This is a genomic window from Citrobacter sp. W9 (assembly GCF_026719375.1).
Taxonomy (GTDB): domain Bacteria; phylum Pseudomonadota; class Gammaproteobacteria; order Enterobacterales; family Enterobacteriaceae; genus Citrobacter; species Citrobacter werkmanii.
This window is the reverse complement of the sequence record NZ_JAPPTE010000005.1, coordinates 1-115,343: the sequence shown is the minus strand read 5'-3', so window position 1 is coordinate 115,343 and position 115,343 is coordinate 1. Positions and strand designations below refer to the sequence as shown.

At 52.1% G+C, this 115,343-nt stretch carries 99 protein-coding genes, 1 tRNA gene and 3 pseudogenes (1 of these 103 running past the window's edge); 52 read left to right on the top strand and 51 right to left on the bottom strand.

Translation table 11 applies throughout. The annotated features are described in order from the left end of the window. On the bottom strand, positions 1 to 904 hold the 5' portion of the coding sequence (rbn, locus tag OOJ59_RS10145; protein WP_085047815.1) for a ribonuclease BN. 14 nt of this gene lie to the left of the window's left edge; 904 of the gene's 918 nt are visible here — the first part of the coding sequence; it begins with the start codon at positions 902 to 904; its stop codon lies beyond the left edge, outside the window. A gap of 67 nt (positions 905 to 971) precedes the next feature. Here rbn and OOJ59_RS10140 point away from each other — a divergent pair, with 67 nt between their 5' ends. The 9 genes from OOJ59_RS10140 to pmrD all read left to right on the top strand — a co-directional run bounded on the left by OOJ59_RS10140 (position 972) and on the right by pmrD (position 9,320). Next, positions 972 to 1,433: a GNAT family N-acetyltransferase gene (locus OOJ59_RS10140; protein WP_038642287.1), complete on the top strand. Its 462-nt coding sequence runs from the start codon at positions 972 to 974 to the stop codon at positions 1,431 to 1,433. A gap of 63 nt (positions 1,434 to 1,496) precedes the next feature. Then, positions 1,497 to 1,802, top strand: a complete 306-nt coding sequence (gene elaB, locus OOJ59_RS10135) for a stress response protein ElaB (RefSeq protein ID WP_006683669.1) — start codon at positions 1,497 to 1,499, stop codon at positions 1,800 to 1,802. Positions 1,803 to 1,906: 104 nt separating this feature from the next. Then, positions 1,907 to 3,205, top strand: coding sequence for an isochorismate synthase MenF (gene menF, locus OOJ59_RS10130; protein WP_085047816.1), 1,299 nt, complete (start codon positions 1,907 to 1,909; stop codon positions 3,203 to 3,205). Positions 3,206 to 3,292: 87 nt separating this feature from the next. Continuing rightward, a complete protein-coding gene (menD, locus tag OOJ59_RS10125) occupies positions 3,293 to 4,963 on the top strand; it encodes a 2-succinyl-5-enolpyruvyl-6-hydroxy-3-cyclohexene-1-carboxylic-acid synthase (protein WP_085047817.1) in 1,671 nt (556 codons plus the stop codon). Further along, entirely contained in the window at positions 4,960 to 5,718 is a 759-nt protein-coding gene (gene menH / locus OOJ59_RS10120; protein WP_160955509.1) for a 2-succinyl-6-hydroxy-2,4-cyclohexadiene-1-carboxylate synthase, read from the top strand. The genes menD and menH overlap by 4 nt, the downstream gene beginning before the upstream one ends. Positions 5,719 to 5,732: 14 nt before the next feature. Continuing rightward, entirely contained in the window at positions 5,733 to 6,590 is an 858-nt protein-coding gene (menB, locus tag OOJ59_RS10115; protein ID WP_038642278.1) for a 1,4-dihydroxy-2-naphthoyl-CoA synthase, read from the top strand. After that, positions 6,590 to 7,552 carry an o-succinylbenzoate synthase gene (gene menC, locus OOJ59_RS10110; protein ID WP_038642276.1) on the top strand — a complete coding sequence of 321 codons (963 nt, stop codon included), beginning with the start codon at positions 6,590 to 6,592 and terminating at the stop codon, positions 7,550 to 7,552. Before menB ends, menC begins: the two co-directional genes overlap by 1 nt. Beyond that, the gene (gene menE, locus OOJ59_RS10105; RefSeq protein WP_160955508.1) at positions 7,549 to 8,961 is read left to right on the top strand and encodes an o-succinylbenzoate--CoA ligase; all 1,413 of its coding nucleotides are present in this window, start codon (positions 7,549 to 7,551) and stop codon (positions 8,959 to 8,961) included. Before menC ends, menE begins: the two co-directional genes overlap by 4 nt. A 95-nt stretch (positions 8,962 to 9,056) precedes the next feature. After that, a complete protein-coding gene (gene pmrD, locus OOJ59_RS10100; protein ID WP_087857366.1) occupies positions 9,057 to 9,320 on the top strand; it encodes a signal transduction protein PmrD in 264 nt (87 codons plus the stop codon). Between the two features lie 2 nt (positions 9,321 to 9,322). On the opposite strand, the gene arnF is transcribed toward pmrD, so the two are convergent. The 8 genes from arnF to nudI all read right to left on the bottom strand — a co-directional run bounded on the left by arnF (position 9,323) and on the right by nudI (position 17,413). After that, positions 9,323 to 9,709: a 4-amino-4-deoxy-L-arabinose-phosphoundecaprenol flippase subunit ArnF gene (arnF, locus tag OOJ59_RS10095; RefSeq protein ID WP_160955507.1), complete on the bottom strand. Its 387-nt coding sequence runs from the start codon at positions 9,707 to 9,709 to the stop codon at positions 9,323 to 9,325. Further along, entirely contained in the window at positions 9,709 to 10,044 is a 336-nt protein-coding gene (arnE, locus tag OOJ59_RS10090) for a 4-amino-4-deoxy-L-arabinose-phosphoundecaprenol flippase subunit ArnE (protein ID WP_121529311.1), read from the bottom strand. The genes arnF and arnE overlap by 1 nt, the downstream gene beginning before the upstream one ends. Further along, a complete protein-coding gene (gene arnT / locus OOJ59_RS10085) occupies positions 10,041 to 11,696 on the bottom strand; it encodes a lipid IV(A) 4-amino-4-deoxy-L-arabinosyltransferase (protein ID WP_160955506.1) in 1,656 nt (551 codons plus the stop codon). The genes arnE and arnT overlap by 4 nt, the downstream gene beginning before the upstream one ends. Continuing rightward, positions 11,693 to 12,595: a 4-deoxy-4-formamido-L-arabinose-phosphoundecaprenol deformylase gene (arnD, locus tag OOJ59_RS10080; RefSeq protein ID WP_160955505.1), complete on the bottom strand. Its 903-nt coding sequence runs from the start codon at positions 12,593 to 12,595 to the stop codon at positions 11,693 to 11,695. Before arnD ends, arnT begins: the two co-directional genes overlap by 4 nt. Then, positions 12,592 to 14,574, bottom strand: a complete 1,983-nt coding sequence (gene arnA / locus OOJ59_RS10075) for a bifunctional UDP-4-amino-4-deoxy-L-arabinose formyltransferase/UDP-glucuronic acid oxidase ArnA (protein ID WP_121529308.1) — start codon at positions 14,572 to 14,574, stop codon at positions 12,592 to 12,594. Before arnA ends, arnD begins: the two co-directional genes overlap by 4 nt. Further along, complete coding sequence (arnC, locus tag OOJ59_RS10070) at positions 14,571 to 15,554, bottom strand: undecaprenyl-phosphate 4-deoxy-4-formamido-L-arabinose transferase (protein WP_087857371.1); 984 nt, start codon at positions 15,552 to 15,554, stop codon at positions 14,571 to 14,573. The genes arnA and arnC overlap by 4 nt, the downstream gene beginning before the upstream one ends. A 2-nt stretch (positions 15,555 to 15,556) precedes the next feature. Continuing rightward, entirely contained in the window at positions 15,557 to 16,696 is a 1,140-nt protein-coding gene (arnB, locus tag OOJ59_RS10065; RefSeq protein ID WP_160955504.1) for a UDP-4-amino-4-deoxy-L-arabinose aminotransferase, read from the bottom strand. Between the two features lie 291 nt (positions 16,697 to 16,987). Then, complete coding sequence (gene nudI, locus OOJ59_RS10060; RefSeq protein WP_137350871.1) at positions 16,988 to 17,413, bottom strand: nucleoside triphosphatase NudI; 426 nt, start codon at positions 17,411 to 17,413, stop codon at positions 16,988 to 16,990. Positions 17,414 to 17,728: 315 nt separating this feature from the next. On the opposite strand from nudI, the gene OOJ59_RS10055 reads away from it, so the two are divergent. Beyond that, positions 17,729 to 18,271 carry a YfaZ family outer membrane protein gene (locus OOJ59_RS10055; RefSeq protein WP_038642254.1) on the top strand — a complete coding sequence of 181 codons (543 nt, stop codon included), beginning with the start codon at positions 17,729 to 17,731 and terminating at the stop codon, positions 18,269 to 18,271. A gap of 79 nt (positions 18,272 to 18,350) precedes the next feature. Next, complete coding sequence (locus tag OOJ59_RS10050; RefSeq protein ID WP_085047831.1) at positions 18,351 to 19,547, top strand: nicotinamide mononucleotide deamidase-related protein YfaY; 1,197 nt, start codon at positions 18,351 to 18,353, stop codon at positions 19,545 to 19,547. A 38-nt stretch (positions 19,548 to 19,585) separates the two neighbouring features. Here OOJ59_RS10050 and OOJ59_RS10045 read toward each other — a convergent pair whose 3' ends face one another. From OOJ59_RS10045 to glpA, 4 genes are all read right to left on the bottom strand, one after another. Next, complete coding sequence (locus tag OOJ59_RS10045) at positions 19,586 to 20,221, bottom strand: Rpn family recombination-promoting nuclease/putative transposase (RefSeq protein WP_160955503.1); 636 nt, start codon at positions 20,219 to 20,221, stop codon at positions 19,586 to 19,588. Between the two features lie 183 nt (positions 20,222 to 20,404). Further along, positions 20,405 to 21,595 carry an anaerobic glycerol-3-phosphate dehydrogenase subunit GlpC gene (glpC, locus tag OOJ59_RS10040; protein ID WP_038642250.1) on the bottom strand — a complete coding sequence of 397 codons (1,191 nt, stop codon included), beginning with the start codon at positions 21,593 to 21,595 and terminating at the stop codon, positions 20,405 to 20,407. Further along, positions 21,592 to 22,851 carry a glycerol-3-phosphate dehydrogenase subunit GlpB gene (gene glpB / locus OOJ59_RS10035; RefSeq protein ID WP_160955502.1) on the bottom strand — a complete coding sequence of 420 codons (1,260 nt, stop codon included), beginning with the start codon at positions 22,849 to 22,851 and terminating at the stop codon, positions 21,592 to 21,594. Before glpB ends, glpC begins: the two co-directional genes overlap by 4 nt. Next, entirely contained in the window at positions 22,841 to 24,469 is a 1,629-nt protein-coding gene (gene glpA, locus OOJ59_RS10030; protein WP_160955501.1) for an anaerobic glycerol-3-phosphate dehydrogenase subunit A, read from the bottom strand. Before glpA ends, glpB begins: the two co-directional genes overlap by 11 nt. Before the next feature lie 270 nt (positions 24,470 to 24,739). Between glpA and glpT the strand changes: the two are divergent. Both glpT and glpQ read left to right on the top strand, forming a co-directional pair. Further along, positions 24,740 to 26,099: pseudogene (gene glpT, locus OOJ59_RS10025) on the top strand (glycerol-3-phosphate transporter). Positions 26,100 to 26,102: 3 nt separating this feature from the next. Further along, positions 26,103 to 27,170: a glycerophosphodiester phosphodiesterase gene (glpQ, locus tag OOJ59_RS10020; protein ID WP_038642242.1), complete on the top strand. Its 1,068-nt coding sequence runs from the start codon at positions 26,103 to 26,105 to the stop codon at positions 27,168 to 27,170. 60 nt (positions 27,171 to 27,230) lie between these two features. Here the strand turns inward: glpQ and OOJ59_RS10015 are convergent, their stop codons facing one another. Further along, positions 27,231 to 28,109, bottom strand: coding sequence for a LysR family transcriptional regulator (locus OOJ59_RS10015; protein WP_160955500.1), 879 nt, complete (start codon positions 28,107 to 28,109; stop codon positions 27,231 to 27,233). Between the two features lie 161 nt (positions 28,110 to 28,270). Here OOJ59_RS10015 and OOJ59_RS10010 point away from each other — a divergent pair, with 161 nt between their 5' ends. Further along, positions 28,271 to 29,461 carry an MFS transporter gene (locus OOJ59_RS10010; RefSeq protein ID WP_160955499.1) on the top strand — a complete coding sequence of 397 codons (1,191 nt, stop codon included), beginning with the start codon at positions 28,271 to 28,273 and terminating at the stop codon, positions 29,459 to 29,461. A gap of 3 nt (positions 29,462 to 29,464) precedes the next feature. On the opposite strand, the gene yfaE is transcribed toward OOJ59_RS10010, so the two are convergent. From yfaE to ubiG, 4 genes are all read right to left on the bottom strand, one after another. Further along, positions 29,465 to 29,719 carry a ferredoxin-like diferric-tyrosyl radical cofactor maintenance protein YfaE gene (yfaE, locus tag OOJ59_RS10005; protein ID WP_038642236.1) on the bottom strand — a complete coding sequence of 85 codons (255 nt, stop codon included), beginning with the start codon at positions 29,717 to 29,719 and terminating at the stop codon, positions 29,465 to 29,467. After that, entirely contained in the window at positions 29,719 to 30,849 is a 1,131-nt protein-coding gene (gene nrdB / locus OOJ59_RS10000; protein ID WP_038642234.1) for a class Ia ribonucleoside-diphosphate reductase subunit beta, read from the bottom strand. The genes yfaE and nrdB overlap by 1 nt, the downstream gene beginning before the upstream one ends. 111 nt (positions 30,850 to 30,960) lie before the next feature. Then, entirely contained in the window at positions 30,961 to 33,246 is a 2,286-nt protein-coding gene (nrdA, locus tag OOJ59_RS09995) for a class 1a ribonucleoside-diphosphate reductase subunit alpha (protein WP_087857375.1), read from the bottom strand. Between the two features lie 420 nt (positions 33,247 to 33,666). Beyond that, on the bottom strand, positions 33,667 to 34,395 hold the full coding sequence (gene ubiG / locus OOJ59_RS09990) for a bifunctional 2-polyprenyl-6-hydroxyphenol methylase/3-demethylubiquinol 3-O-methyltransferase UbiG (RefSeq protein WP_038642230.1): 729 nt from the start codon (positions 34,393 to 34,395) through the stop codon (positions 33,667 to 33,669). A 158-nt stretch (positions 34,396 to 34,553) separates the two neighbouring features. On the opposite strand from ubiG, the gene gyrA reads away from it, so the two are divergent. Then, positions 34,554 to 37,190: a DNA topoisomerase (ATP-hydrolyzing) subunit A gene (gene gyrA / locus OOJ59_RS09985; RefSeq protein ID WP_069323406.1), complete on the top strand. Its 2,637-nt coding sequence runs from the start codon at positions 34,554 to 34,556 to the stop codon at positions 37,188 to 37,190. A gap of 42 nt (positions 37,191 to 37,232) precedes the next feature. Here the strand turns inward: gyrA and OOJ59_RS09980 are convergent, their stop codons facing one another. The 6 genes from OOJ59_RS09980 to atoS all read right to left on the bottom strand — a co-directional run bounded on the left by OOJ59_RS09980 (position 37,233) and on the right by atoS (position 44,498). Further along, positions 37,233 to 38,417 (bottom strand): acetyl-CoA C-acetyltransferase, encoded by a 1,185-nt coding sequence (locus tag OOJ59_RS09980; RefSeq protein ID WP_085047839.1) that lies wholly within the window; start codon positions 38,415 to 38,417, stop codon positions 37,233 to 37,235. Between the two features lie 30 nt (positions 38,418 to 38,447). Beyond that, complete coding sequence (locus tag OOJ59_RS09975) at positions 38,448 to 39,770, bottom strand: TIGR00366 family protein (RefSeq protein WP_085047840.1); 1,323 nt, start codon at positions 39,768 to 39,770, stop codon at positions 38,448 to 38,450. Beyond that, the gene (locus OOJ59_RS09970; protein ID WP_038642222.1) at positions 39,767 to 40,417 is read right to left on the bottom strand and encodes a 3-oxoacid CoA-transferase subunit B; all 651 of its coding nucleotides are present in this window, start codon (positions 40,415 to 40,417) and stop codon (positions 39,767 to 39,769) included. Before OOJ59_RS09970 ends, OOJ59_RS09975 begins: the two co-directional genes overlap by 4 nt. 2 nt (positions 40,418 to 40,419) lie before the next feature. Then, positions 40,420 to 41,079, bottom strand: coding sequence for an acetate CoA-transferase subunit alpha (gene atoD / locus OOJ59_RS09965; RefSeq protein WP_038642220.1), 660 nt, complete (start codon positions 41,077 to 41,079; stop codon positions 40,420 to 40,422). 198 nt (positions 41,080 to 41,277) lie between these two features. Then, the gene (gene atoC, locus OOJ59_RS09960) at positions 41,278 to 42,663 is read right to left on the bottom strand and encodes an acetoacetate metabolism transcriptional regulator AtoC (protein ID WP_160955498.1); all 1,386 of its coding nucleotides are present in this window, start codon (positions 42,661 to 42,663) and stop codon (positions 41,278 to 41,280) included. After that, positions 42,660 to 44,498: a two-component system sensor histidine kinase AtoS gene (gene atoS / locus OOJ59_RS09955; protein WP_038643273.1), complete on the bottom strand. Its 1,839-nt coding sequence runs from the start codon at positions 44,496 to 44,498 to the stop codon at positions 42,660 to 42,662. Before atoS ends, atoC begins: the two co-directional genes overlap by 4 nt. A gap of 168 nt (positions 44,499 to 44,666) precedes the next feature. Between atoS and rcsC the strand changes: the two genes are divergently transcribed. Then, positions 44,667 to 47,513 carry a two-component system sensor histidine kinase RcsC gene (gene rcsC, locus OOJ59_RS09950; protein ID WP_121529302.1) on the top strand — a complete coding sequence of 949 codons (2,847 nt, stop codon included), beginning with the start codon at positions 44,667 to 44,669 and terminating at the stop codon, positions 47,511 to 47,513. 87 nt (positions 47,514 to 47,600) lie between these two features. On the opposite strand, the gene rcsB is transcribed toward rcsC, so the two are convergent. After that, the gene (gene rcsB / locus OOJ59_RS09945; protein WP_003027592.1) at positions 47,601 to 48,251 is read right to left on the bottom strand and encodes a response regulator transcription factor RcsB; all 651 of its coding nucleotides are present in this window, start codon (positions 48,249 to 48,251) and stop codon (positions 47,601 to 47,603) included. 16 nt (positions 48,252 to 48,267) lie between these two features. Continuing rightward, positions 48,268 to 50,937 (bottom strand): phosphotransferase RcsD, encoded by a 2,670-nt coding sequence (gene rcsD, locus OOJ59_RS09940; protein ID WP_137347677.1) that lies wholly within the window; start codon positions 50,935 to 50,937, stop codon positions 48,268 to 48,270. A 743-nt stretch (positions 50,938 to 51,680) separates the two neighbouring features. Between rcsD and OOJ59_RS09935 the strand changes: the two genes are divergently transcribed. The 6 genes from OOJ59_RS09935 (at position 51,681) to mgtE (ending at position 59,005) form a co-directional block, all read left to right on the top strand. Further along, the gene (locus OOJ59_RS09935; RefSeq protein ID WP_160956146.1) at positions 51,681 to 52,781 is read left to right on the top strand and encodes a porin OmpC; all 1,101 of its coding nucleotides are present in this window, start codon (positions 51,681 to 51,683) and stop codon (positions 52,779 to 52,781) included. Positions 52,782 to 52,897: 116 nt separating this feature from the next. Then, a complete protein-coding gene (gene apbE, locus OOJ59_RS09930) occupies positions 52,898 to 53,950 on the top strand; it encodes an FAD:protein FMN transferase ApbE (RefSeq protein WP_087857379.1) in 1,053 nt (350 codons plus the stop codon). Between the two features lie 79 nt (positions 53,951 to 54,029). Next, positions 54,030 to 55,094, top strand: coding sequence for a bifunctional DNA-binding transcriptional regulator/O6-methylguanine-DNA methyltransferase Ada (gene ada / locus OOJ59_RS09925; RefSeq protein WP_087857380.1), 1,065 nt, complete (start codon positions 54,030 to 54,032; stop codon positions 55,092 to 55,094). Beyond that, positions 55,094 to 55,744 carry a DNA oxidative demethylase AlkB gene (alkB, locus tag OOJ59_RS09920; protein ID WP_085047848.1) on the top strand — a complete coding sequence of 217 codons (651 nt, stop codon included), beginning with the start codon at positions 55,094 to 55,096 and terminating at the stop codon, positions 55,742 to 55,744. The genes ada and alkB overlap by 1 nt, the downstream gene beginning before the upstream one ends. Before the next feature lie 75 nt (positions 55,745 to 55,819). Then, positions 55,820 to 57,463, top strand: a complete 1,644-nt coding sequence (locus OOJ59_RS09915) for a multidrug ABC transporter permease/ATP-binding protein (protein ID WP_087857381.1) — start codon at positions 55,820 to 55,822, stop codon at positions 57,461 to 57,463. Between the two features lie 105 nt (positions 57,464 to 57,568). After that, on the top strand, positions 57,569 to 59,005 hold the full coding sequence (mgtE, locus tag OOJ59_RS09910) for a magnesium transporter (RefSeq protein ID WP_069323415.1): 1,437 nt from the start codon (positions 57,569 to 57,571) through the stop codon (positions 59,003 to 59,005). Here mgtE and OOJ59_RS09905 read toward each other — a convergent pair. Beyond that, positions 58,968 to 60,212, bottom strand: a complete 1,245-nt coding sequence (locus tag OOJ59_RS09905; RefSeq protein ID WP_160956147.1) for a SulP family inorganic anion transporter — start codon at positions 60,210 to 60,212, stop codon at positions 58,968 to 58,970. The two genes, mgtE and OOJ59_RS09905, sit on opposite strands and share 38 nt — an antisense overlap. Positions 60,213 to 60,489: 277 nt before the next feature. On the opposite strand from OOJ59_RS09905, the gene mqo reads away from it, so the two are divergent. Beyond that, positions 60,490 to 62,151 carry a malate dehydrogenase (quinone) gene (gene mqo, locus OOJ59_RS09900; RefSeq protein WP_160956148.1) on the top strand — a complete coding sequence of 554 codons (1,662 nt, stop codon included), beginning with the start codon at positions 60,490 to 60,492 and terminating at the stop codon, positions 62,149 to 62,151. 93 nt (positions 62,152 to 62,244) lie between these two features. Here the strand turns inward: mqo and eco are convergent, their stop codons facing one another. Next, the gene (eco, locus tag OOJ59_RS09895) at positions 62,245 to 62,742 is read right to left on the bottom strand and encodes a serine protease inhibitor ecotin (protein WP_038643271.1); all 498 of its coding nucleotides are present in this window, start codon (positions 62,740 to 62,742) and stop codon (positions 62,245 to 62,247) included. Between the two features lie 413 nt (positions 62,743 to 63,155). Here eco and napF point away from each other — a divergent pair, with 413 nt between their 5' ends. From napF to OOJ59_RS09820, 15 genes are all read left to right on the top strand, one after another. After that, positions 63,156 to 63,647: a ferredoxin-type protein NapF gene (napF, locus tag OOJ59_RS09890; RefSeq protein ID WP_268063379.1), complete on the top strand. Its 492-nt coding sequence runs from the start codon at positions 63,156 to 63,158 to the stop codon at positions 63,645 to 63,647. Further along, complete coding sequence (gene napD, locus OOJ59_RS09885) at positions 63,637 to 63,900, top strand: chaperone NapD (RefSeq protein ID WP_038642193.1); 264 nt, start codon at positions 63,637 to 63,639, stop codon at positions 63,898 to 63,900. The genes napF and napD overlap by 11 nt, the downstream gene beginning before the upstream one ends. Then, positions 63,897 to 66,383 carry a nitrate reductase catalytic subunit NapA gene (gene napA, locus OOJ59_RS09880; protein ID WP_160956149.1) on the top strand — a complete coding sequence of 829 codons (2,487 nt, stop codon included), beginning with the start codon at positions 63,897 to 63,899 and terminating at the stop codon, positions 66,381 to 66,383. The genes napD and napA overlap by 4 nt, the downstream gene beginning before the upstream one ends. Positions 66,384 to 66,389: 6 nt before the next feature. After that, on the top strand, positions 66,390 to 67,085 hold the full coding sequence (gene napG, locus OOJ59_RS09875; protein WP_038642189.1) for a ferredoxin-type protein NapG: 696 nt from the start codon (positions 66,390 to 66,392) through the stop codon (positions 67,083 to 67,085). Continuing rightward, positions 67,072 to 67,935, top strand: coding sequence for a quinol dehydrogenase ferredoxin subunit NapH (gene napH / locus OOJ59_RS09870; protein ID WP_160956150.1), 864 nt, complete (start codon positions 67,072 to 67,074; stop codon positions 67,933 to 67,935). The genes napG and napH overlap by 14 nt, the downstream gene beginning before the upstream one ends. After that, positions 67,932 to 68,381, top strand: a complete 450-nt coding sequence (napB, locus tag OOJ59_RS09865; protein WP_038642185.1) for a nitrate reductase cytochrome c-type subunit — start codon at positions 67,932 to 67,934, stop codon at positions 68,379 to 68,381. The genes napH and napB overlap by 4 nt, the downstream gene beginning before the upstream one ends. A 9-nt stretch (positions 68,382 to 68,390) precedes the next feature. Beyond that, entirely contained in the window at positions 68,391 to 68,993 is a 603-nt protein-coding gene (gene napC / locus OOJ59_RS09860) for a cytochrome c-type protein NapC (RefSeq protein WP_003027548.1), read from the top strand. Positions 68,994 to 69,013: 20 nt separating this feature from the next. Beyond that, entirely contained in the window at positions 69,014 to 69,634 is a 621-nt protein-coding gene (ccmA, locus tag OOJ59_RS09855) for a cytochrome c biogenesis heme-transporting ATPase CcmA (protein ID WP_038642182.1), read from the top strand. Then, complete coding sequence (gene ccmB, locus OOJ59_RS09850; RefSeq protein WP_160956151.1) at positions 69,631 to 70,290, top strand: heme exporter protein CcmB; 660 nt, start codon at positions 69,631 to 69,633, stop codon at positions 70,288 to 70,290. Before ccmA ends, ccmB begins: the two co-directional genes overlap by 4 nt. Positions 70,291 to 70,365: 75 nt before the next feature. Then, a complete protein-coding gene (locus OOJ59_RS09845) occupies positions 70,366 to 71,103 on the top strand; it encodes a heme ABC transporter permease (RefSeq protein ID WP_006683732.1) in 738 nt (245 codons plus the stop codon). Beyond that, on the top strand, positions 71,100 to 71,312 hold the full coding sequence (gene ccmD, locus OOJ59_RS09840) for a heme exporter protein CcmD (RefSeq protein WP_085047853.1): 213 nt from the start codon (positions 71,100 to 71,102) through the stop codon (positions 71,310 to 71,312). Before OOJ59_RS09845 ends, ccmD begins: the two co-directional genes overlap by 4 nt. Then, complete coding sequence (gene ccmE / locus OOJ59_RS09835) at positions 71,309 to 71,788, top strand: cytochrome c maturation protein CcmE (protein WP_038642175.1); 480 nt, start codon at positions 71,309 to 71,311, stop codon at positions 71,786 to 71,788. Before ccmD ends, ccmE begins: the two co-directional genes overlap by 4 nt. Beyond that, positions 71,785 to 73,740, top strand: coding sequence for a heme lyase CcmF/NrfE family subunit (locus OOJ59_RS09830; RefSeq protein WP_085047854.1), 1,956 nt, complete (start codon positions 71,785 to 71,787; stop codon positions 73,738 to 73,740). Before ccmE ends, OOJ59_RS09830 begins: the two co-directional genes overlap by 4 nt. Beyond that, positions 73,737 to 74,294, top strand: coding sequence for a thiol:disulfide interchange protein DsbE (dsbE, locus tag OOJ59_RS09825; RefSeq protein ID WP_003834613.1), 558 nt, complete (start codon positions 73,737 to 73,739; stop codon positions 74,292 to 74,294). The genes OOJ59_RS09830 and dsbE overlap by 4 nt, the downstream gene beginning before the upstream one ends. Continuing rightward, a complete protein-coding gene (locus OOJ59_RS09820) occupies positions 74,291 to 75,340 on the top strand; it encodes a cytochrome c-type biogenesis protein CcmH (RefSeq protein ID WP_085047855.1) in 1,050 nt (349 codons plus the stop codon). Before dsbE ends, OOJ59_RS09820 begins: the two co-directional genes overlap by 4 nt. Before the next feature lie 101 nt (positions 75,341 to 75,441). Here OOJ59_RS09820 and narP read toward each other — a convergent pair whose 3' ends face one another. The 7 genes from narP to OOJ59_RS09785 form a co-directional block, all read right to left on the bottom strand. Next, positions 75,442 to 76,089, bottom strand: a complete 648-nt coding sequence (narP, locus tag OOJ59_RS09815; RefSeq protein ID WP_016153764.1) for a nitrate/nitrite response regulator protein NarP — start codon at positions 76,087 to 76,089, stop codon at positions 75,442 to 75,444. 495 nt (positions 76,090 to 76,584) lie between these two features. After that, positions 76,585 to 77,082: an Hcp family type VI secretion system effector gene (locus OOJ59_RS09810; RefSeq protein ID WP_085047856.1), complete on the bottom strand. Its 498-nt coding sequence runs from the start codon at positions 77,080 to 77,082 to the stop codon at positions 76,585 to 76,587. 2 nt (positions 77,083 to 77,084) lie between these two features. Next, positions 77,085 to 77,417, bottom strand: a complete 333-nt coding sequence (locus tag OOJ59_RS09805) for a putative T6SS immunity periplasmic lipoprotein (protein ID WP_069323424.1) — start codon at positions 77,415 to 77,417, stop codon at positions 77,085 to 77,087. Continuing rightward, the gene (locus tag OOJ59_RS09800) at positions 77,414 to 77,977 is read right to left on the bottom strand and encodes a hypothetical protein (protein WP_048211134.1); all 564 of its coding nucleotides are present in this window, start codon (positions 77,975 to 77,977) and stop codon (positions 77,414 to 77,416) included. The genes OOJ59_RS09805 and OOJ59_RS09800 overlap by 4 nt, the downstream gene beginning before the upstream one ends. Positions 77,978 to 78,708: 731 nt before the next feature. Further along, positions 78,709 to 78,785 (bottom strand) — tRNA-Pro (locus tag OOJ59_RS09795). 74 nt (positions 78,786 to 78,859) lie between these two features. Next, positions 78,860 to 80,620, bottom strand: a complete 1,761-nt coding sequence (yejM, locus tag OOJ59_RS09790; protein ID WP_160956375.1) for an LPS biosynthesis-modulating metalloenzyme YejM — start codon at positions 80,618 to 80,620, stop codon at positions 78,860 to 78,862. Positions 80,621 to 80,651: 31 nt separating this feature from the next. Then, positions 80,652 to 80,879, bottom strand: coding sequence for a YejL family protein (locus tag OOJ59_RS09785; RefSeq protein WP_003027506.1), 228 nt, complete (start codon positions 80,877 to 80,879; stop codon positions 80,652 to 80,654). Positions 80,880 to 81,013: 134 nt separating this feature from the next. Here OOJ59_RS09785 and yejK point away from each other — a divergent pair, with 134 nt between their 5' ends. Continuing rightward, positions 81,014 to 82,021 carry a nucleoid-associated protein YejK gene (yejK, locus tag OOJ59_RS09780; protein ID WP_006683753.1) on the top strand — a complete coding sequence of 336 codons (1,008 nt, stop codon included), beginning with the start codon at positions 81,014 to 81,016 and terminating at the stop codon, positions 82,019 to 82,021. Between the two features lie 118 nt (positions 82,022 to 82,139). Here yejK and rplY read toward each other — a convergent pair whose 3' ends face one another. Together rplY and OOJ59_RS09770 are read right to left on the bottom strand one after the other, a co-directional pair. Next, positions 82,140 to 82,424 (bottom strand): 50S ribosomal protein L25, encoded by a 285-nt coding sequence (gene rplY, locus OOJ59_RS09775; RefSeq protein WP_006683755.1) that lies wholly within the window; start codon positions 82,422 to 82,424, stop codon positions 82,140 to 82,142. Between the two features lie 124 nt (positions 82,425 to 82,548). After that, on the bottom strand, positions 82,549 to 84,309 hold the full coding sequence (locus OOJ59_RS09770) for a DEAD/DEAH box helicase (protein ID WP_159120992.1): 1,761 nt from the start codon (positions 84,307 to 84,309) through the stop codon (positions 82,549 to 82,551). Between the two features lie 151 nt (positions 84,310 to 84,460). Between OOJ59_RS09770 and rsuA the strand changes: the two genes are divergently transcribed. The 3 genes from rsuA (at position 84,461) to OOJ59_RS09755 (ending at position 87,053) form a co-directional block, all read left to right on the top strand. Continuing rightward, positions 84,461 to 85,168, top strand: coding sequence for a 16S rRNA pseudouridine(516) synthase RsuA (gene rsuA / locus OOJ59_RS09765; RefSeq protein WP_160956374.1), 708 nt, complete (start codon positions 84,461 to 84,463; stop codon positions 85,166 to 85,168). Between the two features lie 15 nt (positions 85,169 to 85,183). Next, positions 85,184 to 86,374, top strand: a complete 1,191-nt coding sequence (locus OOJ59_RS09760) for a Bcr/CflA family multidrug efflux MFS transporter (RefSeq protein ID WP_160956373.1) — start codon at positions 85,184 to 85,186, stop codon at positions 86,372 to 86,374. Between the two features lie 334 nt (positions 86,375 to 86,708). After that, positions 86,709 to 87,053, top strand: a complete 345-nt coding sequence (locus tag OOJ59_RS09755; RefSeq protein WP_029139605.1) for a YejG family protein — start codon at positions 86,709 to 86,711, stop codon at positions 87,051 to 87,053. A 3-nt stretch (positions 87,054 to 87,056) separates the two neighbouring features. On the opposite strand, the gene yejF is transcribed toward OOJ59_RS09755, so the two are convergent. The 9 genes from yejF to OOJ59_RS09710 all read right to left on the bottom strand — a co-directional run bounded on the left by yejF (position 87,057) and on the right by OOJ59_RS09710 (position 98,714). Next, positions 87,057 to 88,646: a microcin C ABC transporter ATP-binding protein YejF gene (gene yejF, locus OOJ59_RS09750; protein ID WP_160956372.1), complete on the bottom strand. Its 1,590-nt coding sequence runs from the start codon at positions 88,644 to 88,646 to the stop codon at positions 87,057 to 87,059. A 1-nt stretch (position 88,647) separates the two neighbouring features. Continuing rightward, the gene (locus OOJ59_RS09745) at positions 88,648 to 89,673 is read right to left on the bottom strand and encodes an ABC transporter permease (RefSeq protein ID WP_061382084.1); all 1,026 of its coding nucleotides are present in this window, start codon (positions 89,671 to 89,673) and stop codon (positions 88,648 to 88,650) included. Continuing rightward, positions 89,673 to 90,767 carry a microcin C ABC transporter permease YejB gene (locus tag OOJ59_RS09740; RefSeq protein ID WP_160956371.1) on the bottom strand — a complete coding sequence of 365 codons (1,095 nt, stop codon included), beginning with the start codon at positions 90,765 to 90,767 and terminating at the stop codon, positions 89,673 to 89,675. Before OOJ59_RS09740 ends, OOJ59_RS09745 begins: the two co-directional genes overlap by 1 nt. Next, the gene (locus OOJ59_RS09735; protein WP_121529292.1) at positions 90,768 to 92,582 is read right to left on the bottom strand and encodes an extracellular solute-binding protein; all 1,815 of its coding nucleotides are present in this window, start codon (positions 92,580 to 92,582) and stop codon (positions 90,768 to 90,770) included. Between the two features lie 100 nt (positions 92,583 to 92,682). Beyond that, positions 92,683 to 94,242 carry a cyclic di-GMP phosphodiesterase gene (locus OOJ59_RS09730; protein ID WP_160956370.1) on the bottom strand — a complete coding sequence of 520 codons (1,560 nt, stop codon included), beginning with the start codon at positions 94,240 to 94,242 and terminating at the stop codon, positions 92,683 to 92,685. Positions 94,243 to 94,410: 168 nt separating this feature from the next. Next, positions 94,411 to 94,980: a bifunctional murein DD-endopeptidase/murein LD-carboxypeptidase gene (gene mepS, locus OOJ59_RS09725; protein WP_003027474.1), complete on the bottom strand. Its 570-nt coding sequence runs from the start codon at positions 94,978 to 94,980 to the stop codon at positions 94,411 to 94,413. A gap of 413 nt (positions 94,981 to 95,393) precedes the next feature. Further along, positions 95,394 to 96,107, bottom strand: a complete 714-nt coding sequence (locus OOJ59_RS09720) for a phosphatase PAP2 family protein (RefSeq protein WP_069323433.1) — start codon at positions 96,105 to 96,107, stop codon at positions 95,394 to 95,396. 34 nt (positions 96,108 to 96,141) lie between these two features. Then, positions 96,142 to 97,128, bottom strand: a complete 987-nt coding sequence (locus OOJ59_RS09715; RefSeq protein WP_160956369.1) for a CobW family GTP-binding protein — start codon at positions 97,126 to 97,128, stop codon at positions 96,142 to 96,144. Between the two features lie 119 nt (positions 97,129 to 97,247). Then, positions 97,248 to 98,714 (bottom strand): mannitol dehydrogenase family protein, encoded by a 1,467-nt coding sequence (locus tag OOJ59_RS09710; protein ID WP_160956368.1) that lies wholly within the window; start codon positions 98,712 to 98,714, stop codon positions 97,248 to 97,250. A 202-nt stretch (positions 98,715 to 98,916) separates the two neighbouring features. Here OOJ59_RS09710 and uxuA point away from each other — a divergent pair, with 202 nt between their 5' ends. Next, entirely contained in the window at positions 98,917 to 100,107 is a 1,191-nt protein-coding gene (gene uxuA / locus OOJ59_RS09705; RefSeq protein ID WP_038642040.1) for a mannonate dehydratase, read from the top strand. A 45-nt stretch (positions 100,108 to 100,152) separates the two neighbouring features. Here uxuA and pdxR read toward each other — a convergent pair whose 3' ends face one another. Beyond that, positions 100,153 to 101,625 carry a MocR-like pyridoxine biosynthesis transcription factor PdxR gene (gene pdxR, locus OOJ59_RS09700; RefSeq protein WP_160956367.1) on the bottom strand — a complete coding sequence of 491 codons (1,473 nt, stop codon included), beginning with the start codon at positions 101,623 to 101,625 and terminating at the stop codon, positions 100,153 to 100,155. 165 nt (positions 101,626 to 101,790) lie between these two features. Here pdxR and torC point away from each other — a divergent pair, with 165 nt between their 5' ends. From torC to torD, 3 genes and pseudogenes are all read left to right on the top strand, one after another. Then, positions 101,791 to 102,924, top strand: coding sequence for a pentaheme c-type cytochrome TorC (gene torC / locus OOJ59_RS09695; protein ID WP_087857393.1), 1,134 nt, complete (start codon positions 101,791 to 101,793; stop codon positions 102,922 to 102,924). 9 nt (positions 102,925 to 102,933) lie between these two features. Next, positions 102,934 to 105,476, top strand: a pseudogene (gene torA, locus OOJ59_RS09690) (trimethylamine-N-oxide reductase TorA). Next, a complete protein-coding gene (gene torD / locus OOJ59_RS09685) occupies positions 105,466 to 106,098 on the top strand; it encodes a molecular chaperone TorD (RefSeq protein WP_087857395.1) in 633 nt (210 codons plus the stop codon). The pseudogene torA and the gene torD overlap by 11 nt, the downstream one beginning before the upstream one ends. Before the next feature lie 793 nt (positions 106,099 to 106,891). On the opposite strand, the gene yeiP is transcribed toward torD, so the two are convergent. Further along, positions 106,892 to 107,464 carry an elongation factor P-like protein YeiP gene (yeiP, locus tag OOJ59_RS09680; protein WP_038642029.1) on the bottom strand — a complete coding sequence of 191 codons (573 nt, stop codon included), beginning with the start codon at positions 107,462 to 107,464 and terminating at the stop codon, positions 106,892 to 106,894. Positions 107,465 to 107,621: 157 nt separating this feature from the next. On the opposite strand from yeiP, the pseudogene OOJ59_RS09675 reads away from it, so the two are divergent. Continuing rightward, positions 107,622 to 107,705: pseudogene (locus OOJ59_RS09675) on the top strand (YkgJ family cysteine cluster protein); the annotation flags it as partial. A 36-nt stretch (positions 107,706 to 107,741) separates the two neighbouring features. On the opposite strand, the gene OOJ59_RS09670 reads toward OOJ59_RS09675, so the two are convergent. Further along, complete coding sequence (locus tag OOJ59_RS09670) at positions 107,742 to 108,833, bottom strand: DUF4236 domain-containing protein (protein WP_004864813.1); 1,092 nt, start codon at positions 108,831 to 108,833, stop codon at positions 107,742 to 107,744. 220 nt (positions 108,834 to 109,053) lie between these two features. Between OOJ59_RS09670 and OOJ59_RS09665 the strand changes: the two genes are divergently transcribed. The 5 genes from OOJ59_RS09665 to OOJ59_RS09645 all read left to right on the top strand — a co-directional run bounded on the left by OOJ59_RS09665 (position 109,054) and on the right by OOJ59_RS09645 (position 113,611). Beyond that, a complete protein-coding gene (locus tag OOJ59_RS09665; RefSeq protein ID WP_004864811.1) occupies positions 109,054 to 109,308 on the top strand; it encodes a YkgJ family cysteine cluster protein in 255 nt (84 codons plus the stop codon). 180 nt (positions 109,309 to 109,488) lie between these two features. Further along, complete coding sequence (locus tag OOJ59_RS09660) at positions 109,489 to 110,178, top strand: YagK/YfjJ domain-containing protein (RefSeq protein WP_004864809.1); 690 nt, start codon at positions 109,489 to 109,491, stop codon at positions 110,176 to 110,178. 465 nt (positions 110,179 to 110,643) lie between these two features. Beyond that, entirely contained in the window at positions 110,644 to 110,862 is a 219-nt protein-coding gene (locus OOJ59_RS09655; RefSeq protein ID WP_004864807.1) for a hypothetical protein, read from the top strand. 797 nt (positions 110,863 to 111,659) lie between these two features. Beyond that, positions 111,660 to 113,018, top strand: a complete 1,359-nt coding sequence (locus OOJ59_RS09650; protein ID WP_016537366.1) for a nucleotide-binding domain-containing protein — start codon at positions 111,660 to 111,662, stop codon at positions 113,016 to 113,018. 5 nt (positions 113,019 to 113,023) lie between these two features. Next, positions 113,024 to 113,611: an SLATT domain-containing protein gene (locus tag OOJ59_RS09645; RefSeq protein WP_007890843.1), complete on the top strand. Its 588-nt coding sequence runs from the start codon at positions 113,024 to 113,026 to the stop codon at positions 113,609 to 113,611. A 221-nt stretch (positions 113,612 to 113,832) separates the two neighbouring features. Here the strand turns inward: OOJ59_RS09645 and OOJ59_RS09640 are convergent, their stop codons facing one another. Continuing rightward, positions 113,833 to 114,279: a hypothetical protein gene (locus tag OOJ59_RS09640; protein ID WP_016537363.1), complete on the bottom strand. Its 447-nt coding sequence runs from the start codon at positions 114,277 to 114,279 to the stop codon at positions 113,833 to 113,835. Positions 114,280 to 114,355: 76 nt separating this feature from the next. Then, the gene (locus tag OOJ59_RS09635; protein ID WP_007890845.1) at positions 114,356 to 114,970 is read right to left on the bottom strand and encodes a recombinase family protein; all 615 of its coding nucleotides are present in this window, start codon (positions 114,968 to 114,970) and stop codon (positions 114,356 to 114,358) included. Positions 114,971 to 115,343 lie beyond the last annotated feature (373 nt).

Below are 115,343 nucleotides of genomic sequence, written 5' to 3'. Positions count from 1 at the left end.
TGGCGAAATCGTGAGCCAGTTCTGTTGCCGGGAATAGCGTTCTGCACTCTTCGAGTAATCGCTGACAGCCTTTTTCATCGTAGCGTGAGCTAACGTGGGTCATGATCAAGCGTCCGACACCCGCTTTAAGCGCCAGTTGCGCGGCTTGTCGGGTTGAACTGTGTCCACGGCTATTGGCCTTCTCCTCCATTGACGCGTCCAGTGTAGTTTCATGCACCATCACATCCACGCCATTTGCCAGTTCGAAGGCACTTGCGCAAGGGCCTGTATCGCCGAAAATCGCCACGGATTTTCCCCTGGTGGCCGGGGCAAGAAAGTCGGCACCGTTAATTACGCGACCATCTTCCAGGACGATGGTTTTCCCGGCTTTCAGCTCCTGGAACCACGGACCGGATTTAACACCAGCCGCCTTCAGCGCACTGGCGTTTAGCGCACCTGGTTTGTCGTGTTCTTCAATGCGAAAACCATAGCATTCCAGCGGATGTTCCAGTGGATATGCCGTTACCTTACGCAGGCCGTCATCGACGATTTCACCCGCGGTGATTTCCACAATATCCAGAGGATAGTCAGTCCATGAACCGCTCAGACGCAAAGCGGTTTCGGTAAATTCCCGTAATCCTTTTGGGCCGTAAAGTGTCAGTGGCTTGACGTTCCCGGCCATCGAACGACTACACAGCAATCCAGGTAAACCAAACAGGTGGTCGCCATGCAGGTGGCTGATAAAGATACGGTCGAGTTTTCCCGGATTGAACGGTGTGGCGAGCATTTGATGCTGTGTTCCTTCGCCACAATCGAAAAGCCACAGCCCCGGCTGAGTCGGGTGTTGCAGATTGAGTAAAATTGCCGTTACATTGCGTGAGCGGGTAGGAACTCCCGCTGACGTGCCTAAAAATAGTAATTCCATCTTTGCGTTACACTTTTCGCCATCGCTAAGGCAGGGTGTTCAGGTTATCACAACAAAGGGGCAGACAATGATTCACTGGCAAGATCTCCACCATGCAAAGCTGAGTACACAAGAACTGTATGCCATTCTTCAGCTTCGCTGCGCGGTGTTTGTTGTTGAACAACAGTGTCCATATCAGGATGTAGATGGCGACGATCTGGTTGGCGAAAATCGGCACATTCTGGGCTGGCACAATGATGAGCTGGTGGCGTATGCGAGGATTCTGAAAAGCGATGACGATCTGGAGCCGGTGGTCATTGGCCGGGTGATAGTCAGCGAAGCGCTACGCGGCGCAAAACTGGGGCAACAGTTGATGACCCAGACGCTGGCGTCCTGTGCGCAACACTGGCCGCACAAGGCGCTGTATCTGGGCGCGCAGGCGCATCTGCAACCGTTTTATGCGCGCTTTGGTTTTATGCCGGTGACGGATATTTATGACGAAGACGGGATTCCACACATCGGAATGGCGCGAGAGGCACATCAGGCTTAAACAGGCGCAAACGGTCCAGGTTGTCTATAGTTAGCGGATACGTCAATAGAAAGGGAGAATACAATGTCTTTTCAATCTTATGAATCACGTATCGATGATGATCTGGAACTCTTGAGCGAAACGCTGGAAGAGGTGTTGCGTTCTTCCGGCGATCCGGCCGATCAAAAATATCTTGAGTTAAAAGCGCGGGCGGAGCGGGCGTTAGAAGAGGTGAGAAATCGCGTCAGCCATGCTTCTGACAATTATTATTTCCGCGCGAAAAAGGCCGTTTGCCGGGCGGATGACTATGTGCATGAAAAACCCTGGCGCGGAATTGGCGTTGGCGCCACGGTCGGTTTAGTGATGGGATTATTGTTAGCGCGGCGATAAATTCCGCTCCGTCATCGCATTTGTTCGTACTCCCTAACTCGGGGTACTGCTTTTTCTGTTCAGTACCCCGTATAATGAGAGGTTTTTAACAGGGAGAGGTCCGCGTGCAATCAATCACTACTGCGCTGGAAGGTCTGATGCGTCATTTGTCGCAAGAGATACCGGCAGCACCTGGAATTCGTATTTACGACATACCTTTCCCTCTGAACGATGCGTTTGACGCTTTAGGATGGCTGGCCAGTCAACCCGTCTGGCCCCAGTTTTACTGGCAGCAGCGTAACGGCGACGAAGAAGCCGCTGTGCTGGGGGCTGTCGCCACGTTTTCCTCGCTGGCATCCGCTCAGCAGTTTTTACGTCAGCACGACAATCAACCTGACCTGCGTATCTGGGGCCTCAATGCGTTCGAGCCCCGGCACGGCAATTTGTTGTTACCGCGACTGGAATGGCGACGCTGCGCCGGAGTGGCGAGCTTACGGTTACACCTTTACAGTGATGTTTCGCTGCGTGAAGACGCCGCACGCGCGGTTGAATTTATTTCCACGCTGGCCAATGTTAAACCATTGCCCGCGCTGCGTTTGAGTTTGGCGGGAGAACAGCACTGGCCTGATAAAGCCGGTTGGATAGATCTGATAAAGCTTGCCACGCACACCATTAATGGGGAAGAACTCGACAAAGTTGTGCTGGCGCGAGCGACAGATTTACAGTTTTCACAGTCGGTGAATGCCGCTGCGGTAATGGCTTCCAGCCGTCGCCTGAACCTTAACTGCTACCATTTCTTTATGGCATTCTCTGCCGACTCCGCTTTTCTTGGCTCTTCCCCTGAACGTTTGTATCGGCGGCGCGACACGGCGTTGCGCACCGAAGCGCTGGCCGGAACCGTTGCCAATCACGCCGAGGATCATCGCGCCTGGCAGTTAGGCGACTGGTTGATGAAAGATGATAAAAACCAGCGCGAGAATATGCTGGTGGTCGAGGATATTTGCCAGCGGCTGCAAGGCTGTACGCAAACCCTTGATGTGCTCCCCCCGCAGGTGCTCAGACTGCGCAAGGTGCAGCATCTACGCCGTTGTATCTGGACGGAACTGAATCAGGCCGACGATACGCTCTGCCTGATGCAACTCCAGCCTACGGCGGCAGTTGCAGGCATTCCGCGTGAGCTGGCGCGCGAATTCATCCGGCAAAATGAACCCTTTGAGCGCGAGTGGTATGCCGGTTCTGCGGGTTATCTTTCTCTGCGCCAAAGTGAATTCTGCGTGTCATTACGTTCGGCGAAAATTAACGCCAACGTGGTCCGCCTGTATGCCGGCGCGGGGATCGTGCGTGGTTCAGATCCTGAGCAAGAATGGCAAGAAATAGACAATAAAGCGGCAGGGTTACGTACCTTATTACAGATGGAAGGATAGTGATTTCGTGTATATTTCCGATTCATATCAAAAATCCATTTATTCGATTCTCTATACTGTGTCGCAATATTGATACCGGACAATCTCATGTCAGTAAGCGCATTTAACCGACGCTGGGCGGCGGTCATACTGGAAGCACTCACTCGCCACGGCGTCAGGCATATCTGCATTGCCCCTGGCTCTCGTTCTACACCGTTGACGCTGGCAGCAGCGGAAAATCCTGCTTTTATCCACCATACCCATTTTGATGAGCGTGGTCTTGGGCATCTGGCTTTAGGTCTGGCAAAAGTGAGTCGCCAGCCAGTCGCCGTGATTGTCACGTCCGGTACGGCAGTGGCGAACCTGTATCCCGCATTGATTGAAGCGGGCCTGACCGGTGAAAAACTGATTTTACTCACGGCTGACCGACCGCCAGAACTTATCGACTGTGGCGCTAATCAGGCGATTCGTCAGGCCGGCATGTTTGCTTCTCATCCGTCGCAAACGCTCTCTTTACCGCGCCCGACGCAGGACATTCCGGCGAGCTGGCTGGTGTCCACCATTGATAATGCCCTGGGCGCGCTGCATAGCGGGGCGGTTCATATTAATTGCCCCTTTGCGGAACCGCTGTATGGCGACATGGACGAAACGGGTATTGCCTGGCAGCAACGCCTCGGCGACTGGTGGCAGGACGACAAGCCCTGGCTACGTGAAGCGCGTCGGCTGGAAAGCGACAAACAACGTGACTGGTTTTTCTGGCGACAAAAGCGCGGCGTAGTCATCGCGGGTCGTATGAGCGCGGAAGAGGGCAAGAAAGTTGCGCAATGGGCGCAGATGCTCGGTTGGCCGCTGATTGGCGATGTCTTGTCGCAAACAGGACAACCCCTGCCGTGTGCTGACCTGTGGTTGGGGAATGCGAAGGCGGTGACTGAGTTACAGCAGGCGCAGATAGTGGTGCAGCTTGGCTGTAGCCTGACCGGAAAACGACTCCTGCAATGGCAGGCCAACTGCGATCCGCAGGAATACTGGATTGTCGATAATATCGAAGGTCGCCTCGATCCGGCGCATCATCGTGGGCGCAGGCTGGTGGCGAAGGTGGGTGACTGGCTGGATCTACACCCGGCGGAAAAACGCCAACCCTGGTGCGTGGAAATCCCGCGCCTGGCGCAACTGGCATGGCAGGCGGTGGAAGCCCGTCGCGACGTGTTTGGTGAAGCGCAATTAGCCCATCGTATTCACGAGTATCTGCCCGAACAAGGGCAACTGTTCGTGGGTAACAGTCTGGTCGTGCGCCTGATTGATGCGCTGTCGCAGCTTCCGGCTGGTTTTCCAGTTTATAGCAACCGCGGCGCGAGCGGCATTGACGGTCTGCTGTCAACGGCGGCGGGCGTACAGCGCGCCAGCGCAAAATCAACGTTGGCTATCGTCGGTGATTTATCTGCACTGTATGACCTCAATGCGCTGGCGTTATTACGTCAGGTTTCCGCGCCGTTTGTCCTGATAGTGGTCAATAATAACGGTGGGCAGATATTTTCCCTGCTGCCGACGCCGGCAAATGAACGTGAACGGTTCTATCTGATGCCGCAGAACGTGCACTTTGAGCATGCCGCGGCCATGTTTAACCTCAAATATCAGCGCCCAGAAAACTGGGAGCAACTGGAGAGCGCGTTGACAAATGCCTGGCGTACTCCTGCGGCAACGGTTATTGAGCTGGTGGTGAACGAAACTGACGGGGCGCAAACCCTGCAGCAACTGCTGGCGCAGGTAAGCCATCTATGATCCTGCACGCCCAGGCGAGCGTTAGCCAGAGTGGATCACCCTGGCTGGTTTTCCTGCACGGGTTCTCCGGCGACTGTCGGGAATGGCAGACGGTCGGCGAAGCGTTTCAGGATTATTCGCGGCTGTATATCGACCTGCCGGGACACGGCGGTTCCGCCGACATCAAGGTGAGCGGGTTCAATGATGTTTGTGCGTTATTGCGTAGCACCTTGCTTAGTTACAACATACTTAGCTACTGGCTGGTGGGCTACTCTCTTGGCGGCAGAGTCGCGATGATGGCGGCCTGTCAGGAGATGCCCGGACTTTGCGGTCTGGTCGTTGAAGGTGGACATCCTGGTTTGCAAAGCGAGGAGGCGCGCGTTCAACGTCGCCTTTCAGATGGCCGCTGGGCCGCGCGTTTTCGCGCTGAACCGCTGCGTGAGGTATTTAATGACTGGTATCAACAGCCGGTATTTTCCTCGCTGAATGCGGCGCAAAGAGAGACGCTGGTCGATCTGCGTAGCCAGAATAATGGGCATACGCTGGCGGCGATGCTGGAGGCCACCTCGCTTGCCGTACAACCTGATTTACGTGCGCGACTCACTGCGCGCACATTTCCGTTTTATTATTTATGTGGTGAACGTGACGATAAATTCCGCGCGCTGGCGACGGAAATGTCAGTACCAAACCATGTGATTCGTAATGCCGGACACAACGCGCATCGGGACAACCCCGCTGGCGTGGTGGACTGTCTGGCTCAGATTCTGCGTCGCTGACTATAGGACATTTTATGATCTATCCTGATGAAACAATGCTTTACGCACCGGTAGAATGGCACGATTGCTCTGCAGGCTATACCGACATTCTCTACGAGAAATCCACCGACGGTATCGCCAAAATCACCATTAATCGTCCGCAAGTACGCAATGCTTTCCGTCCTGTTACCGTAAAAGAGATGATCCAGGCGCTGGCGGATGCCCGCTATGACGACAACATCGGCGTGATCATTTTGACCGGTGCGGGTGACAAAGCGTTCTGCTCAGGTGGCGATCAGAAAGTGCGTGGCGACTACGGCGGATATCAGGATGACTCCGGTGTGCATCACCTGAACGTGCTGGACTTCCAGCGTCAGATTCGTACCTGCCCGAAACCGGTCGTGGCGATGGTGGCAGGGTACTCCATTGGCGGCGGCCATGTACTGCATATGATGTGTGACCTGACCATTGCGGCAGAAAACGCCATCTTTGGTCAGACCGGCCCGAAAGTGGGTTCCTTCGACGGCGGTTGGGGTGCCTCTTATATGGCCCGTATCGTTGGTCAGAAAAAAGCGCGTGAGATCTGGTTCCTGTGCCGTCAGTACGATGCGCAACAGGCGCTGGATATGGGCCTGGTCAACACCGTGGTTCCGCTGGCAGATCTGGAGAAAGAGACCGTACGCTGGTGCCGTGAGATGCTGCAAAACAGCCCGATGGCGCTGCGTTGCCTGAAAGCGGCGCTGAACGCCGACTGCGATGGGCAGGCAGGCCTGCAAGAGCTGGCCGGTAACGCCACCATGCTGTTCTACATGACGGAAGAAGGTCAGGAAGGCCGTAACGCCTTTAACCAGAAACGTCAGCCTGACTTCAGCAAATTCAAACGGAATCCGTAATGCGTAGCGCGCAGGTATACCGCTGGCAGATCCCCATGGACGCGGGGGTGATTCTGCGCGACAGGCGGTTAAAAACGCGTGATGGGTTGTATGTTTGTCTGCGTGACGGCGAGCGTGAAGGGTGGGGAGAGATCTCCCCGCTGCCAGGCTTCAGTCAGGAAAGCTGGGAAGAGGCGCAAACCGAGCTGCTGGCCTGGGTGAAAGGCTGGCTGCAAGGGGATGCTTCTTTACCACAACTGCCTTCTGTCGCTTTTGGCGCAAGCTGTGCGCTGGCCGAACTGGCAGACGCTCTGCCGGAGGCTGCAGACTATCGTGCTGCGCCTCTGTGTACGGGCGATCCTGACGATCTGGTGCTGCAACTGGCGGATATGCCGGGCGAAAAAGTCGCCAAGATCAAGGTTGGGCTGTATGAAGCGGTTCGCGACGGGATGGTAGCCAATCTGCTGCTGGAGGCGATTCCGGAGCTGCATCTGCGACTTGACGCCAACCGTGCCTGGACGCCGTTGAAAGCCCAACAGTTCGCGAAATACGTCAATCCAGAATATCGTGGACGCATTGCCTTCCTTGAAGAGCCATGTAAAACCCGCGATGACTCACGCGCATTCGCACGTGAAACCGGCATCGCTATCGCCTGGGACGAAAGTCTGCGCGAAGCGGATTTCACCTTTGAAGCCGAAGAGGGTGTCAAGGCTGTGGTTATCAAACCGACGCTGACCGGTAGTCTCGACAAAGTGCGTGAACAGGTTGCGGCGGCGCATGCGCTTGGTCTCACCGCCGTTATTAGTTCGTCTATTGAGTCGAGTCTTGGCTTAACCCAACTGGCGAGAATTGCCGCCTGGCTGACGCCGCAGACCATTCCGGGTCTGGACACGCTGAGTCTGATGCAGTGCCAGCAGGTACGCGCCTGGCCGGGTAGCGCGTTGCCGTGTATTGCCGTTGATGCGCTGGAACGCCTGCTATGACCTCATGGGAAACGCCTGCTAGCGCAAGCTTAGCGGGCACTGACTGGCCCTGGCGCGACTGGCGACAGGTTCGTGCGCAGGCGCCAGCCCTGCGCCTCAACGATGAAGTATTAAGCTGGAGTGAGCTTTGCACGCGCGTCGATCATCTGGCCTGCGGGTTTGCCGCTCAGGGTGTGGAAGAGGGCGATGGCGTCCTGCTCCGCGCATGGAATCATCCGCGAGCCTTACTGGCCTGGCTCGCGCTGCTGCAATGTGGGGTGCGGGTTTTACCTGTGAACCCGCAGTTGCCACAGTCGTTGCTTGACGCGCTGGTTCCGGACTTAACGCTACGTTTTGCCCTGGATCTGGAGGCGGCTACCGCGTTCCCGGGGCTGAATCCGTTGCAGATGCAGGCGCTACCTGGCGCACATGCCGCCGCGTGGTTGCCTCAGCGCTTGAGCACAATGACGTTAACCTCAGGTTCCACCGGATTGCCGAAAGCGGCGGTTCACACCTGTCAGGCGCATCTGGCAAGTGCGCAGGGGGTGCTGTCATTAATGCCGTTTGGCGCTGAAGATGACTGGCTTCTTTCACTGCCGCTGTTTCATGTCTCCGGCCAGGGTATTTTATGGCGCTGGTTGTTTGCCGGAGCGCGAATGACCGTGCGCGACAAGCAGCCGCTGGAACAAATGCTGGTCGGCTGCACCCATGCCTCGCTGGTCCCTACTCAGTTGTGGCGCTTGTTGGTCAATAAAACACCGATCACGCTCAAAGCGGTGCTGCTGGGCGGCGCGGCTATTCCTGTTGAGTTGACGGAGCAGGCGCGCGATCAAGGGATTCGCTGCTGGTGCGGTTATGGACTGACGGAATTCGCTTCCACCGTGTGTGCGAAAGAAGCGGATGGTCTGGCAGATGTCGGTTCAGCCTTAGCGGGCAGAGAAGTCAGAATCGTGGATGACGAAGTCTGGCTGCGTGCGGCCAGCATGGCGCAAGGCTACTGGCGCAACGGGCAGCTTACCCCTCTGGTTAACGCGGAAGGCTGGTTTGCCACCCGCGATCGTGGGGTGTTAAAGGAAGGCAAATTAACCATTATCGGTCGCATGGACAATCTGTTTTTTAGCGGCGGGGAAGGCATACAGCCAGAAGAAGTGGAACGCGTGATTGCAGCGCATCCGCAGGTTCTGCAGGCCTTTATTGTCCCATTAGAAGATAAAGAGTTTGGTCATCGTCCGGTGGCGGTCGTTGAGTATGACACCGATGCTGGTGACGCCAATCTTGCAGAGTGGGTTCAGGATAAGCTGGCCCGTTTTCAGCAACCGGTTTGTTGGCTGACGTTGCCGCCCGAGCTCAAAGCCGGAGGGATTAAAATCTCTCGTCGCGCGTTGGCGGATTGGGTAAGTGCTTCATCATTAACATTAAGAAAACATTAATTACATTTCTCATTTTTGCCATTCCGTCGCTATTGTCGTTTTGTTTATCAGCTAAAGTGTAACCTGATGTGAAATTCATTAACAAAAGGTGCGCTATGGAATGGCATGTGAAGAAGTCTTGCTGTCATAAGAAAGCAGGGAGGCTCTATATCGTACTTTGCGATAGCGGTGGATCACTTAAGATGCTTGCTGAGGCGCAATCTTCCGAGCAGGTTAAACCTGGCGATCTCCTTTCGCCGCTGAAAGACGCCCAGTATTGTGTTAATCGTGATGCATCTCGCGTGATTAAAATAATCGATGCCAGACAGTACATATGTGACGAATGGGAGCGCCTGGTACGACTGTCGGCAGATAAATGAGCTCAGCGCCGATGCTGGTCAGCAGGCAGAAAAATCGCCATTAAACCCGCCATGATGCACAGTACCCCAGCCAGCGCTTTCACTGAAAATGTGCCATGCCAGCCGGGCAGAATCATGGATGCGATCCAAACCAGAACATAGCTCAGGCTGAGCAGGGCATAAGCCTTGCTCAGGGCGAGCTGATGCAGGGCCTTATGCCAGCAAATTACCGACAGTAAATATCCCGCCAGCCCACTAAAAAGAGCAAATGCGCCAGTGTTGAGGGCGAATACGGCGGATAGAAATTTCAACGGTTGCAGCATCGGCGGCAGGTTATCCATCGCAAAGCCGAGACTCAGTTGGGCGGCCGAGGTGATAATAACGCTACATAATCCCCAAAATATGCCCATTACACCGCGCTCCCAAGAATGAATATGCCGGCGATTATCAGCCCCACCCCCAGCCAGTGGCGCGTTGCGACCGGTTCGCGCCAGATTTTCCAGGCGGCCAGCGTCACCCAGACAAAATTCAGGCTCAGCATGGGATAGGCGATGCCAACAGGGATATTCTGCAACACCACCAGCCACAGCAGCATAGCCAGGCCGAGGCTTGTCAGGGCCAGCCCAATCCATTGCGTAATATGGCGTTTTCGCCTGCCTGAAGGTACCGGACGGGTTGCCTGCTTCTGGCATAACTGTCCGCATACGCTGAGCAGGCTGGCGAAAATTAAGACTATCCAGATCATTTCGGTCGATACTGAATCAGGACCAGACGCCCCTGATTATCGATATAATCAGCGGGAGGAATGGCTAGTTGATTAATATCTTCATTCTTATCAATCGAGAGCACGAGGGTAATATTTCCTTGCTGACGGTGTTGGGCTAACCAGTCGGCAAAGTCCGTCCGACTGACAAAGCGCCCTTGGGCATCCGGATAGTTGAGGCCGTATTTCAACTCGCCTGTTTGTCCGTATAGCATGATGTCGTCACGCTTCAGGCTCCAGGCCAGCCCCGCGGCGACGCCAACGCTGTCGGTGAGAATATAGCGGCTGGATTCCAGCGACTCTTTGGTCATCTCGACAAAAAACTGCGGTTGTTTAGATTCCATGACCCGATCGGGAATGGAGAAGCCAAACAACAGCGCCAGTCCTAGTGGGCAAAACGCGGCAAATTGCCAGTTCTTCTCGCGGTTATTTAACGTATACCAGCCAAAGAGCGTCCAGGTGAGAAAAATACCCCATGCACAAAAAACCTTATAGGTTTCGATATGCGACCAGACAGGCGTTTTCAACGGTCCCAGCGTGGAAACAATAAACGTGGCGATAATGCCCGCCACACCAAACAGAACGTTGATCCAGCCATTCACACGCAGCGCGGCTGAACCTTTTTGCGCGGCCTGCAGGCCGAACCGCGCCGTTAATATCGCCAACGGCGCGAAGCAGGAAAGAATATAGGTCGGCAGTTTTCCTTTTGCGATGCTGAAAAACAGGATCGGCACGATAATCCAGCTTAGCAGGTATAGCGCGCTGCGCGAAACATCGCGTTCCCGCCAGCCCGTGCGCAGCGCGCCGGGAAGCAGCCCGAGCCACGGTAACGCGCCAGCCAAAAGCACGGGAATGTAGTACCAGACAGGGGCTTTATGTTGGGCATTATCCTGGGCGAAGCGTTGAATGTGTTCGACCCAAAAGAAATAATGCCAGAAGTCCGGCTCACGCTGAGCAATCGCTACTCCCCACGGCAGCACAATCACGACGCAGCCGACGACTGCCAACAGGCCGTAGATGATCAGGTCTTTCCAGCGTTTTTGCACGAAAACCCACGGCAGTACGCTGAGCACAGGAACGGCAAGCGCCAGAAAACCCTTGGTCATCACGCCCATGCCGCAGGTTAACCCTAACAGCAGAAAGGCGATGATTTTGCGTGTTCTGGTCGTGGCCTGCATCCCCTCCCAAAAGCAGCACATGCCCGCCATCAGCCAGAGTGCGATCATAGGATCAAGTACCGCGTAGGTACCGATGCTATAGACCGAAAAAAAGGTTAAAAAGATGACTGAAGAGAGTACTGCGGTACGCTTATCCTGCCATATTCGCATAGTAAGCCAGGCTACCAGTAGCGCAGTCAGCAAGGTGGCAAAAATAGCGCCCGCTCTGACGCCAAAATTATTGGCGCCAAACAGCCATTGCCCGATGCTGTTCAACCAGTATCCGGCAATCGGTTTTTCAAAATAACGCAGCCCTAAAAAGTGCGGAACGATCCAGTCGCCAGAGGTCAGCATCTCCCGGCTGATTTCGGCATAGCGCGTTTCATCAGGTTGCCACAGCAGACGACTATTAATAGGTAAAATAAAATACAGCGCGATAAAAGCGATAAATGCCAGGGCGTTACGTACCGATTTCATTGTGTCATATCCACGGGTTGCTGACAGCCGAGCCATCCCTCTCTGCCGGGAATTTTCCCACGCACGATCCGCCCTGTTGGCAGCGTACTGATATCGTCCGGTAGCAGATCCCCGAGCGGGCAAAACGTAATTCCCATGTCGGCAGCGCGAGTGAGCAGCTCGTCAAAATTCTGCTGAAAGGCAATACCTTCCACTTCTGCATGAATGGTGTATACCGGCGTCTCTCTGCTCATCCGGATGTGGGAGAGAATATAAGCGTTAAAGTCCACCGCCTGAACCTCCTGACCCACCACTTCATCCCATGTGGGTAATGTGACAGGAATTTGCGGCGTACCTGCTTTCCCGGACGCCAGCACAGGACGGAATAACGACGTTCCCCGACAGTCGCTGTTATAGCGCAGATGGAATGTTTCTTTGGCATGGACGACGCGGTCATCGGCACGCCATCCCGCAACGGCGGAGCAGGTAACGGGCTGATTGATGATAGCTTCAAGGTCGGTAATGCCACGTGAAATATCGTCAATCAGCTCTTTGTCATTCCAGTTTCCGCTTCGCGCCTGCCAGGCATGGTGATCCCAGGCATGCAAACCGGTTTCATGAAGCAGGGCGGTTTGCGCAATAATTGCCGCATTGGCCTGGCCGATCTCTTTTCCCGGCCATGCTGTACCCGCCAGCAAAATATCCCATCCGTAGAGCGATGCTGCGTTTGAGCGCAGCATCTTCCACAGAAATTGTGGCTTCACAAGACGCCAGAGATGGCGTCCCATGTTGTCAGGTCCCACGCTAAAGAAAAAACTTGCCCGAACGTTATGTCGGTTCAATGTCTCCAGCAGACGGGGCACGCCTTCGCGCGTCCCCCTGAACGTGTCGACATCAATGCGCAAGCCAACTTTGGTCATGATGTGTGTTCCGTGATATCCACACTGCGTAAGAAGAAGTCCAGCGTCTCTTCTACCGTTTCCTGCATCTCAATGGTGGGTTCCCAGTTCAGGCAACGTTTTGCGTTACGAATATTGGGCTTACGATGCTCAACGTCCTGATAACCTTTACCATAGTAGGTGCTGCTTTCGACGTCGCGGAAACCGGCAAACGGCGGAAAATGCTGACGTAATGGATGTTTTTCAAAGCAGGAAAGCAGCATTTCTGCCAGTTCCTGAATACTCGCTTCGTTCTCCGGGTTACCGATATTGATAATCTCGCCGTCACAACGTCCGCCTTCATTTTCAATAATGCGGTACAGGGCTTCGATACCATCGCGAATGTCGGTAAAGCAGCGTTTTTGCTTGCCGCCTTCAATCAGCTTAATCGGTGAGCCTTCCACCAGATTGAGAATCAATTGGGTAATGGCGCGTGAGCTGCCGATTCGCGCGGCATTCAGACTGTCCAGACGCGGTCCCATCCAGTTAAACGGACGGAACAGGGTGAAGCGCAATCCCTCTTTTTCGCCGTATGCCCAGATCACGCGGTCCAGCAACTGTTTGGAAACGGAGTAGATCCAACGCGGTTTATTCACCGGACCGACGATCAGATTCGAGCTGTCCTCATCGAAGACTTTATCGGTACACATGCCGTAGACTTCGGACGTTGACGGGAAAATGATGCGCTTACGGTACTTCACGCAGTAGCGAATGATTTTCAGGTTCTCTTCAAAATCAAGCTCAAACACGCGCAGTGGGTTACGGGTATATTCGATTGGCGTGGCGATCGCGACCAGCGGCAATACGACGTCGCATTTTTTCACATGATATTCAATCCATTCGGAGTGAATACTGATGTCGCCTTCAACGAAATGGAAACGCGGATGTTGCAGGAAACGTCCAATGGCGTCGCTACCAATATCGAGTCCATATACTTCGTAATTGTCTTCTTGCAGCAGGCGCTCGGTCAGATGGTTACCAATGAAGCCATTAACGCCGAGGATCAGCACGCGAGTACGACGTTTGCTGGTGGTAACTGACTGGCTGTTCAGACGAGAACCGGGTACGAGGCCCAGAACCTGCGCCAGCTGTGAGCCCTGCATTGCAATACCATCGCCAGCTTGCCCGGTAATAATCTCCAGTGCGCCATCGACACAGGCGATCAGCAAAGGCGACACGGAGATGACGGTGCCAGGTTGGGCTGCAAGGCTATTTGTGCAAACACGCGATGACCAGACGGTGAACTTTTGCGTGCCGACATAGCTAAATGCGCCCGGCCACGGATCGCTGACAGCGCGGACCTGGTTATGCAGCTCCGCGGCGGGTTTGTTCCAGTCAAGGAAGCTATCTTCCGGTGTGCGGCGGCCAAAACAGGTAGCCTCTGCTTCCTGTTGAGGGCGTTCTGCGTAATCCCCCGTTTTAATCGCGGGCAGCGCCTGTTCCAGCAGGTGACGCGCAGCCTGGCACAATTTATGGTGCAGCGTTAACGCCACATCATCCGGAGAGATAGCGACAGACTGCTGGGCGATAATAGCGCCCGCATCCGCGCGTTTGATCATGCGATGAAGCGTGACGCCGGTTTCGGTTTCGCCATTGACCAATACCCAGTTCAGCGGCGCGCGGCCGCGATATTTCGGCAGCAGCGAGCCGTGCAGATTAAATGCTCCCTTAGGCGCAAGACTGAGGATCTCCTCACTCAGTAAATGGCGATAGTAGAACGAGAAGATAACATCGGGTGCCAGTTGGCTAATGCGCTCGATCCACAAAGGATGATTAACCTCGTCCGGGGCGTAAACCGGAATACCGGCGCTGGCGGCGAGGCGGGAAACAGAGCCAAAAAACGCTTTTTCACCCGGGTTGTCGGTGTGCGTAAAAATTGCGGCGATTTCATAACCTGCATCCAACAAGGCCTGGACACCCTGACATCCCATATCGTGATAGGCAAATACGACGGCTTTCATGCGCGGTTTTCCTCGGTTGACTGCGTGGTTTGTGGGCGGATAACGTGTTGAACAAAATAGCGGGGGCGGGCGCGGACATCGTTATAGATGCGACCGATATATTCGCCGAGTAAACCCATGCCAATGAACTGTGCGCCGATAAAGGTAAACAGGACGGCAAACAGCATGAATACCCCTTCCGCGGCCCACTGCGGGCCGAGCGTCAGGCGCAACACAACAAGCAGAACGGACAACGTAAAGCCCGTGGCGGCAATCACGCTGCCGAGCAGGCTCAACATACGTAACGGCGTGGTGGTCAGACAGGTCACCAGGTCATACATCAGGTTGATCAGACGCATGAAGCTGTATTTTGAATCACCAAATTCACGCTCTGCATGGTGTACCGGGATCTCCGTGGCGCGACGGGCAAAAATGTTGGCCAGAATCGGAATAAAGGTGCTGCGCTCCTGACAATGCAGCATGGCATCGACAATATGGCGACGATAGGCGCGTAACATGCAGCCGTAGTCGCCCATTGCTTTACCGGTAGTACGCTGAATCAGGTGGTTGATCATGCGCGAGGCGGTCTTACGAAATACGCTGTCCTGTCGATTCTGGCGTACCGTTCCGACCACATCGAAGCCTTCATCTGCGGTGGCGACCAGCCGTGGGATCTCCTCCGGCGGGTTTTGTAAATCGGCATCCAGCGTGATGATCAAGTCACCGCTGACATGGCTGAAACCAGCCATAATCGCCGAGTGCTGGCCGTAATTGCGGTTCAGCAGAATAGAAACAATATGGCTGTTCGGCGCCTGAGACGCGTCCATCATCAGTTGCGCGGAATGGTCGCTGCTGCCGTCATCGATCAGCAAGATTTCATACTCTTTGCCCAATTTTTCGCAGGCGGCGCTGGTACGTCTGATTAGCTCTGGCAGGCTTTCCTGTTCATTAAAAACGGGAATGACCACCGAGACTTTTTTGATCGGTGTTGCTTCAAACATGGTTATTGTCCTGCAATCTCGCGAAGTGCCGTAATAACTCGCTGGGTGTCAGTGGCGGTCATATCGGGGAACAACGGCAGCGAGCAGATGCGTGCGCTATTCCACTCTGTATTGGGCAGCGAAAGCGTGGTGAAGCGTTCGCGATAATATTTTTGCGTATGGGCCGCACGAAAATGCAGACCGGTGCCGATATTTCTGGCCTTCAGCGCTTCCATTAAGGCATCTCTGTTCAGGCCACAGCGCGCTTCGTCAACACGAATGATAAACAGATGCCAGGTATGAACGTGAGACCACTGGGGCAGGCTCAACGGTTGAAATGGCGTATCGGCCAGCGCCTGTTGATACTCCCGGGCAATTTGTGCGCGGCGTGAGTTCAGTTGCTCCAGTTTCTTCAGCTGGACCAGCGCGATGGCGGCATTGATATCCGTGAGGTTGTATTTGTATCCTGGCGCCAACACTTCAGCCTGCGGCGCGCGGCCGTAGGTTTGTCGATCAAAAGCATCAACGCCCAGGCCGTGAAACTTCAGACTGCGAAGCCGCTGGGCAAGCTGGCCGTCGTCGGTAACAATCAGCCCACCTTCCGCACAGGTAATATTTTTGATGGCGTGAAACGAGAAAATAGCGGTGCCGTGCGCGCCGACATGACGATTTTTATATAACGTCCCTACGGCGTGCGCCGCATCTTCGATGATCGGAATGCCATAGCGCTCGCCAATGGCATAAATCGCGTCAAGATCGGCCGGGGCGCCTGCGTAATGTACCGGAACAATCGCTTTGGTTCGCGGCGTGATGGCCGCTTCAATCTGCTCTGGCGTGACCATGAGCGTATCACGATCAACGTCGACCATGACCGGCGTCGCACCCAGCAGGACAATCATATTGAGGGTAGAAACCCACGTCATCGATGGCGTGATGACCTCATCGCCCGCACCAATGCCCAGCGCCATTAGCGTGATGTGCATTCCAGCGGTGGCGGAGCAGACGGCGACGGCATGCTGATTTCCCGTGAGCTGGCAGAAGGCTTGTTCCAACTGCTGATTTTGCGGGCCGGTGGTTATCCATCCCGAGTCCAGAACCGCCTTCACTGCGGTAAGCTCTTCAGCTCCCATCGCCGGGCGAGAGAAAGGCAAAAAGTCAGACATCATTATTCCTTCAAGCCATTTAACGCACCGACGTTTTATTTTTCGCGATAAACAGGCGCGTCGTTAATTATTTATCAGGCTTCAAAGGTTAATGACTGAAGGTTAATTTATCCTTAAGAGTTTAAGGTTCGAGATATAAAGGAAAATAACGGTGTTTTTAATTTATTATTTTGAAATTAAATGAATTTTACAGAAATGGCGTGGCGTAAACGGCATTGCTGGTTGCTGTAGCCAGGTCAATGCAATGCCGCAATTCAGGAAGGTATTTTATGCCGCTATTAGAATGATAATTTACAGTAATCCTTTCAGGGTTAATGTTTTACGCGTGGCGACATTTAAGTCGTACGTGCCGAGATCTTCCGGTTTAACCCAGGCGAATGCCTGAAACTCTTCGTTAATGTTCACTTCACGATTCGCCGCGACACAATCAAAGATGAGGTAAATCATGTAAATCTCTTCCTGGCTGCCATCGGCATAGGTTTTGGTGCGAATATCATCACTGAAGGTCCAGGGGCTAATTTCTGACAACACGAGCTGTTCGCCCAGTTCTTCCCTTACTTCCCGACGCAAAGCCTCTTCAATGCGTTCGCCCGCTTCAACACCGCCGCCAGAAAGCGCCCACTGGCCGGGGAAAACGCCACGGTCATCAGCCATTTTGCACAGTAAATAACAGCCATTATTTTGAATTAATGGACAAACAATCGTTCTTTGGCGCATAGGTTGGGTCCTTGTAGGGGATGCTGAGAATTCCATTGTGTACCCATCTTACCTTTTGCTGGCGGCAGAAAAAACGCTTCCATGACGTTTAACCCTGCTTTATCAGGGGAGAAGGGGATGTTTGTTGAAAACGGGGGCCTGCTATGTCGATTCTGCAAATAGCCCTGGAATTTAACCTTAACTCAAACTTGTAAGTAGTATTTGGTTACAATATGCCATTGCATCGCTTTTTTAGCTCATTGATTCCTTGTCATCTGGCAGTACAATTCCTCGGTTTTGGGGCTATGTTTTGATTCTTGCTGGAAAGGATAGAAAATGAAAAAAAGTTTAATGTTGGGTTTTGCCGGAATGCTGTTTGTTTCCGCGTCGGCGAGCGCAATTAGCATTAGTGGCCAGGCGGGCGAAGATTACACCAACCTTGGGTTTGGTATGGGGACTGAATCTACCGGACTGGCGGTCAGCGGTAACTGGATGCATAACGATGACGACGGTGATGCAGCCGGTCTGGGACTGGGTCTGAATATTCCACTTGGTCCGTTGCTGGCAACCGTCGGAGGGAAAGGTATTTATACTAACCCTAATGATGGTGATGAAGGCTACGCGGCGGCAGTTGGTGGCGGTTTGCAGTGGCCGATTGGCGATAGTTTCCGCCTGTTTGGCGAGTACTATTACTCTCCTGATTCGCTTTCCAGCGGTATCGACAGCTATGAAGAAGCCAATGCCGGTGCGCGTCTGACAATTATGCGCCCGCTGAGCATTGAAGCCGGTTATCGCTACCTGAACCTGGCGGGTAAAGATGGCAACCGCGATAACGCGATTGCTGATGGTCCGTACGTTGGGGTTAACGCCAGCTTCTGACATTTCTGGCGCGGCGTTCAGTCGCGCCTTCCCCCCTCCATGCGCTATAGTGTTTTCATCATAAAAGCAGGAGAACACGATGTTAAACGTGGAGATGCTATCCACCGGGGATGAAGTGTTGCACGGACAAATCGTCGACACCAATGCCGCCTGGCTGGCTGATTTTTTCTTTAATCAGGGATTACCGTTAACCCGCCGCAATACGGTAGGGGACAATCTTGACGATTTGGTCGCTATTCTACGTGAGCGTAGCGAACACGCCGATGTGTTGATCGTTAATGGCGGTCTGGGGCCAACCAGCGATGATTTAAGCGCGCAGGCGGCGGCAACGGCAAAAGGCGAGGGGCTGGTATTGCATGAAGCCTGGCTGGCCGAGATGGAGCGTTATTTCCGCGACCGTGGCCGCGTGATGGCGCCGAGCAACCGCAAACAGGCTGAGCTTCCTGCCAGCGCTGAATTTATCAATAATCCTGTCGGCACCGCGTGCGGGTTCGCCGTGAAGCTAAACCGCTGCCTGATGTTCTTTACGCCTGGCGTGCCATCGGAATTTAAAGTCATGGTTGAGCATGAGATTCTGCCGCGTTTGCGTGAGCGTTTTTCTCTGCCTCAACCACCTCTCTGCCTGCGATTAACCACCTTTGGCCGTTCCGAAAGCGATCTGGCGCAGAGTCTGGATCCGCTGCCTTTGCCGCCGGGAGTGACAATGGGTTACCGCTCGTCGATGCCGATTATTGAGCTGAAGCTGACCGGGCCTGATTCCCAACGAGACGCCATGCTGGCGCTGTGGCCTGAAGTGAAGCGGGTTGCCGGGCAGAATATGATATTCGAAGGTACGGAAGGTTTGCCGGCGCAAATCGCCCGCACGTTGCAGGAGCGACAATACAGTCTGACGCTGAGCGAACAGTTCACCGGTGGCTTAGTTGCACTCCAGCTCTCTCGCGCTAATGCTCCTCTGCTAGCGAGTGAAGTGGTTCCGTCTCAGGAAGAAACGCTGGCGCAAACGGCGCACTGGATTACCGAGCGACGCGCCAAACATTATGCCGGGCTGGCGCTGGCAGTATCGGCATTCGAAAGCGAACATATTAACTTTGCGCTGGCAACACCGGATGGGACACATGCCTTGCGCGTAAGGCTTAGCGCTAATCGCTACAGTTTGCCGATTCGTCAGGAAGTTTGCGCGATGATGGCGCTGAATATGCTGCGTCGTTGGCTAAACGGCCAGGATATCGCCAGCGAACACGGCTGGATAGAAGTGGTTGAATCGCTGACGATTTAAACATTGATTGGGAAGGCTACAAACCTTCCCAACCTGACTCACTCTGTAACATCGCCAGGCAATAGCCCGGTAATTAACTGAACCAAATTATGATCAATTCCATTTTCCAGCATCATGCGAGCGATACGTAAGGCTTCTTCTTGCGTACCCTTTTGCACTCCCTGTTCTAATCCTTGCTGTATCCCTTCTTGTAGGCCATGGTGGTGGCCTTCTTGTCTTAGCCTCTCTGCGATCGTCATCAACCTCTCCTTGTGATGGGGGAAACGTTCGGCAACCTCATGGATAAATGCGCTGACGTGAGAAACATTGCCGTATCGTAGCAGGTAATTTAATAGCGTTTGCAGCTGGCTGTCATTAGCGGTGCTTGTAACTAAAAGCGAGACCAGACGGTCCACCAGCCCCATCAAATCACGATCGCGAATATGTTTTTGCATTAATTCAAGCAACGCGACGCGCCGATGCTGCGCAATCTCATCGTCCGGTATTACGGTGATGTCCACCAGCGGGAAAGCCTCTGAATACAGTTGTCGTGCCAGCTTCAGCGTTTGCAAATCGCACATTTCACGTAATGCTGGAGGAAGGTGAATATCCAGAAAATCCCGAGCCATCTCAGGGTAAGACATTATCTTCTTAAAAACGGCATCATGCGGTGTAGCGGTGGTTGATTCATCCATGGTAGTCCGTCACCTGAAGGAGAAGATGGCATGACGGTACTCACTTTTAATCAGAGCTGCATTGGGGGATTTGGCTATTTGCGTGAGTGAATCAGAGATAAATACGCCCGATTGCAACGTATTCAGATAGGCGGAACAGAGTACGCAAAAATGCCCGGTAACAAACGCCACCGGGCAACAGAGTTAACCTAATGCTTTGGCAAGCAGGGTGATCGGATGTTCACAGCGAAGGCTTGTAGACATCTCTATCTGCCATTTACAGGTTTCACAGTCGGTGACAACGATATCGGCACCGCTTTCTTCTATCTGGCGGAATAACGGTGCGCCAATCGATTGTGACGTCGGGTAGTTTTCCTTTTTAAAGCCGTATGTTCCGGCGATTCCGCAACACTGAGAATCTAACACCGTCAGCTCCAGTCCCGGAATTTGGCGCAGCAGCTCCAGCGTGTAGAGCGTCCAGCCCATTTTCTCCATATGGCAAGGCGTGTGATAGACCACTTTCAGCGGTAGCGTCTTCAGCGGCAACGTTTTGCCTTCATCCAGCTTGCGCCACAGCCAGCGGGTCGCCAGCTCAATATGTTCACGCAGACCGGTGTTGTCGACGTCCAGCACTTCCGGGTACTCATCGCGGAGTGCAAAGGTACAGGTTGATGAGGTGGCGATCACCGGAATACCTTTCCCGTCAATTGCTTCCCTGAGCGAGGCCACGTTGCTGACCGCCTGTTTGCGCGCTTTATCGGTAAAGCCGTTGGCGATCAGCGGTACGCCGCAGCATTTCTCTTTGCTCAGCAGCTGTACGCCGGTTCCCATGGCGTTCAGGACCTTGATCAGGTCTTTGCCGAGTTGCGGATGGTTGTAATTAACAAAACAGCCGTGGAAAAAGGCGACCTGCTCCGGATACTGCGCCTGCTGTGCGGCAACGCTGCGATACCAGCGGCGGAACGTACCAAAGGAGTATTTCGGCAGCGTACGGCGATGGTCGATTTTCAGCGCGTAGTCCAGCAACTGGCGTACCGGTTTCAGCGAGGTGGCGGTATTCACTATCGGCGCGAACGGGGTGGATACACTTCCCATTAAATCCGTATGGCTTAAAACAAAATTACGCAGCGATGGACGCGTAGTGTCATATTTGGCGCGCGCACGCTGGATGATATCGCCAATTTTCACATCTGACGGACATGCCACTTCGCAGCGCTTACAGTTGATGCAGTATTTCAGCGCATCGTCGTATAACGCGCCATCTTTCAGACGCAGACGCTCGCCGTCCGGTCCGGCCTGTTTTGGGCCAGGGTAGCCCGGATTGACGCGGCTTACCGGGCAGGCGGTGGTGCACACCGTGCACTTGATACAACTTTCAAAACGTGTGTCGCTCATTGCTGTCCTCCTGCACGTTTCGCAATGTCATGTGCGGCGTGTAAGGCGCTGACTGCACATACGCCGCCTCCGCAACCCTCGGCAATAGGGTCAAAACCACCGAGAACAGAACCGATGGCATACATGTTCTCTACCGTTTTCCCCGCCAGCGACGGGCGCAAAGTGGCATCGGTTGTGACGCCAAACTGTTGCCACGGTTGCGGATCGAAGACATCACGCTGATACCACTCGGCGCGGGTGGCGGTTTGCTGTACATCCAGTCCGAGGATCGGTTCGTGAATGGCCTCGCGCGTGGCGACCAGACCGCTGCTGAAAAAGCTGCCGCTGGCGAGCACGGCGAAGCGTGGACGCAACGGGATATCGGCATGGTTACGGGTCCAGACTTCATTGACGACGCCATCCTGACAGGTGATTTTCTTCACTTCATCACCCGGCATCCAGACACCGCCCTGGCGTACAAACTGGCGCTGTAATTTGTTGTGCAGACGCATACCCAGTACCGAAGGCGGTAGAGTCGGTAACAGCGTCAACGAGCAGGGAAGGCGCTCGTTAAGCCAGTGCCAAAGGCGCTCATCCGCCAGGCCGAAACAGGCTGGCATAATAATCATGTCGCAGGTTTTTGCCAGTGGCAGTAAAGCATCATAGAGCAGCGACCATTTATCTTCGTTGTCCAGCAGGCGCGCAATATTGACAGCGCGAAACTCGGTTGGATTATCACGCAGGACATCCAGTTCAGGCAGATCGATTTCCGCCGTCTCGACGCTGAGATTGCGCTGGCGCAGCGAGGACGCGGCGAGATGCGCCTGAAAATCCAGTAAACCGCTGATACCGACAACGCAGATACGCTGTGCGGACAGTGGCCACACCGGAACTTCTGGGGAACTTAACCAGGTTGAGCGCAGGGTTCCCAACGGGGTTACGCGTTGATGTGACTGGTGTACTTTGCCCTGCAAATGCGTTCCGCATTCTTCCAGCAGATCCTGCGCCTGCTGGGCAAGATCCAGGACGTTCTGTGTTCCGATGATGCTATACGGATGCGTGGGCGCCTGAGTACGCAGCGCATTCAGACCGGCTTCTATCTCCATCACCGGTTGACCATCGGGCAAGTTGCTGAGCAAATCCAGTGAGCCGGAGGAAAAATGCAAGGCGCTTTGGCCGCGCGTGACAATCGTACAGCGCAACCCGCTTTTTTGCAGTTGCAGGCCGCACAGCAGTCCTGCCAGGCCGCCGCCGATAATGACGGTATCAAATTTCATCCTGGTGCTCCTTTTCCAGACCGCACAATCCCTGATAGACCCAGCGCGTGAATTCGCTTTCGCGCAGCGCGTCGCCCCAGGCGATAGGCTGCACGCCTTTCCAGCGCTCGTTGAGGAAATCGGAAAGCTGGGTAATAGATTGCGCAGCGGTAGTGACATTAAAACGTTGCAGCAAACCTGCGGCGCGGCAGGCGCACAATTCGCCCTGGCAGGTCCCCATACCAACGCGGGTACGGCGACGCAAATCCAGCAGGCTGTTGACGGTTAAATTCTCGACGGCGTATTGCACTTCGCCCGCAGTGACCGCTTCACATTCACAGACCAGGCTACGGTGCTGACGACCTTCGCTAAGCCACGCCGGGGTGCGATCGCCGTGACGGTAGACCGCCGAACCGCGCAACGGCGCGGGCAACGAAATTACGCGTTTCAGCGTGTGCTCGGTGGATTCCTGCGAGCCGGGCAGCGCGGTGTCTGCGGTGGTGCAAGGTTGAGAATTGCCCAGCTTACGGCAAACGGCATCGGTGGCCCATTCCGCCATCAGACGGTAGGTCATCAGTTTGCCGCCAGTAATGGTGATAAACCCATCCAGTCCGTCACGTTCAGCGTGATCGAACAGCACAATACCGCGGCTGACGTTACGACCGCTTGGATCGTCGTCGCTGGCGACCAGAGGTCGCACACCGGAGTAGGCGCGTAAAATGCGCGTTTTCGCCATAACTGGCGCCAGTTTCTCGCCTTCGCGCAGCAGAATATCGACCTCTTCTGCGGTGACGCGGTTGCTGTCAATATCGTCGTAATCAATGTGTTGCGAGGTGGTGCCGATGAGCGAAATGGTATCGCCAGGCACCAGAATATCGGCGTCAGAAGGTTTACGGCAGCGGTTAATGACATGCTGGTTTATGCGATGATCCATAATCAGCAGCGACCCTTTGGCCGGGAACATCCGGATACTCAGATCGGCATATTCGGCAATGCGCTGGCCCCAGATCCCGGCGGCATTCACCACCACCGGCGCATGCAGGGACTGCATCTCACCCGTCAGGTGATTGCGCACGTTAACGCCGCAAACCGTTGTCCCTTCGCGAATCAGTCCCGTCACTTCATGGGCCGTTAAGATAACTGCGCCATGCTCACGCGCATCCAGCATGTTGGCGGCGGTTAAGCGGAAGGGATCGACCGTACCGTCCGGCACTTTGACCGCGCCAATCAACTGTGGGTTGACGGAGGGTTCGATAATGCGCGCCTGCTGAGGGTCAATCGCTTCTGCGCGAATACCGGCCTCTTCACAGGCGCGAATGAAGGTAGCCTGGAAGGAGAGCTCATCCTCCGGCAGGGTAATAAACAGACCGTCCGTCGGCTCAACGCAATGACGGGCGATACGTTTCAGAATCTGGTTTTCGCTGATGCACTCACGGGCAGATTCAGCGTCGGTGACGGCGTAGCGCGCACCGCTGTGCAGCAGGCCATGGTTACGTCCGGTCGCGCCCGTGGCGATATCGTGGCGTTCCACTAAGATGACGCGCAACCCGCGCAGCGCACAGTCGCGTGCGATCCCTGCACCTGTTGCTCCTCCACCAATGATAATCACGTCACTTGTTTGCGAGTCGCGAGTTTTCATTGTTTTTCCTCACAGTTCGTTTTTTATCATTTAGCCACATAAAAAACATGGATTGTTTGATTTCGCGCATAATCGCTCATTATTCGAAAATGAAACGTGATTTCGTGCGCCTTTATGAACATTTGTCATAAATCTGTAACAATTTGTGCTGCGTTTCACATTTTTGTTAGGTATCTTTCCTTAACATCGCGGCCACACTGGAAGCGGTAGGGTAGTAATGACGAACTGCAGTGTTTACTTCGAATGAAAGACGGCCACGGAGGCTACGCTATGTTGAGTATTTTTAAACCAGCGCCACATAAGGCGCGTTTGCCTGCTACGGAGGATCGATCCGACATATCGTCGATTGCGTTGGCAGATTTTCCTGGGGATTTTCTTTGGTTATGCCGCGTACTATCTGGTACGTAAGAACTTTGCCCTGGCGATGCCATATCTGGTTGAGCAGGGTTTCTCTCGCGGCGATCTGGGTTTTGCCTTGTCCGGTATCTCCATCGCTTACGGATTTTCGAAATTCATCATGGGGTCCGTTTCGGATCGCTCGAATCCGCGCGTTTTCCTGCCAGCAGGTTTGATTCTGGCTGCCGCAGTGATGTTGTTTATGGGCTTTGTGCCGTGGGCGACATCGAGCATTGCGATTATGTTTGTGCTGCTGTTCCTCTGCGGATGGTTCCAGGGGATGGGGTGGCCGCCGTGTGGCCGTACCATGGTGCACTGGTGGTCGCAGAAAGAACGTGGCGGCATTGTTTCCGTCTGGAACTGTGCGCACAACGTGGGCGGCGGTCTGCCTCCTCTGCTGTTCCTGCTCGGTATGGCCTGGTTCAATGACTGGAAAGCGGCGCTGTATATGCCTGCTTTCGGTGCGATTGTGGTTGCGCTGTTCGCCTTTGCGATGATGCGAGATACGCCGCAGTCTTGCGGTCTGCCGCCTATCGAAGAGTATAAGAACGACTACCCGGACGATTACAACGAGAAAGCCGAAGAAGAGCTGACCGCCAAGCAGATCTTCATGCAGTACGTACTGCCAAACAAACTGTTGTGGTACATCGCTATCGCCAACGTGTTCGTTTATCTACTGCGCTACGGCATCCTGGACTGGTCACCAACCTACCTGAAAGAAGTGAAGCATTTCGCACTCGATAAATCATCCTGGGCCTACTTCCTGTATGAATACGCAGGTATTCCGGGCACGCTGCTGTGTGGTTGGATGTCGGATAAAGTCTTCCGTGGCAACCGTGGCGCGACCGGCGTGTTCTTTATGACGCTGGTGACTATCGCGACCATCGTTTACTGGATGAACCCGGCAGGGAACCCGAACGTTGATATGGCTTGTATGATTATCATCGGCTTCCTGATCTACGGCCCGGTCATGTTGATCGGTCTGCACGCGCTGGAACTGGCGCCGAAAAAAGCGGCGGGCACGGCGGCAGGCTTTACCGGACTGTTCGGTTATCTCGGCGGTTCTGTGGCGGCGAGCGCCATTGTCGGCTACACCGTTGACTTCTTCGGCTGGGACGGCGGCTTTATGGTGATGATTGGCGGTAGCGTGCTGGCGGTCATTCTGCTGGTGGTCGTCATGATTGGTGAAAAACGTCACCACGAAGAAGTACAGCTGAAACGTAACGGGGGCTAATTAATGAAAACCACATTGAAAAGTCTCAGCGTGGCGCTGATGCTGGCTGGTATGGTCGTTAGCAGCGCGGCGGTCGCCGCCGATAAAATCGTGATTGCGCATCGTGGGGCAAGCGGTTATTTACCGGAGCATACGCTGCCCGCGAAAGCGATGGCCTATGCTCAGGGCGCGGATTATCTGGAGCAGGATTTGGTAATGACCAAGGATGACCATCTGGTCGTCCTGCATGACCACTATCTGGACCGCGTCACCGATGTCGCTGAGCGTTTTCCGAATCGTGCGCGTAAAGATGGACGTTATTACGCCATCGACTTTACGCTGGACGAGATCAAATCGCTGAAATTTACCGAAGGCTTTGATATCGAGAATGGCAAAAAGGTACAGACTTACCCTGGGCGCTTCCCGATGGGGAAATCTGATTTCCGCGTGCACACTTTCGAAGAAGAGATTGAGTTCGTTCAGGGACTGAATCACTCAACCGGTAAAAACATCGGCATTTATCCGGAAATGAAGGCGCCGTGGTTCCATCACCAGGAAGGGAAGGACATCGCAGCGAAAACGCTGGAAGTGCTGAAAAAGTATGGGTATACCAGCAAAAACGACAAGGTTTACCTACAGTGTTTTGATGTCGCGGAGTTAAAGCGCATTAAAAATGAACTGGAACCAAAGATGGGGATGGATCTCAATCTGGTGCAGTTGATTGCGTACACTGACTGGAATGAAACCCAGGAGAAAAAGCCGGACGGTAGTTGGGTTAATTACAACTATGACTGGATGTTTAAACCGGGTGCCATGAAGCAGGTAGCGCAGTATGCGGACGGCATTGGGCCGGACTACCACATGCTGGTTGATGAGAAGTCGAAAAAAGGCAATATCTCGTTAACTGGCATGGTTCAGGACGCGCATCAGAACAAGATGGTGGTGCATCCTTATACTGTTCGTGCCGATCAGCTACCGGATTACACCACTGACGTAAACCAGCTGTATGACATTCTGTATAACAAGGCGGGCGTTGACGGGTTGTTCACCGACTTCCCCGACAAAGCAGTCAAATTCCTGAATAAAGAGTAATGGCACAAGGCCTGTGATGCACCTCCGGTCACAGGCCTTATTGGATAACGTTATAAACTGTTAGATAAGGCCGTCTGCTGTCAACGTTTCCATACAAGCCTGCAGGAGAAATAAAGGGCTGCCGTCCACCGGCGGCTCTTTTGCCAGTAACGATATCTGTCGATAGAATGTCGGCTCCAGCGCCACCGAGCGTATCTCCCCGCCAACGGCCTTCAGCGTTAACTCCGGTAATAACGCAATACCCAGCCCCTGACGAATAAAACTCATCGCGGTATCCGGATGGTTAAATTCGTATTTAATAACCGGCTCGATACCCTTCTCTTTAAATAGCGTCATGATGCTTAATTCATAGCGACCTTTACTGATAATCAGCGGTTCTCCCAGCAGTTGTTCAACCGTAACCGCGGTATGGGCTGCCAGAGGATGGCTTTCGGGAACCACAACGGTAAATTTATCGCGATAGACCGGTACGCAGTACATGCCGCTCACCGGAAAATGCACAAATCCGGCATCAATGTCCCCACTGCGCAGGGAATCAACGATCGCCGTGCTGTTCTCTTCGAAGGGACTGATTTTGATGTGCGGATGATGCTGCTCGAAGTGGTGGATAATGCCCGGTAAAATGCAGGCGCAGGCGCTGGGAAAGCAGCCGATGCGCAGGGTTCGGGCTGGGTTTTTTCGCTCCTGCTCGGCAATTTCTTTCACCGCGTTGGTTTCTGCAACGATCATGCGCAGGTGCGGAACGATCCGCCTTCCAACCGGGGTGAGCTGAATGTCTTTACGGCGCTCGCGGATAAGACATTCGACTCCCAACTCTTCTTCAAGCGCCGAAATGGCCTGGCTTACAGCGGATTGGGTCATATACAGCCGCTTACTGGCTTCGGTAAAACCGCCGCATTCAAGCACGGTAAGCAGGGCGTGGATCTGGGTTAATGTCATTAGTTCCCTCTAATTAACAATATTAAAACGATTAATTTCTCTAATATGATGAATCTGTTTACACTTGCGGTCTACCGTATAAATCACATTTTGACGCACCTCTCCGTTGCTCAGTTGAGCTGAGCGTTGCCTGCGTGCGCCGTCTGGACAGGCTGTCGAATATGAAAGAAAAACTGTGGACGAAAGATTTTTGGGCAATCACGATAATTAGCTTCATTATATTCTTTGTGTTTTATGTCCTGCTCACGTTATTACCGATCTATATTTCGGATCGCCTGCACGCCACGCCAGATAAAGCCGGCTTATTGGTCACCTTCTTTTTAGGCGCCGCAATTGTTGTGCGTCCGTTCGCCGGGCAATGGGTGGGGAAATATTCGAATAAAACGATTCTGGTGCTCTCTTCTCTGGCCTTTTTGGTTGTCACTGCGCTGTATTCTGTTTGCCACTCAATTGAATCGCTGCTGTTTATTCGGGTGCTTCATGGGGTGACGTTTGGCGTCATTACCACGGTAAAAGGAACGATTTCCGCGCGGCTGATACCGGCCTCCCGACGTGGGGAGGGCATCAGTTTTTTCTCGTTGGCCATGGGGCTGGCAATGGTTGTGGGGCCGTGGGTAGGGCTGAATATGGCACGCTGGGAAGCTTTTACCACCGCATTCTGGCTGTGTAGCGCGGTTGCCGTACTGGGTATTATCCTGTCATTGATCGTCGCCGTACCGCCGGTCATCCGTCATGCCGACGGCTCAAAACCGAAGCTGGGATTTGCGGCAATGTTTGATCGCGCCGCGCTGCCTTTCGCGATGGTGACGTTTTTCATGACTTTCTCCTATGCGGGTGTTTCTGCTTTTCTCGCGCTGTATGCGCGCGAGTTGGATCTGATGGCCGCCGCCAGTAATTTCCTGTTGTGCTACGCCATTTGTCTGATGATCTGTCGAACCTTTACCGGCAACATTTGTGATAAAAAGGGGCCGAAATACGTGGTATATCCGTGTTTGCTGGCCTTTACCATCGGACTGGTGGCGCTTGGCTACACCAACGGCAGTATCATGATGATTATGGCCGGGGGATTAATCGGCATTGGTTACGGCTCAGTCACGCCGGTATTCCAGACACAAATTATTAGCTCGGTGGAGCCGCATAAAATTGGCATCGCCAATTCGCTTTTCTTCAATGCGATGGATGCGGGAATGGCGATCGGCGCGTTCATTATGGGAATGATGGTCGAGGGCGTGGGCTATCGGGCGATTTATCTGGTAGGGGCGCTGCTGGTGGTTTTAGCCGGGGCGCTGTACATTGCGCAGATGAAGCGCCGCGGGGCGATGCCGTTAGTTAGCGCACACGAAGTGCACTAACCGTTACAGCTCGATTTCAATATCGCCTTTTGCCCGGCAACAGCAGGGCAATATTTCGCCCGGCTGAATAAAGGCCAGAGGTTCGGCGATCCAGTCCACCTGTCCCGCCACCAGGCGGGTACGGCAGGAACCACAGTAACCCTCACGACACTGGTATTCGACTTCAACATTGTGCGATTCGAGTGCGGCAAGCAGGGAGGGGTGTTCATCCTGGCACAGCAGCTGTGTGCCAGAGATGCGCAGAGTAACGCGGCCCATCAGAGCTGGAAGTTACTCAGATCGTCGGTATCAACCTCGGAGTCGATCTGGCCGACCAGATAGGAGCTGACTTCCACTTCCTGCGGCGCAACCTGTACGTTATCGGACACCAGCCAGGTGTTGATCCATGGGATCGGGTTAGAACGCGTCTGGAACGGCAGATCCAGCCCAACAGCCTGCATACGAATGTTGGTGATGTACTCAACGTACTGGCACAGAATATCTTTGTTCAGACCGATCATCGAACCGTCACGGAACAGATAGTCCGCCCACTCTTTCTCTTGCAGCGCGGCCTGCACGAACAGGTCATAGCACTCTTGCTTACACTCTTCTGCGATTTCCGCCATCTCTGGGTCGTCTACACCGCTGCGCAGCAGGTTCAGCATGTGCTGTGTACCGGTCAGATGCAGGGCTTCGTCGCGGGCGATCAGACGAATAATTTTCGCGTTGCCTTCCATCAGTTCACGTTCGGCGAAGGCGAAGGAGCAGGCGAAGCTGACGTAGAAGCGAATGGCTTCCAGCGCGTTCACGCTCATCAGGCACAGGTACAGCTTTTTCTTCAGCTCACGCAGGTTCACGACAACCGTTTTGCCATTAACGCTATGGGTGCCTTCACCGAGAAGATGCCAATAGCTGGTCATCTCGATCAATTCGTCATAGTAGCTGGAAATGCCTTCCGCGCGCTTCTGGATCTGCTCGTTGGTGACGATATCGTCAAACACCACTGCCGGATCGTTGACGATGTTACGGATGATATGGGTGTAAGAACGCGAGTGGATCGTTTCAGAAAACGCCCACGTTTCGACCCAGGTTTCCAGTTCAGGAATCGAGATTAACGGCAGCAGCGCGACGTTCGGGCTACGTCCCTGAATGGAGTCCAGCAGCGTCTGATACTTCAGGTTGCTGATGAAGATATGCTTTTCATGCTCCGGCAGCGCCTGGAAGTCGATGCGATCGCGGGAAACATCGACCTCTTCCGGACGCCAGAAGAAAGAGAGCTGCTTTTCGATCAGTTTTTCGAAGATGTCATATTTTTGCTGATCGTAGCGGGCGACGTTCACCGGCTGGCCGAAGAACATCGGTTCCAGAAGCTGATCATTTTTCGTCTGTGAAAAAGTGGTGTATGCCATTAATGTGAATCCTTTGTGGGATGAGCGCCGGATGTGGTACAAACACCTTATCCGGCCTACAAACCGTGCAATCGTAGGCCGGGTAAGCGTAGCGCCACCCGGCAATATTCATCAGATCTTACATGCGCCGCTTTCGCAGCCATCGTCCTGAATGGACGGCACCAGATCGTCCTGAGTATCTTCCGCGCCATCGCGGGTGTTCTGATAATACAGCGTTTTGACGCCAAATTTGTAGGCGGTGAGCAGGTCTTTCAGCAACTGCTGCATCGGCACTTTTCCTGATGGGAAACGCGTCGGATCATAGTTGGTGTTGGCGGAAATCGACTGATCGATAAACTTCTGCATGATACCTACCAGTTGCAGATAACCGTCGTTGCTCGGCATTTCCCACAGCAGTTCGTAGGCGTCGTGCAAGTGTTCGTAGTCCGGCACGACCTGACGCAGAATCCCATCTTTAGACGCTTTGATGCTCACGTAGCCGCGCGGTGGTTCAATACCGTTGGTCGCATTAGAGATCTGCGAAGAGGTTTCCGACGGCATCAGCGCAGAGAGCGTGGAGTTACGCAGGCCGTGAGTCTTGATGGACTCGCGAAGCTGTTCCCAGTCCAGATGCAGCGGCTCGTCAGAGATAGCATCAAGGTCTTTTTTATAGGTATCGATCGGTAAAATACCCTGGGAGTAAGTGGTTTCGTTAAACCACGGGCACGCGCCTTGCTCTTTTGCCAGCTCGTTAGAAGCTTTCAGCAGGTAATACTGAATGGCTTCAAAGGTTTTGTGGGTCAGGTTATTGGCGCTACCGTCAGAATAACGCTTACCGTTTTTCGCCAGCCAGTAGGCGTAGTTGATGACGCCAATACCCAGCGTACGACGGCCCATTGCGCCGCGTTTGGCGGCCGGGATTGGGTAATCCTGATAATCCAGCAGTGCATCCAGCGCGCGTACCGCCAGTACGGCCAGCTCTTCCAGCTCGTCCAGGCTGTTGATAGCACCCAGGTTAAATGCGGATAGCGTACACAGCGCAATTTCGCCGTTTTCGTCGTTCACGTCGGTCAGTGGTTTGGTCGGCAGGGCGATTTCCAGACACAGGTTGGACTGGCGCACCGGCGCAACAACCGGATCAAACGGGCTGTGGGTGTTGCAGTGGTCAACGTTCTGAATGTAGATACGGCCGGTAGAGGCACGTTCCTGCATCATTAGGGAGAAAAGTTCAACCGCTTTCACGCGCTGTTTACGGATGCTGTCGTCGTTTTCATATTGGGTGTACAGACGTTCGAACTCGTCCTGGTCGGCGAAGAACGCATCATACAGGCCCGGGACGTCGGACGGGCTGAACAGGGTGATGTCACCGCCTTTCAGCAGACGGGTATACATCAGCTTGTTGATCTGCACGCCGTAGTCCATATGACGCACGCGGTTGCCTTCAACGCCGCGGTTGTTTTTCAGCACCAGCAGGCTTTCGACTTCCAGATGCCACATCGGGTAGAACAGGGTGGCCGCACCGCCGCGCACGCCGCCTTGCGAGCAGGATTTCACCGCGGTCTGGAAGTGCTTGTAGAACGGAATACAGCCAGTGTGGAACGCTTCACCGCCACGAATCGGGCTACCCAGCGCACGGATGCGGCCGGCGTTGATACCGATACCGGCGCGCTGAGAAACGTATTTCACGATAGCGCTGGAGGTGGCGTTGATGGAATCCAGGCTGTCGCCGCACTCGATCAGTACGCAGGAGCTGAACTGGCGGGTTGGGGTACGCACGCCGGACATAATTGGCGTCGGCAGAGAAATTTTGAACGTTGAAACGGCATCGTAGAAACGTTTTACATATTGCAGACGCGTTTCACGTGGATAGTTAGAGAACAGGCAGGCCGCTACCAGAATGTAGAGGAACTGCGCGCTTTCATAAATCTCACCGGTGACACGGTTTTGCACCAGATATTTACCTTCTAACTGCTTCACCGCTGCATAGGAGAAGGTCATATCACGGTCGTGTACGATGAACGAGTCCATCTGCTTGAACTCTTCTTCCGTGTAGTCTTCCAGCAGATGATTGTCGTATTTGCCCATTTCAACCATTTTCACGACATGGTCGTAAAGTGCAGGCGGTTCAAACTCGCCGTAGGCTTTTTTACGCAGGTGGAAAATGGCCAGGCGGGCAGCCAGGTACTGATAATCCGGTGCCTCGCGGGAGATCAGGTCGGCGGCTGCTTTGATGATCGTCTCATGGATATCGGACGTTTTGATACCGTCATAAAACTGAATATGAGAGCGCAGCTCGACCTGAGAAATCGATACGTTATTCAGTCCTTCTGCCGCCCAATCCAGAACTCGGTGGATTTTGTCGAGATTGATGCGCTCTGTACTACCATCACGCTTTGTCACCAGCAGACTCTGATTCATGTGGTTTTTTACCTGTCCGTGAAAGAAAAAATATCCCCCATATTATCCACAGAGTCATGTTGTGACTAAGTCTGTGGATAAATACTATATGTAGGGGTTGTTTGATAAAATAGACGCTATATGGTGAGTATTCTAGTAGGGATTCTTTTCAGCACAAGAGTTGATTTTGACGTTAAATTGAGGTTGCAAAAGGGTAAGAATCGCTAAGTGCGCGTCTTATAAGGCCTGGCGGGGATGTCAATAATTGAGAAAAAAAATAGAAAATTTGATCGAGTGCTGATTTCTTCATCTAAGGCGAAGAAAGTTCTTATGATCTGGCACAGGAATTGTAGGCCTGATAAGCGAAGCGCCATCAGGCCCTGTTCCTGTCAGCATGCCGAATAGCAGCGTTGGACGCCTTATCCGGCCTACAGGAAGCGGTTAATCAACGCTGGCAGTGGTATGGACCATATAGTTCACATCTACGCCCGGACCGAGTTTAAAGCTGTTGGTGATCGGGTTGTAATGCAGGCCGGTCATATGACGCTCTTTCAGCACGGTCTGATCTACCCACTGTAATAACTCTGCAGGCTTAATAAATTTTTTCACATCATGCGTGCCTTTCGGCACCATGCGCAAAATATATTCCGCTCCGACCACGGCCATCAGCCAGGATTTGCCGTTGCGGTTAAGCGTGGAGAAAAACACTTCGCCGCCCGGTTTGACCAGCCTGGCGCAGGCGCTGACCACCGACTGCGGGTCCGGCACGTGCTCCAGCATTTCCATACAGGTCACCACGTCATACTGGTGCGCATGTTTTTCCGCGTGCTCTTCGACGGTTTCCTGGACGTACTCGACCTGGATACCGCTCTCCAGCGCATGCAGTTTTGCTACCTGTAACGGTTCAAAGCCCATATCCAGGCCCGTGACGGTTGCGCCTTCGCGCGCCATACTTTCCGCCAGAATGCCGCCGCCGCAGCCGACGTCGAGTACCTTTTTACCAAACAGGCCGCCTGAGCGCTCCGTGATGTAGCCCAGACGCAGTGGGTTAATGCGGTGCAGTGGCTTAAATTCCCCCTCAAGGTCCCACCAGCGTGACGCGACTGCTTCAAACTTGGCAATTTCTTCATGGTCAACGTTGTGACTTACCGGGGGTTTTTCGGCATTCATTGGGGCTTCTACTCCTAAATTTGCGATGCAAATGAGTATATCAGCCTGACGGGATGAATAAAGCCTCTGTCAGGGGGAATCCATTTACCTGAATCTGTGCGAATGTGTTATAATTTGCGACCTTTGAATCCGGGATACAGTAGAGGGATAGCGGTTAGATGAGCGACCTTGCGAGAGAAATTACACCGGTCAACATTGAGGAAGAGCTGAAGAGCTCATATCTGGATTATGCGATGTCGGTCATTGTTGGCCGTGCGCTGCCAGACGTCCGAGATGGCCTGAAACCGGTTCACCGTCGCGTACTTTACGCCATGAACGTATTGGGCAACGACTGGAATAAAGCCTATAAAAAATCTGCCCGTGTCGTTGGTGACGTAATCGGTAAATACCACCCTCATGGTGATATCGCCGTTTACGACACCATTGTTCGTATGGCGCAGCCATTCTCCTTGCGTTACATGCTGGTAGATGGTCAGGGTAACTTTGGTTCTGTCGATGGCGACTCCGCAGCGGCGATGCGTTATACGGAAATCCGTATGTCGAAAATCGCCCATGAGCTGATGGCTGACCTGGAAAAAGAAACGGTTGATTTCGTCGATAACTACGACGGCACCGAACAAATTCCTGACGTCATGCCGACCAAAATTCCTAACCTGCTGGTGAACGGTTCGTCCGGTATCGCGGTAGGTATGGCAACCAACATTCCGCCGCACAACCTGACGGAAGTGATCAACGGCTGTCTGGCATACATTGACGATGAAGACATCAGCATTGAAGGGCTGATGGAGCATATTCCGGGTCCGGACTTCCCGACCGCCGCGATCATTAACGGTCGTCGTGGTATTGAAGAAGCCTACCGTACCGGTCGCGGCAAAGTGTACATTCGCGCCCGCGCGGAAGTCGAAGCCGACGCCAAAACCGGCCGTGAAACCATCATCGTTCATGAAATTCCGTATCAGGTGAACAAAGCGCGCCTGATCGAGAAAATCGCCGAGCTGGTAAAAGACAAACGCGTTGAAGGCATCAGCGCGCTGCGTGACGAGTCTGATAAAGACGGTATGCGCATCGTGATTGAAGTGAAACGCGATGCGGTCGGGGAAGTGGTTCTGAACAACCTTTATTCCCAGACCCAACTGCAGGTTTCTTTCGGTATCAACATGGTTGCGCTGCACCATGGTCAGCCGAAGATCATGAACCTGAAAGATATTATTGCCGCGTTTGTACGCCACCGTCGTGAAGTCGTAACGCGCCGTACTATCTTTGAACTGCGTAAAGCCCGCGACCGTGCGCATATCCTTGAAGCGTTGGCGATTGCGCTGGCGAACATTGACCCAATCATTGAACTGATCCGCCGCGCGCCGACCCCGGCAGAAGCGAAAGCTGCGTTGGTTGCGCGTTCTTGGGAGCTGGGTAACGTGTCCGCCATGCTGGAACGTGCCGGTGATGACGCCGCGCGTCCTGAATGGCTGGAGCCGGAATTTGGCGTGCGTGACGGTCAGTACTACCTGACTGAACAGCAGGCCCAGGCGATCCTGGATCTGCGTTTGCAGAAACTGACCGGCCTTGAGCATGAAAAACTGCTCGACGAATACAAAGAGCTGCTGGAGCAGATCGCTGAACTGCTGCATATTCTGGGCAGCGCAGATCGTCTGATGGAAGTTATCCGTGAAGAGATGGAGCTGATTCGCGAGCAGTTCGGCGACGAACGTCGTACCGAAATCACCGCCAACAGCGCTGACATCAATATCGAAGATCTGATTAGCCAGGAAGATGTTGTCGTGACCTTGTCTCATCAGGGCTACGTGAAATATCAGCCGTTAACCGATTACGAAGCACAGCGTCGTGGCGGTAAAGGCAAATCAGCAGCACGTATTAAAGAAGAAGACTTTATTGACCGCCTGCTGGTGGCCAACACCCATGACACGATCCTTTGCTTCTCCAGCCGTGGTCGTTTGTACTGGATGAAGGTTTATCAGTTGCCGGAAGCCAGCCGTGGCGCGCGTGGACGTCCAATCGTCAACCTGCTGCCATTGGAAGCGAACGAACGTATCACCGCTATTCTGCCGGTACGCGAGTACGAAGAAGGTGTGAACGTCTTTATGGCGACCGCCAGCGGTACCGTGAAGAAAACCGCGCTGACCGAGTTCAGCCGTCCGCGTTCCGCCGGTATCATTGCGGTTAACCTGAACGAAGGCGACGAGCTGATTGGCGTTGACCTGACGTCCGGTAGTGACGAAGTCATGCTGTTCTCTGCCGCGGGTAAAGTAGTGCGCTTTAAAGAAGATGCCGTTCGTGCGATGGGTCGTACCGCGACCGGCGTACGCGGTATCAAGCTGGCAGGCGAAGACAAAGTCGTTTCTCTGATTATTCCGCGCGGCGAAGGCGCTATCCTGACCGTGACGCAAAACGGCTACGGTAAGCGTACCGCGGCAGAAGAGTATCCGACCAAGTCTCGTGCGACTCAGGGCGTTATCTCCATCAAAGTGACCGAGCGTAACGGCTCTGTTGTTGGCGCGGTACAGGTTGAAGATACCGACCAGATCATGATGATCACCGATGCAGGTACGCTGGTGCGTACTCGCGTGTCGGAAATCAGCGTAGTAGGGCGTAACACCCAGGGTGTGATCCTCATCCGTACTGCGGAAGATGAAAACGTCGTGGGTCTGCAACGCGTTGCTGAGCCGGTTGATGATGAAGAACTCGACTCCATCGACGGAAGTGCCGCTGAGGGCGACGAGGATATCGCGCCTGAAGCAGAAACCGATGATGATGCAGCGGATGACGCTGACGAGTAATTGAGATGTTATGAAAAGGGCCGGAGAAATCCGGCCCTTTTTTTAATTCATGCGTTCCACAATCATTGCGATTCCCTGACCGCCGCCAATGCACAGCGTGGCAAGCCCAAGCGTTTGATCGCGTGCCTGTAGCGCATGCAGCAGCGTAACCAGAATTCGTGCGCCGCTGGCGCCAATAGGATGTCCCAGCGCAATGGCCCCGCCGTTGACGTTAACCTTTTGCGGATCGAACCCCAGCGTTTTGCCGACGGCAAGAAACTGCGCGGCAAATGCCTCGTTGGCTTCGATAAGATCGATATCGGACAGCTGCAGCCCGCTCAGCTGTAGCGCTTTTTGCGTGGCTGGAACCGGCCCCATCCCCATCATCGCCGGTGCCACGCCGCCGCTGGCCCAGGCTTTGATCCGCGCCAGCGGTTTCAGCCCTGCCGCCAGTGCCGCAGACTCTTCCATTACCACTAATGCCGCCGCACCGTCGTTGATCCCCGAAGCGTTGCCTGCGGTGACGGTTCCTGTTTTATCAAAGGCCGGGCGTAAGGCGGCGAGCCCTTCCGCCGTTGAGTCAGCTTTGGGGAACTCGTCGCGCTCAAAGATGATGGTTTTTTTACGGGACGACACGCTGACGGGCACGATTTCAGCCTCGAATGCGCCGGATGTGATGGCAGCCACGGCTTTACGTTGTGACTGCAGTGCCAGTTCATCCTGCATTTCGCGGCTGATGCCGTACTCTTTGGCGACATTTTCTGCGGTGATCCCCATGTGGTACCCATGCTCGGCGCAGATCAGGCCGTCGCGCAGAATAACGTCTGACAATTGCCCATCACCAAGACGATATCCCCAGCGGGCCTTTGCGTCTAACAGGTAGGGGGCCTGACTCATGTTTTCCATCCCTCCCGCCACGATCGCCTGAGCTTGTCCTGCCTTAATTGCGAGGGCGGCAAGCGCTACGCTTTTCAGGCCCGAGCCGCACACTTTGTTGACGGTAAAGCCGCAAACGGTGTCGGACAGGCCGCTTTTTAACAATGCCTGACGCGCCGGATTTTGTCCGAGTCCTGACTGCAACACGTTGCCCATAATCACCTCGTCCACGCGTTGAGGGTCAAGGTGAGCACGCTCAAGGGCGGCTCTAATGACGGTGGCTCCAAGCTCGACGGCACCCGTTGTTGCCAGTGCGCCGTTAAAACTGCCGATTGCGGTACGTGCCGCGCTGACGATGACACAGTTTTTCATTTTTCAGTTCCTTTTAATAAGTTGTTGCCGTCAGAACAGGGTCAATCCAATAACAAAAATGACGCCGGAGAAGAGCAGGGCGGTGATGCAGTACCCCATAATGTCGCGCACGCCCAGCCCGGCGATGGCCAGAGCCGGTAGCGCCCAGAATGGTTGTGCCATGTTCATCCACTGCTCCCCGTAGGCGATGGCCATCACTGATTTGCCAAGATCAGCACCCAGCGCCTGCGCCGCAGGCATGACGAACGGTCCCTGAATAACCCAATGGCCGCCGCCGGACGGCACGGCAAAGTTAATCAGCGCTGAACTGAAGAAGGTCATCAGCGGGAAGGTATCTTTGTTGGCGACGTTAATGAAAAACTCGGTAATAAGACCACCGAGACCGGAGTGCTCCATCATCAACTGAATACCGGCGTAGAAGGGGAATTGCACCAGAATCCCGGCGGTGCTACGTGCGGCAGCGCTGACGGCGCGCATATAGGCCATCGGTGTTTTATGCAGCAGCAGACCGGCAATCATAAACATCAGGTTGACGGTATTGATAGTGATGTTGAAACCTTTCTCGGCAAAGTAGATGCCCAGATAGGCAATACCTAATGCACCGATGATCAGTGCCAGAATGCGGCTTTCTTCCAGTTTTTCCGACGGCGGCGCGTCTGGCGGCAGCTTCTTCTGAAAATCAGCTTCTTCCAGTAATAGTTTCGGATCGATGCTCACCACATCTGCAGGTTTTGGCGTCATCATGCGCGTGATGAACGGCATTACCACAATCAGCGCCACGGTGATGAAGATATTGAAGCCGGTGAACAGGGTATCCGCGACGGGAATTAATCCCGCTATGTGCTCGACCGGGTTGCCAGGCGTTGCCGCCAACAAAGGCATTGAGCCGGAAAAACCACCGCCCCAGGTCAGGAAGCCGATGTAGGCGCAGGCAATCAGTAACGGATAATCGGAACCCGGTACCCGACGAGCGACTTCGCGGGCGAACATCGCCCCGACCACCAGACCGAATCCCCAGTTGATAACGCAGGCAACCGAACCAAAAAAAGTGACCAGCATTACGCCCTGGGCGGGGGTTTTGGCAGCGGATGCCGCCGTACGCAGCAGGCTTTTCACCGGCCCGGAACTGGCTAACGCATGGCCGGTCACGATGATTAGCGCCATCTGCATACCAAACGCCAGCAGGTTCCAGAAACCGTCACCCCAGAATTTCACCATGCTGATGGGCGTTTGTGGCGTTAACCATAGCGCGATACCGAAGGTCAGCAATGTTAACAACATGGCAAAAATCAGCGGGTCGGGCAGCCAGCGGCTGACCACCCGTGTCATAAAGCGAGCGATGCGGCCAATCATGCGTCACCTCGCAGGATGAGCAGATCGTCGGCAATAGCAAACTGCGCTTCGGTTTTTTCACGCAGCGTGGCGATATCACATCCTTCGACAATTTCAGTTAGCCACATTTTGCCGTCAATAAAGCGGAATACGGCAAGTTCAGTGACCAGCATGTGCACAGCATGCTGCGCGGTGAGCGGCATGGTGCATTGCCGCAGGATTTTTGCTGAGCCGTCTTTCGCGCAATGCTCCATGGCAATAATGACTTTCCGTGCACCGGTCACCAGATCCATAGCGCCCCCCATGCCGGGCACCATCTTGCCGGGAACCACCCAGTTGGCAAGGTTTGCCTGCTCATCGACCTGTAACCCACCCAATACACAGGCATCAACGTGACCGCCGCGAATCAACGCGAACGACATGGCGCTATCAAACATCGCCGCGCCTGGCAAAATACCGCACGGTTGGCCGCCCGCGTTTACCAGGTCAGGATGCGCGGTGGTCACTGGGCCCAGTCCCAGAAAACCATTCTCAGATTGCAGCGTAATGTGAATATCTGCAGGCAAGTAGTTGGCTACCATGGTTGGCAGGCCAATACCTAAGTTGACGATATCGCCATCGCGAAGCTCTTGCGCCACCCGGCGCGCAATACGTTGTTTAGCATCCATGATTAGCTCTCCTGTGGAATGACGATATGGTCGATAACGGCGCCGGGGGTAACAATCTGGTCAGGCTGCAGCTCGCCTGTTTCAACCATTTCATCCGGTTCAACCAGCGTGATGTCAGCGGCGAGAGCAATCAGAGGGTTAAAGTTTCGGGCGCTGAGCTGGTAGGTGAGGTTGCCAAGCATGTCAGAGCGATGGGCGCGAATAAGCGCTAAATCGGCGCGCAATGGGCGTTCAAGCAGCCAGGTTTTGCCCTCGAGCGTGATGGTCTGCTTACCATCTTCCACGATGGTGCCAACGCCGGTAGGCGTCAGAAAACCACCAAGACCCGCGCCGCCGCAGCGAATTTGCTCGATCAGGGTACCTTGTGGCACCAACTGTACGTCCATCTCGCCAGCAATCATGCGACGACCGGTTTCCGGGTTGGTGCCAATGTGCGAGGCAATGACTTTGCTCACCCGTCCATTGACGATCAGTGGCCCGATACCGGTATCGACAAATGCAGTATCGTTAGCAATCAGCGTCAGATCTCTGACGCCGGATTCCAGCAGGGCTTCAACCAGGCGAGGCGGTGTGCCGACCCCCATAAAACCACCGACCATGATGGTCATGCCGTCACGAAAGAAGCCTGCAGCGTCTTGTAAGGTAATCAGTTTTGTTTTCATTATGTTTCCCTTTTGCATACTCCATTTTGGGTACGCTCAGGGAAGTGCAAGCAGAATGCCAGGATGCTTTAAAAGACGTATTAATCTTTAGTCGTTTGAATTTATTAATGTATTTCTATATTTCTAACGGAGAGGGAAAGCGAGGGGCTATGCAGAATTTTGCGCAGTGTGCAAAATTCTGCATAGCAAATTTGCGTATCAGGACCCCGAAGGGTCGATGCCGTACTCTTGTAATTTATACATCAGGGCGCGTCGGCTAATCCCCAGCATCAACGCCGTGCGGGTGCGGTTGCCGTCCTGACTGTCGAGGACTTCGAGGATAATGCGTTTTTCCTCACGCTTAATCTCTTCTTTCAGATTGCGCTCCCCGGAGTGAGTCGGTTTTGTCTCTGTCGTGGCGCTCACCGGGTTGCGGAAAGCGTCGGGGAGATCGTCGGCAAAAATTATCGCGCCAGTATTCATAATGACGGCACGTTCGATGACGTTTGACAGTTCACGAATGTTACCCGGCCAGGACCAGGTGGCGAGCATCGACATTGCCGTCGGGTCGATCTCGATAATATCGCGCTGATTTTCAGCGCTGAATTTTTGTAAAAAGTGGTTGGCGAGTAAGGCAATGTCTTCACGACGCTCGCGTAAGGGAGGCAAAGTTAAATGGATAACGTTGAGCCGGTAAAACAGGTCTTCGCGAAACGTTCCTTCCTTCACCATGGTTTGCAGGCAGCGGTTGGTGGCGGCGACGATACGAATATCAACGCGAATGGTCTGGTGCCCGCCGATGCGTTCAAACTCTCTCTCCTGCAAAATACGCAGCAGTTTGGCTTGTAACACCAGCGGCATCTCACCAATTTCATCAAGCAACAGCGTTCCCTGATGAGCGCGCTCGAATAACCCCTGACGCAACGTCTGCGCCCCGGTAAAAGCGCCTTTTTCGTGACCAAATAGCTCGCTTTCCAGCAGCGACTCCGGCAGAGCCGCGCAGTTAACTTTGATAAATGGGCCATTGGCGCGTTTGCTGTTGTAGTGAATGGCGCGGGCGATCAGCTCTTTTCCTGTACCGCTTTCACCGCTTATCAGAACATTGGCCTGTGAGAGGGCGATTTTCGCCGTGTCTTTACAGATATCCATCATACGCGGACTGTTGGTCAGAATATGCCCCCACTGCCAGCTGGTGCTCAACGCTTTGTGTAGATTGCGGATTTCCTGTTTCATCTCCTGCAGTTGCAATGCGCGTTGAATCACCATGCTAAGCTCGTCGAGATCAAAAGGCTTAATCACGTAATCAAATGCGCCGCTACGTAGCGCTTCTACGGCGGTTTCGACTTCGGCATACGCGGTCATCAGAATGACGGGGATGCGTGGTTGCTGGGCGCGCATCACTTTCAGCGCGTCGATGCCGTCCATCTCCGGCATACGAATATCCATCAGCACGACGTCTGGCTGTGTTTCGCTAAACAGGCTCAGCGCGGCTTTCCCGTCGCTGGCGCAATGCGTTTCATGCCCTTGCAGGGAAAATGCGGTGGCAAGCATACGGCGAACATTTTCTTCATCATCAACGATGAGAATACGGTATGTCGTTTTCATTCTGACGGATTTCCCAGCGGGTTAAGAGGTAAAATCAGAGTGAATATCGCCCCACAGCCAGGCTGGCTGGTTACGTGGATATCCCCCTGATGCGCATTGATAATGCGCTGGCTCAGCGCCAGTCCAAGACCAGTGCCTGATGCTTTCGTCGTAAAAAAGGGATCGAATATTTTCTTCTGAATGGCGAGATCGATACCATTGCCATTATCTTCAATCATCACGGCCTGTTGTGAGGCCGAGTATTGCCAGGTGCGAATGCGAATTTCGCCTCGCGCAGCGATCGCCTGTACTGCATTGATTAAAATGTTGAGGATCACCTGCTTGAGGAGTTCGCGATCGGCGACGATCGGCGGCAGGCTGGGATCTAATTCCGTGGTAAAACCAATCCGTGCCTGAAGGCCGGCGGTTTGCACCAGGATTAGCGTCTCTTCAATCAACGCATTGAGCTGAATCTGCTGCCACTGGCTTTGTCGCGGACGTGAAAAATCTAACAGCTGTTGAATAACTTTATTGATGGAATCAATTTCGTTAAGCACAACAGATAAATACTCCTGATGTTCCGGCAGGGAGGTTTGCTGGCGGATGATCTGGACGTAGCCACGGATTGCGGTCAGCGGGTTTCTCACTTCATGCGCGACCCCGGCCATCAGTTCACCCAGAGTGGCGAGCCTTTCGGTTTGCGCCAACCGACGCTGGGTCTCTTTCCGGGCGGTTAAATCGGAGAAAATAACCAGCGCTCCAATCAGTTCGCCGTGTGCGTTATGGATCCGGCTGGTGGTAACACTTATCTCAATGGTGCGTTCACGTCCCGGAAAGCTAATCTCCTGAGCCACGTGCTCAGTACCGTGCTCGAGAGTATCCAGTACCGGGCTATGAAACTGCGTGTTGGCAAACAGCGTCGCATAAGATTGACCCACCAGTTCATGCAGCGAGTAACCCGTTATCTGCTCTGCCGCCGGGTTCATGGTGGTGACGTCACCTTGTCTGTCGATGGCGATCACACCATCTGCGGCATTTTCAATAATCAGATCGTTGAGGGTTTTGGTGTCCCGTAGCGTTTGCGCCAGCGCATTAACGCTACGGCTGATTTGTCCCAACTCGCCGGGGAGTTCAGGCAGTCGGGCGGGCGTTTTTTGTGCCAGCGTTGAGAGTCCATCAGTGATAATGTCGATATTCGCACTGAGTCGGCGTGAAAAATGCACGATCAACAGCAGGCTAAAGATGAGCCCGGTAACCAGTACGGCAATTATCCTGACGTCCATTCTCCAGGCCTGCTGGCGAATATCTTGGGTTAGCTCATTGGCCCAGATATACCCAATAACCTCTCCCTGGCGCTCTATTGGGATCATGGAGTTGAGTATGTCGCCACGCACCTGTCGCCCTGAATAGACCACTGGCGCATTGCTACTCATCACTTCGCGTCCCGGATGATCGTCGGTGATAGTGATACCTACATTGCTCTGATACAGCGCAGAGGGCGCGTAGGTGATAATGGCATCCAGCGCTTTGTGGTAATACCCTGCGCCAACGCCGGGAAACGCCCGGGTAATTCGCTCGGTAACGGGAGCTAACTCATGATTCAGCGCCCGAATGCGCTCTTCGCGCGGCAGGTTATCGTAGTCGTTAAAGCTGTCGCCCAGCGCATCGTTTAGCAGCGCTATGACTGATGACAGTTTTTTCTCTTTTTCAGATAAGACTGCTGAACGGCCTTCAGTTTCTACGATATAACCTATGGATATCGTCGGAATGATGACCATCAGAATGGCCATCATGATCATTTGGTTGCGTAATCGTCGTGGATATAACCGACGAGCCAGCCATCTCAGGTCGCGCATTCAGACATCCGTGCAGTGTGTTTCAGGCAAACGACGATTATCACGGGTTAAGACAACGGTTTCAGAGCGGTGTATCATATTCCCGTAAAGAGAGGGCATTGCGACGCCGGACATTTACCGCTACCTTAACCACACTCTATTAATGCCCTGAGGCGGAGCTTCGCCCCTTTGAAATACCTTGCTTCCGTTCATTCAACCCTAAAAGTCTCACGCTACCTGTTCAGAGCGTTGGCGCTCCTGATCTGGTGTCTGATCGCTTTTGCCTCCGTGTTCTACATTGTGAACGCGCTGCACCAGAGAGAGTCTGAGATCCATCAGGAACTTAACCTCAGCTCCGACCAGGCCCAGCGTTATATCCAGCGCACATCGGATGTTATTAAAGAGCTGAAATATATTGCCGAGAATCGCTTAACGGCGGAAAACGGCGTGATGTCGCTGCGGGCGCGGGATGACAAAACCGTCGTACCTAACTTTGAGCCGCTGTTTGCCGACTCCGACTGTTCGGTGATGGGCAACGCCTGGCGAGGTTCTCTGGAGTCGCTGGCGTGGTTTATGCGCTACTGGCGCGACAATTTTTCTGCTGCCTATGATTTGAATCGCGTATTCCTGATCGGCAGCGATAATCTCTGTATGGCGAACTTTGGTCTGCGTGAGATGCCCGTCGAACGTGACCAGGCCCTGAAAGCGCTGCATGAGCGCATTATTAAGTATCGCAATGCGCCGCAGGATGAAAATGGTAATAACCTGTTCTGGATTAGCCAGGGGCCGCGTCCTGGAGTGGGCTATTTCTATGCGCTGACGCCGGTTTATCTTGCCAACCGTCTACAGGCGCTGCTGGGCGTGGAACAACCTATTCGCATGGAGAACTTCTTCACGCCGGGCAGTTTGCCGATGGGGGTGACCATTCTCGATGAAAATGGCCATGCGCTGATTTCGCTCACCGGCCCTGAGGGGAATATTAAGGCTGAACCACGCTGGATGCAGGAGCGTTCCTGGTTTGGCTATACGCCGGGTTTTCGCGATCTGGTACTGAAGAAAAATCTCCCGCCGTCATCGCTGAGCATTGTGTACTCTGTTCCGGTTGATCTGGTGCTGGAGCGGATCCGCATGATGATCCTGAACGCTATTCTGCTGAATGTGCTGGTCGGCGCGGCATTGTTTATGCTTACGCGTATGTATGAGCGGCGTATTTTTATTCCTGCGGAAAGCGATGCTCAGCGCCTGGAGGAACACGAGCAATTTAACCGTAAAATCGTGGCTTCCGCGCCGGTGGGGATTTGTATTTTGCGCACGCTGGATGGCATTAACATCCTGAGTAATGAACTGGCGCATACCTATCTGAACATGCTGACGCATGAAGACCGGCAACGGTTAACGCAAATCATCTGCGGCCAGCAGGTTAATTTTGTCGATGTGCTGACCAGTAACAATACCAATCTGCAAATCAGCTTTGTGCATTCGCGCTATCGCAATGAAAACGTGGCAATTTGCGTCCTGGTTGACGTCAGTGCGCGCGTTAAAATGGAAGAGTCGTTGCAGGAGATGGCCCAGGCGGCGGAACAGGCGAGTCAGTCCAAATCGATGTTCCTTGCGACAGTGAGCCATGAGCTGCGTACGCCGCTGTATGGCATTATCGGTAACCTCGATTTGTTGCAAACCAAAGAGTTACCCAACGGGGTGGATCGCCTGGTGACGGCGATGAATAACTCTTCCAGCCTGCTGTTGAAAATTATCAGCGATATTCTCGATTTCTCGAAAATTGAATCTGAACAGTTGAAGATTGAACCGCGCGAGTTCTCACCGCGTGAAGTGATGAGCCATATTACGGCAAACTATCTGCCGCTGGTGGTGCGTAAGCAGTTGGGATTGTACTGTTTTATCGACCCGGATGTGCCCGTCGCGTTGAATGGCGATCCTATGCGTTTACAGCAGGTGATCTCCAATTTGCTGAGTAACGCGATCAAGTTTACCGATACCGGCTGCATTGTGCTGCATGTGCAGTGTGACGGTGATTACCTCAGTATCCGTGTGCGTGATACCGGGGTGGGTATCCCCGCCAAAGAAGTGGTCCGTTTGTTCGATCCTTTCTTCCAGGTGGGCACTGGCGTACAGCGTAATTTCCAGGGAACCGGGCTCGGTTTGGCTATCTGTGAAAAACTGATCAGCATGATGGATGGCGACATTTCCGTTGATTCAGAACCGGGAATGGGCAGCCAGTTTACGCTCCGTATTCCTCTTTATGGCGCCCAGTATCCGCAGAAAAAAGGCGTAGAAGGACTGGCTGGCACCCGTTGCTGGCTGGCGGTGCGTAACGCATCGCTGTATCGCTTTGTCGAATCCAGTTTGATGCGTAGCGGGGTGACCGTGCTGCGTTATGAGGGGCAGCGCCCGGATGCTGATGACTTGTTGGTTGCCGATGATGTGCTGGAACAGGCGTGGCAAGGACGTGCCGCGGTGATTTTCTGCCGTCGCCATATTGGGATTCCGTTGGAAAGGGGGCCAGGGGAGTGGGTGCACAGTGTGGCGTCACCGCACGAACTGCCCGCGCTGCTGGCGCATATTTACAGCGTTGATCTGGGGAGTGAAGAACTCTCGACGGCGCTACCCGCCCCGGATAAAGTCGGCGCTACCAACGATGACATGATGATACTGGTGGTCGACGATCATCCTATCAACCGGCGTTTACTGGCCGATCAACTGGGATCGTTGGGATATCAGTGTAAAACGGCGAATGACGGTGTCGATGCCCTCAATGTACTGAGTAAAAACCATATCGACATCGTGCTGAGCGACGTCAACATGCCAAACATGGATGGTTATCGCCTGACTCAGCGCATCCGCCAGTTAGGTTTAACGTTGCCGGTTGTGGGCGTGACGGCAAACGCGCTGGCTGAAGAGAAGCAGCGGTGTCTGGAATCCGGTATGGATAGCTGTCTTTCCAAGCCAGTGACATTAGATGTATTGAAGCAAACGCTGACGGTCTATGCGGAAAGAGTGAGGAAGGCGCGGGGATAAAGATGCCGGATAGCGGGGTTTGCCTTACCAGGCCTACGGAACAAACTGTTCGTAGGCCTGATAAACGCAGTGCCGTCAGGCAGTTAATTACTCTTTATCTGAAGGACTCAGCGTCACGGAAGAGAGGTAATTCAACAGCGCGATATCGTTTTCCACACCGAGTTTCATCATCGCCGATTTTTTCTGGCTGCTGATGGTTTTAATACTGCGGTTGAGCTTTTTGGCAATTTCAGTCACCAGGAAACCTTCGGCAAACAGGCGCAGAACTTCGCTCTCTTTCGGTGACAGGCGTTTGTCGCCATAGCCACTGGCGCTGATTTTTTCCAGCAGACGAGAAACGCTTTCCGGAGTAAATTTCTTCCCCTTTTGCAGCGCGGCCAGCGCTTTCGGCAGGTCTGTTGGCGCGCCTTGCTTCAGGACAATCCCTTCAATATCGAGATCCAGCACCGCGCTCAGGATGGCAGGGTTATTGTTCATGGTCAGCACAATAATCGACAGGCTCGGGAAATGGCGCTTGATGTATTTTATTAACGTGATCCCATCACCGTATTTATCTCCCGGCATGGAGAGGTCGGTAATCAACACATGAGCATCTAACTTAGGCAAATTGTTGATCAGTGCTGTGGAGTCTTCAAATTCGCCGACAACATTAACCCACTCGATCTGTTCAAGTGATTTACGAATACCGAACAGTACAATCGGGTGGTCATCGGCAATAATTACGTTCATAGTGTTCATGTATTGGGCTACCTTGCTACAGCAAGCTCTTGACGTATGCGTCAATGTCGCTGATGTATTTTTCTATACCTGGAGCATCTTTCTCTTGAATAAGATGTTCCAGCGCTTCACATAACTGCTTGCCGGGTACCAGATTAAGCATGGCAAACACGCCTTTCAGGCGATGAGCCGTTTGGGCTAACGCAGCGAAATCACTGATTGCTGCCTCAGTATACAACCTCTTAACATCATCCGGTACTGTGTCTACAAAGAGTGCATAGTAACCGCTGGCATGAAGTTCGGCGTTTGCATCTCCGCCGAGAGGGAGCTCCTGGAGCTCTTCTTGTGCCAACTGCTCTTCTATCAGCTCGAGGACAGCTTCCTGCATAGCATTGCTCATATTAAAGTTGACGCGCAGCTGGCCGGGGCCAATTTTCCGTACGCCAGACTCATCATCGCTTAAAAGCAAGCCCGAGGCAGTAAGATTAGACGGATTATCTGTTAAAAAGAGATCATATTCTTGACTATTCAACCGTTCGTCGGGCGTGATGCAGGTTGCCCCCCAGTTTTCCAGTTGACGTAATACAATGCTCCGTACGTCATTAGAGGTCACATCAACCATCACGCAGACGTCATCTAACAGGCGCTCTTCACTATCAGCATGTTGATCGTGCAGAGGCATTTTAACATGGACTATATAACGTGTTCCAAGCTCTTCCCGCGCTTTAATGTTCAGGTGTCCACCCAGCTTACGGGCTAACTGATCGCACAGCCAAAACGTTAACGGGTTGGCTTTGCCATAACGATCGCCTTGTGTGTCATTAATGAACGGGAAATGCAGGTTATCAACTTCCTGTAGCGTGACGCCTTCCCCGGTATCCAGAATGCGGAAGGTCAGACGTTCAGCTTCCGATTCATCCTGATCAACCTCCAGTGTGATTTTACCAATCTGCGTGGTGGTTACCGCATATTGAATCAGCAACAGCAAAATACGACGCAGGGCATCGCGGTCGCCACGGCGTTCGTCATGAGCGCTAAGGTGATTTTTAATCAGTAGCTGCAGCCCTTTACGCTTAATAGCCGGCAACACCTCCGGGACCACGTCGTCAATCAACGCCTGCACGGAAAACAGCGTCGATTCACCTTTCCAGGCGTCGCTTTCCAGCAAGTTAGCCAACTGGATTTCATCCACCATGCGAACCAGAACGTCGGCCTGATTGGCCAGTTTTTGGCTGTCGGGGGTATTGAGCGCGGCGGCATTAGCAGCCAGTGTTTTAGCCGGGTCCTTCAGCGCATTACCAATATTCTGCATAAAGGCCGCGCGGGCCTGCTGGTTTTTCTCATACAGCCGCTGCGCTTGCTTCAACTTCTTATTAACCAGTACTTCACGGTCCTGGTCACGAATGATAAAGATCTGCGTTCGCGATGAGATCTGGCTGCGAAACAGCCTGATTTCATACAGTTCATTATTGATAGTGGCCTGAATAACGCCCTGATGTTGTTCCGCCATACTGGTAATATTTTGCAGATTTAAATGCGGCAGCAGGTGGTCGGCAATTTTATTGCTAATTACCGTGCGGTTGGCTTCTTGATCGTGCACCAACAATCCCAGCGGCAGCAGGGAAACAATCTCTTCATTGATCGCACGCAGGATCCGCAGTTCATTATTTGCCGCATGATTTGGCGCCACTTCGGTTGAACGGGCAGGGAGGTGACGAAAGGTGGTATAACCAAACAGCGCCAGGGCCAGCAACGCGATGTTCAGTAACAGCGGCAGCAGAATGTTTTGCAGCGTATCGAGTAGCAATGAGCCAAATGGAACCTGCCAGACCAGCCGCATATCCGTCGTGTCCAGCGCCGATGAGATCTCAATTTTACTGTTGTTGAAGCTAATACTGACGCTGTCAGGCGACTCTTTTTCATTAACATGTTCAGTCGTTGAGCTGGTATCAGGTACCAGATGGAAACTGTCCAGCGGCATGCCGGCAGGGATCAGGTCATTAATCGGCAGGTCAAAGGCGACAACCGTTGCCAGATGTCCCGGCTGATTAAAGGTCGTGCGCAGCGTGAAGTAATGTCCGTTTTGCCAGACCAGACGGCGCAGCGACGAGAAGCTTTCGCGCTCATCCAGCGCATTGGCCTGCTGCAACATTTCAGCGCGCCGGGAGTCGACAATATTACCGATCGTCGATTCCTTAAAGCCGGAAGTCAGATCTTTTAGCGGCAATGTTGAGATAAGGATCAGGCTATTGTCCTGACCATTAAGGTAATACATTGACCATGGAATATTTTCCGCGCCCCACAGCGTATCCAGATAGGTTGAGATTCGTTGGGTCATCTCCAGCGTAGAGCTGTCATGTGAGCCGAAAATCAGCGCCTCGGTTTTTCTGCGAGGTTTTTCAAGATAGTAGACATCTTGTTTCAGGCGAGTTTCCTGCAGCCCTTCTGCGCCAGGCGAGCTCGGCGTGGCGGCAATATTGTCATAAATTTGCCAGGTCACGTATCGCCAGGTATCGACCCTTTTATGAATGGCATGGGTGATATCGACAATCTGATAGCTCTTATCCTTTAGCCAGGTATTGACGGCGCTCTGGACCATGACGCCCATCATCACCAACAGCACCACGATCAGTAATAAGAAGTAACGGGTAATATTTCCCGGTAGTAGGGAGAATCGGGTAGAAGCCGTTGTGTCAGACTGACTCATTCGTGTTTATGACCTGTTAAACGACGCGAAAGTTGAAGGGGCAGTATAAAGGGTAATGTATGAATTGCCATACCTGGACCATGCCACAGAGTTTGCATTGTCTACGTCACATTTTGCTGCAACCCCCCGATGGTGCAAAAGTGTACAGCGGATAATAACGGGTACAAATATTTTGTAGTGAATGTATACATTTAGCATTAAATAACAAGAAATTAATAATAAGGTTTATTTCTGATCTCGACGTGACGGGATGATTAATAGACGTGATAGTTTTTCATCGGTAGCACAGAGCAGTCAGCTTTGTGTAAAGAAGAGTAAAAAAAAACCGAACGCAGAGCATTCGGTTGAAATAGGGGTAAACAGACATTCATGAATGAATGACGGTAATAAATAAAGTTAATGATGATAGCGAGTCTATTTTAGTTGCGAGTGAAGATTTTTTTTTATCATTCAGTGCTATGGTTGCTCTTTACTTAATTTATTGATTTATATATCATTTATAATGATTCTTGACTATTTGTGCTTATTCTCTCCATTTTCTTAATTAAAAAAAAGTTCCCTTTTGTTAATATTTTGAAACATCTACATAGATAAATGAAACATCTTTAAAGTATTAGTATCATATTCGTGTTGGATTATTCTGTGTTTTTGCGGAGAATGAAGTTGCCGACTGGTTAATGAGGGTTAGCCAGTGAGCAGTGGCATAAAAAAGCAATAAAGGCATATAACAGAGGGTTAATAACATGAAAGTTAAAGTACTGTCCCTCCTGGTACCGGCTCTGCTGGTAGCAGGCGCAGCAAATGCGGCTGAAATTTACAACAAAGACGGCAACAAATTAGACCTGTACGGTAAAGTCGATGGTCTGCACTATTTCTCTGATGACTCTTCTAAAGATGGTGATCAGACCTATATGCGTATCGGCTTCAAAGGCGAAACCCAGGTTAACGACCAACTGACCGGTTACGGCCAGTGGGAATACCAGATCATGGGTAACTCCTCTGAAAACGAAAACAACGCCTGGACCCGTGTGGCGTTTGCTGGTCTGAAGTTCGCTGATGCAGGTTCTTTCGACTACGGTCGTAACTACGGCGTGGTTTACGACGTAACGTCCTGGACCGACGTTCTGCCGGAATTCGGTGGCGACACTTACACTTCTGACAACTTCATGCAGCAGCGTGGTAACGGCTTCGCGACCTACCGTAACACCGACTTCTTCGGTCTGGTTGATGGCCTGAACTTTGCCATTCAGTACCAGGGTAAAAACGGTAGCCCGGAAAGCGAAGGCATGACGGGTGTGACCGGCAACGGTCGTGATGCACTGAATCAGAACGGCGACGGCGTTGGCGGATCTATCACCTATGATATCGGTGAAGGCTTCTCCCTGGGTACTGCAGTCACCAGCTCTAAACGTACTGACGAGCAGAACAAGCTGAACTTCGGTACTGGCGATCGTGCTGAAACTTACACTGGTGGTCTGAAATACGACGCGAACAACGTGTACCTGGCAGCACAGTACACCCAGACCTACAACGCAACGCGTGCGGGTAACCTGGGCTGGGCTAACAAAGCGCAGAACTTCGAAGCTGTTGCGCAGTACCAGTTCGACTTCGGTCTGCGTCCGTCTGTGGCTTACCTGCAGTCTAAAGGTAAAGACCTGAACAATGGTTACGGTGACCAGGACATCGTGAAATATGTTGATGTTGGCGCAACCTACTACTTCAACAAAAACATGTCCACCTATGTTGATTACAAAATCAACCTGCTGGATGACAACCAGTTCACTCGTGATGCTGGCATCTCTACCGATGATATCGTAGCACTGGGCCTGGTTTACCAGTTCTAATCTGCGCTTATTATTGTTAAAAGGCCCTGCGGGGCCTTTTTTAATGCTTTTTTTTCGCCGTACAAACAACGATTTTTGGTGTACTCTTGCGCCCGTTCGCATGAGGATAATTACGTATGGAAATGAATTTTTATCGCGCAGCGCTAATAGCTGTGACGATCTTTTTTGTCGGGTGCGATGAGGCCCCTAAACCGGCTCAGACCGCACAATCCGCCACCGTTCTGGAAGGTAAAACGATGGGCACCTTCTGGCGGGTCAGCGCGGTGGGCGTGGATGCCAAACGCGCCAGGGAGTTGCAGGCGAAGATCCAGACTCAGCTTGATGCTGACGATCAGCTTCTTTCAACCTATAAAAATGATTCTGCCCTGATGCGCTTTAATCTGTCGAAAAGCCTGTCGCCGTGGCCGGTTAATGACGCTATGGCGGATATCGTCACGTCGGCGCTGCGAATTGGCGCGAAAACCGATGGGGCGATGGATATTACCGTGGGACCGTTGGTTAACCTGTGGGGTTTCGGTCCGGATCAGCAACCCGTACACATTCCCGCTCAGGCGCAAATTGACGCCGCAAAAGCGCAAACCGGACTTTCACATTTGAAAGTGATTAATGAGGCTCATCGGGATTACCTGCAAAAAGACTTGCCGGATCTGTATGTGGATCTGTCTACCGTTGGTGAAGGTTATGCCGCCGATCATCTGGCGCGACTGATGGAGCAAGAGGGGATCGCCCGTTATCTGGTTTCCGTTGGCGGTGCGCTAAACAGTCGTGGTATGAATGCGGAAGGCCATCCATGGCGGGTGGCGATCCAGAAACCCACCGATCGTGAAAACGCGGTGCAAGCGGTTGTCGACATTAACGGGCACGGCATCAGCACCTCCGGTAGCTACCGTAACTATTACGAGCTGGACGGTAAACGCCTGTCGCATGTTATCGATCCGCAAACAGGGAGTCCGATCGAACACAATCTGGTGTCTGTGACGGTGATAGCCCCTACGGCGCTGGAGGCTGACGGCTGGGATACCGGTTTGATGGTGCTCGGCCCGGAAAAGGCCAAAGAGGTGGTGCGTCGTGAAGGGCTGGCGGTGTATATGATTATGAAAGAGGGGAAAGGGTTTAAAACCTGGATGTCGCCGCAGTTTAAAAGCTTTCTGCTCAGCGAAAAAAATTAAAAAGCAAGATTGCGGGTTTTTATACCTGGCTATCAGGACACACTGAGGCTAAGCGCTATGCTTAACAAAGGAGTCCATAATGAAAAGTCGTTTACACATAACTGATGATGACCGCTGGCAGTCTGTTGTGGATCGTGATGCTGACGCCGACGGTCAGTTTGTTTTCGCCGTCCACACTACCGGTATTTTCTGCCGCCCGTCCTGTCGGGCGAAGCATGCGCTGCGCAAAAATGTCAGTTTCTTTGCTGATGCCGAGCAGGCGCAGGCTGCCGGGTTTCGGCCCTGTAAACGCTGCCAGCCGGATAAAGACAGCGCGCAGCAGCATCGGCTGGACAAAATAGCCCACGCCTGTCAGTTGCTGGAGCAGGAGTCGCCCCTCACGCTGGATGAGCTGGCGCAGCAGGTGGCGATGAGCCCGTATCACTTGCACCGTCTGTTTAAAGCCACGACGGGCATGACCCCGAAAGCGTGGCAGCAGTCCTGGCGCGCTCGTCGTCTGCGCGATGCCCTGGCAAAAGGAGCACCAGTAACCGAGGCGATTCTGAACGCCGGATTCCCCGACAGCAGCAGCTATTACCGGCAAGCGGATCAGGCACTAGGGATGACCGCCAGGCAATTTCGCAAAGGCGGCGACAACGTTTCTGTGCGCTATACCCTGGCAGATTGCGCCCTGGGTCGTTGCCTGGTGGCGGAAAGCGAACGCGGTATCTGCGCGATCTTGCTGGGTGATGATGATGCTACATTGGTCGCGGAACTGCATGAGCTGTTTCCCGCCGCTCAGGATGAAGCAGCCGATGCCGATTTCCAGCAGCATGTGCGTGAGGTCATCGCCGTGATTAATACGCGCAATACGCCATTGTCGCTGCCGCTGGATATCCTCGGGACCGCATTCCAGCTGCAGGTGTGGCAGGCGCTGCGCGCAATCCCATGTGGGAAGACGGTTAGTTACCAGCAGTTAGCCAGCGCCATCGGTAAACCGAAAGCGGTGCGCGCGGTGGCCAGCGCCTGCGGAGCCAACAAACTGGCGATTGTCATCCCGTGTCACCGGGTGATCCGTAATGATGGCGCGCTTTCGGGCTACCGCTGGGGTATTGCGCGCAAAGCGCAGTTACTGCAACGAGAAACTACTGGGGAGGAAACGTAATGCTTGATCTTTTTGCGGATGAGAAACCCTGGCAGGAACCGCTGGCATCCGGCGCGGTAATTTTGCGGCGTTTTGCCTTTGAGTCCGCACCTTCTTTGCTGCAGGCGATCGCGGCTGTCGCCCGACAGTCGCCGTTTCGCCAGATGGTGACGCCCGGCGGTTACACGATGTCGGTGGCGATGACCAACTGCGGTCATTTGGGCTGGACGACGGATCAACATGGCTACCTTTATTCTCCGTTTGACCCACTATCCGGTACGCCTTGGCCGCCGATGCCGGATGCTTTCGCTGCGCTGTGCCAGCAGGCGGCAACGGCGGCGGGCTATGCCGATTTTCAACCCGATGCCTGCCTTATTAACCGCTACACGCCAGGGGCGAAACTGTCATTACATCAGGATAAAGACGAACCTGACCTGCGGGCGCCTATCGTTTCTGTCTCGCTAGGGTTACCGGCCATCTTTCAGTTTGGCGGTTTGCGCCGTAATGACCCTTTAAAACGTTTACTGCTGGAGCATGGCGATGTCGTGGTATGGGGTGGGAACTCACGGCTGTTTTATCATGGGATCCAGCCGCTTAAGACAGGGTATCATCCGTTAACCGGTGACTGTCGTTACAATCTGACGTTTCGCCAGGCTGGTAAAAAAGAATAAAAATAAGAATTATTATTGCTGTCGGCAAAGAGATGTTTAAACTGCGGGCTGTTATTACTTGTCCGGGTTGTTTGCATGGAACTTTTACTTCTTGTCTGGCGGCAGTATCGCTGGCCATTTATCAGCGTCATGGCGCTCAGCCTCGCCAGCGCTGCGTTGGGAATTGGGCTGATTGCGTTTATTAACCAGCGCCTGATTGAAACGGTCGACACCACGTTGATGGTGCTGCCGGAGTTTCTTGGCCTGCTGCTGCTGTTGATGGTTGTTACCCTTGGCTCACAGCTGGCGTTAACCACGCTGGGACACCACTTTGTTTACCGCCTGCGTAGTGAATTTATCAAGCGTATTCTGGACACCCACGTCGAGCGTATCGAACAGCTTGGCAGCGCCTCGTTGCTGGCCGGTTTAACCAGCGATATCCGCAACATCACCATTGCTTTTGTTCGTCTGCCTGAGCTGGTGCAGGGGATTATCCTGACTATTGGGTCGGCGGCGTATCTGGCGATGCTATCAACCAAAATGCTGCTGGTGACGGCAATCTGGATGGCAATCACCATCTGGGGCGGGTTTGTGCTGGTCGCGCGGGTATATAAACATATGGCGACCCTGCGCGAAACAGAAGACAAATTGTACAACGATTACCAGACGGTGCTGGAAGGGCGCAAAGAGTTGACGCTCAACCGCGAGCGCGCCGAGCATATCTTTAATCAATTATACGTCCCGGACGCTAAAGAATATCGTCACCATATTATCCGTGCCGATACCTTCCACCTCAGCGCGGTGAACTGGTCGAACATTATGATGCTGGGCGCCATTGGCCTGGTGTTCTGGATGGCTAACAGTCTGGGCTGGGCGGATACCGCCGTGGCGGCGACCTATTCGCTGACGCTGTTATTCCTGCGTACGCCGCTGCTTTCTGCCGTTGGCGCACTGCCGACGCTGCTCACCGCACAGGTCGCCTTTAACAAGCTGAATAAATTCTCACTGGCGCCCTTTAAGGCCGAATTCCCGCGACCAACCGCGTTTCCGGACTGGCAAACGCTGGAGCTGCGTAACGTGGTATTCCACTATCAGGATAATGCGTTCTCTGTCGGACCGGTAAATCTGACTATTCGTCGCGGGGAACTGATCTTCCTGATTGGCGGCAATGGTAGCGGGAAATCCACACTGGCTATGTTACTCACCGGGTTGTATCAACCGCAGTCAGGCGAGATCCTGCTCGACGGCAAAGCGGTTGCTGTCGAAAAACCAGAGGACTATCGCAAGCTGTTCTCCGCCGTGTTTACCGACGTCTGGTTGTTCGACAAACTGCTCGGTCCGGAAGGTAAAGAGGCCGATCCGGCGCTGGTGGTGAAGTGGCTGGAACATCTGAAGATGGGTCACAAGCTTGAGCTGAACGATGGGCGTATTCTCAATCTCAAGCTGTCGAAAGGGCAGAAAAAACGCGTAGCGCTGCTGCTGGCGCTGGCGGAGGAGCGTGACATTATTCTGCTGGATGAATGGGCTGCCGATCAGGACCCGCACTTCCGCCGTGAGTTCTATCAGGTGTTATTGCCGCTGATGCAGGAAATGGGTAAAACCATCTTCGCTATTAGCCATGACGATCACTATTTTGTTCACGCCGATCGTCTGTTGGAGATGCGTAACGGACAGTTAAGTGAACTCGTGGGCGATGAGCGTGACGCCGCCTCGCGAGATGCCGTCGCTCGTACTGCGTAATCCCTGCAACCGCCGGTTTTTTAGCCGCCCGGCGGTTGCGTTTATTGTTATTTACATAAATCGGCATCATGATTAATGATATTTCATATCATGGATTTATGATTAATGTCCGCATTCAACAAAAACAGCGCCAGACTGCGTGATGAAGAGCGCGCGCGCCTCATCTGGCTGCTGACCACTGATAAAGCCATTATTTCCACGCTGTTGGGCAAGCTTACCCTGGCTGAGCAATATGACGTCGGTACCTTAGCCGACGATATTGCTGAGGTAGGGGCGCTGGTGGCGCACCTGCCGCCGCCCGATCTGGCCGATACCCTCGAAGCATTACCTTCTGAAGAGCGCCACGCCCTGTGGCGGCTGGTCCAAAATGAAAAACGCGGTAACGTCCTGCTTGAGGCGTCAGAAAACGTCTGGGACGATCTGATTGATGAGATGAGCGACCGCGAGCTGCTGGATGCCCTGCAATATCTCGACATCGATGAACAGATTTATCTGGTCCAGCATTTGCCGCGTAATCTCACAGGCCGTCTGCTGGCAACGTTACCCGCAGAGGAGCGGGCGCGCGTGCGCCAGGTACTGCACTATGAGAAGAATCGCGTCGGTGCGATTATGGAGTTCGAAGTCATCACCGTGCGCCCGGACGTGACGCTGGAAGTGGTGCAGCGCTATTTACGGCGGCTGGGCAGGATGCCGGAGAACACCGATAAACTTTTCGTGACCGATCGCAATAAGGTGCTGGTCGGCGAACTGACGCTAACCTGTATCCTGCTCAATGATGTGCAGCGTAAAGTCAGCGAGGTGATGGAAGATGACCCACTCACCTTTTCCCCGGAAGACATTGCCGAAAACGCCGCGCGTACATTCGAACGTGACAACCTGGTCAGTGCCGCGGTGGTTGATCCTGCCGGTAAGTTGATGGGCCGTTTGACCATTGATGAGATCGTTGATGTGGTATACGAAGAGACCGATACCGATCTGCGTCGAATGGGGGGCTTGAGCGCCGAAGAGGATGTGTTTGCTCCTGTTACCAAAGCGGTAAAAACCCGCTGGGCATGGTTGGCCATTAATCTCTGTACCGCCTTTATCGCCTCGCGGGTCATTGATGGCTTTGAACATACGATCTCGCAACTGGTGGCGCTGGCCTCGCTGATGCCGATTGTGGCAGGGATCGGCGGCAATACCGGAAATCAAACTATTACCATGATTGTTCGCGCGTTGGCGCTACAAAATATTCAGCCGGGAAACCTGACATTTTTGATCCTGCGCGAGATGGGCGTGGCGCTGGTAAATGGCCTCGTCTGGGGTGGGATTATGGGCGGCATTACCTGGTGGCTGTACGATGATATGGCGCTCGGCGGCGTGATGACCCTGGCGATGATGCTTAATCTGCTGATGGCGGCGTTGATGGGGGTGATTATTCCCATGACGATGGTGAAGCTCGGGCGCGACCCAGCGGTCGGCTCAAGCGTCATGATCACGGCAATCACCGATACCGGCGGTTTCTTTATTTTTCTCGGTCTGGCAACGCTATTTCTGATGTAGCCGCGCGTTTACGTCTGACGATGCGCGGCAGGATGAGCATCGTCATCACCCCGGCAACCACGCCAATCGCCAGGTTGCCGGTAGCGACCGTTGCGCCGACGGTTATCAGCATGACCAGCGTTTCAGTAACGGGGATTTTCGTCAGTGTCGCGGGCTGGATACTCTGCCAACTGAAGGTTTTCACCGCCACAATCACCATAATTCCCGCCAGCACCGACATGGGTATTTTCGCCATGACTTCGCTCAACGCGGTGACTAGCAGCAGCAACACCAGCCCGGCGACAATCGTCGAAACGCGGCTGCGTCCTTTGCCCATCTCGACGTTAACGATGGTCTGACCAATCATCGCGCACCCGGCAATGCCGCCATAAAATCCGGCCAGAATATTGGCTATCCCCAGTCCAGTGCTCTCTCGATTCTTATTCGACGGTGTCACCGTCAGATCATCCACCAGACGGGCGGTTAACAGCGACTCCATCAAACCGACAAAAGCGATGCTCAGCGCACAGGGCCAGATAATGGCCAATGTTTGCAGGTTGAGCGGCACTAACAACTGCGTTAACCCCGGAAGGCTACCGCTCATTGAACCTCCATCACCGACGGTTGGTAACAGTTGCCCACTGCTTACAGTAAATATCGTCAGCAGCACGATGGCGATAAGCGGCGCGGGGATTGTTTTAATCAATCGCGGAACCCACAGCACAATCAGCAGCGTCAGGATAAACAGTCCCCAGATTAGCGGACTTTTCCCCCAGAAATGCGGGACCTGGGCAAAGAAAATCAAAATGCCCAGGGCGTTGACAAAGCCGGTCATGACGGCTGTAGGAATGAATCGCATCAGACGCGCCATCCCTGATACGCCAAACAGGATCTGAATCATCCCAGCCAGCACCACCGCTGGCAGAATGTACTGCACGCCATGTTGATGCACCATCGGACCAATCACCAGCGCAACCGATCCTGCCGCGGCGGTAACCATTGCCGGACGGCCACCTAAAAAAGACATCGCCAGGCACAACACGACGGAAGCTATCAGGCTGACTTTAGGATCGACGCCAGCAATAACGGAAAAAGAGATCACTTCCGGGATCAGCGCCAGGGCGGTTACCACCCCCGCCAGCGTTTCTCGTACCAACAGGCGGGGTTGTCGCAGTACGGCGCGGGTGCTCTGTTCTGTCACCGCAGGGGAGGAGTGTGTTGCAGACATAGTAACTCTCAGGTCAGAAAGGGCCTGATAACAGCAGACCGACAGGCATCCGTGCGTGAATAGCAAAGCGCAGCATAGTACGCGTCTGGCGGGCAGGTTTCCAGAAGTGATTGTCAATAACTGTATAAATTATCAACGTATTAATAACATTTTTAAAATTAAAATATAATTTATAAACAATATTTAATTATTTTTACTTAAGTGTTACCGTTGGTGCCGCTCGATTTTCACCTGCATTAAAAGCAAAAAGCGATACTAAAAGTAAGGCATTAACATTATGAAAAAAGTGACTGCCATGCTCTTCACCATGGCTGTAGGGCTGAACGTTGTCTCAATGGCAGCAAAAGCGAAAGCGGCGGAAGAGCAGGAAACGGATGTACTGTTGATTGGCGGCGGTATCATGAGCGCCACGCTGGGAACCTATTTACAAGAGCTGGAGCCACAATGGTCAATGACCATGGTCGAGCGACTGGATGGCGTCGCTCAGGAAAGTTCGAACGGCTGGAACAACGCCGGAACCGGCCACTCCGCACTGATGGAGCTGAACTACACGCCTAAAAAGGCCGACGGTAGCATCAGCATTGAAAAGGCAGTCGAAATCAACGAAGCCTTCCAGATTTCCCGTCAGTTTTGGGCTTATCAGGTCAATAATGGCGTGATGCATGAACCGCGCTCATTTATCACTACCGTCCCGCATATGAGTTTTGTCTGGGGCGACGAGAACGTGAATTTCTTGCGCGCCCGTTACACCGCACTGCAGCAGAGCACCTTATTCCGTGGTATGCGTTATTCCGAAGATCACGCGCAGATTAAAGAGTGGGCGCCGCTGGTTATGGAAGGTCGCGATCCGAAACAGAAAGTCGCGGCAACGCGCACCGAGATTGGTACTGACGTTAACTATGGTGAAATCACGCGCCAACTGATTGCCTCGTTGCAGAAAAAGCCCAACTTTGCGCTGCAGCTCAGTACTGAAGTGCGTGGCTTTAAGCGTAATGCAGACAATAGCTGGACCGTTACGGTCGCCGATCTGAAAAACAACGAAGCGGAACATGATATCAAGGCGAAGTTTGTCTTTATCGGTGCCGGTGGCGCTGCGCTGAAGCTGTTGCAGGAAACCGACATTCCAGAAGCGAAAGGCTATGCCGGATTCCCGGTTGGCGGCCAGTTCCTGGTGGCGGAAAACCCGGACGTAGTGAATCGCCACCTGGCGAAAGTGTATGGTCAGGCCTCTGTGGGCGCGCCGCCGATGTCGGTACCGCACATCGATACCCGTATCCTGGATGGCAAGCGTGTCGTGCTGTTTGGGCCATTCGCGACATTCTCCACCAAGTTCCTGAAAAACGGTTCATTGTGGGATCTGCTCAGCTCGACCACGACGTCGAACTTTATGCCGATGGTCAACGTAGGTCTGGATAACTTCGATCTGGTGAAATATCTGGTAAGTCAGGTGATGCTGAGCGATGACGACCGTTTTGCCGCACTGCAAGAATACTATCCGCAGGCGAAAAAAGAGGACTGGCGTCTATGGCAGGCGGGTCAGCGTGTGCAGATCATTAAAAGTGATGCAGAAAAGGGCGGCGTGCTACGTCTGGGAACTGAAGTGGTCAGCGATAAAGAAGGTACGATTGCTGCACTGCTGGGCGCTTCGCCTGGTGCATCAACCGCGGCGCCGATCATGCTGCATCTGATGGAAAAAGTGTTTAAAGATAAAGTCGCCAGCCCCGAGTGGCAGGCGAAGCTGAAAACGATTATTCCGTCTTATGGTACTAAGCTGAACGGAAACATTGAGGCAACTGAACAAGAGCTGCAATACACCAGCGAAGTTCTGGGTCTGAAATACGACAAGCCGCAGGTTGCCGATGAAGCGCCAAAACCGCAGTTGAAACCTCAGGCTCAACCGCAGCCTGAGCAGAAAGCTGTGGCGGATATCGCGCTGTAAATAAAATGCCGGATAAGCGCAGCGCTTATCCGGCCTGGTTCACGCGTCTGTAGGCCGGATAAGGCGGAACGCCGCCATCCGGCACATTCTCACTTAGCGCGCGACGGCGTCCTGAATCTTCTCTTCCGCTTTCCAGATACGGTATTTCACTTCCACGTTTTCCGGGGTGTAGACCACAATCGGCAACTTGCTGTTGTAGCGCAGCATACCGTCATCACCCAGATACGCGGTAATAAATTTCTTCTCTTTTTTACCGTCCGGGCAGGCCATCATGGTTGAAACCGGAGAGGTGACTTTGTCGAAAACATAGTAGTCGTATCCCCAACCTTCCAGCGTTTTGCTATCCAGTTCTCCGCCCAGGCGATGTTGGTTGCAGTCGACCTCCAGCGTCTGGCCGATTAATAGTTCTACTTTCAGGGTAGATTCATCTTTCTCAGGGGGAAGCTGGATTACCTGGCGCTTCATACCCTTTTCCGCTTTAGGATAAGGGGCGACCTTTTCCAGCGGCTGAGCACCGGTATCGTTACTGCCAGCCCAGGCAGAGGTGCTGGCAAAGGCGGCGAAAAGCACGGCAGGGACAATTGTCTTCATCTTATTGTTCACAGTGTTTCCTTTCTTCTGTCTTATGAACGAGTCTGGGGCAGGTTAACATATTTGCATTATCTATTAATCTGGATTTACTTATATTTTCAGTGAGTATTTGAGTGTTGTCGGTTATGCGTAGCGATATATTCTAAGATTTATCTTAATTTTAAGATTATTCTCTTTGTGATGTATTCGTTGTGTAATTTATTATATAACCCATTGAAATGTGAGCAAAAGCGCATTTTTTCCCGTCAACTCAACACTCTTTTGATCCGGCAACAGCATTTACCCCGATCGGGGTATGCTCCTCTTACACATCCTGAAATATCTTACGACTAAAAATAACTACTCATAAATAGTGCAGTTTTTTATGTCGTTCAACCCGCCGGGGGAGAGCGTCATTATGGAAGGACAATGTCATGGTTGATTTATCCCGTCGAGGCATGTTGACAGGCAGTTGGCGTAACGCCAACGCAGGGATCCGTCCGCCGTGGAGCAAGGAAGACTCTCACTTTCTGGCCCATTGCCTTCGTTGTGACGCCTGCATCCAGGCGTGTGAAACCGACATCCTGCAGCGAGGCCAGGGTGGTTATCCGAGCGTAAATTTCAAACACGGCGAGTGCAGCTTTTGTTATGCCTGCGCAGAGGCCTGTCCCGAATCACTTTTTCTTCTGCGCCACACCAGGGCATGGGATCTGAATTTTACGATCGGGGAAAACTGTCTCGCACACCAGTCAGTTGAGTGTCATCGCTGTCAGGATAGCTGTGAACCCATGGCCATAACCTTTCGCCCCACGCTGTCCGGTATTTATCAGCCACAGCTCGACAATCAGGCCTGTAACGGATGCGGCGCGTGTGTCGCGATTTGCCCGGTATCAGCCATTAATGCGGAGTACAACCATGGACAGTAACTGGCAGGTCTGCAGCCTGGTCGTTCAGGCCAAAAGTCAGCATATCAATGATATCGCCACGCAGTTGCGTTCGTTTCCGGGTTGCGAAGTTGCACTTAGCGATGTGGAAAGCGGCCAGCTCATTGTGGTGGTGGAAGCAGAGCAAAGTGAAACGCTAATGAAAACTATTGAGTCAGTGCGCAACGTTGCGGGCGTGCTGGCGGTGTCGCTGGTTTATCACCAGCAGGATGAGCAAGGTGAGGAAACACCATGAAACTCAGTCGTCGTAGCTTTATGAAAGCTAACGCCGTTGCGGCCGCTGCGGCGGCTGCCGGGTTAAGCGTGCCGGGCGTAGCCCGCGCGGTAGTCGGTCAGCAAGAAGCCATCAAATGGGACAAAGCCCCGTGCCGTTTCTGCGGGACAGGCTGTGGCGTATTGGTCGGGACGCAGCAAGGGCGTGTAGTGGCATGCCAGGGCGATCCGGATGCGCCGGTTAACCGTGGGCTTAACTGCATCAAAGGTTACTTCCTGCCGAAAATCATGTACGGAAAAGACCGTTTAACACAGCCGATGCTGCGCATGAAGAACGGGAAGTATCACAAAGAAGGTGAATTCACGCCGATTAGCTGGGAGCAGGCCTTTGACGTGATGGAAGAGAAATTCAAAACGTCCATGAAAGAAAAAGGCCCAGAGTCTATCGGCATGTTCGGCTCGGGTCAGTGGACGATTTGGGAAGGTTACGCCGCCGCCAAATTGTTTAAAGCCGGCTTCCGTTCTAATAACATCGACCCGAACGCGCGTCACTGCATGGCGTCAGCGGTGGTTGGTTTTATGCGTACCTTTGGTATGGATGAGCCGATGGGCTGTTATGACGATATTGAGCATGCCGATGCTTTCGTCTTGTGGGGCGCGAATATGGCGGAGATGCACCCGATTCTGTGGTCGCGCATCACCAACCGTCGTCTGTCCGATCCGAATGTTACCGTCGCGGTGCTCTCCACCTTCCAGCATCGTAGTTTTGAGCTGGCGGATAACGGTATGGTCTTCACGCCGCAAACCGATCTGGTGATCCTCAACTACATCGCTAACTACATCATTCAAAACAATGCGATCAACCAGGATTTCTTTAGCAAGCACGTTAACCTGCGTAAAGGGGTGACGGACATCGGCTACGGCCTGCGTCCAACTCATCCGCTGGAAAAAGCGGCGAAGAATCCAGGTTCCGATGCCTCTGAACCGATGAGCTTTGAGGATTACAAAGCCTTCGTTGCTGAGTACACGCTGGATAAAACCGCCGAAATGACCGGCGTACCGAAAGATCAACTGGAACAGTTGGCGCAGTTGTATGCCGATCCGAAGAAAAAAGTCATCTCCTACTGGACGATGGGCTTTAACCAGCATACCCGCGGCGTGTGGGCCAACAACCTGGTCTATAACCTGCACCTGCTGACCGGTAAAATTTCTCAGCCAGGCTGTGGTCCGTTCTCATTGACCGGTCAGCCTTCCGCCTGCGGTACCGCGCGTGAAGTTGGGACGTTCTCCCATCGTCTGCCTGCGGACATGGTGGTCACCAACGAAAAACACCGCGATATCTGTGAGAAGCACTGGAATATCCCATCAGGGACCATTCCGGCAAAAGTCGGGCTGCATGCCGTGGCGCAAGACCGTGCGCTGAAAGATGGCAAACTCAATGTCTACTGGACGATGTGCACCAACAACATGCAGGCCGGTCCGAACATCAACGAAGAGCGTATGCCGGGCTGGCGCGATCCGCGCAACTTCATCATCGTCTCCGATCCGTACCCGACGGTGAGCGCCCTGTCAGCCGACCTGATCCTACCGACCGCAATGTGGGTAGAGAAAGAAGGGGCTTACGGTAACGCGGAACGCCGCACTCAGTTCTGGCGTCAGCAGATTAAAGCGCCGGGTGAATCGAAATCGGATCTGTGGCAACTGGTGCAGTTTTCCCGTCGCTTCAAAACAGAAGAGGTATGGCCGGAAGAACTACTGGCGCAGAAACCGGAGCTGCGCGGCAAAACGCTGTATGACGTGCTGTTCGCCACGCCAGCCGTGACCAAATTCCCGGTAGCTGAACTGGCTGAAGATCAGCTCAACGATGAATCCCGCGAGCTGGGCTTCTATCTGCAAAAAGGGCTGTTCGAAGAGTACGCCTGGTTTGGCCGTGGCCACGGGCACGATCTCGCACCATTCGACGATTACCACAAAGCGCGCGGTTTACGCTGGCCGGTCGTTGAGGGCAAAGAGACTCAGTGGCGCTACAGCGAAGGCAACGACCCGTACGTGAAAGCGGGGGAAAGCTACAAGTTCTATGGTAAGCCGGACGGCAAAGCAGTCATCTTCGCGCTGCCATTTGAACCTGCCGCTGAAGCGCCGGATAAAGAGTATGACCTGTGGCTTTCCACTGGACGCGTGCTGGAGCACTGGCATACCGGCAGCATGACGCGTCGTGTGCCTGAACTGCACCGCGCCTTCCCGGAAGCTGTGCTGTTTATCCACCCGCTGGATGCAAAAGCGCGCGATCTGCGCCGTGGCGATAAAGTCAAAGTGGTTTCCCGCCGTGGCGAAGTTATCTCGATTGTTGAAACGCGCGGGCGTAACCGTCCGCCGCAGGGGCTGGTATACATGCCGTTCTTCGATGCCGCACAGCTGGTGAACAATCTGACGCTGGATGCGACGGATCCGCTCTCCAAAGAGACGGATTTCAAGAAGTGCGCCGTGAAACTGGCGAAGGTGTAACGCGTTATGTCCCGGTCAGCAAAACCCCAAAATGGCCGCCGCCGTTTTCTGCGCGACATGGTTCGCGCGGCGGGCGGGCTGGCCGTCGTTGGCGTGGCGCTGGGGTTACAACAGCAAACCGCACGTGCAACCGGCGTGCGGTTACGCCCGCCAGGCGCACTGAGCGAGGAGGCATTCGCCAGCGCCTGTGTGCGCTGCGGTCAGTGCGTTCAGGCATGCCCGTATGACACGCTGAAACTGGCGACGCTGGCCTCCGGGCTGGCAGCAGGTACGCCCTATTTTGTCGCCCGCGATATTCCTTGCGAAATGTGTGAGGACATTCCGTGCGCCAAAGTCTGCCCCAGCGGCGCGTTGGACAAGGAAATTGAATCCATTGACGATTCGCGTATGGGGCTGGCGGTACTGCTGGATCACGAAAACTGCCTCAACTATCAAGGGCTACGCTGCGATGTTTGCTATCGCGAGTGCCCGAAAATCGATGAGGCTATCACCCTTGAGCTGGACCGCAATATGCGTACCGGCAAGCATGCGCGGTTTATTCCAACCGTCCATAGCGATGCCTGTACCGGCTGCGGGAAATGCGAAAAAGTCTGCGTACTGGAGCAGCCAGCAATAAAAGTGCTGCCGCTGTCGCTGGCGAAAGGGGAGTTAGGACACCATTACCGCTTCGGCTGGCTGGAGGGGAACAATGGCAAATCGTAAACGTGACGCCGGGCGTGAAGCGCAGGCAAAAAAAGGGTGGTGGAAGAGTCATCGCTGGCTGCTGCTGCGTCGTCTGAGTCAGTTTCTGATACTGGCGATGTTCCTGAGCGGCCCGTGGTTTGGCGTATGGATCCTGCATGGCAATTACAGTGGCAGCCTGCTGTTGGATACTGTCCCATTCACCGATCCGCTAATTACGTTGCAAAGCCTGGCCAGCGGACACCTGCCGGCAACGGTTGCGTTAACGGGGGCGGTCGTCATCACGGTGCTGTATGCCCTTGCGGGTAAGCGTCTGTTTTGCAGCTGGGTTTGTCCGATGAACCCGGTCACCGATTTAGCCAGTTGGTTACGCAGAAGGTTTGACCTGAATCAGTCCGCGACCCTACCGCGCTATATACGGTACGTCCTGCTGGTGGTTATCCTGGTCGGTTCCGCCTTGACCGGTACGCTGCTGTGGGAATGGATAAATCCCGTCTCTCTGCTCGGACGGAGTCTGGTAATGGGATTTGGCAGTGGAGCGCTGCTGATTCTGGCGCTGTTTTTATTTGATCTACTGGTCGTTGAGCATGGCTGGTGCGGGCATCTCTGCCCACTGGGCGCACTGTATAGCGTAGTGGGAAGTAAAGGTGCATTAACCGTTTCGGCAAAAGAACGTAACAGATGTAACCGCTGTATGGATTGTTTTCATGTTTGCCCGGAACCGCATGTGCTACGTGCGCCGGTGCTGGATGAGCAAAGCCCGGTGCAGGTAACCAGTCGCGATTGCATGGCCTGCGGTCGCTGCGTGGATGTCTGTTCTGAGGATGTTTTTACAATAACAACACGATGGAGTTCGGGAGCGAAATCATGAAAAGCCATGACCTGATTAAAAAGCTGAGTCAATGGACGGCCCTGCTTGCCCTGGTCGTCAGTGGGGCCGTTTGGGCTGCAAACGGAGTGGACCTAAGCCAGTCACCGGAAGTCTCAGGGACGCAGGAAGGGGCGATTCGCATGCCGAAAGAGCAGGAGCGTATGCCGCTGAACTATGTGAATCAACCGCCAATGGTTCCGCACAGCGTTGAAGGGTATCAGGTGACGACCAATACTAACCGCTGCCTGCAGTGCCACGGTGTGGAAAGCTATCGCACCACCGGCGCGCCGCGCATCAGTCCGACGCACTTTATGGACAGCGACGGCAAGGTATTGGCTGAAGTCGCGCCGCGTCGTTATTTCTGTCTGCAATGTCACGTCCCGCAGGCTGACGCTGCGCCGATTGTTGAAAATACCTTCACCCCCTCGAAAGGTTACGGGAAATAAGAGGTCATTATGGAAAATTCTAACCGTAAACCAGGCTGGATTAAGCGCGTCTGGCAATGGTGGCGTCGCCCCAGCCGTCTGGCGCTCGGCACGCTGTTGTTAATCGGCTTTGTGGGCGGCATTATTTTCTGGGGCGGCTTTAATACCGGTATGGAAAAGGCCAATACGGAAGAGTTCTGCATTAGCTGTCACGAAATGCGCAATACGGTGTACCAGGAATATATGGAAACCGTACACTACAACAACCGCAGCGGTGTGCGTGCGACTTGCCCTGATTGCCACGTCCCACATGAGTGGGGCCCGAAAATGATCCGTAAGATCAAGGCCAGTAAAGAGCTGTACGCGAAGGCGCTGGGGTTAATAGATACACCGCAGAAATTTGAAGATCATCGTCTGACGATGGCGCAAAATGAGTGGCGGCGTATGAAAGATAATAATTCGCAAGAGTGTCGCAACTGTCACAACTTCGAGTTTATGGATTTAACCGCCCAGAAAGGCGTTGCGGCCAAAATGCATGACCAGGCCGTGAAAGACGGGCAAACCTGTATTGACTGTCATAAAGGGATAGCGCACAAACTGCCTGATATGCGCGAAGTCAAACCGGGCTTTTAACAGGATGTAGATAACCAGGTATGCTTGAAGCCAGAGAATTACTTTGCGAGCGGGATGACAGAATACTGTTCAGCGATCTGTCATTTCGCGTCAACGCAGGGGAATGGGTACAAATTACCGGCAGCAACGGCGCGGGGAAAACCACTTTGCTGCGGTTGCTTACCGGGCTGGCGCGTCCCGACGCAGGGGAGGTTTGCTGGCAAGAGCAACCCCTGCATCACGTGCGGGACAGCTACCATCAGCAATTGCTGTGGATCGGACATCAGCCGGGGATAAAAACCCGGCTTTCGGCGTTGGAGAACCTGCGTTTTTTCCATCACGATGGCGACATCGCACAGTGTCTGGACGCGCTGGCGCAGGCGGGACTTGCCGGATACGAAGATATTCCGGTGAATCAACTTTCCGCCGGACAACAGCGGCGCGTGGCGCTGGCCCGTTTGTGGCTGACCCGCGCCCGGCTGTGGATCCTCGATGAACCCTTTACCGCCATTGATGTAAACGGCGTTGAGCGACTGACTCAGCGTATGGCACAGCATACGGAACAGGGCGGTATTGTCATTCTCACTACCCACCAGCCGCTTAATGTTGAGACCAATAAAGTGCGACGTATTGCGCTGACCAGCGAGAGGGCAACGCAATGATGTGGCGAATCTTCCGTTTAGAACTGCGAGTTGCGTTTCGTCATAGTGCGGAAATCGCCAATCCTTTATGGTTCTTTCTGATTGTTATCACGTTGTTTCCTCTGAGCATTGGGCCGGAGCCACAGTTGCTGGCGCGTATTGCGCCAGGCATTATCTGGGTTGCGGCGCTGCTGGCGTCATTGCTGGCGCTGGAGCGCTTGTTTCGTGATGATTTACAGGACGGCAGCCTTGAGCAGATGATGCTGCTGTCGCTGCCGCTTCCGGCGGTCGTGCTGGCGAAAGTAATGGCGCACTGGGTCGTAACCGGTTTGCCGCTGTTAATCCTCTCTCCGCTGGTGGCATTACTGCTGGGCATGGATATGTACGGCTGGAAAATTATGGCGCTGACTTTGCTGCTCGGCACGCCGACGCTGGGTTTTCTCGGCGCGCCTGGCGTAGGTCTGACGGTGGGTTTAAAGCGCGGCGGCGTGCTGTTAAGCGTGCTGGTTCTCCCGCTTACTATTCCACTACTGATTTTTGCGACCGCGGCGATGGATGCGGCCTCCATGCACTTGCCTGTTGAAGGATACATGGCGATTCTGGGGGCGTTGTTGGTAGGCAGCGCCACGTTAAGCCCGTTTGCCACGGCTGCGGCGTTACGGATCAGCGTGCAGTAATGCGACAGGATTTGCAGGCCGGGCAAGGCGCTCCGGCAAAACGGATATTCATTAATGGAGTCTGGTGACTGAACTATGTGGAAAACACTTCATCAATTGGCGATGCCCCCTCGGCTCTATCAGATCTGCGGCTGGTTTATTCCGTGGCTGGCGATTGCCAGCGCGGTGGTATTAATAACCGGATGGGTGTGGGGCTTTGGCTTCGCGCCGGCTGATTATCAGCAGGGACAGAGCTATCGCATCATTTATCTGCACGTTCCGGCGGCAATCTGGTCGATGGGAATTTATGCCTCGATGGCTGTTGCGGCGTTTATCGGCCTGGTCTGGCAGATGAAAATGGCCAATCTGGCGCTGGCTGCGATGGCGCCCATTGGCGCTGTGTTTACCTTTATTGCGCTGGTGACGGGGTCCGCATGGGGCAAACCGATGTGGGGAACCTGGTGGGTCTGGGATGCCCGACTCACCTCTGAACTGGTGTTGCTGTTTCTCTACGTTGGCGCCATTGCATTGTGGCATGCGTTTGACGACCGCCGCCTGGCAGGGCGTGCCGCCGGTATTCTGGTGTTGATTGGTGTGGTCAACTTACCGATTATTCACTACTCGGTCGAGTGGTGGAACACGCTGCATCAGGGGTCAACCCGTATGCAGCAAAGCATCGATCCGGCAATGCGCGCACCGCTGCGTCTGGCGATTGTCGGTTACCTGTTGCTGTTTGTCACGCTGGCGCTAATGCGCATGCGTAACCTGATTTTGATGATGGAAAAACGCCGCCCGTGGGTGAGCGAACTGATCTTAAAAAGAGGCCGCCAATGACCCCTGCATTTGCATCATGGAGTGATTTTTTCGCGATGGGCGGTTACGCCTTGTATGTCTGGCTGGCTGTTGCCATGAGCGTTATTCCGCTGCTGGTGCTGGTGCTGCATTCAACATTACAGCATCGCGCAATCTTACGCGGCGTGGCCCAGCAGCGGGCGAGGGAAGCGCGCATGCGCGCAGCGCAAGTACAACGGGAGGCGGCGTGAATATTCGACGTAAAAATCGGCTATGGATAGCCTGCGCGGTACTGGCAGGTCTGGCGTTGACCATTTCGCTGGTGCTCTACGCGCTGCGTTCCAATATCGATCTGTTCTACACCCCGGGAGAGATACTCTACGGTAAGCGCGAGACACAGCAGATGCCTGAAGTCGGTCAGCGTCTGCGTGTGGGTGGGATGGTGATGCCAGGCAGCGTGAAGCGCGACCCGCAATCGCTTAAAGTAACTTTCAGCATCTATGACGCCGAAGGTGTGGTGGATGTGACCTATGAAGGCATTTTGCCGGACCTGTTCCGCGAAGGGCAGGGGGTTGTTGTTCAGGGCGAGCTGGACAAGGGAAATCATGTGCAGGCTAAAGAGGTTCTGGCCAAACATGATGAAAATTACACCCCGCCGGAAGTCGAAAAAGCGATGCAGGAAAACCACCGTCGCCCGGAAAGTGTTTATAAGGATAAAACGTCATGATGCCGGAAATTGGCAATGCGCTGTTGTGCCTTGCGCTTGGCGTTGCACTACTGCTGTCGGTCTATCCGTTGTGGGGCGTGGCGCGCGGCGACGTGCGGATGATGGCCTCAGCACGGCCCTTTGCCTGGGTCTTGTTTATCTGCGTGATGGGGGCGTTCCTGATTCTGGTTAATGCCTTCGTGGTTAATGACTTTACCGTGACCTACGTCGCCAGTAACTCCAATACCCAGCTTCCTGTCTGGTACCGGGTGGCAGCGACATGGGGCGCGCATGAAGGTTCGCTGCTGCTGTGGGTGCTACTGATGAGCGGCTGGACGTTCGCCGTCGCGGCGTTCAGCCAGCGCATGCCGCTGGACATTGTCGCCCGCGTGTTGGCGGTGATGGGGATGGTCAGCGTCGGCTTCCTGCTGTTTATCCTGTTTACCTCTAATCCGTTTGCCCGCACGTTGCCCAATTTCCCTGTTGAAGGGCGAGATCTGAATCCGCTGTTGCAGGATCCGGGACTGATTTTCCATCCGCCGTTGCTGTACATGGGGTATGTCGGTTTCTCGGTAGCTTTCGCGTTTGCGATCGCCGCGTTGATGAGCGGGCGTCTGGACAGCACCTTCGCTCGCTTTTCGCGTCCATGGACGCTGGCGGCGTGGGTGTTTCTGACGCTGGGGATTGTACTCGGTTCGGCCTGGGCCTATTACGAGCTGGGCTGGGGCGGCTGGTGGTTCTGGGATCCGGTTGAGAACGCCTCCTTTATGCCATGGCTGGTGGGCACAGCCCTGATGCACTCGCTGTCGGTAACCGAACAGCGCGCCAGCTTCAAAGCCTGGACCTTGCTGCTGTCAATCAGCGCCTTCTCGCTGTGCCTGTTGGGGACTTTCCTGGTACGCTCCGGCGTACTGGTTTCGGTGCATGCTTTCGCCTCAGACCCGTCGCGAGGGATGTTTATACTGGCCTTCATGGTGCTGGTGATTGGCGGTTCCCTGCTGCTGTTTGCAGTGCGTGGGCATAAGGTTCGCTCGCGGGTAAACAACGCGCTGTGGTCGCGTGAATCGCTGCTGTTGGGCAACAACGTCCTGCTGATCGCCGCTATGTTGGTGGTGTTATTGGGCACGCTACTGCCGCTGGTGCACAAACAGCTTGGGCTGGGCAGCATTTCGATTGGCGAGCCGTTCTTCAATACCATGTTTACCTGGCTGATGGCGCCGTTTGCGTTGCTGCTGGGCATTGGGCCATTAGTGCGCTGGGGCCGTGACCGACCGCGTAAACTGAAAACGTTACTGATCATCGCGTTTGTCACCACGCTAATTCTGTCGCTGCTGTTGCCGTGGCTGTTTGAGGATCGTATTGCCGCCATGACGGTGGTGGGGCTGGCGATGGCGTGCTGGATTTTTGTGCTGGCCATGTCCGAAGCGTACCTGCGCATTTCTCGTGGAACGAAGCTGACGCCCAGCTACTGGGGGATGGTATCGGCTCATGTTGGGCTGGCGATTACCATTGTTGGTATTGCCTTTAGCCAGAATTACAGCGTGGAACGCGATGTCCGTATGAAAGCGGGTGATAGCGTCAGCATCCATGACTATCAGTTTACTTTCCGTGAAGTGAAAGATATTACCGGACCAAACTACCGGGGCGGGGTCGCCATTATTGGCGTCACGCGTGATGGTAAACCGGCAGCCACGCTGCATGCGGAGAAACGCTTCTATAACAGCACCAGTTCGATGATGACCGAAGCGGCGATTGACGGCGGGTTCACGCGCGATCTGTATGCTGCGCTGGGTGAAGAGCTGGATAACGGCGCATGGGCTGTACGTTTGTATTACAAACCGTTTATTCGCTGGATTTGGGCCGGAGGATTGCTGATGGCGCTGGGCGGGGTGTTCTGCCTGTTTGATCCACGCTATCGCCAGCGCACGCGCCCTCGCGCCGCGGTGCAAAAAAATGCGTCGGAGGCTGTATGAAGCGCAACGCACTGTTAATTCCGTTTATTATTTTTCTCATTATTGCGGCGGCGCTGCTGTGGCAGTTAGCGCGTAACGCGCAGGGAGACGACCCTACCAATCTGGAGTCGGCGTTGATCGGCAAACCTGTTCCGACGTTCCGCCTGGAATCGCTGGAAAACCCGGGTCAGCATTATCAGGCCGATGTGCTGACGCAGGGCAAGCCGGTGTTGCTGAACGTCTGGGCGACCTGGTGTCCGACCTGTCGCGCCGAGCATCAGTATCTGAATCAGCTGTCTGCGCAAGGCGTGCGGGTAGTGGGTCTGAACTATAAAGACGATCGTCAGAAAGCCATTGTCTGGCTGAAAGAGCTGGGCAATCCTTACTCATTAAGTCTGTTTGACGGCGACGGTATGCTCGGCCTCGATCTTGGCGTGTACGGCGCGCCGGAGACGTTCCTGATCGACGGGAAAGGTATTATTCGCTATCGCCATGCCGGTGATCTTAACGCCCGGGTGTGGGAAAGCGAGATCAAACCGCTGTGGGACAAGTACAGTAAGGAGGCTGCGCAATGAGATTTTTATTGGGCCTGCTGATGCTGGTTATCTCGGGATCCGCGCTGGCGACTATCGATGTAATGCAGTTTAAGGATGAAGCGCAGGAGCAGCAGTTCCGCCAGCTTACCGAGCAACTGCGTTGTCCTAAGTGTCAGAACAACAGCATTGCCGACTCTAACTCAATGATTGCCACCGACCTGCGGCAGAAAGTGTACGAACTGATGCAGGAAGGCAAAAGTCAGAAAGAGATTGTTGACTACATGGTGGCGCGCTACGGCAACTTCGTCACTTACGATCCGCCGTTAACTCCGCTGACCGTGCTGCTGTGGGTGATGCCGGCGGTAGCGATTGGTCTCGGGGGCTGGATTATTTTCGCCCGTACTCGCCGACGCGTGCGGGTGAAACAAGAAGAGTTTCCTGACGACATCATCCCGGATGGCAAGCGCGGTGGATTCGGACTCTTTGTGCCCGGCATCGTGGTGGCGCTGGTGGTCGGCGCGGTGAGCTATTACCAAACCGGGAACTATAAACAGGTGCAGGTCTGGCAACAGGCCACCGCTCAGGCCCCAGCGCTGCTGGAGCGGGCATTGGATCCAAAAGCCGACCCGTTGAATGAAGAAGACATGACGCGTCTGGCGTTGGGGCTGCGCACTCGCTTACAGGCCGATCCCGCAAACGTTGAAGGCTGGATTATGCTTGGACGCATTGGCATGGTGCTCGGCAACGCCAGCACGGCTACTGAAGCCTATGCCAATGCTTATCGGCTGGATCCGAAAAACAGTGATGCGGCGCTGGGCTATGCGGAAGCGCTGACCCGTTCATCCGACCCTAATGATAACCGTCGGGGCGGGGAGCTGTTACGTCAACTAATACGCGGCGAACATGCCAACGTGCGCGTATTGAGCATGTACGCGTTTAACGCTTTCGAACAGCAGCGCTTCGGCGAAGCGGTTGCGGCGTGGGAGATGATGCTGAAATTATTACCCGCCAACGATACCCGTCGGGCGGTAATCGAGCGCAGTATTAAACAGGCGATGGAGCAGCTAACGCCGCAGGAGAAGTAAGAGTGGAAGATGCCGGATGGCGACGCAACGCGTCTTATCCGGCCTGGCGATGCACGTGACGTGTAGGCCCGATAAGCGTAGCGCTATCGGGCAATATCTGGTTATTGCATACCGCGCGTTTGCAAAAACAAAATAGTGGCAGCAACGCGAGAGCGCACGTTGAGTTTGCGCAGCAGGTTGCGAATATGCACCTTCACCGTCTGTTCGGAAATATTCAGCACTGAAGCAATCTGTTTATTCGACAGCCCCTGAGCCAGTTCGTGCAAGACATCCAGCTCGCGTTCGGTGAGAATGCTGAACGGATCTTCTTGTGCGCCGAACAGGTCGCGTTCGCGCAGATATTCACTGACGCGTGTACTGAACGCTTTACCGCCTTTGGCTCCGCTGCGAATGGCTTCCAGCAGGACTTCAGGATCGCTGTCTTTGAGCAAATAACCATCCGCACCCGCGTCAATTAGGGCGTATACATCGCTGGCAGCATCCGAAACGGTCAGAATGATAATTTGTGCGGTCACACCGTCCCGACGCAGCGCATTCAGGGTATCCAGCCCACTCATACCTTTCATATTGAGATCCAACAGGATCACGTCAAGGTCCAGACGGTTTGCCAGATCGATCGCACTTGCGCCGTCACCTGCTTCAGCTACTACGTTAAATGCGGGATCCAGTTGCAATAATTGACTAATTCCCCGCCGCATCAGTGGGTGGTCATCGACAATCAGCACCCGAAAAGGCGTTGCTTCAGGCATACTATTCTCCTGAGTTTTATTAGTATCATTATTGTTTTCAGCGCATCAATCGTCCAGATTCATCGCGCTGATGAGAGGATAAATTTTACCCCAATTTGTGCATGGGTAAGTAGTAAAACCTGTGCTGAAGAGAGGGAGAATACATGGACAATGTGATGCTCAAGAACGGTAAGACGCCGGGAGGGGGCTGGGGGGCGGGTGGAAAATGGCAGCAGGCTATGGCATAACTTTTCAGTATCTGCAATCGGGCCGATCCTGCATACGGTTACGGTTCTGTCAGTAATGTATAGTTACAGCGCCTTATTGAGAACCAACGTTCACAAATGGTTATGGTGTAACAATCTGGAGCATTGAGGATCGACCCGTACGTCTTTACGCATCAGCCGTCGTTCTTCATCAGGAATGGGTACCCAGGTACAAAAACGTTACCCACGTTCTGATATTGTTGAGTTTAAAATTGATTGATGAAATAGAGGGCGCGTGATGCCCGTTTATTTATTGTTGCTGTTCTTTTTTTGCTGGTTTCATCCAGGCATCATTGTATTTAATATTCCCTCTAACATAATTCCATTCAATGTCATGGAATCTAAGACCTACTACCTCATGCATATTAGGAGATGAACTACCGGGGTAGTAGACATGTGTAAAATCTACAGAGGATATAACGACATCTTCCAGAGTAATATTATAAATCTCTACTTCGATCCCTGCTTCTATAGTCTCATAATATTTAATGACTGCCTTTTGCAGTCTCTTCCCTTCACAAACAGCTACAGCCAGGTAAGGGCTGACTTTATCAAGTTGCTTATGCACAATTACGGGATTATGCTGCCTACAGCCTGTCATGCTGCCAGTGTTGCTATCAACAGGCTGTCTCACACCGTAACTACTATTCATGACTTCTATAGCACCTTCACGGCCTAAGGATAAACAATCTCCCGGAATCTGCATTCCGTTTTCATCATATAAAAATAAATAAGCTGGTAATGACATGATTAATAGTTTCCATCGTTATCTATAAAGAATGAATCTGAATAGCTTTTATTATTGAGAGAATAAGATATATTATATATATATCCGTGCTTTAATTTAATTTTAAAGCAAGTGTCAGGATATTTTAGAGAGATTCCATCATCTGCTTTAATAACTGTATATTTCCTGCCAGGCGAATAGTAGATACTATAACGCTCTAAAACATCTGTTTTATTTACAGTGAAGCAAATAGTATCGCCTTGTTTAAAAACACTACGTTGCTGTGGAACTGGTACACCTCCACCGGGGCAGCCTGACAGAAGAAATATTAAGGGGATAATAGTTGATTTTTTCATCCGGGAAATCCTTTCATAACAGCTTTGTATTTTGATATTAAAGAATAAACTGATTCATTAGGATTGTAATCTCTGTATACAGATAAATATGAGGTGCCACTATTAAATCCATATGTGAGAAGTAACCAATAATCACTGGCTATTGATGCTTGCTGTTCTAATCCGTAATGAAGAAAATCAGCCTTATCTAAACTGTAACTGTAATCAGCGAAACGAGAGAACAAACCTCTGGTTCTGACAAACATTCCCTTCTGTGCTTGCCAGGCGTGAACCATCTCATGCATGAATCTGTGCTTTTTCTGTATGTCACGTTCCAAAGAGAAATCAGGTGAATAAGTTCCCTCTCTAAACCAAAGTTCACCGTTTGGCGTCATGGCAACATTTACGGGTTGCATATTGAAGGGGAGATAGCTTTCAAGGTGTACCCACACCTTGCTATAGATAATACTTCCACCAAACAGCGTCCTGGCTAGTGCAATCTCTCCTATTGTAAGTTGCCTGACCCCTCCGGGGACTATGGGAGTTCCCGACGTGGGGTTTATTGTCCAGTCTACGGGCATAGCATATCCATATTATTTGTATTGTTTTATGCGCTAATCGTACTCCTACCCTAAAGCATTGGGAATGTTTCTTTCCGGGATAAATTCTGAATTCTTTAAAATTAAATTATTATAAATCATCTGTTTACTGAATAAATCAGCCTTGTCATTACAAAGTGAATGCAGGGTATTATGATTGGGCTGGGGCCTGTGTGACTTTAAAACCTTCTTGGCTTCATTCTCTTTGGGAAGCGTTCTGTACGCGGTGTATTTGGCTGGACAGAAAACGATAAGTGATGATAAATCAAAAATAGCAGCCTTTGCTATGTCGATGGTTGGCTACTTTAGCAACTTTGTAAATTTGACGTTGCTAATACGAAGTTGTCTGTGGTTGAAGACCATTGTGGGGAAATTATCTACGACATCAGAAATGGGTAAGCTATAGGTAGATGATGGCGATGTGGAAAGGGAAGCTCAACTGTTTCAGAAAAAGCAACAAAAGGATGAGTTCCTTAAATTCGTTTTCTCTGACAATAGCATTGCTTCAGGATATCTTTTGCACCGGGCAGACTATCAAAATTCCTTTTTCATAAATGAGGTTGATGACTTCCCGGTGATGTGTATAGCTGAAATTTTACCGCGAAGTCGACGCTTTGCGTCGGGGATTTTTCCCCGATTAATCCCCGTTACTTACCCGTTCAGAATATAGGTATAAAAAAACCAACCACAAGGGTTGGTTTTTTTGGGATTTTTGGTCGGCACGAGAGGATTTGAACCTCCGACCCCCGACACCCCATGACGGTGCGCTACCAGGCTGCGCTACGTGCCGACGCTATGGCTGACAATACTACTGCTTTCCAGCGTGAATGCAAGAGGATGGCTTGCTAACTGATTTATAATTAATCAGTTAGCAATAAATCGTTTCTCATCCGTCAGAACTTGCAGCAGCAGGCTCAGTTGCGGTTTCTGATCTTTTATCTTCTCACCGTGTAAATCATAGGTCTGATAGTTACCGTTGTTGTTAAGCACCAGCGTCATCTCTGGCGTGGTAATCGCCAGCGTGCTGCCGTCGGCGGCGGTAACCCAGTAATGGCGGCGGGTTGCATTAAACAAATCCTGGCCCTGCGAGTACTCGTTAGCTGGCGTGCTGACGTGGAGCAGACGTTGCATGAGCGTCGTCATCAGGTCCGTATGATCGGTCAGGCTATTGATGCGCTGAGCAGGTGCTCCCGGCCAGTGAATAATCAGAGGAACCTGCAGATGACCGCGCGACCAGGCAAAATTGTTCTCTTCCTGAGTCAGCGGTACGCCCCGGCCCGCGGTAATAATCACCACCGTGTTGTTCAGTTTACCGGAGTCGCGCAGGGCGCTAAGGATCCGGTTAATGTTGGCATCCACATCCTGAGCGGCATTGGCGTAGCGTTTAGCAAAGTTCTTCTGGTTACTGTCGTTCAGGTTCGTCCCGTTAAAGGAGACCCAGGAGAACCAGCGGTTATCTTCCTGCGCGTAGCGGCCCAGCCAGTTGATCCACTGGCTGGCGGTCTGCTCGTCAGACTGCGTTTGCACGCTCGGCATAGAGAAATCGGACAGTAGCGCCTGGCGATAAAGTGGGCTGGTAAAGCCATCCGAGGAGAATAGCCCCAACTGATATCCCTGCTGGTTCAGCGCAGAGATCAGCGCCGCAGGCGTTCGGGTCGACAAAATGCCGTCCATATAGCTTGGAGAAACGCCATAGAACAGGCCAAAAATCCCGTTATCCGTGGTGTTGCCTGTGCTCATGTGACGCGTAAAGGCGATATTCTGCTCAGCGAATTCAGCCAGCGCTGGCATCTGTTTTTCAAAACGGGAGTAGTTCAGGCCGTCTACGGTGATCAGCAGAACGTTCTGTCCGGTTCCCATATCGCGGTAGCGCAGTTCGCTGAGCGGGTACTGCACGGAAACCGCTTCCGGGTTTCCCTGCTCGATCAGGCGGCGTTGATATTCTTGCGCATCCAACAGACCATGTTTTTCCAGAAACTTGCGTGCCGTCATCGGGTAGGAGAGCGGCAGGTTCGCGCGTTGCATGGTAATAGGGCGATAGAAATTGGCGTCTGCCCAGATGTACACCACATGCGAGGCGATAAAGGAAACGAAGAAGAATGCGGCTAACGGTTTAGCAAAATGGCGACGACGCGTCAGGCTACGTAGTTTTTGCCAGCTCCAGGTCGCAAACAGCATTTCGATTAACAGAATAACCGGCACGCTGATAAACATCAGTTGCCAGTCACGCGCCGCTTCATTCTGGTCAGGGTTAATGACCAGTTCCCAGACGATCGGGTTGAGGTGCAGGTGGAAGCGGGTAAAAACTTCGCTGTCGATTAACAACAACGTCATGCCAGCCGTCGCCAGGATTGCTGATAAGAATCGCATCAGCCTCTGGGACATGACGATAAACGTCAGGGGAAACAGGATCAGCAGATAGGTGGCAAACACCAGGAAGCTAAAATGCCCGACAACGCTCAGGTAGGAATAAACGCGCCCTGCAAGCGTAGTCGGCCAGTCGGCGACAAACAGGTAACGGCTACCGAGTACCATGGCCAACAGAATGTTGAACAAAGCAAACCAGTGCCCCCAGCTAACCATCTGGGAGACTTTCTCACGGTAGCGCTGACGATGAGTTACCATAAACTGTTGTTCGTTTCCCCGGATCAGGCTCTTAATGCGCTTGGTCGTCGTTTACCGAAGACTGTAATGCGCGGGCAAAAGAGTTGGCAATCGCCTGGCGCTGGGCCGGTGCGATGCTTGTATTGATAAGGTTAGTCACCATGTTTCCCAGTACCATCAGGGAAAGATCGGTCGGCGCCTTATGTTTTTCCAGTACGTTGAGCATCTCATTCAGCAGTTGTTCAACGTGTTCGTCACTATAGCGGGAAATTTGTGGCATAAATCGAAATCAGTCTGTTCATGAAAGGGCAACATATTACCGTACGGACAGTTTTTTTTCTGCTTTTTTATCTTCTATTGCGTCACTGCCCGGCAGGTGGTTGAATACCGCCCGGTCTAAAAGGAGAGTTTATCATGAGTCTGGATATCAACCAGATTGCCCTGCACCAGCTTATCAAACGTGATGAGCAAAACCTTGAGCTGGTCTTGCGCGATTCATTACTGGAACCGACAGCGACCGTTGTCGATATGATGGCTGAACTGCATCGGGTGTATAGCGCCAAGAATAAAGCCTATGGCCTGTTCAGCGAAGAGAGCGAGCTGGCGCAAACGCTGCGTTTACAGCGTCAGGGTGAAGAGGATTTTCTGGCCTTTAGCCGTGCCGCGACAGGGCGTTTGCGGGACGAGCTGGCGAAATATCCTTTTGCCGATGGTGGTATTGTCTTGTTCTGCCATTACCGCTATCTGGCGGTAGAGTATCTGCTGGTTGCCGTACTGAACAATTTAAGCAGCATGCGCGTCAATGAAAATCTGGATATCAATCCGACGCACTATCTGGATATCAATCATGCGGACATCGTGGCGCGTATTGATTTAACCGAGTGGGAAACCAATCCGGAGTCCACACGCTATCTGACGTTCCTGAAAGGGCGAGTAGGGCGCAAAGTCGCCGATTTCTTCATGGACTTTCTCGGCGCCAGCGAAGGTCTGAACGCCAAAGCGCAAAACCGCGGTCTGCTGCAGGCGGTCGATGACTTCACCAATGAGGCGCAACTGGATAAAGCCGAGCGCCAGAACGTGCGGCAGCAGGTGTACAGCTACTGCAACGAGCAGCTACAGGCCGGTGAAGAGATTGAGCTGGAGTCGCTGTCTAAAGAGCTTTCCGGCGTCAGTGAAGTCAGCTTCAGCGAATTCGCTGCTGATAAAGGGTATGAGCTGGAAGAGAGCTTCCCGGCGGATCGCAGTACGTTGCGCCAATTAACCAAATTTGCCGGCAGCGGCGGTGGGTTAACCATTAATTTTGACGCTATGCTGCTGGGCGAGCGTATTTTCTGGGATCCGGCTACAGATACCCTGACCATCAAAGGTACGCCGCCGAACCTGCGCGACCAGCTCCAGCGCCGCACGTCGGGCGGGAAATAAAACTGTTTGCCGGATGGGGCGCAAACGCCTTATCCGGCCTGCGTGATTCATCTTTATCGCGAACAAAATTCCATAAAAAAACCCCGCCGAGGCGGGGTTTTCTTCAACTTCCAGGCGATTACGCGCGAACGAAGTCGATGTGAGTCAGCTTCGGCTTGAAAGCGTGACGCTGTACAGCCTGAGCTTTAACTTTAACTTCTTTACCGTCAACAACGATGGTCAGAACTTCGCTGTAGAATTCAGCTTTAGCTTGCATGTTCATAACTGCATCGTGATCCAGTTCGATAGCAATCGGGGCTTCTGCGCCACCGTAGATGATTGCCGGGAACTTGTTAGCGGCACGCAGGCGGCGGCTCGCACCCTTACCCTGCTCTTTACGTACTTCAGCGTTGATAGTAAACATTTAAATCTCTCTTTAATAATTCCTGCTACAGGCGACCCAGCAACAGGTAAGTGATCTGCTTTGCGTATGCAAAAGCGGGCGAGATTCTATACTCAAACGGCTGGTACATCAATCAAAAGTACAATTAACCGCGTAATTCATGTGCCCGGCGAAAGCGACCTTCATAATCGAAGACCTTTTCACGCACCTGCCAGTACTGACCTTTCATGCGCGCAACCACGAAATCAGGATGGCGTAACAGCGCCTGCTGGGCGAGGATATCGGCGGCGGTTATCCAGCGTAAGGGAATACCGGGGGTACGGGTGTGCGGGCGAATAAACAGTTGTTCGAATGCCGTACGCTGCGCGGGAGTGTGTAGACGAAAGCGTTCGCTGACGTCGGCTCCGTCTTCATCGTAATAGGTGATTTTTAGCCATTCGCCTTTTTCATCCTGGCCATTTTGTAACACCATACCACTACAGCGCAGGACCAGCGCATCTTTTAGCCTCAACGCCGCTTTCAGCATATCATCCGGGTCGACCAGCACCGTATCGCATTCACGGCAGCGGCGGGCGGCAATGTCATTTTCCGCGTTGCACTGCGGGCAATTTTTAAAACGGAAACGAAAGTCGCACTGTTCGCGATGACCGTCATCATCTTCAAACCATCCCTGGCAGCGGCGACCAAAGTGTTCAATCAGCGTGCCGTCAGCTGTTGTTTTGCCCCAGAAGGTGTTGGCAAATCCGCAGGCAGGGCAGAACACCTGTACCGGCACGTTGTCGCTTTTTCCCTTCGGCGCACCCACTTCCGGGGCGTACAGATCGTGGGGATTACCCGCGTAATCGAGGATCAGACAGTCGGTTTTACCTGGGGCCAGGCGCAGTCCGCGACCAACAATTTGTTGGTACAGGCTGACTGATTCCGTCGGGCGGAGAATGGCGATAAGGTCGACGTGTGGGGCATCGAAGCCGGTAGTCAGGACCGACACATTCACCAGAAAGCGAAAGCGCTGGGCTTTAAACTCTTCAATCAGTACGTCACGCTCCGCGCCTGGCGTATCTCCGGTAATAAGCGCGGCATCGTCAGCAGGCAGCAGGCCCAGAATTTCTTTGGCGTGTTCAACGGTGGCGGCGAAAATCATCACCCCTTTGCGCGTCTGGGCAAACTCAATAATCTGGCTGATGATATGCGGCGTGATTCGCTGCTGCTTTTTTAATTCCCGATTAAGGTCCGCCTCGCTGAACAGGCCGTTACTTTGTGCCTGCAGGCGGCTGAAGTCATACTGCACGACCGGCATGTCGAGGCGTTCCGGCGGCGTCAGGTAGCCGTGTTTAATCATATAGCGCAGCGGTAATTCATAAATGCAGTCGCGAAACAGCGCTTTTTCATCGCCGCGCACCATTCCGTGATAATGAAAGTGGTAAATCCAGCCTTTACCCAGACGAAAAGGCGTGGCGGTAAGCCCCAGCAGGCGTAAATGGGGATTGACGTTGGTCAGGTGAGTGAGGATTTGCTGATACTGACTCTCTTCATCATCACCGATGCGGTGACATTCATCGACGATAAGCAGGGAAAACTCTCCCTGAAAGGCATCCAGATTACGCGCCACCGACTGTACGCTGCCAAATACCACTTTTCCGTGGCTCTCTTTACGCTTCAGCCCTGCGGCAAAAATATCGGCCTCCAGCCCCAACGCGCAATATTTGGCGTGGTTTTGCGCGACCAGCTCTTTGACGTGCGCCAGTACCAGCACGCGACCACGCGCCACGCGGGCCAGTTCCGCTATCACCAGGCTTTTGCCCGCGCCGGTTGGCAGGACGATAACCGCCGGCGTGCGGTGGTGGCGAAAATGGTTGAGCGTGGCGTCCACGGCTTCTTGTTGGTACGGGCGAAGAGTAAAAATCATGGGCTCACTAAGGTAAACAGTAACAATGAATAGTATGCCATGAATCATTTCCCTTGAGGGATGGTGTAACGCCGCTATACTGGGCGGATAACAGTCCCACTTTTCGGGCGCAAACCCGATTCTCGTATTTTTACAGGCAAAAATCACACTCATGCGACTTGATAAATTTATCGCTCAGCAACTCGGCGTCAGCCGCGCTATTGCCGGGCGTGAGATCCGTGCTAACCGCGTTACCGTCGGCGGTGAAATCGTCAGAAATAGCGCCTTTAAGCTGCTGCCAGAACATGACGTCGAATATGACGGCAATTCCCTGATTCAACAGAATGGCCCGCGCTATTTTATGTTGAATAAGCCGCAGGGCTATGTTTGTTCAACGGATGATCCGGATCACCCGACGGTTCTTTATTTCCTCGATGAACCCGTCGCACACAAATTACATGCGGCAGGCCGTCTGGATATCGACACCACCGGACTGGTGCTGATGACCGATGACGGACAGTGGTCGCATCGCATCACTTCGCCACGTCACCATTGTGAGAAAACCTATCTGGTGACGCTGGAATCGCCGGTGGCGGATGATACCGCCGGGCAGTTTGCCCGGGGCGTACAACTGCATAACGAAAAAGACCTGACAAAGCCGGCCGTGCTGGAAGTCATTACGCCAACTCAGGTGCGATTGACCATCAGCGAAGGGCGCTATCATCAGGTGAAACGCATGTTCGCCGCCGTGGGGAACCACGTTGTTGAACTGCACCGTGAACGGATCGGCGCCATTAAGCTTGATGATGACCTTGAGCCTGGCGAATACCGTCCATTAACTGAAGAAGAAATTGCCAGCGTTAACTTAACCCCGCGTTAATCTCAGGAGCTAAATGTGACCACCCGGCAGAACTCGTCAATTGCCATTGTCTTTATCCTTGGCTTGTTAGCCATGCTGATGCCCTTGTCGATTGATATGTATCTTCCGGCGCTGCCTGTTATCTCTGAACAGTTTGGTGTGCCTGCCGGTAGCGCGCAGATGACCCTCAGTACCTATATTTTAGGTTTTGCGGTGGGGCAGTTGCTGTATGGTCCAATGGCAGACAGCATTGGGCGTAAGCCGGTAATACTGGGCGGAACGCTGGTGTTTGCGGCGGCGGCAGTTGCCTGTGCGCTGGCGCAAACTATCGATCAACTGATCATAATGCGTTTCTTCCATGGTCTGGCGGCTGCGGCGGCGAGCGTGGTTATCAACGCCCTGATGCGCGATATCTATCCGAAGGAAGAGTTCTCGCGCATGATGTCATTCGTCATGTTGGTCACCACGATAGCGCCATTGCTGGCGCCCATTGTGGGCGGCTGGGTGCTGGTATGGCTGAGCTGGCACTATATCTTTTGGATCCTCGCCGTGGCGGCTATTCTGGCTTCAGTGATGATCTTTACGCTGATCAAAGAAACATTGCCCGTAGAGCGTCGCCAGCCGTTTCGCTTGCGCACTACTCTTGGCAACTTTGCCTCGTTGTTTCGTCATAAGCGCGTACTGAGCTATATGCTGGCCAGCGGGTTCAGCTTTGCCGGAATGTTTTCTTTCCTTAGCGCCGGGCCTTTTGTCTACATTGAGATTAACCATGTTTCACCGCAGCATTTCGGTTACTACTTCGCGCTGAATATTGTTTTCCTGTTCGTGATGACCATCATCAACAGCCGCTTTGTTCGCCGGGTTGGGGCATTGAATATGTTCCGTGCGGGGCTGTGGATCCAGTTTGTGATGGCGGGCTGGATGGTTTTCAGTGCGCTATTCGGGGTAGGTTTTTGGGCGCTGGTGGTGGGCGTGGCGGCATTTGTCGGCTGCGTGTCGATGGTGTCATCTAACGCGATGGCGGTCATCCTGGATGAATTCCCACACATGGCGGGAACGGTATCATCTTTGGCGGGGACGTTCCGCTTTGGCATTGGCGCTATTGTTGGGGCACTGTTGTCACTGGCGACCTTTAACTCGGCCTGGCCGATGATTTGGTCGATAGCGTTTTGCGCCACCAGCTCTATTCTCTTCTATCTCTACGCCAGTCGCGCCAAAAAACGGTGATCTAATACACAACCTGGAGGTCATAAGGCCTCCAGAGTTGATGTATATCAACCGCAAATCTATCAATTCTCCTGCTTATGTTTATTTTATGTAAAATCAATTTATGTAAAAAGTCACATCATTGTAGTTAAAAAGGTTGAGTTAGATCGCAGAAACGAGTACATATAGCCCGGAAATTTGCCAGAACCATTGAATAAATTTAAATACCTGGTTCGGAAAGCAGCATATGGACATGGGTGTAAACGTTTACCAACTGTTTAAAGACGTTTTGTCAATGATGTGTTAATATTGATGTAAAATAATTGTGAAGTGATTGTGCTTCCAGGGAAAGAAAGTGATGACATTACAACTCTCAATCGTTCATCGTCTGCCGCAGTGCTATCGTTGGTCGGTGGGTTTCGCAGGTTCGAAAGTTGAACCGATTCCGCAAAACGGCCAGAGCAATGAGAACAGCCTGGTGGCGCTCAAATTGCTCAGCCCGGATGGTGATAGCGCGTGGTCAGTCATGCATAAACTCAGCCAGGCCCTCAGTGACATTGAGGTTCCTTGTTCCGTTCTGGAATGCGAAGGGGAGCCGTGCCTGTTTGTGAATCGTCAGGATGAGTTTGCTGCGACCTGCAGACTGAAAAATTTCGGCGTGGCAATCGCAGAACCTTTTTCAAATAACAATCCGTTTTGAGCGTCAGCTTAGCGCGAGCAGCTGACGCGTATAGGCCTGTTGTGGCGCGTTAAATACGTGCTCGCATTGCCCCTGTTCCACAACTTCTCCCTGCCTTAGCACAATAACCTGATGGCACAACGCGCGTACGACATGCAAATCATGGCTGATAAAAATATAGGCCAGACGATGCTTTTCCTGTAAGGACTTTAACAACATCAGGATTTGCGCCTGTACGGTCCTGTCGAGTGAGGATGTCGGCTCATCCAGAATGATCAGCGAAGGTTTTAGAATCAACGTCCGGGCAATGGCTATGCGTTGACGTTGACCACCGGAAAACTCTGCGGGATAACGATGTCGCGTTTCGCTATCCAGCCCCACTTCCGTCATGACCGCTTTCACCTGCGCTTCACGTTGTTCGGCAGTAAGTGTCGGTTGATGAACGCGTAGTCCCTCCTCAATAATTTGTAGCACGCTTAAACGTGGGTTTAGCGAGGAGTTAGGATCCTGAAATACCACCTGAATGCGGTGACGTACGGGTAACAGCTGGCGACGATTTAAGGTATGCAACGCCTGGCCATCGAACACAATACTCCCCTGCGATGTGATTAGCCTCAGTAGCGCCAGCCCGGTGGTGCTTTTCCCGGAACCTGACTCACCGACCAGCCCCAGCGTTTCACCGGGCCGCAGGGAAAAACTGACGTCGTTGACCACGACGTTATGGTCTACTACGCGCTTCAGAATGCCTTTGCGGACAGGGAAGGCGACGCGGAGTTTTTCCACTTCCAGCAAGGGAGCTTGCCCTACAGGTAAGGGGACCGGGTCACCGGAAGGTTCGCTGTTTAACAATTTCTGCGTGTACGGATGCGAGGGCGCGGAGAGCAGTTGTGCGGCACGATTTTGCTCAACGCACAGGCCGTTTTGCATGACCGCCACGGTATCGGCCAGCTTTTTCACAATGCTGAGGTTATGGGTGATGAACAGTAATCCCATGTTCAGCTCTCGCTGTAACTCCCGCAGCAGTTGCAGGATCTGCGCCTGGACGGAGACATCCAGCGCGGTGGTGGGTTCATCGGCAATCAGCAGTTCTGGCCGCGTTAGCAGCGCCATGGCGATCATCACACGTTGGCGCTCACCGCCGGACAACTGGTGCGGGTAATCTGCGAGACGTTTGGCCGCCTGACGGATCCCGACGCGGTCCAGACAGGTCAGAATCTCTGCCCGGGCGGCCTCACGACGCATTCCCCGATGCAGCGACAGCACCTCGTAAAGCTGTTTTTCCAGGTTGTGAAGCGGGTTCAGTGACACCATCGGCTCCTGGAAAATCATGGCGATTTTGTTCCCTCGTACGCCGCGAAGCGTCTGCTCGTCGGCGTGAAGCAATGATTCACCATGGAAACGAATATCACCGGCAAGATAGACCGCAGGAGGGGACGGTAATAAGCGCAGAATAGAAAGCGCGGTCACACTTTTCCCTGAGCCAGATTCGCCCACCAGCGCCAGCGTTTGCCCGGCATCAACCCGCAATGAGAGAGTGTTGACCACGGTGCGCACACTCTCCTGGTGGCGAAAACCTACCGATAAATTCTCAATAGCTAACAGAGGTTGTGTCATTTTAAATCGCCTTATTGGGATCAAACGCGTCGCGTACCGCTTCACCAATAAAGATCAGTAGCGATAAAAGCAGGGCAACGGAGATGAACGCAGTGATCCCAAGCCACGGCGCCTGCAGGTTATTTTTACCTTGTAACAGGAGTTCTCCCAACGATGGCGAGCCAAGCGGTAAGCCGAATCCGAGAAAATCCAGCGAGGTCAGGGTGGTTATCGAGGCGCATAATATAAACGGTAAAAAAGTCAGGGCGGCGACCATCGCGTTGGGTAGCATATGACGCAGAATAATACTGCGATCGCTCACGCCGAGCGCCTGCGCGGCACGAATGTAATCAAAGTTTCGGGTACGTAAAAATTCCGCACGCACCACGCCAACCAGACTCATCCAGCCAAACAGCACGGTAATGCCCAGCAGCCACCAGAAGTTGGGCTGGACCACGCTCGACAGCAAAATGATCAGAAACAGCGTTGGCATACCAGACCAAACCTCAATGAATCGCTGCCCCCACAGGTCCACCTTGCCGCCATAATAGCCCTGAATAGCGCCAGCCATGATACCCATCACGCTGGAACACAGGGTCAGCATTAAACCAAACAGGACCGAGATACGCGTGCCGTAGAGGATACGCGCCAGCACGTCGCCGCCGTTGGCGTCCGTCCCCAGCCAGTTTTGCGCAGAAGGTGGGGAAGGGAAGGGCTTATCGGTGGCAAAGTTAATGCTGGTGGCCCCAAAGCGTACGGGCGCCCACAGGATCCAGCCCTGCTTCTCCAGGCGCTGCTGTAGCCAGGGATCCTGATAATCAGCTTTGGTCGCCAGTGGTCCGCCAAAGTCGCTTTCACTGTAGTTTTTGAACAGAGGGAAATACCAACTGCTGTCATAGCGCACCAGCAGCGGCTTATCGTTGGCAATCAGTTCGGAACACAGGCTAAGGCCAAACAACACCAGAAAAATCCACAGCGACCAGTAGCCGCGGCGGTTATGACGAAAACGCGCCCAGCGGGCCTGATTGACGGGGCTTAATCGCGACATTAGCGTCCCTCAAAATCAATACGGGGATCGACCAGCGTATAGCTGATATCACTGAGAATATTCAGCAGCAGTCCGATCAGGGTGAAGATATAGAGCGTGCCAAACATCACCGGGTAGTCGCGTGATACGGTGGATTCATACCCCAGTAACCCCAGTCCGTTAAGCGAGAACATGACTTCAATCAGCAGCGAGCCGGTAAAAAACATGCTGATAAACGTTGCCGGGAAACCTGCTATCACCAGTAACATCGCGTTGCGAAACACATGTTTCCATAGAATATTTTTCTCGCTTACCCCTTTGGCGCGCGCGGTAACGACATACTGTTTGCGGACTTCATCCAGAAATGAGTTTTTAGTCAGCATGGTCAGCGCGGCAAACCCGCCAACCACCGTCGCCAGCACCGGCAGGGTAATATGCCAGAGATAGTCGGTTATTTTTTGATACCAGGGCAGAGAATCAAAGTTGGCGGAAACCAGCCCGCGCAGCGGGAACAGATCGTAGTAGCTTCCCCCGGCAAAAAAGACGATCAGCAAAATCGCAAACAGAAATGCCGGGATGGCATAGCCGATAATAATGAATGCGCTGCTCCACACATCGAATCGACTGCCATTGTGTACCGCTTTACTGATACCTAGCGGGATCGACACCAGATAGATGATGAGTGTGCTCCACAGCCCAAGCGTAACGGAAACGGGCAGGCTGTCTTTGATAAGCGTCAGCACCGAAGCGCTACGAAACAGGCTGTCGCCGAAATCGAAACGAATGTAGTCCCAGAGCATTTTGAAGTAACGCTCATGAATAGGTTTATCGAACCCGTAGCGGCGGGTGATTTCTGCAATTACTTCCGGATCCAGACCGCGGCCTCCGCGATAATTGCTATCGCTGATGTTACCCACGCCGGTTTGCGCGTGGCTGGCGCGAACGCCTTCGCTGCCCGCGCCGGGTAAGGCGCCACTTTGCCCGAACTCAATAGCGGCGACGGCCTGCTCAACGGGACCGCCGGGGGCAATTTGCACGATAAAAAAGTTGATGGTGATGATGGCCCAGAGCGTCGGAATCACCAGCAGCAGACGTCGAATCAGATAAGCGCCCATTTACTCTCCCTGTCGTCTGGCTGCGGGTAGCTTCGCCGCTTTGTTGACGTCATACCACCAGTTATCGAGGCCGATGGTGTAAATTGGGCGAATAGCAGGATGTGAAAATTTGTCCCACCAGGCGATACGATCCTCGGCCATGTACCACATCGGCAACATGTAGTAGTTCCAGGTTAATACCCTGTCCAGCGCCCGTCCCAGCGGGATCAGTTTGGCTTTATCACCTTGCGCCGCGATGATTTGATTGATCAATTTATCAATCACCGGGCTTTGCACGCCGGGCGCATTGTAGCTGGAGTCAATGTATTCAGAAGCCCACAGAATTTGCAGGTCCGAACTCGGCCACGGCATCGCGCGATACAACCTCGGCATCATGTCATAGTCGCGACTGCGCAGGCGGTTCGTGATTTGCGAATTATCAACCTGGCGGATGTTCATGGTGATGCCTAAGCGCTGCAGGTTGTGCTGGAACGGCAGTACCCACTGGCTGTTACTGCCCGCCGGGAGCAACAGTTCGAAGCTCAGGGGTTTACCGCTGGCGCTGTTCACGCGCTGCTGTCCCTTTAGTATCCAGCCAGCCTGTTCCAGTAAGGTATTGGCTTTCAATAAGTTATCACGATCGTAGCCATCACCTGTTGATTTCGGCGGCTGATAAATTTGGCTGAAGACCTCAGGGGGGAGATCTTTTTTCAATGGCGCGAGTATCACCAGTTCATCCGCATCGGGGTAATTTTTTGCGGCATACTCGGTATTCTGAAAATAGCTGTTTGTCCGGCTCCAGGCGTTATAGAACAGGGCTTTATTCATCCATTCAAAATCAAAGGCCAGCGTGATGGCTTCACGTACGCGTCGATCGCTGAATACCGGACGCTGAATATTAAAGGCCAGCCAACGCGTATCCTGTGCGGATTCGTTTTTCTGCTCATCTTTGATGATGTAATGATTTGCGAAATTTTTGCCGGTATAACGTGTCGCCCAGTTTTTGGCATCGTTCTCCAGACGCAGATCAAACGCCCCGGCCTTAAACGCTTCAAAGGCGACGTTGTCATCAAGATAGTAATCGTAGCGGATGGTATCAAAGTTCCAGCGTCCGCGGTTAACGGGCAGGTTCGCGGCCCAATAATCTTTGACACGCGAATAGACAATATACTGGCCCATTTTCCACTGGGTGATACGGTACGGGCCGCTGGCAAGCGGTGGGGAAGATAAGGGATCGCTGAGTTTATGATCCTTCCAGTATTTCTCAGGCATCACGGGTAATGAAAACAGGCTGAGCATATCCTCTTTGCCCGGTTTGGCTAATTCAATACGCACGGTTAACGGTGCAATGGCTTTTACCGTTGTGCCTTTGTAGACGAGGCGAAACTGCGGCACGCCTTCAGTCATAAATTTGTGAAAGGTGAAGGCGACATCGCTGGCGGTAATGGGGGAGCCATCGTGAAAACGCGCCCGTGGATTAATGGCGATTTCTACCCAGGAATAGTCGTCAGCATAGCGCGCGCTGTCGGCAATGAGCGGGTAATAGCTGCCAGGCTCGTCGTCAGAGGTGGTAAAAAGCGTATCGTACAGCGTTTCGGTGCGCGCGCCGGGATTGCCACGCATTGCATAGCGGTTGAAGTTATCGAACGTACCAATCGCGGAGAGGGTGATTTGCCCGCCTTTGGGCGCGGCTGGGTTAACGTAATCAAAGTGGTTAAAGTTAAACGCGTACTTCGGTTCGCCCAGTACGGCAAACGCATAGCTTTCTTTGATGGATTGCGCCTGAACGCTAAACCCGATGAGGGCGATAAACAGCAGCAGTAGGCGAGGGATCATATAAAAGCGCTTTCCTTTTCCTGTCACAACCCGACGGGCATCATGCCTGAGAGATAAGGGGTGTGGCGGCGAGTAAGAGTATATGAATCGCAAACTGCGATCACCACGTTGGCTTATTGGGCTGCGCCATCCAACGCGCGAAATCAGCAAGCTTTAACGGTCGGCTAATCCAGTATCCCTGGAAAAAATGTACTCCACGATCGCGCAGCCAACGAGCTTGCTCAGGTGTTTCTACCCCTTCAGCAACCGTCAGCATATTAAGACGCTTAGAGAGTGTCAACACGGCGTCCAGAACCGGAGAGGTCAGGGTTTCTGTGCCGATGGCGTTAATAAACCCGCGATCGATTTTCAGGTAGTCAACGGTGAAGCGTTCCAGATAGATAAGCGCGCTATGACCGGTGCCGAAATCATCAATAGCAATTTCAAAGCCAACAGAGTGTAGCCATTCGAATAGCTGTGTCGCCTCGTGTTGATTAAGCATATCGCGTTCAGTGATTTCCAGCACTAACTGAAAATGGTTCGCGGGAAGCGAGGCGCGCAGCCGTCGGATGTCATCTTTAAAACTCTCGCCGTGCAGGTGCGTTGGTGCGATGTTAATCCCCAGTTTGGCGCCAGCAGGAAACACTTTTTGCAGCGTCGGGGCGTCCTGCGCTATCAACTTAAAGAGATGTTGGGTCAGCGGGACAATCATTTTCTGCGATTCTGCATAATGAATGAAGGCATCCGGTGGGATCTCACCCGTTGATGGATGATGCCAACGTAATAACACCTCAACACCTTTTACCTCCAGCGTTTGCATCTCTACGACGGGCTGGTACACCACATAAAATTGATTATGTTTGATGGCGTGGAGGATATCTTTACCAGGGCGTAACCGGACAGTGAAGATGTAATACCAGAGGAGAACCCCGGTGATAATCCCGGCCATACATCCCAACATAATCGCGTACCAGATGTCGTTGTACGTCCACTCTTGCGCATACAAACGAATCTTCAGCGGTACCTCTTTAAGCGTCGCCTGGCGCCATGGCGTGTTAGGCAGCGCAGAGACGTCCATAATTCGGGATGAAAATGTTGAAATAGCCGTGTCGCCAGCAATAACGGCAATACCATTAAAATTATCCTCGCGGGCGGTATAAAGCAGATAGGGCGCCAGGTTGATATTCAATGAAGAAAATACGCCGCTGTTATGGAACGAGGGATTGCGGTGCCAAATCATTATCGCTGGCTTATCCGGCATCATGGGCGTCCCGGAAAGTATTTCCACATCAACATCTTTGTTGATATTCAGCTTGGGGATCAGCGACAAAATGGGGGCGTTCATTGCGCCTGTTGCGGAGGAGCAAAAAGCAATGCCGTCTTTTACCAGCAAAAAAGCGCGAACGTTGAGGTTAAAAGCCGCACTGGAGGTAAGTTTTGCAGCGACTTGCTGGCAGTTCTTTTCCAGCAGGGGTTGAAGCGCATCTGTGGTGGTTTTGAGATCTGCAAAGTAACTACTGACATAATTCTGGATATCGGCAAGCAGCGTTTCGTACTTAACCTCTCGCTTATGCCAGGTAACCAAAAATTGCAGGGTACTCACGAGCAATGCGACGATAAGCCCCGTTAACATACAGGAAAGCAGGATTTTCCGACCGGATGAAGAGCTGCGTCTGAACATAGTTCCTTATGTTTACCTGTAGTAACCGCTTATTCTGTATGAATATAACCTGAAATGGTCCATGCTGTGAGATTTTTCTTAGTCGAGAGACGAAACAAAAAAGCACCGCCGAAGCAGTGCTTTTGATATGTCTCATCAGGATAGCCAAGGGATAGCTGCCAAACGAAATTAACTGCGGCTCAGAACCCGGCGAGCTTCGTTGTAACGTTTTTTCCAGTAAGGCTCGTTCATGCTGGAAATGATAACGCCACTGCTGGTCGAGGCATGAACAAACTGGTTGTTGCCGATATAGATACCGACGTGGCGGCCTGTGGAGCCAGCACGGAACAGAACCAGATCGCCTGTGCGCAGATTAGTACGCGAAACGGATTTACCCGTTTCCTGTTGTTCGTAGGTTGAGCGCGGAAGCTCTAAACCAAACTGCTCACGGAACGTACGCTGTACGAAGCTGGAGCAATCAATACCTTTTTTGGTGCTGCCGCCAAGGCGGTAACGCACGCCTTTCCAGTCAGCATACTGATCCATAATACGTGATTTAACATCGATATTACGGACCATATTTTCAAATTCATCCTGAGAGGCTTGCAGTGAAGAGTTATCTCCATTGCCCACAGCATGCGTCTCAGAATGCATATTTCTGGCGGTGTTCGTGGTACTACATGCAGAAAGCAGAACCGCAACTGCTATCGCGGGTATGCCCCGCAAGATATATCTCAAAATCGGTTGAGATTTGACCATTTTGTTTGTTTTCCCTTGAAGTCCTTAACGATAAATATCGTTATAAAAAATGCCAAACGTGACGAGACTAATTACCATCGCACGATGAGACAATTCCTTAAGGTCAAATCTGTGGCAGAACGCACAAATTTATTCAGAAAGGGAATAATTGTCCCGCGAGGCAAAACGAGTTCGAGGTTACCCGATCGCCCCAGTCATTGCGAGAGATTTTATGTGATTTCTTATAAGAAAAATTGATACAGAAAGTGAATAAACGGCATTGGCTAAATTAAGAACAATTAGCGTAAAAAATATGCAAGCCATTCATTCTAAACATGAATAAGATGACAGGAGAATGACAATCAGAATGATGGAATATCAGTCGTCATCATCAGGGAATCAGAAGTTTCCCTGATGATGTTAATTGTTTTGCGTTATTTGTTTGAAAATTGTTTGTTTTTGCCGGGCAGATAATTCACAAACAGCGTGACCAGACGATCGCTTAATGGCGTCATTAGCCACCAGGGTAAGCCAATCAGCACAACCGTCATGGAGCCGACCACGATATCGGTGAGCCAGTGAGCGCCGATCATTACGCGTGGAAAAGCAAAAACCACAGCGATAATAAGGCCGATTATGCCTGCAACTTTTCCGAAATAACGCAGCATAAATGCGGAAAAAATAAGCAGCATCATGCCGTGATCGCCAGGAAAACTGTCTCTGGAGGCATCTTTGGTTGGAATATGCAGCAGTTCGCTGACGCGATAAATATTATCCAGCATCAGAGTAGGGCTGGCGCGTTTAACCGGAATAAGCGCCTGGCCCAACTGATTTAATACCACTGCGGTGAGCAGCATCACCAGACCAATAGCCACAATACGCCGGCGACCTTCCGCCGTATCCTTCAGCCAAAAGTGCAGCATCAGTGCGCCCATAGCCAACAACGAGCAGCCATCAAATGCCCGGTTATTGGTGATCGCAACAATCCACAGAAACAGCGGGCTTTCAACCAGCTTCTGATTGAAGAAACGGAAGACGCCCGTATCCAGTGAGGACCAGAACCCGTGCCCGGCGGGAATATACCAGGACAGAAACAGCGCTATACCTGCAATATTGAGCAGTATAATAAGAGGGTATCGGGTTTTCATCGTCGTTTACCATTGCTATAAAACGAAGGCAACCTTACGCGCTACCGTCTAAACGAAGTCTCAACAATGCGCTCTGTAACGTATTCCAGTCGGTGTCGGTATCGGAGATGAGTTCAATACGGCTATCCGGCGGAGCGACGTTTTGCGTCTCAATATGCCAGTCGTCTCCCTGACGGTTAATGCGCACCAGCCCCTCTTTGATACGCATTACACCTTTGACACGCCCTACGGGTGCAAGGCGCGACCATTCCAGCAGGCCGATGGTATCGAACACCGTATCGGCGTCAAAGATCCAGCCGCAGGCCTGATGACCCTGACCGCTGTTCAGGCTGCGACGCCAACGCTGTTGCGCGGGCAAACTTAACGCCGCCAGCCCTTTCTTGTCAGCATGACTATGGGCGTGCTCAGCGCTTGCGGGAAGCTGCGCCAGGTTTAGTCGGGGCAAATCCAGTAATTGACCGGCAATATTTCCATGATCGGCATGAACCAACTGACGATTGCCGCCATAGTGCTGCCACCAGGTTTGCAGGGCGTTTTCGCTTTCCGTTGTGGCGCGGTCAGCTTTGTTGGCGACGATGATATCGGCGGCAGCCAGTTGATCGCGGAAATTGTCATTGGCGACGCTTTTATCATCCAGTAGCTGGCGAGGATCAAGAATACAAAGGGTCGCGCGCAAATCGATCCACGGTTCGTAAACCGGCGCGGTAAGTAAATCCAGAATCTGTTTGGGATGTCCGAGGCCGGTAGGTTCAATGAGCAGTCGGTCGGGTTTTCCCTGACGCAACAACGTATTGAGGCCAACCTGCATTGGCAGACCGTTAACACAGCACATGCAGCCGCCGGGGATCTCTTTTAGCAATGCGCCGCTGTCGGCTAACAGGGCGCCATCAATACCGACTTCGCCAAACTCATTGACCAGTACGGCCCACTTCTCTGCGGGATCTTTGTTTGCCAATAAATGAAGAATAGAGGTGGTTTTGCCACTGCCGAGAAAACCGGTGATGAGATTGGTTTTAGTCACATTTACTCCAGAATCATAAATTGCCGTAATGGCATTTAACAATCCTGGCGAAAAACGGGGAAAAAGAGAAGGGGTGAGAGGACGAAGACGCGCTTCGTCCTGATTAATGGCAGAAATCGTTAACTTTTTAACGTTTCAATGACAGCCTGATGCGCACCATATTGGGCAATACGCTGCCAGGCGAGCTGAATAGCCGCAACAAACTGCGGATTCTGTACCAGATCGGTGGCGAAAATCTCATGCAGAGACAGCAGGGCGCTGACGCGTTCTGAGTCTGTACTCTGCTTCACAAGCGCGCTGATTTTCTCGCTCAATGGATCACGAATATCAATGGTCGCACCTGAATCATCCACTCCGCTCACGTAACGCATCCAGCCTGCGACGCCGAGCGCCAGCAGCGGCCACTCGCTGCGCCGTGCTAAATGTACGCGGATCCCTTCCAGCATACGCTGGGGTAATTTTTGGCTACCATCCATCGCGATTTGCCAGGTTTTATGCTTCAACGCCGGGTTGGCAAAGCGTTCCAGCAGGCTAGCGGCATACTGGTCTAAATCAACATCGGTGATTTGCAGGGTAGGCGCCTGTTCGTTGAGCATCAGACGGTAGGCGGCTTCACGAAAAGCGCTGTCCTGCATGCAGTCGCTAATGTGCTGAAACCCGGCCAGATAGCCGAGATACGCGAGAAACGAATGACTACCGTTCAGCATTCGCAATTTCATTTGTTCCCACGGCAGAACGTTTTCAACCATTTGTACGCCGGCGGTTTCCCACTGCGGACGACCACACACAAAATTGTCTTCAATCACCCACTGAATAAAGGGCTCACAGCTGATTGCGCAGGGATCGGCCACCCCCAACTCGCGGGCGATTTCAGCCAGTGACTCTTCGGTGGCGGCAGGAACAATCCTGTCCACCATGGTACCCGGGAAGCTGACATGCTCCTGGATCCAGTGGGCCAGCTCATGTGAGCGTTTCTCCGCCATTCCCAGTACGGCGTTTTTTACCACATGGCCATTATCCGGGATATTATCGCAGGAGAGGACGGTAAAAGGTTGCAGCCCGCGTTCACGTCGGCGGTGCAGCGCTTCAACAATAATGCCGGGTGCGGAATGTGGCTCAGCCGGAGTCTGTAGATCATGAATAATGCGTGGATGAGAAAGATCCAGCGAGCCTGTTGCCGGATCGATGCAGTAGCCTTTTTCCGTAATCGTTAACGAGACAATCGCCACCTGAGGTTCACAGAATTTTTCGATAATGGCCGCCAGCGAATCCAGCGTGGCGTTCAGACATTCTTTGACGGAGCCGATAACAATCGGTTGGTTGCCATTCGCCCCTTTTTCTAACACGGTAAATAAATGATCCTGCTCGCGAAGCTGACTCATTAGTCGATCGCCGCTGAACAGACTTATCTCACAAATTCCCCAGTCCCCACCCTGTGCATTCAGTACCCGATCGGTCAGTAATGCCTGATGGGCACGGTGAAAAGCACCGAAACCAAAATGCACAATCCGCGTTTTTAATTGTTGGCGATCGTACTGCGGCATCATGACATTTTTCGCGAGCGGCACTGAGGCAATAGTTTTCATTCAATACACCTGATTAACCATTAATTAACAATGGCAGTATAAAGTTATATGACAGCAAATTGAATTGGTGTGCCTCATTTATCCGGGTAATGTGAGCTGGATCAACCAATCATTGCGGGTTTGTTGATCCTCGCCCAGATGCCTGTATGGTAGTCGTCATTAAGTGAGTCTAATTTGGTATAACAACTTGTGAGGTGAAACCATGGAACAAACCTGGCGTTGGTACGGACCTAACGATCCAGTATCGCTTGATGATGTGCGTCAGGCTGGCGCAACGGGTGTTGTGACCGCCTTGCACCACATTGCCAACGGTGAAGTCTGGCCGGTAGAAGAGATTAAAAAGCGCCAGGCTATTCTGGCTGAAAAAGGGCTGACCTGGTCAGTGGTGGAAAGTATCCCCGTCCACGAAGATATCAAAACGCACTCTGGTCAATATCAAACGTGGATTGCTAACTATCAGCAGAGTATCCGTAATCTGGCGACCTGCGGCATCGATACCGTGTGCTATAACTTCATGCCGATCCTCGACTGGACGCGTACTGATCTCGAGTATCAGTTGCCGGACGGCTCCAAAGCGCTGCGTTTTGACCAGATCGCTTTTGCTGCCTTTGAGCTGCATATCCTCAAACGTTCAGGGGCTGAAGCGGATTACACCCCGGAAGAACAACGCCAGGCGCTGGACTATTTCAATGCCATGAGCGAGGCCGATATTGAAAAACTGACGCGCAATATCATCGCAGGTCTGCCCGGTGCCGAAGAGGGGTATACCTTGGATCAGTTCCGTGCGCGCCTTGCTGAATATGACGGCATCAGCAAAGACGACTTGCGCAATAACATGGCGGTATTCCTGCGGGCGATAGTGCCAGTGGCAGAAGAAGTCGGCGTGCGTCTGGCCGTACACCCGGACGATCCGCCGCGTCCGATCCTTGGCCTGCCGCGCATCGTTTCGACCATCGAAGATATGCAGTGGCTGAAAGACACCGTCGACAGCATCAATAACGGTTTCACCATGTGCACCGGCTCCTACGGCGTACGCGCCGATAACGATCTGGTGAAAATGATTGAAACCTTTGGCGATCGTATTCACTTCACGCATCTGCGTTCAACTTGCCGTGAAGATAACCCGAAAACCTTCCACGAAGGTGCGCATTTGCAGGGCGATGTGGATATGGTATCGGTGGTGGCGGCGATTCTGAGCGAAGAGCAGCGTCGTAAAAAGGCGGGCGATCTGCGTCCAATCCCGATGCGCCCCGATCACGGGCACCAGATGCTTGATGATTTGCATAAAAAAACCAACCCGGGCTACTCTGCGATTGGTCGTCTGAAAGGACTGGCGGAAGTCCGTGGCGTTGAGCTGGCGCTGAAACAAACACAGTTCCGCGATCTGCTGTAAGGCGAACAACAGGGATTGAGCGGCAGGCTCGATCCCTGTAATCCATTAAGGCTGCGATAGCGCCTGCTCCAGTACCGCCAGGACTCTTTTTATCTGCTGTAACTGCAATCCACCAAATCCAAAAAACATAACTGCGTCGCTGTTCTCTTCACGCCATGCGGCTTCTGAGCCATTCTCTATATCTGGCAACGTATCGAAACGAATCCCGGCCAGCAGGCAGCGTTGTTGTAGCCTGGCGATAATTTCGGGGGACCAGGCAATGCGTAATGAGAGGTGCAGACCTGCCGTTGCGCCAGCGATTTTCCCTTCGGGAAACAGTGCGGATAGGCCGTCGCGTAATAGCGTAAGACGTGCCGCATAATTGCAGGCCAGCTTGCTGATATGCGTATAAAACACCTGATTTTGCATTAATTCGGCCAAAAATTGCTGCAACAACCACTGGCTCCCGTTGTTGTTGAGCGCTTTCATATTCTGTACGGCCGGAAGCAGTTCGTCAGGGCAAATGAGATAGCCAAGACGTCCTCCTGGTCCCAATGTTTTGGAAAATGTCCCTATATAGATAACCCGGTTGTGATAATCCATGGCTTTCAGCGCGGGAAGGGGATTTTCTCCATAGGTAAAAACGGCATCGTAATCGTCTTCAATAATGTAAGCGCCGACGCGCTGCGCCCATGTTAATAATGCCTGACGCCGCTCCAGTGACAGGACGCTACCCAGCGGATACTGATGCGCTGGAGTAACATAACAAAGCTGGGTAGCATATTCCGGTAAATTATCTGTTTGCAGTCCGTGGTTATCGACAGCAATTGGCGTAATGTCTGCGCCGTAATAATTAAACAGATGCCAGGCACCCGAATAACAAGGGGACTCGGTTACAATATGGCACTTTTTTTGCTGACTGAAAGTATGATGGTTAATAAAGAGTTGACTGAGCAGTGACAGTCCTTCCTGAATCCCGTTAGTAATAATGATGTTCTCTGCTCGAGTATTTATACCGCGAGATAAATTAAGGTATCTGACCAATTGTTCACGCAGTGAAAATAATCCATTTGGTGAATGATATCGGGTGAATAATTGTTCCTTGAGGACGCTGGGGGCGTTATTCCATTTGCGCCAGCTTGACCAGGGAAAAGCATTGGGATCGGGAACGCTCATTTGGCAATAGCACTCTCGCCCAGGCTCTGCATAAACATCGGTGGGGATCCCAGCCGCTTTAGGTTTCATCGGCGGGGAACCCTGCGCGACGTGCACGATTGCTGGCGTTGTGCGTACAGGTGTGGTGAAGATGACCTCGTAGCCGATACCTTGTCGACTCTTAATTAATCCCGCGGCCATGAGCTTATCATAGGCCATCACGACCGTTATTTTGGCAACGTTTAATACCTGTGCCTGCTCGCGAATAGAGGGAAGTTTATCTCCACAAAGCAAATCACCGCGCTGAATGGCCTGGAAATAAAATTGAAATATCTGCAATTGCAGCGGGGTACGGCTTTCTCGATCGAGAGTCAGTGTTAGCATGAGGAATTCCTTATGTATATATACGCACTATATTACGAGCTTCTCTTCTTCACGTTTTGATGCACCTCATAGAGTAGATGCTGTTCCTATAAGCTGCTTTTGCTGTCTCTATTTTTGATTTTTATGATCGCTTAGCGTGTCGCTATTAAAAAAATGGAGGCAAGCATGTCGTGGATAAGAAAGAACGCACTGTGGTGCGCATTCGTCGGGGCAGTAGCAATGGCCCTTGCAATTTGGGGGACGTGGCAAGGCGTTCATTACACCAGTACCACCGAATTTTGTTTATCGTGTCACTCGATGCGCACACCAGGAGAGGAATATAAAACCAGCGTGCATTTTCGCAATGCTTCTGGCGTGCGTGCTGAGTGTAAGGATTGTCATATTCCGCCAGGGATCGTCCCGACGTTGGTTCGTAAAACGGAAGCCTTAAACGACCTCTACCACACCTTTATCTCTCCTTCGATTGATACCCCTGAAAAATTTGCCGCAAAACGAGCGGAATTGGCCCAGCGAGAGTGGGCGCGAATGAGCGCTAACCATTCGGCGGCATGTAAGTCTTGCCACAGCTATGAGGCGATGGATCACGGCAAACAATCTGCGAATGCGGCGGCGCAAATGACCGCGGCGGCGGCAAAAGACAGCAACTGTATTGATTGCCATAAAGGTATTGCCCATCACAAACCCGATATGAGCAGCGGTTTCCGCGATCGCTATAAGCAGTTGCAGCAGCAGGGAGCGTCTTTATCGAATGCGAGCACGCTGTTCTCGTTAAGCGAAAAAGCATTGACGGCAACGGCCGGAAGCCCCGCAGGTAAAGCGCTGTTATTTCCTGCCACCGAGGTCAAAGTGCTGAAAAAAGAGGGCAGCAACGTGCAGCTTGAACTGACGGGCTGGCGTGAAAGCAAAGGACGCGGGCGGGTGATAACCCAGTATATGGGTAAGCGTGTGTTCTCGGCCGTGCTTGATGACGCCTTGATGGCGAACGTAAAAGTACTACAAACCCAGGTCGATCCTGACTCACACCAGCAATGGCAGCAGGTGAGCGTGACCGCCTGGACCTCCGCCCAGGGGCTTATCAGCAATATTGCACCGATCTGGGAATATTCGGATCAAATGCTGCAATCCACCTGTAGCGCCTGTCATAGCACTCCTCCTACGACCCGATATACCGCCAACGGCTGGATCGCCGGATTGAAAGCGATGTCCACCTATTACCGACTGAATCCGGTGGAAGAACGTACGTTGTTGAAATACCTCCAGACCCATGCCAGCGATGTGTCTGAACCTAACAAAAATTAAGGAAAATATATGGATATTCATGAATTTAACCCGTCTCGCCGCCGTTTTCTGAGCGGTATGCTAGCGGTGGGCGCGGCCAGTGCGCTGGCGCCGAATCCGCTGATATCAAAAGTATGGGCAGCGGGAGAAAACCCCGCACAGTGGATTCAATCCGGTTCGCATTTTGGCGCTTTTGAAGCCAAGGTTGTCAACGGCGAGTGGACAGAAACCCGGCCTTTCAAACATGACAAATACCCTTGCGATATGCTGAACGCGGTGCGTGAAGTGGTCTATAACCCGTCGCGGGTACGTTATCCAATGGTTCGTCTGGACTGGTTACGTAAACGCGAGAAATCGGATCGCAGCCAGCGCGGAGATAATCGTTTTGTGCGGGTAAGTTGGGATCAGGCGCTGGATCTGTTTTACGAAGAGCTGGAACGGGTACAAAAAACCTACGGCTCATCGGGGGTATTTACCGGGCTGGCCGACTGGCAAATGGTAGGGAAATACCATAAAGCGGGCTGGCCGACTGGCAAATGGTAGGGAAATACCATAAAGCGGGCGGGGCGATGGACAGAGGGCTTGGTCTGCATGGTAGCTATGTGACGACCGTTGGCGACTACTCTGCAGCAGCTGCGCAGGTTATCTTGCCGCATGTGATTGGTTCGCTGGAAGTTTATGAACAGCAAACGTCACTGCCGCTGGTTATTCAGAACAGTAATACCATCGTGCTGTGGGGATGCGATCCGATCAAAAACTTGCAGATCGAGTTCCTGGTTCCCGATCACGATGCGTTTGGCTACTGGCAACAGATTAAAGAAGCGGTTGCGCAGGGTAAAATGCGCGTTATCAGCGTCGATCCAGTGCGTAGCAAATCGCAAAACTACCTTGGCTGTGAACAACTGGCGCTACGACCACAAACCGATGTCGCGTTAATGCTGGCACTCGCCCATACGCTGTATGAAGAAAAACTGTATGACACGGCGTTTATTAACGATTACACCGTGGGTTTTGAGCAGTTTTTGCCCTATCTGCTTGGGGAGAGTGATAAGCAGCCGAAAAATGCCGAATGGGCAGCGCAAATCTGTGGCCTGACGGCGGAGCAGATCCGTGATTTCGCCCGCCTGCTGGTCAAAGGCCGGACCCAATTTATGGGCGGTTGGTGCGTACAACGGATGCATCATGGCGAACAGTATCCCTGGATGCTGGTGGTGCTGGCCAGTATGGTTGGGCAAATTGGCTTGCCGGGCGGCGGCGTAGGGTTTGGCTGGCATTACAACGGCGGTGGTACGGTGACATCCACCGGACCTGTACTGTCCGGGCTGGGAGGGATCGCGAATCCTCCACCGGCGAAGTATAAAGCGGATTTTCGCGGCGCATCGGAGCATATCCCCACCTCACGCATCGTTGACTGCCTGCTGGAGCCGGGCAAAAAGGTTGCCTTTAACGGCGAAACGTTAACCTGGCCTGATATTAAAATGGCGATCTACAGCGCGGCGAATCCATTCCATGCGCAGCAGGATCGTAATCGCATGATCAAGGCATGGAAGAAGCTGGAAACCGTGGTGGTATTGGATCATCAATGGACCGCGTCGTGTCGATTTGCCGATATCGTCCTGCCTGTTACCACCCGCTTTGAACGTAACGATATTGAACAGTTTGGTACGCATTCGAACAAAGGGCTGATGGCCCTGCATCAGATTGTTAAACCGCAATATGAAGCGCGGCATGATTTTGACGTTTTTGCCGGATTATGTAAGCGCTTTGATAAAGAGGCGGTGTACCGCGAGAACCGTGATGAAATGCAGTGGATACAGGCGCTCTACGACGAAGGTGTGAAGATGGGCGCGTCGCTCGGTGTCTCCTTACCGGACTTTACTACGTTCTGGCAGGGCGAAGGATACATTGAATATCCGGCCGGACAGCCGTGGGTGCGTCACGGTGAGTTTCGCGACCAACCAGATCTTAATCCCCTGGGAACGCCGTCAGGTCTGATTGAAATCTACAGTAAAACCATTGCTGGCTTTGCTTACGAGGATTGTCCCGGTCATCCGGTATGGATGGAACCGTTTGAACGTAATCATTCCGCTAAAAAAAATAAATATCCGCTGCATCTGCAATCCTGCCATCCGGATAAACGTCTGCACTCACAGTTGTGCTCGAGCGAGGCGTTTCGCAATACCTATGCGGTTACCGGAAGAGAACCGCTTTATATCAGCGCGCAGGATGCCACTGCCCGTGGTCTGAAAGCAGGTGATATCGCTCGCGTCTTCAATGACCGTGGTCAGGTGCTGGCTGGGGTGGTGATTAGCCCGGATTTTACCCCTGGCGTAATCCGCATTCATGAAGGGGCCTGGTATTCCCCGCAGGAGGGTGGAAAAGCCGGGACGTTATGCACTTATGGCGACCCGAATGTCCTGAGCGCCGATATTGGTACTTCACAGTTGGCGCAAGGCCCTTCAGCGCATACCGTGCTGGTGGAGGTCGAACGTTATCAGCAGAAAAAAGCGCCACCGGTAACGGCATTCGGCGGCCCGGAGACAGTAAAAGAGGAGGGGGGAAGTGCAGCATAACCAAATACATCAGCAGCGGGTGGACATGTACCAGTGGTTCTCGCAATTGCTGTTCCGTGAGCTGGACGAAAAGCAACTTGCCAGCCTTGAAAACGACGATAATCGGGCGTGGATTGTCTCACTGGCGGCGATTCCTGGATTGTCTGGCAAGGTTAAGCATTTTGAGCGTAGTCTGACCCGGATTTTACGCCGTGATTCCCGACAGCTGGAACTCGCCGCGGATTTTGCCTCGCTGTTTCTGCTGGCGCCGCCTGGCGGAGTCTCTCCCTATGCAGGGCACTATCCGCATACGACCGCGTCAGCAGAACGTCAGCAAATGAATGTGCTGCTGATCGAACACGGTCTGACCGCGCGGGAAAATGAGCCATCCGATCATATCGCCATTCAACTGGCATTGATGGCGAAGATGGTTGCTAAAGAGGAGGCGGTATCTGCGCAGTATTACTTTTTGCATCACCATATGATGTGCTGGGCGCCATTGCTACGCGATGCCTGCCTGGCGCGAGATGAACAGGGGTTTTACCCGCAGGCGGTCAATCTGATAGTGAGTTTTATGCGCGAGGATGAACAGTATCTGGAATCGCTGTTAATGGATGATTTTTATCTCAGCAGTCAGCGCTGAAAATAAAAAGGGACAGCTGGTGCTGTAATGCCAGCCAGTCAGCGCCTCAGTTTCAGAAAGTATCAACCTGTACTGGCGGAGGTAAAGAACATGCTATCTCGGAGAAAGCGTTCCGTTCACCTCATGCTCATTGCTTCTCTTAAGCATTGGTTCATGTGAACGTGTAAAGGGCGTTCTCCGCCACGCCCTTTACAATCCCGGCTCCCGGCGGGAAAATTGCCACTTCGTGGTTCCCTCCGCTTTTTCCTTCAGGCTTCCGGGCCGGGCGCGAGGTAGCGTCCCTGTAAAGCGCGCCCTGAGCCAGCATCCATGCTGGCTCTCCCTGCCTTACGGAAACTCGTCGGCAATTTTCAGCCGGACCAGCCACACCTGATCTCCTGTGTTTTTATTTGAATATGTTGAACAGCAAAAAAGATTTTACTGAAAGTCAGAGCGTTGAAGCGATGACCCCGGTCCGGCTGAAAATCGATGAGGCGTTGACGGCTGACCGGGTCTGTCCGCAGGGATGCGGACAGAGGGGACGGCCTGCAGGGACGCAGGCTCGGCCCCGACCCGACAGGCAGACGGCATAAGACGAATAGCTCGCGTAGCGACGATTTTCCCGCCGGGAGCCTGGGTTGCAAGGGAGGCGGCGGTGAGCCTCCCTTGCACGTTCACGGACATCAGCGCTTCAGAGAAATGACACCATTGAGGTGAACGGAACCCTGAGCAAGAATCACATGTTCACCATACATGCTTTACTGATCAGCCTTACAGCCTGCGCTGTCCCTTGTCGTCAATGGGCAGCAGAAAATTAGTCTGCACGGCCCATATAGCGACGTTCTTCGATATGAATACGGATTTTTTCTCCCGCACTCAGATACTCAGGAACCAGGATCACCAGGCCGGTAGTCAGGGTCGCAGGTTTGTTACGCGCGCTTGCTGATGCCCCTTTAATGCCGGGCGCTGTTTCAACAATTTCCAGGTCTACCGTTTGCGGCAGTTCCAGCGCCAGCAGCTGGCCGTCCCAGGTCAGAACCTGCATGTCCGGCATTCCGCCTTCCGGCATGAACAGCAGTTCTTCTTCAATCTGGTCTTTGGTGAAGGTATACGGGGTATAGTCTTCTTTATCCATAAAGACATATTCGTTGCCATCGACATAGGAAAAGTCGACGCCACGACGGCTCAGGGTGACAGTATCAACGATATCATCGCCCTTGAAACGCTCTTCAACTTTCAGGCCGGTACGGACATCAGAAAAACGCATTTTGTACAGCGTGGCGGCGCCACGTGCGGTTGGTGATTGAATATCAATATCTTTTACAATCAGCAGCTTGCCGTTGTAATTCAGTACCATACCTTTTTTAATTTCGTTCGCTCTTGGCATCGAAAAAATCCTGTAGTGAGGAGTGTCTAAAATATCGCGTAAAACTACTCGCGCCGGGGCATTCAGGCAAGTGGAATTGATGCTTTTGCTGGTGCAAAAAAGGTGTTACTGTGCGCTTCTCTCACAATCCGATGGTTTACGATAAAGAGAATACTGTATGGAATGCCGTCCGGATTGTGGTGCATGCTGCACCGCGCCTTCAATCTCCAGCCCTATCCCTGGTATGCCTGATGGCAAGCCTAACAGTCAATTATTCTCAGTATAAAAAATGACATAGCTAAGCAGAAATGACTTTTTTGCTAAGTGTTTCAATTGAATGTGAAAAGCTTTCTCCATAGCCAGTTTTAGACAGTTGTAATAACTCATTTAGCCCAGAATGACTTGTAAACGAAAGGTTTTCATAAAGACATATAGGAAGTTCTGAATTGTCTTTAAATCTTCTGTCTGGGCCTCCAGACTTGTTCACATACTTCCATGTCCTGCCAACGACTATGGCATCTCCAGGTACACCTTCGCTCTCAATGAATCGACTATCATCTACATTAACGAATAGCTGGTTATAACCAACAGCGCCTACACCTTCACGGTCATAAACCAGTACTCTATCTGGAAAAAAATGCAATGTTTGGCGACCGACATTGATAGCAATCGTCTCAATATTTGTTTTAACAAAGGGAGGCTTTGATTTGCTGATTGAGGTGACTTTTCTACGTAGTAAGTTACCAGCTCCGGCATGATACTTGGGGTCATAAACGGCTCCAGAAGCTTCTATATGCCATACTTTTGAGCAGCTTGCGAGCTTGGCTCCACTTTCATGAAGTTGCTGGTAACATGCCATCATTTGATCATCAAAGTCATAAAAAAGAACAGTAGTCTTTCTTAGCTGATCGTACATGTAAGCAAAAACAGAGATTGCTACCCCTACGATAAAGCCTATAGCGAGGCACCAATCAGGCCATGTCTGTGAAAAACCGTAAAGTAACAGCGCAATCGAAAGGCACATGACCAGGGGCCATATTTGTGACTTCTTACGTTTGTTGTTCAACTCTTCAAGCAGTTCTCGGGAACTTGAATCAACGATTTCCGAGATATGGGATGACTCGATTTCCTCGAGAGGTGCATGTGTAGTGTCATGTTCTATTGGGGAGTGGTCTGGTACATGTTGAACTTTCTTTCTGTTCTGTGGGACCAGGCTTGGTGAAAGCGAAGCACGATAATAGACTCCGCCAGCACCGATGTGGATGTAATTTCCTCTTGGGCCAGTACCAAACCTCAGTCCTTTTATACCAATAGATGCACCGACTCCTGATTTGGATAGGTTAAATCTCATCGGTCCGACTCGAATGCTTTTCTTAATGTAAAAGCTCATGGTAACTCCTTGTAAAACGAGGGGCTTAATTCATCGTAAGCTAGGGCGGTGTAACTGGTGGATTTTACAGCATATGTTTCATATTTTTAAAGGAACATTAACCCATCTAAGAGGAAAATCGCTCATTTTATAGGGGAATAGTTCTGGGTTACATGCTATCGCTCCGATTGTGACAGTGTGTTAATGTTTTATTCGAAGACAAAGAATTTAAGAGGTCCTGATGGAATGCCGAATCGACTGTGGGGCCTGTTGCATTGCTCCTTCTATATCAAGCCCTATTCCCGGGATGCCACAAGGCAAGCCAGCAAATGTAAGATGTGTGCAGTTATCGGAAGATAATTTATGCAACATCTTTGGGTCAATCCACCGCCCCAAGGTGTGTAGCAATCTGCGCCCTTCACTCGATATGTGCCATACAAATCGTGATGAGGCTATGGGTTACTTGATTCATCTTGAAAAGCTGACCTCATCATGAAGTTGTTGCCATAAATAATTTGATGGTGTATAGTAATAAAAATTTGCTGTGGAAACTTTTCGGAGTTTCTATTTGTCTACTAACACCGCATTTATGCCAGTGGCTGTAGGGCTTGGTCCTCCTTGGGATTCTCTCCCTCATACTGGTTATTATTAATATCTGTTATGTGGTGTTAGTTATATGTCCGTAGATCTGCTTTTTCCTGTCGTTCAAAAAATAACCAACCATCGTGATGATGGCCGTTACTCACTTATCCATAGCTCTGAATATGTGCTTGATGGGCTTATATACCGTTTGAACTATGATTCGATGAAGAAAGGTTATCATCCGATCAGAAAAGAAATCATTGATGCATTCATTAAGCAGTTACAGGCTATGCAATCGCACTACAGTAAGATTTTTGCTTTCCGATTTGACTTATCAGTGCCGGAAGGGATGCACGTTACGGAAAGTAATGTCTTAGTGAGTAATCTTTTTGAGCGGCTGAGAGGTCGTTTCAAAAAGAAGGCGTGGAATGAACAGCCGATCAAAAAATTTGCTTATGGCTGGGTTCGAGAAAAAAAAGCTGCTAATCAGGTTCATTACCACTGCTGGATTGCATTACCTTACTTCCAGGTTCAAACTGCTGGCTTTGGTAACACAGGCATGATTGGGTTGATAAGTGAGCTTTGGGATGAATTAACAGACAATATCAGTCGCGTGCATTTAGCCGAGAATAGTCGATACTCTATTGTAAGGGGTGATCACGATAGTCTTGTGGATTTTGTTGAGCGTATATCGTACCTCGCGAAAAACAGCGGTAAGTTTTCATCTGGGGAAGGGCAGAGGATCTTTTCAACGTCTAAGCTCAGAATGAAAGAGAGTAATTAACGCAGGTGGCAAAATCTTTCGTGTAGGTCAGTTTGAACAGAAAATACAAATTCTTCCTGTAACACATTCTAAGCCTTTCTAAGGGGGCGGTAGTACGTTCGCATTACCTGCGTGATTTAAACCTCTTATAGCTTCATACAGGCTGTTTTAGAGCGGTTTTCAATGTTTGTTTGATAAACCTTTCATTATAACTGATTGGTTTTAGTTTCTCATGAATACGTTTATGATTTGTGAGTAGTGTCACGCTATTTTTCAGTATAACGCAGAGCTGCCTCCTATGTTTGCGAAGTCGCTGGGAGTGGCTGCATCAGGCTTGCTGTAGGTTCCAGTTCCGTTTGATGGTCGGAAGACTCAACCCTAATTCCAGCAGCCGCTTTTGACTGGCTAAGACCTCTGCTCCTCGCTTCCTGAACTCGCTTACGAGTATATGAAAGAGGGATTGCTGGTATTATTACGGAAATCTGGATGAAACTGAAAGGTGGTAAAGCAACGCTGGTAAACTTGTCTAAAGCCACTAAAGACTATCCCGATCACTACGTCATTCATCGTGAACATCCTTCATCACTCGAAGGTCCGGTATTCTGGCTTTCTTACCTGGCAAAAGAACGTGGTAAAGCGCAAACAGGGAAGGGAACACGCATGTACTCAACATCAAAATTGAGTCGTAAAGCACTAAATTCGTAAATATCGCACAGGAAGCCCGTAGCGCGTTTTTCTTTCCAAGGTATGCAATCGCATTACCCATATCATGAAAATCGCTTACAGTCTCGCTCAGAGCGTTTTAAGGCATAATTTGTAGCTGGTTAACTTTATGCTTCGGTCAGATGCATGATAGTTCAACTATAGTTGCTTTGCTTATAGAATAATACATTCCTTCAAAATTCCGAGCGAAGCGAGGGACACGAACGTAGTGAGTGTCTGTGTACTATGTACTGTTTATAATATTTATAATTTATATATAGAAAAAACAGTACATTTCCGTATGTTTTTTAATCAACGCTAACTATCCGTCTTCGCTTCGCTTGACGGAACTCGCTTCGCTCGCGGTCTTGTTTTTGGGTTGTTGGAACGTGCCCGTCATTCTTGATGCATGTTCCAGTTCCCTTTGATCGTAGGAAGACTTAATCCCACTTTTTGCTTGGCTGAGACCTCTTCATATTGGCTTCCAGAAGTCGCTTACGAATATCTGTTGCAACCGCCTAACTTTTACCTACCTTCCTTGCTCGGTCAAGACCTTCTTTAGTTCTCTATGCAATGTGTAGTCTATTGATATAATTAGTATTTTATTCGAGATTATGTAATTGTGTGAAAAAGGATGAAAAACACTCTTTTTGTATTAGCATTAGCCTCCGTATGCCTTCTAAAGCTTTCTAAAATGCAGGCTTCAAAAGTGCTTGATTTTACGAAAGTCATGAAAAGGTGTGATTACTAGCGTTAGTACCAGCACATTGTGTAACCTCTGGACAGTTAAGGATAATTAGATGCAAACAGCAGAGATGTTTCGTATTTTCCTGGACAATTTGAAAATACCTAATGAACGAATGACGGCAATTGCAACACATTATAAAAATGCCACAAGAAGGCTTAACATAAGGTTTCGGGAAACTGAAAACGGTTTCAATAATCGACTGAAGGTTGGTTCAGCAGGTCGTCGTACGGCGGTCAGCAAAACGTCAGATTTAGATATGCTGTACATTATGCCTTCAGGGTTGTGGGAGGCTTATCAAGTAGGTTTGAATCCTCAACGACGTTTACTTCGTGATGTAAAAGATGCTTTAAAACAAACCTTTTCGCAGCAAGAAGTCAAGGTTGATCGATTAGTAGTGCAGATTGTTTTTGACTCTTTCCATATAGAGGTGCAACCAGTCTTTGCTGACGGAGATCATTTTAAATACCCTGATACGAAAGCTGACAATGGTAATGGTGGGTGGCGGGTAACTAAACCTCGTATGGAAATTACCGAAATGAGGAATTTCCGAAATAACAAAAGTCGTAATCTCCATAATCTTTGTCGCATGTTGCGAGCTTGGAAAAACAGAAATACAGTAGACATGGGAGGACTTCTTATTGACACGTTAGCATGGAGGTTCCTTAAACAAACCGATGATTATGATGAAACTGGAATGGTTAGTTATGGTTTCATGTGCCGTGACTTTTTTGATTTTTTGCAAAAAGAAGACGTTCATGAACACTATGCTGCAATAGGCAGTGGACAAAGGGTTAAGGTCTACAAAAATTTCCAGCGACAATCAAAACGTGCCTTCAAACTATGCACGCAAGCGATTGACGCGTACGAGAATGGCTATACAAAGAAATGTCATGAACTTTGGCGGGAAGTTTTCGGACTTACTTTTCCTAAAGCAGCAACGGAAATGCAAGACTCTCTGGGGCTGGGGTCAGATAATTTCGTTAATGAATCATATTTTGCCCGCACATGGCGTAATACGGAAGAATTTACGGATGAAAAATTTGATGATGTCGATATTAGATATCCACTTGAAGTAAACTGTATTGTCAAAGAAAGTGGGTATAGGGAACGCTCGATTAGAGCTTACCTTTCGGATATAGCTCGACCTTGGTTACCTCCTAATAAGACTTTATCATTCTCGATCAATCAAGCAAGTTTAGATCTGATTCCTGAACCTTATGACATATACTGGAAAGTATTGAATAGAGGTAAAGAGGCTGAAGAACGTGATGAAATTCGAGGTCAAATAATTTTAGGTCAAACTACCCATACTGAACATACAAAGTTCAGAGGTAGTCATAAGGTGTGGTGTTATATCGTTAAGAATCATATAGTAATTGCCCAGGCTACTATCGACATTCCAATTGAGTGAAAAACATGCTAAAAAATGACTTGCTGAATCATATTGCTTCTGCTGGATACAACGTTGGGTTCGGAGCAAAGAAAACCTTTGCAACATTTGACATTGTAAGTAAGCTTCCTGGCTGGATTGGCATAATATCACTCGCAGTATCTGTTCTTGGTCTTTATATGGATGAAATGAGTTCTAAGAATATTTCTGCAATTTTTATTATTCTGAGCATTGGTAGCCTATACATTAATTTCTATGATGGTGATAAAAGTAAATATGAAGAGGCGGGGAAAAGGCAAACTGACATCTTCAGAAAGATTGAACGACTGTATTACGATGCAAAATCAGAGAGCCAGCCAGATTCAGCTAAGTATATTCAGGAACTTGAAGTTCTGATGCAAGATTTTGATAATAGCACAATTACTAAACAAATTTGTGGTAGTAATTGGTATGCTCACTATAAATTTTACAGTGAATTGGAGAAGCGATGGATTGAGGAACAGTTATCCTTAACTTTTTGGAAAGATAAATTTCCAAATACATTAAAAATATTTTTGATTATAATTTTAGGTATGGTTGTTTTTTTGATCTGCCACAGGTTGAATTGGATTTGATGCATTCATAACCTAATTTGAAAAGTAAAATTACGAATTAGATTAAATGAATTTGTCAAAGTCAGACTATTGATAAATTTTACAACAGTTTAGACTGAATATATGAAAGTATTTGACTGTTGCTGGTTTGATGAATGTGTTGGTGTTATCGAAATCGAGCATCGGTATGGATAAAATAAAGCCTCGCACTTCAGCGAGGCTTGTTATACAACGGTCGTTGTTTAAAGACCACCATGACGATTCGCATAGAACAAGAAATAATTGATATGCCGTTCTAAAGCTTTAAAGAAATCATCATTCGACCAAGTAGTTGAACTATAAGATGCACCGTTTGTAGAACTAAAAGTACGACCATTATCGTTTGTAGAAAATGTCGTTATCGAATAGCGGCCATCAAATCGCTCAGTTTCTGATAATAAAAGTTCATGCTTCCCGCCGTCTTTATACTTCATATTGAAGCTTATATGCCGTGCAGATGTAGAAATTTCAGCGTGGATTCCTCTTTCAAGTAAACCATTTTTGTACGTTTCAACTTCTGGTACGAGAGATTCAATAATTTCCGATAAGCGTTCTCGTTCCTGGGCTAACGTTTCTTTTTCTTCAATCTGCTCTTGTTTTTGTCTGCCTATTTTTTCATCAACACCTTTGAAGAATAAGTTACCTACCATGGGATATCCTTAATTATAATATGAGCGTTTCAAAGTCAGGACATATGGGCAGCAAATACTGTTATCAAGTCCGTTTTTAACACAAAAGCTCTTTCTTGATTCGGTAAAAGGTGGCGCGGCTGATACCTGCCGCTTTCATGATGTGGGCTGGTTTAACATTCTGCGCCAGCATTTCGCGAACAGTTTCACGGGCTTCCATATCTTTTTCTTTCCCCGTATACAAACCTGCCAGTTTTGCTCTCTCGATCCCCTGTGCCTGGCGTTTACGGCGGGTTTCATAATCTTGTCGTGCCATTGTCGCAAGGATATCGATCAGCATAGCATTGACTGCCCGAAGAATGCCGCTAGTAAGGTCGTTACCAGACATTTCAACCATCTGCCAGCTTGTTGGCAAATCCATCGAAACAATAACCAGTCCTTTACTGTTCAGCGTAGCTTTGAGTTCAGCCCATTCTTCATGTTGAAGACGACTGAGACGGTCAATCGCTTCAATTAGAAGCAAATCGCCAGGCCGTGCTTCGGCAAGTAGGTGCATCAGTTCCACACGTTCCAGCTTCGCACCGCTGGCATTCTCAATGTATTCTCCGGCTACTTGCCAGTTTTTGCTTTGCGCAAATTCGCGCAGGCTAACTAATGCACGATCAGCATGTTGGCCTTCGGTAGATGCACGGCAATAGATACGGACATTCATTATGCATTCTCTTTTGAGTATTAAATTGATACCCATATGATACAGTGCGTGTTTTTATTGTCAATAGAGTCAAATTTAACCCTATTGATACTGTGTGTCATGGTCTTTATCAGGTATACCTAAAAGAGATATTGTTCGGATGGTATTCAGATCTTGCTTGGGGTATACGATTTGGTCAGTTTCTGTAGCTGAAGCACTCCGGTTTCATTTCAGCAGGTCTTAATCAAATTCAGTGTGCCATACATGTAGACTGGCCCCATAGATCACCAGACACTTCGCCTCTCTTAAAATAAGAGGTAGTCTTAGACCTATGTTTAGCACCAGTCAGAATAATAAGATGGTTGAAGTGTTATCAGGACCTGAGCGGCGTCGG

Coding starts and splice junctions, on each gene's coding strand:
- OOJ59_RS10140 (WP_038642287.1), top strand. CDS start 972: ATGATTCACTGGCAAGATCTCCACCATGCAAAGCTGAGTACACAAGAA.
- elaB (WP_006683669.1), top strand. CDS start 1,497: ATGTCTTTTCAATCTTATGAATCACGTATCGATGATGATCTGGAACTC.
- menD (WP_085047817.1), top strand. CDS start 3,293: ATGTCAGTAAGCGCATTTAACCGACGCTGGGCGGCGGTCATACTGGAA.
- menH (WP_160955509.1), top strand. CDS start 4,960: ATGATCCTGCACGCCCAGGCGAGCGTTAGCCAGAGTGGATCACCCTGG.
- menB (WP_038642278.1), top strand. CDS start 5,733: ATGATCTATCCTGATGAAACAATGCTTTACGCACCGGTAGAATGGCAC.
- menC (WP_038642276.1), top strand. CDS start 6,590: ATGCGTAGCGCGCAGGTATACCGCTGGCAGATCCCCATGGACGCGGGG.
- menE (WP_160955508.1), top strand. CDS start 7,549: ATGACCTCATGGGAAACGCCTGCTAGCGCAAGCTTAGCGGGCACTGAC.
- pmrD (WP_087857366.1), top strand. CDS start 9,057: ATGGAATGGCATGTGAAGAAGTCTTGCTGTCATAAGAAAGCAGGGAGG.
- arnF (WP_160955507.1), bottom strand. CDS start 9,709: ATGGGCATATTTTGGGGATTATGTAGCGTTATTATCACCTCGGCCGCC.
- arnE (WP_121529311.1), bottom strand. CDS start 10,044: ATGATCTGGATAGTCTTAATTTTCGCCAGCCTGCTCAGCGTATGCGGA.
- arnT (WP_160955506.1), bottom strand. CDS start 11,696: ATGAAATCGGTACGTAACGCCCTGGCATTTATCGCTTTTATCGCGCTG.
- arnD (WP_160955505.1), bottom strand. CDS start 12,595: ATGACCAAAGTTGGCTTGCGCATTGATGTCGACACGTTCAGGGGGACG.
- arnA (WP_121529308.1), bottom strand. CDS start 14,574: ATGAAAGCCGTCGTATTTGCCTATCACGATATGGGATGTCAGGGTGTC.
- arnC (WP_087857371.1), bottom strand. CDS start 15,554: ATGTTTGAAGCAACACCGATCAAAAAAGTCTCGGTGGTCATTCCCGTT.
- arnB (WP_160955504.1), bottom strand. CDS start 16,696: ATGTCTGACTTTTTGCCTTTCTCTCGCCCGGCGATGGGAGCTGAAGAG.
- nudI (WP_137350871.1), bottom strand. CDS start 17,413: ATGCGCCAAAGAACGATTGTTTGTCCATTAATTCAAAATAATGGCTGT.
- OOJ59_RS10055 (WP_038642254.1), top strand. CDS start 17,729: ATGAAAAAAAGTTTAATGTTGGGTTTTGCCGGAATGCTGTTTGTTTCC.
- OOJ59_RS10050 (WP_085047831.1), top strand. CDS start 18,351: ATGTTAAACGTGGAGATGCTATCCACCGGGGATGAAGTGTTGCACGGA.
- OOJ59_RS10045 (WP_160955503.1), bottom strand. CDS start 20,221: ATGGATGAATCAACCACCGCTACACCGCATGATGCCGTTTTTAAGAAG.
- glpC (WP_038642250.1), bottom strand. CDS start 21,595: ATGAGCGACACACGTTTTGAAAGTTGTATCAAGTGCACGGTGTGCACC.
- glpB (WP_160955502.1), bottom strand. CDS start 22,851: ATGAAATTTGATACCGTCATTATCGGCGGCGGCCTGGCAGGACTGCTG.
- glpA (WP_160955501.1), bottom strand. CDS start 24,469: ATGAAAACTCGCGACTCGCAAACAAGTGACGTGATTATCATTGGTGGA.
- glpQ (WP_038642242.1), top strand. CDS start 26,103: ATGAAAACCACATTGAAAAGTCTCAGCGTGGCGCTGATGCTGGCTGGT.
- OOJ59_RS10015 (WP_160955500.1), bottom strand. CDS start 28,109: ATGACATTAACCCAGATCCACGCCCTGCTTACCGTGCTTGAATGCGGC.
- OOJ59_RS10010 (WP_160955499.1), top strand. CDS start 28,271: ATGAAAGAAAAACTGTGGACGAAAGATTTTTGGGCAATCACGATAATT.
- yfaE (WP_038642236.1), bottom strand. CDS start 29,719: ATGGGCCGCGTTACTCTGCGCATCTCTGGCACACAGCTGCTGTGCCAG.
- nrdB (WP_038642234.1), bottom strand. CDS start 30,849: ATGGCATACACCACTTTTTCACAGACGAAAAATGATCAGCTTCTGGAA.
- nrdA (WP_087857375.1), bottom strand. CDS start 33,246: ATGAATCAGAGTCTGCTGGTGACAAAGCGTGATGGTAGTACAGAGCGC.
- ubiG (WP_038642230.1), bottom strand. CDS start 34,395: ATGAATGCCGAAAAACCCCCGGTAAGTCACAACGTTGACCATGAAGAA.
- gyrA (WP_069323406.1), top strand. CDS start 34,554: ATGAGCGACCTTGCGAGAGAAATTACACCGGTCAACATTGAGGAAGAG.
- OOJ59_RS09980 (WP_085047839.1), bottom strand. CDS start 38,417: ATGAAAAACTGTGTCATCGTCAGCGCGGCACGTACCGCAATCGGCAGT.
- OOJ59_RS09975 (WP_085047840.1), bottom strand. CDS start 39,770: ATGATTGGCCGCATCGCTCGCTTTATGACACGGGTGGTCAGCCGCTGG.
- OOJ59_RS09970 (WP_038642222.1), bottom strand. CDS start 40,417: ATGGATGCTAAACAACGTATTGCGCGCCGGGTGGCGCAAGAGCTTCGC.
- atoD (WP_038642220.1), bottom strand. CDS start 41,079: ATGAAAACAAAACTGATTACCTTACAAGACGCTGCAGGCTTCTTTCGT.
- atoC (WP_160955498.1), bottom strand. CDS start 42,663: ATGAAAACGACATACCGTATTCTCATCGTTGATGATGAAGAAAATGTT.
- atoS (WP_038643273.1), bottom strand. CDS start 44,498: ATGCGCGACCTGAGATGGCTGGCTCGTCGGTTATATCCACGACGATTA.
- rcsB (WP_003027592.1), bottom strand. CDS start 48,251: ATGAACACTATGAACGTAATTATTGCCGATGACCACCCGATTGTACTG.
- rcsD (WP_137347677.1), bottom strand. CDS start 50,937: ATGAGTCAGTCTGACACAACGGCTTCTACCCGATTCTCCCTACTACCG.
- OOJ59_RS09935 (WP_160956146.1), top strand. CDS start 51,681: ATGAAAGTTAAAGTACTGTCCCTCCTGGTACCGGCTCTGCTGGTAGCA.
- apbE (WP_087857379.1), top strand. CDS start 52,898: ATGGAAATGAATTTTTATCGCGCAGCGCTAATAGCTGTGACGATCTTT.
- ada (WP_087857380.1), top strand. CDS start 54,030: ATGAAAAGTCGTTTACACATAACTGATGATGACCGCTGGCAGTCTGTT.
- alkB (WP_085047848.1), top strand. CDS start 55,094: ATGCTTGATCTTTTTGCGGATGAGAAACCCTGGCAGGAACCGCTGGCA.
- OOJ59_RS09915 (WP_087857381.1), top strand. CDS start 55,820: ATGGAACTTTTACTTCTTGTCTGGCGGCAGTATCGCTGGCCATTTATC.
- mgtE (WP_069323415.1), top strand. CDS start 57,569: ATGTCCGCATTCAACAAAAACAGCGCCAGACTGCGTGATGAAGAGCGC.
- OOJ59_RS09905 (WP_160956147.1), bottom strand. CDS start 60,212: ATGTCTGCAACACACTCCTCCCCTGCGGTGACAGAACAGAGCACCCGC.
- mqo (WP_160956148.1), top strand. CDS start 60,490: ATGAAAAAAGTGACTGCCATGCTCTTCACCATGGCTGTAGGGCTGAAC.
- eco (WP_038643271.1), bottom strand. CDS start 62,742: ATGAAGACAATTGTCCCTGCCGTGCTTTTCGCCGCCTTTGCCAGCACC.
- napF (WP_268063379.1), top strand. CDS start 63,156: ATGGTTGATTTATCCCGTCGAGGCATGTTGACAGGCAGTTGGCGTAAC.
- napD (WP_038642193.1), top strand. CDS start 63,637: ATGGACAGTAACTGGCAGGTCTGCAGCCTGGTCGTTCAGGCCAAAAGT.
- napA (WP_160956149.1), top strand. CDS start 63,897: ATGAAACTCAGTCGTCGTAGCTTTATGAAAGCTAACGCCGTTGCGGCC.
- napG (WP_038642189.1), top strand. CDS start 66,390: ATGTCCCGGTCAGCAAAACCCCAAAATGGCCGCCGCCGTTTTCTGCGC.
- napH (WP_160956150.1), top strand. CDS start 67,072: ATGGCAAATCGTAAACGTGACGCCGGGCGTGAAGCGCAGGCAAAAAAA.
- napB (WP_038642185.1), top strand. CDS start 67,932: ATGAAAAGCCATGACCTGATTAAAAAGCTGAGTCAATGGACGGCCCTG.
- napC (WP_003027548.1), top strand. CDS start 68,391: ATGGAAAATTCTAACCGTAAACCAGGCTGGATTAAGCGCGTCTGGCAA.
- ccmA (WP_038642182.1), top strand. CDS start 69,014: ATGCTTGAAGCCAGAGAATTACTTTGCGAGCGGGATGACAGAATACTG.
- ccmB (WP_160956151.1), top strand. CDS start 69,631: ATGATGTGGCGAATCTTCCGTTTAGAACTGCGAGTTGCGTTTCGTCAT.
- OOJ59_RS09845 (WP_006683732.1), top strand. CDS start 70,366: ATGTGGAAAACACTTCATCAATTGGCGATGCCCCCTCGGCTCTATCAG.
- ccmD (WP_085047853.1), top strand. CDS start 71,100: ATGACCCCTGCATTTGCATCATGGAGTGATTTTTTCGCGATGGGCGGT.
- OOJ59_RS09830 (WP_085047854.1), top strand. CDS start 71,785: ATGATGCCGGAAATTGGCAATGCGCTGTTGTGCCTTGCGCTTGGCGTT.
- dsbE (WP_003834613.1), top strand. CDS start 73,737: ATGAAGCGCAACGCACTGTTAATTCCGTTTATTATTTTTCTCATTATT.
- OOJ59_RS09820 (WP_085047855.1), top strand. CDS start 74,291: ATGAGATTTTTATTGGGCCTGCTGATGCTGGTTATCTCGGGATCCGCG.
- narP (WP_016153764.1), bottom strand. CDS start 76,089: ATGCCTGAAGCAACGCCTTTTCGGGTGCTGATTGTCGATGACCACCCA.
- OOJ59_RS09810 (WP_085047856.1), bottom strand. CDS start 77,082: ATGTCATTACCAGCTTATTTATTTTTATATGATGAAAACGGAATGCAG.
- OOJ59_RS09805 (WP_069323424.1), bottom strand. CDS start 77,417: ATGAAAAAATCAACTATTATCCCCTTAATATTTCTTCTGTCAGGCTGC.
- OOJ59_RS09800 (WP_048211134.1), bottom strand. CDS start 77,977: ATGCCCGTAGACTGGACAATAAACCCCACGTCGGGAACTCCCATAGTC.
- yejM (WP_160956375.1), bottom strand. CDS start 80,620: ATGGTAACTCATCGTCAGCGCTACCGTGAGAAAGTCTCCCAGATGGTT.
- OOJ59_RS09785 (WP_003027506.1), bottom strand. CDS start 80,879: ATGCCACAAATTTCCCGCTATAGTGACGAACACGTTGAACAACTGCTG.
- yejK (WP_006683753.1), top strand. CDS start 81,014: ATGAGTCTGGATATCAACCAGATTGCCCTGCACCAGCTTATCAAACGT.
- rplY (WP_006683755.1), bottom strand. CDS start 82,424: ATGTTTACTATCAACGCTGAAGTACGTAAAGAGCAGGGTAAGGGTGCG.
- OOJ59_RS09770 (WP_159120992.1), bottom strand. CDS start 84,309: ATGATTTTTACTCTTCGCCCGTACCAACAAGAAGCCGTGGACGCCACG.
- rsuA (WP_160956374.1), top strand. CDS start 84,461: ATGCGACTTGATAAATTTATCGCTCAGCAACTCGGCGTCAGCCGCGCT.
- yejF (WP_160956372.1), bottom strand. CDS start 88,646: ATGACACAACCTCTGTTAGCTATTGAGAATTTATCGGTAGGTTTTCGC.
- OOJ59_RS09745 (WP_061382084.1), bottom strand. CDS start 89,673: ATGTCGCGATTAAGCCCCGTCAATCAGGCCCGCTGGGCGCGTTTTCGT.
- OOJ59_RS09740 (WP_160956371.1), bottom strand. CDS start 90,767: ATGGGCGCTTATCTGATTCGACGTCTGCTGCTGGTGATTCCGACGCTC.
- OOJ59_RS09735 (WP_121529292.1), bottom strand. CDS start 92,582: ATGATCCCTCGCCTACTGCTGCTGTTTATCGCCCTCATCGGGTTTAGC.
- OOJ59_RS09730 (WP_160956370.1), bottom strand. CDS start 94,242: ATGTTCAGACGCAGCTCTTCATCCGGTCGGAAAATCCTGCTTTCCTGT.
- mepS (WP_003027474.1), bottom strand. CDS start 94,980: ATGGTCAAATCTCAACCGATTTTGAGATATATCTTGCGGGGCATACCC.
- OOJ59_RS09720 (WP_069323433.1), bottom strand. CDS start 96,107: ATGAAAACCCGATACCCTCTTATTATACTGCTCAATATTGCAGGTATA.
- OOJ59_RS09710 (WP_160956368.1), bottom strand. CDS start 98,714: ATGAAAACTATTGCCTCAGTGCCGCTCGCGAAAAATGTCATGATGCCG.
- uxuA (WP_038642040.1), top strand. CDS start 98,917: ATGGAACAAACCTGGCGTTGGTACGGACCTAACGATCCAGTATCGCTT.
- pdxR (WP_160956367.1), bottom strand. CDS start 101,625: ATGCTAACACTGACTCTCGATCGAGAAAGCCGTACCCCGCTGCAATTG.
- torC (WP_087857393.1), top strand. CDS start 101,791: ATGTCGTGGATAAGAAAGAACGCACTGTGGTGCGCATTCGTCGGGGCA.
- yeiP (WP_038642029.1), bottom strand. CDS start 107,464: ATGCCAAGAGCGAACGAAATTAAAAAAGGTATGGTACTGAATTACAAC.
- OOJ59_RS09670 (WP_004864813.1), bottom strand. CDS start 108,833: ATGAGCTTTTACATTAAGAAAAGCATTCGAGTCGGACCGATGAGATTT.
- OOJ59_RS09665 (WP_004864811.1), top strand. CDS start 109,054: ATGGAATGCCGAATCGACTGTGGGGCCTGTTGCATTGCTCCTTCTATA.
- OOJ59_RS09660 (WP_004864809.1), top strand. CDS start 109,489: ATGTCCGTAGATCTGCTTTTTCCTGTCGTTCAAAAAATAACCAACCAT.
- OOJ59_RS09655 (WP_004864807.1), top strand. CDS start 110,644: ATGAAACTGAAAGGTGGTAAAGCAACGCTGGTAAACTTGTCTAAAGCC.
- OOJ59_RS09650 (WP_016537366.1), top strand. CDS start 111,660: ATGCAAACAGCAGAGATGTTTCGTATTTTCCTGGACAATTTGAAAATA.
- OOJ59_RS09645 (WP_007890843.1), top strand. CDS start 113,024: ATGCTAAAAAATGACTTGCTGAATCATATTGCTTCTGCTGGATACAAC.
- OOJ59_RS09640 (WP_016537363.1), bottom strand. CDS start 114,279: ATGGTAGGTAACTTATTCTTCAAAGGTGTTGATGAAAAAATAGGCAGA.
- OOJ59_RS09635 (WP_007890845.1), bottom strand. CDS start 114,970: ATGAATGTCCGTATCTATTGCCGTGCATCTACCGAAGGCCAACATGCT.